This is a genomic window from Bordetella genomosp. 13 (assembly GCF_007679965.1).
In the GTDB taxonomy this organism is placed as follows: Bacteria; Pseudomonadota; Gammaproteobacteria; order Burkholderiales; family Burkholderiaceae_B; genus Bordetella.
Window position 1 is genome coordinate 227,438 of the sequence record NZ_VEHL01000007.1, and the last position, 112,754, is coordinate 340,191.

At 68.4% G+C, this 112,754-nt stretch carries 100 protein-coding genes, 2 tRNA genes and 1 other RNA gene (2 of these 103 running past the window's edge); 30 read left to right on the forward strand and 73 right to left on the reverse strand.

Annotation, left to right across the window (positions count from 1 at the left end; all coding sequences use genetic code 11):
- Both bioF and bioA read right to left on the reverse strand, forming a co-directional pair.
- Positions 1-215, reverse strand: the beginning of a protein-coding gene (gene bioF / locus FS845_RS17920; RefSeq protein WP_144638055.1) for an 8-amino-7-oxononanoate synthase. 1,066 nt of this gene lie to the left of the window's left edge; the window shows 215 of its 1,281 coding nt (coding positions 1-215); its start codon is at positions 213-215; its stop codon lies beyond the left edge, outside the window.
- On the reverse strand, positions 215-1,564 hold the full coding sequence (bioA, locus tag FS845_RS17925) for an adenosylmethionine--8-amino-7-oxononanoate transaminase (RefSeq protein ID WP_260986332.1): 1,350 nt from the start codon (positions 1,562-1,564) through the stop codon (positions 215-217). Before bioA ends, bioF begins: the two co-directional genes overlap by 1 nt.
- A 168-nt stretch (positions 1,565-1,732) precedes the next feature.
- Between bioA and FS845_RS17930 the strand changes: the two genes are divergently transcribed.
- Positions 1,733-2,644, forward strand: coding sequence for a DUF808 domain-containing protein (locus FS845_RS17930; RefSeq protein WP_144637792.1), 912 nt, complete (start codon positions 1,733-1,735; stop codon positions 2,642-2,644).
- A 33-nt stretch (positions 2,645-2,677) separates the two neighbouring features.
- Here the strand turns inward: FS845_RS17930 and FS845_RS17935 are convergent, their stop codons facing one another.
- The 9 genes from FS845_RS17935 to FS845_RS17975 all read right to left on the reverse strand — a co-directional run bounded on the left by FS845_RS17935 (position 2,678) and on the right by FS845_RS17975 (position 11,030).
- Positions 2,678-3,457 carry an SDR family oxidoreductase gene (locus FS845_RS17935; protein ID WP_144637794.1) on the reverse strand — a complete coding sequence of 260 codons (780 nt, stop codon included), beginning with the start codon at positions 3,455-3,457 and terminating at the stop codon, positions 2,678-2,680.
- Positions 3,458-3,561: 104 nt separating this feature from the next.
- On the reverse strand, positions 3,562-4,449 hold the full coding sequence (locus FS845_RS17940; RefSeq protein ID WP_144637796.1) for a polysaccharide deacetylase family protein: 888 nt from the start codon (positions 4,447-4,449) through the stop codon (positions 3,562-3,564).
- A 27-nt stretch (positions 4,450-4,476) separates the two neighbouring features.
- Positions 4,477-5,226, reverse strand: coding sequence for an ABC transporter ATP-binding protein (locus FS845_RS17945; RefSeq protein WP_144637798.1), 750 nt, complete (start codon positions 5,224-5,226; stop codon positions 4,477-4,479).
- Between the two features lie 7 nt (positions 5,227-5,233).
- The gene (locus FS845_RS17950) at positions 5,234-6,112 is read right to left on the reverse strand and encodes an ABC transporter permease (RefSeq protein ID WP_144637800.1); all 879 of its coding nucleotides are present in this window, start codon (positions 6,110-6,112) and stop codon (positions 5,234-5,236) included.
- Between the two features lie 61 nt (positions 6,113-6,173).
- Positions 6,174-7,151 (reverse strand): ABC transporter substrate-binding protein, encoded by a 978-nt coding sequence (locus tag FS845_RS17955; RefSeq protein WP_144637802.1) that lies wholly within the window; start codon positions 7,149-7,151, stop codon positions 6,174-6,176.
- An 88-nt stretch (positions 7,152-7,239) separates the two neighbouring features.
- Positions 7,240-8,046, reverse strand: a complete 807-nt coding sequence (locus FS845_RS17960; RefSeq protein ID WP_144637804.1) for an enoyl-CoA hydratase — start codon at positions 8,044-8,046, stop codon at positions 7,240-7,242.
- 23 nt (positions 8,047-8,069) lie between these two features.
- Positions 8,070-9,266 carry a CaiB/BaiF CoA transferase family protein gene (locus FS845_RS17965; protein ID WP_144637806.1) on the reverse strand — a complete coding sequence of 399 codons (1,197 nt, stop codon included), beginning with the start codon at positions 9,264-9,266 and terminating at the stop codon, positions 8,070-8,072.
- Positions 9,259-10,734, reverse strand: coding sequence for an amidase family protein (locus tag FS845_RS17970; protein WP_144637808.1), 1,476 nt, complete (start codon positions 10,732-10,734; stop codon positions 9,259-9,261). Before FS845_RS17970 ends, FS845_RS17965 begins: the two co-directional genes overlap by 8 nt.
- Entirely contained in the window at positions 10,731-11,030 is a 300-nt protein-coding gene (locus FS845_RS17975; protein WP_144637810.1) for a hypothetical protein, read from the reverse strand. Before FS845_RS17975 ends, FS845_RS17970 begins: the two co-directional genes overlap by 4 nt.
- A gap of 91 nt (positions 11,031-11,121) precedes the next feature.
- Between FS845_RS17975 and FS845_RS17980 the strand changes: the two genes are divergently transcribed.
- Together FS845_RS17980 and FS845_RS17985 are read left to right on the forward strand one after the other, a co-directional pair.
- On the forward strand, positions 11,122-11,784 hold the full coding sequence (locus tag FS845_RS17980) for a GntR family transcriptional regulator (protein WP_144637812.1): 663 nt from the start codon (positions 11,122-11,124) through the stop codon (positions 11,782-11,784).
- A 95-nt stretch (positions 11,785-11,879) separates the two neighbouring features.
- Complete coding sequence (locus FS845_RS17985) at positions 11,880-12,827, forward strand: alpha/beta fold hydrolase (protein ID WP_144637814.1); 948 nt, start codon at positions 11,880-11,882, stop codon at positions 12,825-12,827.
- Positions 12,828-12,936: 109 nt separating this feature from the next.
- On the opposite strand, the gene FS845_RS17990 is transcribed toward FS845_RS17985, so the two are convergent.
- The 3 genes from FS845_RS17990 to FS845_RS18000 form a co-directional block, all read right to left on the reverse strand.
- Positions 12,937-13,332 carry a hypothetical protein gene (locus FS845_RS17990; RefSeq protein WP_144637816.1) on the reverse strand — a complete coding sequence of 132 codons (396 nt, stop codon included), beginning with the start codon at positions 13,330-13,332 and terminating at the stop codon, positions 12,937-12,939.
- A complete protein-coding gene (locus FS845_RS17995) occupies positions 13,323-14,084 on the reverse strand; it encodes a hypothetical protein (protein WP_144637818.1) in 762 nt (253 codons plus the stop codon). The genes FS845_RS17990 and FS845_RS17995 overlap by 10 nt, the downstream gene beginning before the upstream one ends.
- A 402-nt stretch (positions 14,085-14,486) precedes the next feature.
- A tRNA-Pro gene (locus FS845_RS18000) sits at positions 14,487-14,563 on the reverse strand.
- Positions 14,564-14,743: 180 nt separating this feature from the next.
- Here FS845_RS18000 and FS845_RS18005 point away from each other — a divergent pair.
- Both FS845_RS18005 and FS845_RS18010 read left to right on the forward strand, forming a co-directional pair.
- A complete protein-coding gene (locus FS845_RS18005) occupies positions 14,744-15,349 on the forward strand; it encodes a flavodoxin family protein (RefSeq protein ID WP_144637820.1) in 606 nt (201 codons plus the stop codon).
- A gap of 111 nt (positions 15,350-15,460) precedes the next feature.
- Positions 15,461-16,519, forward strand: a complete 1,059-nt coding sequence (locus FS845_RS18010) for a ProQ/FinO family protein (RefSeq protein WP_260986334.1) — start codon at positions 15,461-15,463, stop codon at positions 16,517-16,519.
- A gap of 261 nt (positions 16,520-16,780) precedes the next feature.
- On the opposite strand, the gene FS845_RS18015 is transcribed toward FS845_RS18010, so the two are convergent.
- The 11 genes from FS845_RS18015 to FS845_RS18065 all read right to left on the reverse strand — a co-directional run bounded on the left by FS845_RS18015 (position 16,781) and on the right by FS845_RS18065 (position 27,361).
- On the reverse strand, positions 16,781-17,224 hold the full coding sequence (locus tag FS845_RS18015; protein ID WP_144637822.1) for an intracellular growth attenuator family protein: 444 nt from the start codon (positions 17,222-17,224) through the stop codon (positions 16,781-16,783).
- Between the two features lie 295 nt (positions 17,225-17,519).
- Positions 17,520-18,005: an RES family NAD+ phosphorylase gene (locus tag FS845_RS18020; protein ID WP_144637824.1), complete on the reverse strand. Its 486-nt coding sequence runs from the start codon at positions 18,003-18,005 to the stop codon at positions 17,520-17,522.
- Positions 18,002-18,397, reverse strand: a complete 396-nt coding sequence (locus tag FS845_RS18025; RefSeq protein ID WP_260986335.1) for an MbcA/ParS/Xre antitoxin family protein — start codon at positions 18,395-18,397, stop codon at positions 18,002-18,004. Before FS845_RS18025 ends, FS845_RS18020 begins: the two co-directional genes overlap by 4 nt.
- A gap of 34 nt (positions 18,398-18,431) precedes the next feature.
- Positions 18,432-19,430, reverse strand: a complete 999-nt coding sequence (locus FS845_RS18030; protein ID WP_144637828.1) for a peptidylprolyl isomerase — start codon at positions 19,428-19,430, stop codon at positions 18,432-18,434.
- A gap of 60 nt (positions 19,431-19,490) precedes the next feature.
- A complete protein-coding gene (locus FS845_RS18035; RefSeq protein WP_144637830.1) occupies positions 19,491-19,994 on the reverse strand; it encodes a YbjN domain-containing protein in 504 nt (167 codons plus the stop codon).
- 84 nt (positions 19,995-20,078) lie between these two features.
- A complete protein-coding gene (locus FS845_RS18040) occupies positions 20,079-20,816 on the reverse strand; it encodes a DNA repair protein (RefSeq protein WP_260986336.1) in 738 nt (245 codons plus the stop codon).
- A gap of 5 nt (positions 20,817-20,821) precedes the next feature.
- Positions 20,822-22,543, reverse strand: a complete 1,722-nt coding sequence (locus FS845_RS18045) for a putative porin (protein WP_144637832.1) — start codon at positions 22,541-22,543, stop codon at positions 20,822-20,824.
- Between the two features lie 42 nt (positions 22,544-22,585).
- Positions 22,586-23,359 (reverse strand): energy transducer TonB, encoded by a 774-nt coding sequence (locus tag FS845_RS18050; protein ID WP_144637834.1) that lies wholly within the window; start codon positions 23,357-23,359, stop codon positions 22,586-22,588.
- A 20-nt stretch (positions 23,360-23,379) separates the two neighbouring features.
- Positions 23,380-23,796: an ExbD/TolR family protein gene (locus FS845_RS18055; protein WP_144637836.1), complete on the reverse strand. Its 417-nt coding sequence runs from the start codon at positions 23,794-23,796 to the stop codon at positions 23,380-23,382.
- Between the two features lie 10 nt (positions 23,797-23,806).
- On the reverse strand, positions 23,807-25,678 hold the full coding sequence (locus FS845_RS18060) for a DUF2341 domain-containing protein (RefSeq protein ID WP_144637838.1): 1,872 nt from the start codon (positions 25,676-25,678) through the stop codon (positions 23,807-23,809).
- 36 nt (positions 25,679-25,714) lie between these two features.
- Positions 25,715-27,361 (reverse strand): ShlB/FhaC/HecB family hemolysin secretion/activation protein, encoded by a 1,647-nt coding sequence (locus FS845_RS18065; protein WP_144637840.1) that lies wholly within the window; start codon positions 27,359-27,361, stop codon positions 25,715-25,717.
- Positions 27,362-27,764: 403 nt separating this feature from the next.
- Here FS845_RS18065 and FS845_RS18070 point away from each other — a divergent pair, with 403 nt between their 5' ends.
- Complete coding sequence (locus FS845_RS18070; RefSeq protein WP_144637843.1) at positions 27,765-28,127, forward strand: hypothetical protein; 363 nt, start codon at positions 27,765-27,767, stop codon at positions 28,125-28,127.
- A gap of 79 nt (positions 28,128-28,206) precedes the next feature.
- Here FS845_RS18070 and FS845_RS18075 read toward each other — a convergent pair whose 3' ends face one another.
- Both FS845_RS18075 and FS845_RS18080 read right to left on the reverse strand, forming a co-directional pair.
- Positions 28,207-28,668: a TonB C-terminal domain-containing protein gene (locus tag FS845_RS18075; protein ID WP_144637845.1), complete on the reverse strand. Its 462-nt coding sequence runs from the start codon at positions 28,666-28,668 to the stop codon at positions 28,207-28,209.
- Positions 28,669-28,711: 43 nt separating this feature from the next.
- Positions 28,712-29,500, reverse strand: a complete 789-nt coding sequence (locus tag FS845_RS18080; protein WP_144637847.1) for a serine protease — start codon at positions 29,498-29,500, stop codon at positions 28,712-28,714.
- Positions 29,501-29,769: 269 nt separating this feature from the next.
- On the opposite strand from FS845_RS18080, the gene trhA reads away from it, so the two are divergent.
- The 3 genes from trhA to FS845_RS18095 all read left to right on the forward strand — a co-directional run bounded on the left by trhA (position 29,770) and on the right by FS845_RS18095 (position 32,555).
- Positions 29,770-30,390 carry a PAQR family membrane homeostasis protein TrhA gene (gene trhA, locus FS845_RS18085; protein WP_144637849.1) on the forward strand — a complete coding sequence of 207 codons (621 nt, stop codon included), beginning with the start codon at positions 29,770-29,772 and terminating at the stop codon, positions 30,388-30,390.
- A gap of 148 nt (positions 30,391-30,538) precedes the next feature.
- Positions 30,539-31,558, forward strand: a complete 1,020-nt coding sequence (locus FS845_RS18090) for an ABC transporter substrate-binding protein (RefSeq protein ID WP_144637851.1) — start codon at positions 30,539-30,541, stop codon at positions 31,556-31,558.
- A 91-nt stretch (positions 31,559-31,649) separates the two neighbouring features.
- Positions 31,650-32,555: a MurR/RpiR family transcriptional regulator gene (locus tag FS845_RS18095; RefSeq protein ID WP_144637853.1), complete on the forward strand. Its 906-nt coding sequence runs from the start codon at positions 31,650-31,652 to the stop codon at positions 32,553-32,555.
- On the opposite strand, the gene FS845_RS18100 is transcribed toward FS845_RS18095, so the two are convergent.
- The gene (locus FS845_RS18100) at positions 32,542-33,414 is read right to left on the reverse strand and encodes an HAD-IIA family hydrolase (protein WP_144637854.1); all 873 of its coding nucleotides are present in this window, start codon (positions 33,412-33,414) and stop codon (positions 32,542-32,544) included. The two genes, FS845_RS18095 and FS845_RS18100, sit on opposite strands and share 14 nt — an antisense overlap.
- A 175-nt stretch (positions 33,415-33,589) precedes the next feature.
- Here FS845_RS18100 and FS845_RS18105 point away from each other — a divergent pair, with 175 nt between their 5' ends.
- The 6 genes from FS845_RS18105 to FS845_RS18125 all read left to right on the forward strand — a co-directional run bounded on the left by FS845_RS18105 (position 33,590) and on the right by FS845_RS18125 (position 40,606).
- Positions 33,590-34,525, forward strand: coding sequence for a phosphate/phosphite/phosphonate ABC transporter substrate-binding protein (locus tag FS845_RS18105; protein ID WP_144637857.1), 936 nt, complete (start codon positions 33,590-33,592; stop codon positions 34,523-34,525).
- Positions 34,526-34,545: 20 nt separating this feature from the next.
- Positions 34,546-35,343 carry a phosphonate ABC transporter ATP-binding protein gene (locus FS845_RS18110; protein ID WP_144637859.1) on the forward strand — a complete coding sequence of 266 codons (798 nt, stop codon included), beginning with the start codon at positions 34,546-34,548 and terminating at the stop codon, positions 35,341-35,343.
- Positions 35,340-36,347: a phosphonate ABC transporter, permease protein PhnE gene (gene phnE / locus FS845_RS18115; RefSeq protein WP_260986337.1), complete on the forward strand. Its 1,008-nt coding sequence runs from the start codon at positions 35,340-35,342 to the stop codon at positions 36,345-36,347. Before FS845_RS18110 ends, phnE begins: the two co-directional genes overlap by 4 nt.
- 93 nt (positions 36,348-36,440) lie before the next feature.
- Entirely contained in the window at positions 36,441-36,617 is a 177-nt protein-coding gene (locus FS845_RS26560) for a hypothetical protein (RefSeq protein WP_186332326.1), read from the forward strand.
- Positions 36,618-36,645: 28 nt separating this feature from the next.
- On the forward strand, positions 36,646-38,904 hold the full coding sequence (locus tag FS845_RS18120; protein WP_144637861.1) for a phosphocholine-specific phospholipase C: 2,259 nt from the start codon (positions 36,646-36,648) through the stop codon (positions 38,902-38,904).
- Positions 38,905-38,962: 58 nt separating this feature from the next.
- Positions 38,963-40,606 (forward strand): YadA family autotransporter adhesin, encoded by a 1,644-nt coding sequence (locus FS845_RS18125; RefSeq protein WP_144637863.1) that lies wholly within the window; start codon positions 38,963-38,965, stop codon positions 40,604-40,606.
- Between the two features lie 28 nt (positions 40,607-40,634).
- Here FS845_RS18125 and FS845_RS18130 read toward each other — a convergent pair whose 3' ends face one another.
- The 6 genes from FS845_RS18130 to ppk1 all read right to left on the reverse strand — a co-directional run bounded on the left by FS845_RS18130 (position 40,635) and on the right by ppk1 (position 48,497).
- Complete coding sequence (locus FS845_RS18130) at positions 40,635-41,996, reverse strand: trypsin-like peptidase domain-containing protein (RefSeq protein WP_260986338.1); 1,362 nt, start codon at positions 41,994-41,996, stop codon at positions 40,635-40,637.
- A 116-nt stretch (positions 41,997-42,112) separates the two neighbouring features.
- Positions 42,113-42,889 (reverse strand): phosphate ABC transporter ATP-binding protein PstB, encoded by a 777-nt coding sequence (gene pstB / locus FS845_RS18135; protein ID WP_066406371.1) that lies wholly within the window; start codon positions 42,887-42,889, stop codon positions 42,113-42,115.
- A 41-nt stretch (positions 42,890-42,930) separates the two neighbouring features.
- Positions 42,931-43,785: a phosphate ABC transporter permease PstA gene (gene pstA, locus FS845_RS18140; protein WP_144637865.1), complete on the reverse strand. Its 855-nt coding sequence runs from the start codon at positions 43,783-43,785 to the stop codon at positions 42,931-42,933.
- A 26-nt stretch (positions 43,786-43,811) separates the two neighbouring features.
- Positions 43,812-44,837 carry a phosphate ABC transporter permease subunit PstC gene (gene pstC / locus FS845_RS18145; protein ID WP_144637867.1) on the reverse strand — a complete coding sequence of 342 codons (1,026 nt, stop codon included), beginning with the start codon at positions 44,835-44,837 and terminating at the stop codon, positions 43,812-43,814.
- A 157-nt stretch (positions 44,838-44,994) separates the two neighbouring features.
- Positions 44,995-46,038 (reverse strand): phosphate ABC transporter substrate-binding protein PstS, encoded by a 1,044-nt coding sequence (gene pstS, locus FS845_RS18150; protein ID WP_144637869.1) that lies wholly within the window; start codon positions 46,036-46,038, stop codon positions 44,995-44,997.
- Between the two features lie 329 nt (positions 46,039-46,367).
- Positions 46,368-48,497, reverse strand: a complete 2,130-nt coding sequence (gene ppk1, locus FS845_RS18155; RefSeq protein WP_144637871.1) for a polyphosphate kinase 1 — start codon at positions 48,495-48,497, stop codon at positions 46,368-46,370.
- 188 nt (positions 48,498-48,685) lie between these two features.
- Here ppk1 and ppx point away from each other — a divergent pair, with 188 nt between their 5' ends.
- Complete coding sequence (ppx, locus tag FS845_RS18160) at positions 48,686-50,176, forward strand: exopolyphosphatase (RefSeq protein WP_144637873.1); 1,491 nt, start codon at positions 48,686-48,688, stop codon at positions 50,174-50,176.
- 201 nt (positions 50,177-50,377) lie between these two features.
- Here the strand turns inward: ppx and FS845_RS18165 are convergent, their stop codons facing one another.
- The 5 genes from FS845_RS18165 to FS845_RS18185 all read right to left on the reverse strand — a co-directional run bounded on the left by FS845_RS18165 (position 50,378) and on the right by FS845_RS18185 (position 56,364).
- Positions 50,378-51,172, reverse strand: coding sequence for a GNAT family N-acetyltransferase (locus FS845_RS18165; protein ID WP_144637875.1), 795 nt, complete (start codon positions 51,170-51,172; stop codon positions 50,378-50,380).
- Positions 51,173-51,393: 221 nt separating this feature from the next.
- Positions 51,394-52,740 carry a phosphoglucosamine mutase gene (glmM, locus tag FS845_RS18170; protein WP_144637877.1) on the reverse strand — a complete coding sequence of 449 codons (1,347 nt, stop codon included), beginning with the start codon at positions 52,738-52,740 and terminating at the stop codon, positions 51,394-51,396.
- Positions 52,737-53,579 (reverse strand): dihydropteroate synthase, encoded by an 843-nt coding sequence (gene folP / locus FS845_RS18175; protein ID WP_144637879.1) that lies wholly within the window; start codon positions 53,577-53,579, stop codon positions 52,737-52,739. The genes glmM and folP overlap by 4 nt, the downstream gene beginning before the upstream one ends.
- 32 nt (positions 53,580-53,611) lie before the next feature.
- Complete coding sequence (gene ftsH / locus FS845_RS18180) at positions 53,612-55,501, reverse strand: ATP-dependent zinc metalloprotease FtsH (RefSeq protein ID WP_144637881.1); 1,890 nt, start codon at positions 55,499-55,501, stop codon at positions 53,612-53,614.
- 221 nt (positions 55,502-55,722) lie between these two features.
- Positions 55,723-56,364: an RlmE family RNA methyltransferase gene (locus tag FS845_RS18185; protein ID WP_144637883.1), complete on the reverse strand. Its 642-nt coding sequence runs from the start codon at positions 56,362-56,364 to the stop codon at positions 55,723-55,725.
- Between the two features lie 18 nt (positions 56,365-56,382).
- Here FS845_RS18185 and FS845_RS18190 point away from each other — a divergent pair, with 18 nt between their 5' ends.
- Complete coding sequence (locus FS845_RS18190) at positions 56,383-56,985, forward strand: YhbY family RNA-binding protein (protein ID WP_144637885.1); 603 nt, start codon at positions 56,383-56,385, stop codon at positions 56,983-56,985.
- Positions 56,986-57,100: 115 nt separating this feature from the next.
- Here the strand turns inward: FS845_RS18190 and greA are convergent, their stop codons facing one another.
- The 3 genes from greA to FS845_RS18205 all read right to left on the reverse strand — a co-directional run bounded on the left by greA (position 57,101) and on the right by FS845_RS18205 (position 61,254).
- Positions 57,101-57,577 (reverse strand): transcription elongation factor GreA, encoded by a 477-nt coding sequence (gene greA / locus FS845_RS18195; protein ID WP_144637887.1) that lies wholly within the window; start codon positions 57,575-57,577, stop codon positions 57,101-57,103.
- Positions 57,578-57,978: 401 nt separating this feature from the next.
- Positions 57,979-59,835: a hypothetical protein gene (locus FS845_RS18200; protein WP_144637890.1), complete on the reverse strand. Its 1,857-nt coding sequence runs from the start codon at positions 59,833-59,835 to the stop codon at positions 57,979-57,981.
- 105 nt (positions 59,836-59,940) lie between these two features.
- Positions 59,941-61,254 (reverse strand): solute carrier family 23 protein, encoded by a 1,314-nt coding sequence (locus FS845_RS18205; protein ID WP_144637892.1) that lies wholly within the window; start codon positions 61,252-61,254, stop codon positions 59,941-59,943.
- A 164-nt stretch (positions 61,255-61,418) separates the two neighbouring features.
- Between FS845_RS18205 and FS845_RS18210 the strand changes: the two genes are divergently transcribed.
- The 6 genes from FS845_RS18210 to FS845_RS18235 all read left to right on the forward strand — a co-directional run bounded on the left by FS845_RS18210 (position 61,419) and on the right by FS845_RS18235 (position 68,289).
- On the forward strand, positions 61,419-61,715 hold the full coding sequence (locus FS845_RS18210) for a hypothetical protein (protein ID WP_144637894.1): 297 nt from the start codon (positions 61,419-61,421) through the stop codon (positions 61,713-61,715).
- 114 nt (positions 61,716-61,829) lie between these two features.
- Complete coding sequence (locus tag FS845_RS18215; RefSeq protein WP_144637896.1) at positions 61,830-62,471, forward strand: histidine phosphatase family protein; 642 nt, start codon at positions 61,830-61,832, stop codon at positions 62,469-62,471.
- Between the two features lie 222 nt (positions 62,472-62,693).
- Positions 62,694-65,123, forward strand: coding sequence for an alkaline phosphatase family protein (locus FS845_RS18220; protein WP_186332327.1), 2,430 nt, complete (start codon positions 62,694-62,696; stop codon positions 65,121-65,123).
- Between the two features lie 101 nt (positions 65,124-65,224).
- Entirely contained in the window at positions 65,225-66,682 is a 1,458-nt protein-coding gene (locus tag FS845_RS18225; protein ID WP_144637900.1) for a cytochrome-c peroxidase, read from the forward strand.
- 30 nt (positions 66,683-66,712) lie between these two features.
- A complete protein-coding gene (locus FS845_RS18230) occupies positions 66,713-67,411 on the forward strand; it encodes a hypothetical protein (RefSeq protein ID WP_409929308.1) in 699 nt (232 codons plus the stop codon).
- On the forward strand, positions 67,408-68,289 hold the full coding sequence (locus FS845_RS18235; protein WP_144637902.1) for a 2OG-Fe(II) oxygenase: 882 nt from the start codon (positions 67,408-67,410) through the stop codon (positions 68,287-68,289). Before FS845_RS18230 ends, FS845_RS18235 begins: the two co-directional genes overlap by 4 nt.
- Before the next feature lie 139 nt (positions 68,290-68,428).
- On the opposite strand, the gene FS845_RS18240 is transcribed toward FS845_RS18235, so the two are convergent.
- The 4 genes from FS845_RS18240 to carA form a co-directional block, all read right to left on the reverse strand.
- Positions 68,429-69,202 (reverse strand): SDR family oxidoreductase, encoded by a 774-nt coding sequence (locus tag FS845_RS18240; RefSeq protein WP_144637904.1) that lies wholly within the window; start codon positions 69,200-69,202, stop codon positions 68,429-68,431.
- A 111-nt stretch (positions 69,203-69,313) separates the two neighbouring features.
- A complete protein-coding gene (lpxO, locus tag FS845_RS18245) occupies positions 69,314-70,210 on the reverse strand; it encodes a lipid A hydroxylase LpxO (RefSeq protein ID WP_144637906.1) in 897 nt (298 codons plus the stop codon).
- 158 nt (positions 70,211-70,368) lie between these two features.
- Positions 70,369-73,614, reverse strand: a complete 3,246-nt coding sequence (gene carB, locus FS845_RS18250; RefSeq protein ID WP_144637908.1) for a carbamoyl-phosphate synthase large subunit — start codon at positions 73,612-73,614, stop codon at positions 70,369-70,371.
- 13 nt (positions 73,615-73,627) lie between these two features.
- Positions 73,628-74,809, reverse strand: coding sequence for a glutamine-hydrolyzing carbamoyl-phosphate synthase small subunit (gene carA, locus FS845_RS18255; protein ID WP_186332328.1), 1,182 nt, complete (start codon positions 74,807-74,809; stop codon positions 73,628-73,630).
- Between the two features lie 265 nt (positions 74,810-75,074).
- Here carA and tal point away from each other — a divergent pair, with 265 nt between their 5' ends.
- A complete protein-coding gene (gene tal / locus FS845_RS18260) occupies positions 75,075-76,028 on the forward strand; it encodes a transaldolase (RefSeq protein ID WP_144637910.1) in 954 nt (317 codons plus the stop codon).
- Positions 76,029-76,151: 123 nt separating this feature from the next.
- Here the strand turns inward: tal and FS845_RS18265 are convergent, their stop codons facing one another.
- The 11 genes from FS845_RS18265 to FS845_RS18310 all read right to left on the reverse strand — a co-directional run bounded on the left by FS845_RS18265 (position 76,152) and on the right by FS845_RS18310 (position 90,680).
- Positions 76,152-76,946 (reverse strand): ABC transporter permease, encoded by a 795-nt coding sequence (locus tag FS845_RS18265; RefSeq protein WP_144637912.1) that lies wholly within the window; start codon positions 76,944-76,946, stop codon positions 76,152-76,154.
- A 4-nt stretch (positions 76,947-76,950) separates the two neighbouring features.
- A complete protein-coding gene (locus FS845_RS18270; RefSeq protein ID WP_144637914.1) occupies positions 76,951-77,760 on the reverse strand; it encodes an ABC transporter ATP-binding protein in 810 nt (269 codons plus the stop codon).
- Entirely contained in the window at positions 77,753-78,784 is a 1,032-nt protein-coding gene (locus FS845_RS18275) for an ABC transporter substrate-binding protein (protein WP_144637916.1), read from the reverse strand. The genes FS845_RS18270 and FS845_RS18275 overlap by 8 nt, the downstream gene beginning before the upstream one ends.
- 222 nt (positions 78,785-79,006) lie before the next feature.
- Positions 79,007-79,615: a recombination mediator RecR gene (gene recR / locus FS845_RS18280; protein WP_144637918.1), complete on the reverse strand. Its 609-nt coding sequence runs from the start codon at positions 79,613-79,615 to the stop codon at positions 79,007-79,009.
- Between the two features lie 46 nt (positions 79,616-79,661).
- Positions 79,662-79,988, reverse strand: coding sequence for a YbaB/EbfC family nucleoid-associated protein (locus FS845_RS18285; RefSeq protein WP_144637920.1), 327 nt, complete (start codon positions 79,986-79,988; stop codon positions 79,662-79,664).
- A gap of 48 nt (positions 79,989-80,036) precedes the next feature.
- Complete coding sequence (gene dnaX / locus FS845_RS18290; protein WP_144637922.1) at positions 80,037-82,508, reverse strand: DNA polymerase III subunit gamma/tau; 2,472 nt, start codon at positions 82,506-82,508, stop codon at positions 80,037-80,039.
- Between the two features lie 127 nt (positions 82,509-82,635).
- Positions 82,636-82,733: signal recognition particle sRNA small type (gene ffs, locus FS845_RS18295), an RNA gene on the reverse strand.
- A gap of 230 nt (positions 82,734-82,963) precedes the next feature.
- A complete protein-coding gene (locus FS845_RS18300) occupies positions 82,964-86,416 on the reverse strand; it encodes a UvrD-helicase domain-containing protein (RefSeq protein WP_144637924.1) in 3,453 nt (1,150 codons plus the stop codon).
- 112 nt (positions 86,417-86,528) lie between these two features.
- Positions 86,529-89,210: a PD-(D/E)XK nuclease family protein gene (locus FS845_RS18305; RefSeq protein WP_144637926.1), complete on the reverse strand. Its 2,682-nt coding sequence runs from the start codon at positions 89,208-89,210 to the stop codon at positions 86,529-86,531.
- 129 nt (positions 89,211-89,339) lie between these two features.
- Positions 89,340-89,471 carry a hypothetical protein gene (locus tag FS845_RS26865; RefSeq protein WP_260986339.1) on the reverse strand — a complete coding sequence of 44 codons (132 nt, stop codon included), beginning with the start codon at positions 89,469-89,471 and terminating at the stop codon, positions 89,340-89,342.
- Between the two features lie 3 nt (positions 89,472-89,474).
- On the reverse strand, positions 89,475-90,680 hold the full coding sequence (locus FS845_RS18310; RefSeq protein ID WP_144637928.1) for an MFS transporter: 1,206 nt from the start codon (positions 90,678-90,680) through the stop codon (positions 89,475-89,477).
- A 200-nt stretch (positions 90,681-90,880) separates the two neighbouring features.
- Here FS845_RS18310 and FS845_RS18315 point away from each other — a divergent pair.
- Together FS845_RS18315 and pbpG are read left to right on the forward strand one after the other, a co-directional pair.
- Positions 90,881-90,955: transfer RNA gene (locus FS845_RS18315), tRNA-Arg, on the forward strand.
- Between the two features lie 255 nt (positions 90,956-91,210).
- Positions 91,211-92,578, forward strand: a complete 1,368-nt coding sequence (gene pbpG, locus FS845_RS26870) for a D-alanyl-D-alanine endopeptidase (RefSeq protein WP_409929309.1) — start codon at positions 91,211-91,213, stop codon at positions 92,576-92,578.
- Positions 92,579-92,725: 147 nt separating this feature from the next.
- On the opposite strand, the gene FS845_RS18325 is transcribed toward pbpG, so the two are convergent.
- The 5 genes from FS845_RS18325 to FS845_RS18345 form a co-directional block, all read right to left on the reverse strand.
- The gene (locus tag FS845_RS18325) at positions 92,726-93,106 is read right to left on the reverse strand and encodes a ribbon-helix-helix domain-containing protein (protein ID WP_144637930.1); all 381 of its coding nucleotides are present in this window, start codon (positions 93,104-93,106) and stop codon (positions 92,726-92,728) included.
- Between the two features lie 144 nt (positions 93,107-93,250).
- A complete protein-coding gene (locus FS845_RS18330; RefSeq protein WP_144637932.1) occupies positions 93,251-93,829 on the reverse strand; it encodes a DJ-1/PfpI family protein in 579 nt (192 codons plus the stop codon).
- 294 nt (positions 93,830-94,123) lie between these two features.
- On the reverse strand, positions 94,124-94,612 hold the full coding sequence (gene ybaK, locus FS845_RS18335) for a Cys-tRNA(Pro) deacylase (protein ID WP_144637934.1): 489 nt from the start codon (positions 94,610-94,612) through the stop codon (positions 94,124-94,126).
- 143 nt (positions 94,613-94,755) lie between these two features.
- Positions 94,756-95,688 carry a site-specific tyrosine recombinase XerD gene (gene xerD / locus FS845_RS18340; RefSeq protein WP_144637937.1) on the reverse strand — a complete coding sequence of 311 codons (933 nt, stop codon included), beginning with the start codon at positions 95,686-95,688 and terminating at the stop codon, positions 94,756-94,758.
- A 10-nt stretch (positions 95,689-95,698) separates the two neighbouring features.
- A complete protein-coding gene (locus tag FS845_RS18345; RefSeq protein WP_144637938.1) occupies positions 95,699-96,589 on the reverse strand; it encodes a LysR substrate-binding domain-containing protein in 891 nt (296 codons plus the stop codon).
- A 135-nt stretch (positions 96,590-96,724) separates the two neighbouring features.
- Between FS845_RS18345 and FS845_RS18350 the strand changes: the two genes are divergently transcribed.
- Positions 96,725-98,425 carry a thiamine pyrophosphate-binding protein gene (locus FS845_RS18350; protein WP_144637940.1) on the forward strand — a complete coding sequence of 567 codons (1,701 nt, stop codon included), beginning with the start codon at positions 96,725-96,727 and terminating at the stop codon, positions 98,423-98,425.
- 81 nt (positions 98,426-98,506) lie between these two features.
- Positions 98,507-99,700, forward strand: a complete 1,194-nt coding sequence (locus FS845_RS18355) for an acyl-CoA dehydrogenase (protein ID WP_144637942.1) — start codon at positions 98,507-98,509, stop codon at positions 99,698-99,700.
- A 188-nt stretch (positions 99,701-99,888) separates the two neighbouring features.
- Here FS845_RS18355 and FS845_RS18360 read toward each other — a convergent pair whose 3' ends face one another.
- The 9 genes from FS845_RS18360 to FS845_RS18395 all read right to left on the reverse strand — a co-directional run bounded on the left by FS845_RS18360 (position 99,889) and on the right by FS845_RS18395 (position 108,207).
- On the reverse strand, positions 99,889-100,332 hold the full coding sequence (locus FS845_RS18360; RefSeq protein ID WP_144637943.1) for a MaoC family dehydratase: 444 nt from the start codon (positions 100,330-100,332) through the stop codon (positions 99,889-99,891).
- Positions 100,333-100,543: 211 nt separating this feature from the next.
- On the reverse strand, positions 100,544-102,106 hold the full coding sequence (locus FS845_RS18365) for an acetolactate synthase large subunit (RefSeq protein ID WP_144637945.1): 1,563 nt from the start codon (positions 102,104-102,106) through the stop codon (positions 100,544-100,546).
- Between the two features lie 179 nt (positions 102,107-102,285).
- Complete coding sequence (locus tag FS845_RS18370; protein ID WP_144637948.1) at positions 102,286-103,308, reverse strand: amino acid ABC transporter substrate-binding protein; 1,023 nt, start codon at positions 103,306-103,308, stop codon at positions 102,286-102,288.
- A gap of 182 nt (positions 103,309-103,490) precedes the next feature.
- Entirely contained in the window at positions 103,491-104,534 is a 1,044-nt protein-coding gene (locus FS845_RS18375) for an L-threonylcarbamoyladenylate synthase (RefSeq protein ID WP_144637950.1), read from the reverse strand.
- Between the two features lie 16 nt (positions 104,535-104,550).
- Positions 104,551-105,753, reverse strand: coding sequence for a 5-(carboxyamino)imidazole ribonucleotide synthase (locus FS845_RS18380; RefSeq protein WP_144637952.1), 1,203 nt, complete (start codon positions 105,751-105,753; stop codon positions 104,551-104,553).
- Entirely contained in the window at positions 105,750-106,265 is a 516-nt protein-coding gene (purE, locus tag FS845_RS18385) for a 5-(carboxyamino)imidazole ribonucleotide mutase (protein WP_409929310.1), read from the reverse strand. Before purE ends, FS845_RS18380 begins: the two co-directional genes overlap by 4 nt.
- A gap of 154 nt (positions 106,266-106,419) precedes the next feature.
- On the reverse strand, positions 106,420-106,968 hold the full coding sequence (locus FS845_RS18390) for a disulfide bond formation protein B (RefSeq protein WP_144637956.1): 549 nt from the start codon (positions 106,966-106,968) through the stop codon (positions 106,420-106,422).
- 9 nt (positions 106,969-106,977) lie between these two features.
- The gene (locus FS845_RS26565; RefSeq protein WP_186332330.1) at positions 106,978-107,136 is read right to left on the reverse strand and encodes a hypothetical protein; all 159 of its coding nucleotides are present in this window, start codon (positions 107,134-107,136) and stop codon (positions 106,978-106,980) included.
- Positions 107,137-107,325: 189 nt separating this feature from the next.
- The gene (locus tag FS845_RS18395; protein WP_144637958.1) at positions 107,326-108,207 is read right to left on the reverse strand and encodes a phosphoribosylaminoimidazolesuccinocarboxamide synthase; all 882 of its coding nucleotides are present in this window, start codon (positions 108,205-108,207) and stop codon (positions 107,326-107,328) included.
- Positions 108,208-108,417: 210 nt separating this feature from the next.
- Here FS845_RS18395 and FS845_RS18400 point away from each other — a divergent pair, with 210 nt between their 5' ends.
- Complete coding sequence (locus tag FS845_RS18400; protein WP_144637960.1) at positions 108,418-108,852, forward strand: GFA family protein; 435 nt, start codon at positions 108,418-108,420, stop codon at positions 108,850-108,852.
- A gap of 138 nt (positions 108,853-108,990) precedes the next feature.
- Here the strand turns inward: FS845_RS18400 and fba are convergent, their stop codons facing one another.
- Both fba and FS845_RS18410 read right to left on the reverse strand, forming a co-directional pair.
- Positions 108,991-110,055: a class II fructose-bisphosphate aldolase gene (fba, locus tag FS845_RS18405; RefSeq protein WP_144637962.1), complete on the reverse strand. Its 1,065-nt coding sequence runs from the start codon at positions 110,053-110,055 to the stop codon at positions 108,991-108,993.
- A 130-nt stretch (positions 110,056-110,185) separates the two neighbouring features.
- Positions 110,186-112,246 carry a putative bifunctional diguanylate cyclase/phosphodiesterase gene (locus tag FS845_RS18410; RefSeq protein ID WP_144637964.1) on the reverse strand — a complete coding sequence of 687 codons (2,061 nt, stop codon included), beginning with the start codon at positions 112,244-112,246 and terminating at the stop codon, positions 110,186-110,188.
- 257 nt (positions 112,247-112,503) lie between these two features.
- Here FS845_RS18410 and FS845_RS18415 point away from each other — a divergent pair, with 257 nt between their 5' ends.
- Positions 112,504-112,754, forward strand: partial view of a GFA family protein gene (locus FS845_RS18415; protein ID WP_144637966.1) — the 5' portion only. It continues 157 nt past the right edge of the window; 251 of the gene's 408 nt are visible here — the first part of the coding sequence; its start codon is at positions 112,504-112,506; its stop codon lies off the right edge, out of view.

Sequence of the window (112,754 nt, forward strand, 5' to 3'; positions counted from 1 at the left end):
CCCGCGCCATGGCGGCGCGCGCCCTCCGCCATGGCCTCGACCAGCAGCGGATGCGCGGCCAGGCCCAGGTAGTCGTTGCTGGCGAAGCCGATGATCTCGCGGCCGTCGACAGTCATGTGCGCCGCGCAGGCCGTCTGCGCCTCGCGCCGGCGGCGCCGCAGGCCGGCCGCGTCCAGGTCTCGCAGCCCTTGTTCCAGGTCGTCCAGCAGGTGCATCACGACGCCTCCGCCAACGTGGCCAGCAAGGTGTCGCGCGTGCGCCCGGCCAGCCAGTCCAGCTCGCCGTCGTCCAGCACGTACGGCGGCATCAGGTACACCGTCGTGCCGATCGGCCGCAGCAGCAGCTCGCGCGCCAGTGCGTTGCGGAAATAGCGGCGCGCGAAGCTCGCGGCCTGGGCGGGATCGGCCATCTCCACGTCGAACGCGAAAATAGTGCCGCACCGCCGCAGATCCCGCACCTGCGCGTGCCCGGCCAGCGGCTGCAGGGCGTCGCGCAGGCGCGCCGACTTGCGGGCATTGGCGGCCAGCACGCCTTCGGCGTCGAAGATGTCCAGCGTGGCCAGGGCCGCGCGGCAGGCCAGCGGGTTGCCGGTGTAGGAATGCGAATGCAGGAATGCGCGCGCGGTGTCGTCCGCGTAGAAGGCCTGGTAGATCTCGTCGCGGCACAGCACGATGGACAGCGGCAGGTAGCCGCCGCTGATGCCCTTGGACAGGCACAGGAAATCCGGCCACACGCCGGCCTGCTCGCAGGCGAAGAACGTGCCGGTGCGGCCGCAACCCACGGCGATCTCGTCGGCGATCAGGTGCACCTCGTACTGGTCGCACAAGGCGCGCAGGCCCGCGACGTAGGCAGGATCGTGCATGGCCATGCCCGCGGCGCATTGCACCAGCGGCTCGACGATCAGCGCGGCGATCCGGTCGGCGCGCGCCTCGAACAGGGCCCGCACGTTGTCCAGCGCGCGGGCGGCTGCCTCGGCCGCGCTTTCCCCTGGCCCTGCCTGCCGCGCATCCGGCGAGGCCGCCACGTGCGCCGCGCGGATCAGCGGGTCGTAGGCGTCCTTGAACAACGCCACGTCGGTCACGCCCAGCGCGCCGATGGTCTCGCCGTGATAGCCGTTGGCCACGCAGACGAACTCGCGCTTGCCGTCGCGGCCGCGGTTGCGCCAGCTGTGGAAACTCATCTTCAGGGCGATCTCCACCGCCGACGCGCCGTCCGAGGCGAAGAAGGCATGGCCCAGCGTGTGCCCCGTCAGCGCACCCAGGCGTTCGGCCAGCTCGACCGCCGGCTCGTGCGTGCAGCCGGCCAGCATGGCGTGCTCCAGCGTATCGAGCTGCGCCTTCAGCGCCGCGTTGATGCGCGGATTGGCATGGCCGAACAGATTGACCCACCACGAACTGATGGCGTCCAGATAGCGCCGGCCGTCGCGGTCATACAGCCACGGCCCCGCGCCGCGCGAAACCGGCACCAGCGGAAAGGTCTCGTGGTGCTTCATCTGGGTGCACGGGTGCCAGACGGCGCGCAGGCTGCGGGCCACCCAATCGTCGGTTGCTGCGGGGGAATTCAAGGGGACTCCAATGAACGGCCAACACCTGTCCAGGCGCCGTTCCTGAAAAAACAGAGGCCCGATATTAGCCCTGCGCGCGCCCGGTTGTCCGGCGATACGCACGCTTACAGGCCCTGTCATGCCGACCCGATACACTGCGACATCCTCCAGCTTTCAAAAGGCTTAAACATGGCGGGAAGCAGTTTTTTCGCGCTGTTCGACGACATCGCATTGCTGCTGGATGACGTCGCGGCGATGAGCAAGATCGCGCTCAAGAAATCGGCGGGCGTGCTGGGCGACGACCTGGCGCTCAACGCGCAGCAGGTCACCGGCGTACCCGTCAATCGCGAACTGCCCGTGGTGTGGGCGGTCGCCAAGGGCTCGCTGATCAACAAGGTCATCCTGGTCCCGGCCGCGCTGCTGATCAGCGCGTTCGCGCCCTGGCTGGTCACGCCCCTGCTGATGCTGGGCGGCGCGTTCCTGTGCTACGAAGGCTTCGAGAAGATCCTGCACAAATTCCTGCATGCCAAGGACGACGGGCATGCCGCGCGGGTGCAGGCCCTGCAGGACCCCAACGTCGACATCGTGGCCTTCGAGAAAAGCAAGGTGAAGGGCGCCGTGCGCACCGACTTCATCCTGTCGGCGGAGATCATCGCGATCGCGCTGGGCGCCGTGGCGGGGGCGACGCTCGCGACCCAGGCCCTGGTGCTGTCCGGCGTCGCGCTGCTGGTCACGGTCGGTGTCTATGGGCTAGTGGCCGGGATCGTGCGGCTGGACGACTGGGGCCTTGCCCTCAGCCGGCGCACGTCGGCCGTCGGAAAGGCCATTGGCCGCGGCATCGTCGCCGCCGCGCCCTATCTGATGAAGACCCTGTCCATCGTCGGCACCGCCGCGATGTTCATGGTGGGCGGATCGATACTGGTGCACGGCCTGCCCATGCTCGCCCACGCGGTAGAGGGCGCCGTGGCGGCCAGCGGACCGAGCGGGCTGGTGCAGGGCCTGGTGAACACCTTGCTGGGCGCCGTCGTCGGCATCGTGGCGGGCGGGGTCATCGTGGGCGTGGTGACCGCCATCCGGAAAATGCTCGGCAAAGGCGCCTGAACCTAGCGGGCGGCCTGCGCGCGCGACGCGACGCTACGCCCTGCCCGCGTACTGCTCGCCGCCATCCAGGTCGATCACCGTCGCGCTGAGATACCCCGCGCGCGGCGAGCAGCCGAACACCACCAGGTCGGCCACCTCGGCAGGCTCCATCAGGCGGTTGAACGGCAGGCCGGCCAGCGTTTCCTGCCAGCGTTCGGGATCGCCCCAGCGCGCCTGCGCCCGCTGCCGTGCCAAGGCCAGCACGCGGTCGGTGCGCGTGCGCGACGGATTGACGCCAAACACGCGCACGCCATGGCGCGGCCCCTCGGCGCCCAATGCGCGCGTGAAGCCGGCCAGCGCCGCGTTGGCCGCCGCGCCGCAGATGTAGTCGGGCCGCGGCGCCGAGCCCGCCATGCCGATGATGTTGGCGATGACGCCGCCGCCCGCCTGGCGCATGTCGGGGTAGTACAGGCGCGCCAGGTTGATGTAGCCGTAGACCTTCAGCTCCCATCCGGCGCGCCAGCGCGCGTCGTCCACCTGGGCCAGCGTGCCGCCGGGCACGGCCCCGGCATTGTTGACCAGGATGTCGACCGCCCCCACGCGCTGGGCCAGGCGCGCCGCGGCATCGGGCTCCGATAGATCGCAGGCCTGCACCTCGGCCTGCACGCCCGTCTGTTGCGCCACCAGCGCGGCGGCCTCGGCCAGCGCCTGCGCGTCGCGCGCCACCAGCACCGGCCGCGCTCCCTCGCGCGCGAACGACAGCGCGCAGGCCAGACCGATGCCCTTGGACGCGCCGGTGACCAGCACGCGCTTGCCGTTCAATTGCAGATCCATCCGTGCCGTCCTTGCCTCTTCCATAGGCCATGCGTTGAAGGCTACGACCCGGACCAGGAGGCCCGGACCGTTCATGGCCATGGCGCGGGCCGAAGCCCTATGCCCTAGGCCGCTTGCGCCATCGGCGCCGGATGCTGCGACTTGAACCAGTCCGCGATCTGCCCGCCCCGCATGAAGCACACCTTGGGATGCGCCATCAGCAGGTCGAGCATCTGCTCCAGGTAGCCGAAGCGGTGCGGCACGCCCATCAGGTGCGGATGCAGGCCCAGCGCCAGCACGCGCGGCGACTGCTCGGCCTCGCGGTCGAACAGCTCCAGTGTGCGCTCCAGGCGCAGCAGGAACTCGGGCGAGGACTGGCGCTCGACGGCGTAGATCACCGAATCGTTCAGCTCCAGGTTGTACGGCATCTGGATCAGCGCGCCCTGCTTCACGCGCATCCAGTTGGGCAGGTCGTCGATCACCCAGTCGCAGACGTACTCGACGCCCGCCGCGGCCAGGATGTCGGGCGTGTCGTCGGTTTCGCGCAGCCCCGGGCTGAGCCAGCCGCGCGGGCGCTGGCCGGTGAAGCCGCGCAGCTTCTCCAGGCAGCTTTCGATCAGTTCCTGCTCGCCGCCGCCATGGTTCAGCGACTGCTGATGCATGCCGTGGCCGATGAACTCCCAGCCCGCCTTCAGCATGGCGTCGGCGGCGCGCGGGTAAGCGTCGATCACGCTGGCGTTGCAACTGGTCGAGGCCGGCAGGCCGCGCCCCGAGATGGCCTGCAGCATGCGCGACAGGCCCGCGCGCATGCCGTAGTCGGCCCAGCTGAAGTTGGGCACGTCGGGCACGGTGTCCTTGCCGTGCGGCGGCGTGATGATGGTGCGCGGCATGGACTGGTCGAAGCGCCAGTTCTCGACGTTGACGACCAGGTGCACCATGATCGACCCTTGCGCCGGCGGCACGCAGGGCGGACGGTCTTCGGGAAACGCGTGGGGAATGCGGGGATTTGCCATGTCGTTGCCTGGAGGGAGTCGGGCGGCTCAGTGCCGCATCTGTTTGAGGATTTCGCGCTTGAGGTCGTTGAACACGTCGCCCGTGATCAGTTCGAGCGAACGCGGCCGCTCGATCGGCACGGGGATGCGGGTGGCGATGCGCCCCGGCCGCGCCGACATCACGTAGATGGTGTCGGCCAGCAGGATGGCCTCGTCGATGTCGTGCGTGACGAACACCACCGTCTTGCGCAGCGTCTGCCACACCGACAGCAGCAGCTCCTGCATGGTCAGGCGCGTCTGCGCGTCCAGCGCGCCGAACGGCTCGTCCATCAGCAGCACCTGCGAGCCCAGCGTCAGCACGCGCGCGATGCCCACGCGCTGCCGCATGCCGCCCGACAGCTGCACCGGCAGGTGCCGCGTGAAGGCCGACAGGCCCGTGATCTCCAGCATCTCCTGCGCGCGGGGCGTGTATTCGCTCTTGGGCTGGCCGGCCAGCTTGGGGCCGAACACCACGTTTTCCCAGACGTTCAGCCAGGGAAACAGCGCGGCCTCCTGGAACACCACGCCGCGCTCGGGCCCGGGCCGCGTCACCGCCGCGCCGCCGACCCGCAGCTCGCCCTGCGTCGGCGATTCGAAGCCGGCGATCAGGTTCAGCAGGGTCGACTTGCCGCAGCCCGACGGGCCCAGCAGCGCGATGAACTCGCCCTCGTGCACCCGCAGGTCGATCTGGTCCAGCGCATGCACCGGCGTGACGCCGGGATAGGTCTTGCTCAGTTGGGTAACCGAAATATCCGCCATGACGTCCTCAATGATTCTGCAGCATGCGCCACGCCAGCACGCGGTGCTCGATCGCCACGATCAGGCGGTCGCTGATGTAGCCCATCAGGCCGATGGACACCATGTCGGCCAGCACGATGTCCATGCGGCCCACGTAATACGCGTCCCACAGCACGTAGCCCAGCCCCGACTTCACCGCCACCATCTCGGACACGATCACCGCCGTCCACGAGATGCCCAGGCCGATGCGCAGGCCCGTGAAGATCGACGGCATGGCCGCCGGCAGCACCACCCGGCGCAGCATCTGGCCGGGCCGCGCGCCCATCATGCTGGCCGCGCGCACCAGGTTGCGATCCACGTCCCGCGCGCCCTGCGTGGTGTTGACCACGATGGCGTAGAAGCCGCCCAGGAAGATCAGGAAGATCGATCCCATGTCGCGGATGCCGAACAGCGCGATGGAGAACGGCAGCCAGGCCGTGATGGGAATCGGCCGCAGGCCCTGGATCAACGGATCCATCATCTGCGACACCAGCTTGCTCCAGCCGATGGCCAGCCCCAGCGGGATGCCCAGCAGCATGGCCAGCGCGAAGCCCTGCAGCACGCGCAGCGAGGAATATTGCACGTTGCCCAGCCACGTGCCCTGGTAGGGATTGAGGCCCATGCCGGGATTGCCGAAGATCCAGGCATACCAGGCGCGCGCCACCTGTGCCGGGGTCGGCACCACGCCGGCCATGGCGTCGCTCTGCCCCACCCACTGCCACACCACCAGGATCAGCGCGGGCACCACCAGCCCCAGCAGCGCCCGTCCCAGCTTGCGCGAGGCAGGCGCGCGCGTGCCCGGCGCACCTGCCGCGGCGGCCGCATTCGGGGCGGCCGGCCATTTCCGTTTCAATGTCGAAGAACTCACCTGCATCTCCTTGTGCGCCGGGCGGCCTTCCCGTGAAGACGCGCCCGCCTGCGCGGCTGGCCTACATCACTTCCTTCGCCAGCGACGGATCCCAGACCTTGTCGATCTGCCCGCTGACGTCCTTCGGGATCACCCCCAGTTCGTTGAAGGTCTTGGCCTGGCGGCGCAGTTGGTCCAGGTCGAGCACGCCGCCCAGCTTGATCAGCTTGGCCGACTCGCGCGTCACCTCGATCGGCAGGCCGGTGTACTTGGCATAGGCCTGCGCGAACGCTTCCGGATCCTTCGCCAGCTTCTCCTCGGCGCTCTTGTAGGCCCACAGGAAGCAGCGCACCGCGTCGCGCTTGTTCTGCAGCGCGTCGCGCGTGGCGGCCAGCAGGCCCAGCTCGGCGCCGACCGCCTTGGACTGGCTGTATTCCAGGCTCTTCGCGAAGTACGCCGTGCCCTCGGTCACCAGCTGCGACTCGAAGGGCTCCCACAGCGCCACCGCGTCCACGTCGCCGCGCTGCAGCGCCTGCACGAAGGCCGTGCCGCCACCCTGGATGTTGACCGCGGTGAAGCTGTTGTAGGGCACGCCCTTCTCGGCCATGGTGGCCGCCCACTGGAACCACACCGCCGAGCCCGGCGCGATGCCGATGCGCTTGCCGGCCACGTCCTTCCAGTCGTCGATCTTCACGCCCTTGCGCGTGACCAGGTACTTGGGCGAGGACGCCACGCCCGTCAGGCCCACCAGGCGCTCGCTGCCCTGCGCCAGCGCGATCGCCAGGTCCGCCGGACCGATGCCGGACACGTCGACCGAGCCCGACAGCAGCGCGGTGCGCGCGTCGGCATAGCGCACGAACTCCACCGGCTTGACCTCGACGTTGCAGGCCTTCAGCGGCTCGGCCACCGCCAGCATGGGCGACAGGTGGCCCACCTTGACGAAGCCGATGGTGAGGGTCTGCGTCTGTGCGGCCGGCTTGGGCGCCGGTCCCACGGCGGCGCACAGCGCCGCATAGCTGAAAAGCGCGGCCGCCACGGCCGTGCGGTAAAGCGTCTTCATGTATTTTCCCCTGATGGATAGACTGCTTGACCCGGCCGGTTGCCACTGCGCGGCCGTCGAACTCGCGGAAACGGTACGCGCCGCGCGCTTACTGTCCCGTGAAAACCGGTGGCCGCTTCTCGCGGAAGGCCGCCTGGCCCTCCTGGTAGTCGCGGCTGCGAAAACATGCCTGCACGGCGTCGTCGACCTGCTGCGCGGCGGGCGCTTCGTTGCCGCCCAGCACGTGGCGCATGGCCAGGCGCGCCGCGCGCAGCGTCAGCGGCGCGTTGCCCGCCACGGCCTGCACGCGCGCCAGCGCCTGCGCCGCGAAGTCGGTGTCGGCGAACACTTCGTGCGCCAGCCCGATGCGGGCCGCCTCCGCCCCATCGAACGTGCGCGCCGTCAGGAACAGATCGGCCGCGCGCGCCGCGCCCAGCACGTCGCACATGCGCTTGACGCCCTCGCGCCCGTAGCCCAGGCCCAGCCGCGCGGCCGGCATGCGAAAGCGCGCGCTGGCGTTGCAATAGCGCAGGTCGCAGGCCAGCGCCAGGCCCATGCCGCCGCCCATGCAGACGCCCTGGATCAGCGCCAGCGTGGGCACCGGGCTGCGCGTCAGTGCGCCCTGCGCGCCGGCCACCGCGCGGTCGTAGCGCGCCGTCTGCTCGGGATCGTTGCGGCGTTCGCCGAATTCGGAGATGTCGGCGCCGGACACGAAGGCGCGCTCGCCCTCGCCCTGCAGCACGATGGCGCGCAGTGCCGGACGTTGCGCCGCCTGCTCGAGCAGGCGGCCCAGCGTGTCCCACATCGACAGCGACATGGCGTTGAAGCGCGCGGGATTGACGAAACGGATGCGCAGCACGCCGCCGTCCAGTTCGTCGGCGGCCACGTGGCCAGGGGGAAGCGTGACATTGGTCATGGCGGACAGGCTCCTGATTGGGTTCAGACCACGCCGTCCTGGCGCAGCCCGGCGATGGCGTCGTCGTCGTAGCCCGCCTCGCGCAGCACTTCGTCGGTATGCTCGCCCCAGCCGGGCGCGGTGCGCGCGATGTCGGCGGGAGTACGTTCCAGCGTCACCGGCTGGGTGATCAGCGTACGCGAACCGCCCTGCCAGGCGGCACATTCCTTGGCCACCCCCAGATGGCGGATCTGCGCGTCCTCGAACATCTGCGGCACGTCGTAGACCGGCCCGGCCGGCACGCCGGCCGCGTTCAGCGCGTCGACCCAATGCGCCACGTCCCGATGCAGGAAGACCTCCTGGATCTCGCGGTTCAGCCGCTGGCGGTTGCGCACGCGCAGCTTCTCGGTCTCGAACTCCGGATCGGCCAGCCAGTCCGGCCGCTGCAGCACCTGGCAGAAGCGCTTCCAGTTGCCCTCGCCCGACGCGCCCAGGTTGAACGTGCCGTCGCTGGCGCGGAACAGCCCCATCGGGCTGCTGGTGGGATGGTCGTTGCCTTCCTGGCGCGGCACGTCGCCCTCGTTCAGGTAGCGGGCCGCCTGGAAGTCCATCATGGCGATCTGCGCATGCAGCAGCGAGGCGTGCACCCACTGGCCCTCGCCCGAGGTCTCGCGTTCCAGCAGCGCCGTCAGGATGCCCAGCGCCGCATACAGGCCGGTGCTGGAATCGGCCACCGCCAGCCCGGCGCGCACCGGCCCCTGGCCCGGCAGTCCGGTGACCGACATCAGGCCGCCCATGCCCTGCACGATCTGGTCGAAGCCCGGCCGCGCGGCATAGGGTCCCGTCTGCCCGAAGCCCGAGATGCTGGCCAGGATGATGCGCGGATTGATCGCGCGCAGCGACGCATAGTCCACGCCCAGCCGCGCCTTGACGTCGGGCCGCCAGTTCTCCACCACCACGTCCGCGCTGGCCACCAGCCGCCGCAGCACCTGCAGGCCCTGCGGCTTCTTCAGATTCAGCGTCAGCGAACGCTTGTTGCGGTTCAGGTTCTGGAAGTCGCCGCTCCAGCGGTCCGCCGCGAACATGGCCTCGTTGGGATCGATGCCGGGCGGAGGCTCGACGCGGATCACGTCGGCGCCGAAATCGGCCAGCATGCGCACGCAGGTCGGGCCGGCGCGCACGCGCGACAGATCCAGGACACGGAAACGCTGCAAGGCCTTGGAAGCATGCAATTCAGGCATGGTGTGGCTCAGTCTCGGTATCGGTATCGGTTGAAAGGAAGGGCTCTGGGCGGCAGAACCCGCGGCCGTCGAAGCGCCGCGATTCAGCCTGCTGCGCGAACGCCAGCAACAGCGCTTCGCCGCCCGGCCTGGCGATGGCCTGCACGCAGACGGGCCGGCCGTCCGCGCCGTAGGCCACCGGAAACACCACGGCCGGCAGGCCCAGGTAGTTGACGAAGGACATCCAGCTGAACAGTTCCAGCAGGCGCCGCGGGCGAAAGGTGGAAGATGTGGTCGTGACCTCGGCCGCGTCGGGCACGCCGGCCGGCAGCGCGGGGGTCAGCAGCAGGTCGGCGTCGGCCAGGATCTCGGCGATGAAGCGCCGCGTGTGCGCGGCGCGCGCCTGCAGGGCGTCGAGGTACCACGGCGCCGGCAGCACCGCGCCGGGCAGCGCGATGCCGCGCACCAATGCGCCCAGCGCCGGGCCCTGCCCGCGCAAGGCGGCGGCGTGGGTGGCCGCGGCTTCGGCGTGCAGCAGGATCTGCGCGGCGCGCATCCAGTGCGGGAGGGCGTCAAGCGCGACGTCGCGCCGCGATCCGCGTACGGAGCACTCTTCGGCGAACAGGTCCAGCACGGTCTGCGTGGAGGCGTCGGTGGCGGAAGCGGCGGGGTCGGCGTGCGTCCAGCAAGTGGCCAGGCGCCAGGCGCCTTGGGCCGGGGTGGCGCTGTGGATATTGTGGAAGTCGTTGTGGATGCCGTGGGGATCGTCGTGGGTGCCATGCGAGTCGCGATTGTCTGCCGCGCCGCTGCCCGGACCGGCGGCCCGCAACGCCGCCCAGATCCGCATCGCGTCGTCCGCGCCGCGCGCCAGGACGCCCACGCAGTCCAGCGACGGCGCCAACGGCGCCCCGCCGTCGACCGGCACGGCGCCGTGCGTGGGCTTGAGCCCCAGCACCCCGCAGGTCGCGGCAGGAATGCGCACCGACCCCGCCGTATCCGTGCCCAGCGAGCCGTAGCACAGCCCCGCCGCCACCGCGACGCCCGACCCGCTGGACGAACCGCCCACGACGGCGCGCGGATCGAGCGGATTGATCGGGGTGGGATGGCGCGGATTCTCGGCCGTGGCGCCGCAGGCATGCTCGGCCATGGCCAGCGCGGCCAATGCCCGTCCGCCAGCGTCGGTCAGCCGGCTGACGGCCGACGACGGGGCCTCTGGCGCCCGCGCCCAAGGCTGCGCGGCGCCGCATTCAGGAATGCGCCCGGGTAACCGGAAGATGTCCTTGTGGGCCAGGCCAACGCCGGCCAACGGCAATGCGAGGTCGGGCGCGATCTCGTCGGGCAGGCGCTGCGTCACGCAATGCCAGCGGTCGGCAGCCAGCGCACGCGCCTGCATCGCCAGGGCCTTCGCCACCGTCAGGTCGCCACCATTCAGCAGGGCACGCAGCGCCGCGATGCTGGACGGCAGACCGGCCGGCGTGGTCGCAGTCATGGCGCCTTTCCTGCGCCGCGGCCCACGGGCCCGGCCGCAACATCAGACGAGACAGAGACATCGGCAGCCCCCACGGATCCGAACACCGACACGCCAGCCGGCCCGGTCGACGGATCCCCCGTGGCTGACCGGGTTTGCGAACGCGGCGCGACGCCCGCAGGCGCCAGGCGCACCAGCGCCCGCGCGGCGGCGGCAGCTTCGACCGGCGTGGCGGCGATGCCCGCCAAGGCCAGCAGCTGCTGCACGGCCTCGGCGCGGGCCGCCGACTCGCCGCCATAGGCGGACTGAGTTTGCATACCGACATACCCCTTGATGTATTATTTTGACTGCTATAAATATATTTATAGATCGAGAGATAATTTCGCGCAACTCCTTTTTTATCCAGCCATGAAAGTCAGCGAACGCATCCGCCAGTCCATCGAGAGCGACATCCGCAACGGCGCCCTGCTGCCGGGCGATCCGATCGACGAACAGAAGCTCGCCACCGACTACCAGGTGTCGCGCACCCCCGTGCGCGAGGCGCTGCTGCAGCTCAAGGTGCAGGGCATTCTGGACAGCCAGCCGCGCAGCGGCATGGTGGTGGCGCGCATGGACGTGCAGCAGTTGCTGGCCATCTGGGAACTGATGGCCGAAATGGAAGGCGTCTGCGCCCGCATGGCCTGCGAACGCATGACCCAGGCCGAGCGCCAGGAACTGGCCCGCATCCACCGCGACGCCGCGCCCGTGGCCGACACCGACGACGGCCAGGCCTGGCGCGACGCCAACCATTCCTTCCACGAGTTGCTGTACCAGGGCTGCCGCAACCCGTACCTGCGGCAGGAGCTGTTGCGGCTGCGCGCACGCACGGGCGCCTATCTGCAGCACGCGTTCAGCGCGGTGGGACGCGTGCGCTCGTCGTACGAGCAGCATGGCGAACTGGTGCAGGCCATCCTGGACAACGATCCCGAACGGGCGCACCAGATGATGATGCGGCACATCAGCCTGGCGCAGGGCGCCAAGGGCTTGGCGGATTTCCTGATCAATCTGCCGAAGTCGATGGTGAAGGTGTAGCGCGCCCTGTCGCCGCCAAACACACCAGCAACGTACATGAGCGGCACGATTCCAGCTCGAACCCGGCTTTCGAGCGCAATGACCGAGGAGCACAGATGAGCGCAGGTGAACGGCTACCCGGCACGCCGCAGCCCATGCACTACTGGGAGGGCGCGGATGGCGTGCGCCTGGCGGGCGATTCCTGGGGCAATCCCGATGGACCGCTGGTGCTGCTGCAGCACGGCGGCGGGCAGACCCGCCATGCCTGGAAGCGCACTGGCCAGACCCTGGGCGCGGCCGGCTACCATGCCGTGGCATTCGATGCGCGCGGCCATGGCGACTCCGACTGGGCGCCCGACGGCGCCTATAGCCAGGACCTGATGGTGCGCGACCTGCAATGCGTGGTCGCCGCGCTGGGCAATCGCCGTCCTGTCCTGATCGGCGCGTCCATGGGCGGCGGCACCAGCCTGGTGGCGGCCGGCGAACGCCAGGTCGACGCCACCGCCCTGGTGCTGGTCGACATCGCCCCGCGCATCGAGCCCGAGGGCATCGACAAAATCCAGGCATTCATGTCGTTGAAGCCGGAGGGTTTCGATACGCTGGAAGAGGTGGCCGACGCCATCGCCAGCTACCAGCCGCACCGCCAGCGCCCCGGCAATCTGCAAGGCCTGGCGAAGAACGTGCGCCTGGCCGCCAACGGCAAATACCGATGGCACTGGGATCCGCGCATCCGCGACCCGAAGCGCGACCTGGCGCGCCGCCAGGCCCGGCTGGAGGCCTGCGCGCGCGCATTGGCGGTGCCCGTCCTGCTGGTGCGCGGAAGCCTGTCCGACGTGCTGACCGAGGACGGCGTGCGCGAATTCCAGCAGCTCGTGCCCACCAGCGAATACGTCAGCGTGGGCTCGGCCGGCCACATGGTGGCGGGCGACCGCAATGATACCTTCGGCAAGGCGGCGGTGGAATTCCTGATGCGCGTCGTTCCCGCCGGGGATCGGCTGCCGGATGCGCAGCGGCAGGAGATGCTGACGAAAATGGAAAGCGACGATCTCAACGACGTGCCTTGAGTCGTCGCCATGCTAGACAGGCCGTATCAACCCCTTCAAAGCACGCGCAAATGAAGAGTGGCCATCCCAACGTCACTACCGCAATCAAGCAAGCGGCCCCCGCTGCTCGTCAGCGCCGATAAACCACCATACGGAACTCATCGGATGCAACGCCTTGCAGGGCCCAGTCCTTGTAAGCCTTTGCGCCCTCAAGGTAATCCGGCAACCGTGCCGTGAGGCCCTCCCAAGCTGACGCGCTCTCCGTCACTGTCAAAGCGGCACCGCCTTTCAGTGCGATGACCAGCATGAGGGTACTGCCGACCATCTGCTCAGCTCGCGTCGCAACGATTTCGGTAATGTCTTGCCAAGCGACGCGCCGCTCCCCTTCCTCATCCCTGACTAGCAAGCCGGAATCGTCGACAACGATATCGACCGACGCTCTTCGCGATGGCAGGCGACTGATAAGCCACGCATTTATCCGGTTCAAGACCATCTGATCAGCTGCTCCATTGGTTGTTAATTCCATTGGATGGAAGCCAACCGCCACACTTCGGCGGCCGCCACTTTGCTTGCATCGTGGCTGATCCAACCCGCGAACAATCCGCCAATAATGCCTCCAAGCACAATGGCTCCGCCTTCCGTGATTTCTCCAATCACAGGGATCACCAGGGTCGGGGCAGCCCAAGTACCAGCCCATGCGGCGCCGGCAGCTGCACCAGCCCACATGCCGCCTGTTCCGCCCGCCAAGCCGCCCACTGCGCCACTGATTTCTTCGGTCGCCACGCGTGCCCTCTCATTTGGCGGCGCCTTTTCAATGACCACGCCAACAGCGATGATCTCCAATAGCACCCCCGCCGGCCCTGCCGTTCGGCCAATGAAGGCAATCCGGTTCGTCACAGCTCGCGTCTTGCCGACACTTAACAAGACTGCTTCGATCGTTCCCTTCTTTTGAAGCAGGCCCTCCATGGAGGGTAGCGCGGATGCGGGCTTCAGCGCCTCGGAGTAAAGCTTGCCAAATGGACTTAAAGGTTTGCGCATCTCCAAGACCAGCGCATTGCGCTGCACCTCGACCAATTGGCGAGCTTCCTCGTAGGTAACATTCCCGCGCCTAAGGAGATCGTTCGCCTGCCGCTGAATGACGGCGTTTGCCTTGTCATATAGGTATCTGCAGTATCCATCCCAGCTCATATTAGCCGCTACAGGGAACGGGATATTTACAGTTTCAGAAACCTGGGACGCGTAGCTGTATCGGGAAGGCGTTTTTTCGTTATCTGACATGTTCCACTCGGATTAGCGCGGGATAGGAGATGCCGGCAACACCTTCGCTGGCCGCCCCAATTACATGGATAGGTTAAAAATCTTAAACGCACTACCCTTAAAACTAGCCTAGAGGCTCTGGGATCAGGTTTCAAAAAGAGACGACGATTTAATTCGCTACGAACCGGCTTTTTGAAATGTCTAAATAACAGAAGCTGAAATAGCCGGCCCTGCTGGAACAGGCATTTTCAAGACCGTTACCCACTTGGAGAAATCAATTCCTTGCTGGGTATTTGATTGGTAATCAGAGCAGCGAATCTTTCGCAATGGTCTGCTGCAGCACGCCGGCAACACGCTTTGCTTGCCTGTAGGCCAAAAAGCAAAAGGGTCAGCTGAAGAAATCAGCTAACCCTTTGATGGATATGGTCGGGGCGGCGGGATTCGAACTCGCGACCCTCTGCTCCCAAAGCAGATGCGCTACCAGGCTGCGCTACGCCCCGACGGATTGTCAGTGGGCAACCCCACCGGCAACGGGCATCGATTGTACTCCACCCCGCACACCTGTCCCGTCCACGTGCGTCATCGACCTCACGCATACCGTGCCGATGGTGATCGGGCACATCACTTGCAGCCCAGGCATGCAGCGCCGTCCTGCCCATCCGCCACCCGGAGGCCGTACCATGTCACTCACCGCTTTCGCCCTGAACTGCACCCTCAAGCCCTCGCCCGCCCCGTCCTCCTGCGACCTGCTCCTCTGCCAGGTCGCCGCAGCCTTCGACAAACACGCCATCCCCACCGAAATCCTGCGCGCCGTGGACCACGACATCAAACCCGGCGTCCTGTCGGACCAAGGCGAAGGCGACGAGTGGCCCGAGATCCGCCGCAAGATCCTGGCCGCCGACATCTTCATCCTGGGCACGCCCATCTGGCTGGGCCACCCCAGCAGCATCTGCCAGCGCGTGCTGGAGCGCCTGGATGCCTTCCTCGGCGAAACCGACGACGCCGGCCGCATGATTTCGTACGACCGCTTGGCCGCCGTCGTGGTGGTGGGCAACGAGGACGGCGCGCATCACGTCAGTTCGCAGCTGTTCCAGGGCCTGAACGACGTGGGCTTCACCCTGCCCGCCAGCGCTGTCACCTACTGGGTCGGCGAAGCCATGCAGGGGACGAATTACAACGATCTGGGCAAGACCCCGGAGAAGATCGCCAAGGCCACGGAAACGCTGGCGGCCAACTGCGCGCACCTGGCGACGCTGCTGCAGACCGGACCGTATCCCGCGCCTTGAGCGCACATGGAAACTTACAGTTCGATGCCCCGGTACGACACTGACTCCAGCGCCGCGCAATGTTGAATACAATGGCGGGCTAAACCGACCAAGCAGGCTATACGCAATAACATGGGATTCGAACAACTCGCCGCGCTACGCGACATGCTGGCCAAGCAAGCGGCCGACGAACGGCAGCAGCAGGGCAAGCAGCAACCGCGCCCCAACAAGGGCGGCGGCAAGCCGGGCGACAGGCAAGGTGCCAAGGCGCAGGACGCGCAGCCGGGCGCCAAGCCCGCCGGCAAGGGCGGCGGCGATCGCCCCCACCGAGGCAACCCCAATCGCCAGGGCGAAGGCCGTTCCGGCAAGCCGGGCGAGGGCCGCGGTCCGCGTCCCCAGGCTGACGGCCGTGGTCCGCGTCCGCAAGGCGAAGGCCGCGGCGGCAATCGTCCGCAGCAGCAACGTCGCGAACGTCCCGAAGAGCCGCCGCGCGATCCGCTGCTGGTGGCTATCGGCCGCCTGCAGAAGCACTTCCCCAAGGCCTTCCCGAAGCGCCCCGATCCGCGCGTGCCGCTGAAGCTGGGCATCATCGAGGATCTGTACGCGCACTCGGCCAAGCTCAATCTCAGCGAAGACGAGATCAAGCAGGCCGTGGCCACGTGGTGTTCGGCGCAGCGTTACTGGGCCTGCCTGGTGAAGGAAGCGGCCCGCCTGGACCTGAACGGCGAGCCCAGCGGCACGGTGACCCCGGCCGAGGCCGCGCACGCCAGCTTCCTGGCGCGCAAGCAGCGCAAGCAGAAGGCGCAAGAGGAAAAGGCGGCCGCGGCTCAGAAGGCTGCCGCGACGGCGGAATCAGGTGTGGCCGATGCGGCGACGCAAGCGGCGGATGCGGGAAATGAAGGCGACGCCGTAACGCAAGCTGCGGATACCGGCAATGAAGCCGACGCCGCGACGCAGGATGCTGCTGTCGTGTCGGAAGCGACCGACGGCGATACGTCCAGGCAAGACGCGCCCGCACAGGAGGGTGCAGTTGCGGACACCGCCGACGTCTCGGCAAATGACACCGAAGCCAGCCCGTCCACCGACGCCACGCAGACCGACGGCAGCGACGCGCGGCCGGCTTCGGACGCAGCAAGCGAGACCTCCGCCGAACAGCCCGCCGACGATACCGAGCAACGTAAACAGTCCTGATCAGCGAGGCGCGACAGGCTGGCCAGCCCATCGCGTCGACGCTCTCGAGAAGCCCTTCGGCCCCCGATCGCGATACCGCGACCGGGGGCCGAGTGTTTTCGAGGAGCACGATCTGGCCAGGCAGACAGCGCGTATCAGCGGCTTGGCAGGCAGCCGCCCCTGGCCCTACGGCCGGTATCGCTGTAGATGACAGGCAGGAAGGCCGGATCGCGGCATTCGACCGCGCCCCGCCGGGAACCCGCCTGGCAGGTCAGTCCAGCCTCAATGCGCCAACCGATACGGCCGACGGCGCGCGCCGCTGAACACCGGCTGCAGTTGAAGCTGCTGCGCGGCGCGGCGGGCACGGGCGCCCGACAGCGACTGCACGATATGCGGCTGCCGCGATGCATGCCGAGCGGCATGCCGCGAGGTGCGGGTATGCTCGACGACGCCGGCCGGCCGGGGGAGGTCGCTCATGTCCGCATCGATGCGGGCCATGTGGAACAGCAACCCCACACAGGACAGCAGCCCCGCCGCGATCAGCAGCCAACCCGCGAATCCCAGCGCCGGTACCAGCACCAGTGGACCAACCAGGCCGGTCAATGGGGCCAACAGGGCGAAGGTCACGAGGGACCGTCTGCGGGCATTATGCAGCGCGTACCAGGCGGTACGGCCCGCTTCGTCAGACACCATGCTGGAACGATCGAACATCGTAGCAATCATCATTCAGCTCCTCCTGCCGATTGATGGGCACGCACTGACAGCTTGCGCTTGGAACCTGCTGCCAGGACGCCGGACGGCGCCGTGGCTTGTCTCTATGTTTTCGATTTAATTATCTAGTTGTCATAACAAATACTCCTTTCCCGGCGGCAGTGCAAGTTTGCACGGACCGGGATTTATCCCTATGGCGTGCGAAAACCACGGACGGGAGAGGAGATTTGCGGCGATCGAAACGCCCGAGATCAGGCCATGATCGGGCCGGGGTCATGCCAAATCACATCAGATCGAAGCCTACCCGCGTTCACGGCTTGGCCAGCCAGTCGCGCTCGCTGGACCAGGCAGCCACGCCGTCGAACAAGGCTGGCTGATCCTCGAACGGCTGGGTGGCGACGGAACGCACGTGGCACTGGAGCATGGCGGGATGGCTGCAATTGAGCAGGTATTGTTCGCCGCCCGCCAGGGTCGGAACCTTGAACATCAGGTCGTTGCCGGTCTCGAGCCAGGCATGGCCCAACGCGCGGGTGGCGGGCAGATCGGTGCGCCAGTTGCGCGGCGGGGCGCACACGTGCATGCCGGCGTCGCCGGGCACCTGCACTTCCAGCAGCCGGTACTGTCGCGGCAGCTTGCGGGGATGCTCCGCCTCGACCAGGGCCAGGCGGGCGCAGATGGCCGCCAGCGGGGTGGGATCCAGCAGCACGACAGGCGCGCCGGCGGGCAGCCAGCGCCCGCCCGGATAGAAGCCGCCGCTCAACATGCCGCTATTGCTCAGGCGCCACAGCTGCATCACGGACCGTTCCCTTCTTCGATGTTCAACAGCCAGCGCTCGATGTGGCCGGCATGGCGGGCTGAGCCGACCAGGCCCACCGGCACCGCGCCGTACAGCTGCGCCTTGGGCGAGGACAGCCAGTCGTGCGCCAGCGCCTGGTCGCCGAACACCAGTTCGGCCAGCCAGACCAGCCGCAGCAGGCGATACAGCGCAATGGCCTCGTTGGGCCGCAGCGCCTGCGCGTCGCGGGCCTCGTCCAGCACGCCGATGGAAGGCACCAGCGCGCGCCATTCCCGTTGCTGCGGAATCGCTTCGCGCAGCACCGGAAAGAGCTTCACGCCCAGCGTGGCGCTGCGCGTGGCGCGGCTATGGCCGACCAGTTTGCGCAGGCGCGCGTTGAGCACGTCGCGCACGTTGCGATACGACGATTGGACGGCGACGCCGGCTTTACTTGGCGCCGTCGACAGCGCTCTGGAGCGCCTTGCCGTCGATACTGACCGTTCCTGCATTCAGCAGTCCCTCCAGATAGGCACGCGCGGCGTCCTGCTGGCGCTGCGCGCGCATGGTGTCGCGCAGTTGCACCTGCACCTCGGTCAGCGGCACCTGGCGCGTCTCGCGCAGGTCGACCAGCTTGACGATGTGCAAACCCGCGGGCAGCTGCACCATTTCGCTGACCTCGCCCTTCTTCAGCCGCTGGACCGTATTGCGCAACTCCGGCACCACCTGCTGCAGCGGGATGAAGCCCGTGTCTCCGCCGCGTGCGGCGCTTTCCTTGTCCTGCGAACTTTCCTGGGCCAGCTGGGCGAAGTCGGCCTGCGGCGCACGCGCGCGTTTGATGAGATCGGCGGCCTTCTTGCGCGCCGCGGCCACGGCGTCGGCGTCGTTGGCCGGCGCGGCCAGGAAGATCTGGCTCAGGCGATAGGCCGCGGGCTGGACGAAGCGCGCCTTGTTCTGCTCGTAGGCCTGCTGCAGCTCGGCTTCGGACGGATAGCTGTCCGGCGGCTGGCTGACCGAATCCAGGTACGAACGGAACACGATCTGCTCTTGCGCGGCCTGGATGGCGCGCTGGATCTCGGGCTTGTCGGCCCAGTTCTGCGCGCGCGCCTGGCTCAGCAGGGCCTTCTCGGCCAGGCTGCTGCGCACGACCTGCTCCAGCGCGGCGCGATTGGCGGTCAGTTGCTGGCGTTGCGCCGGAGGCAGCGAGCGCAGCAGCTGCTCGATGTGCTCTTGAGAGACCGACACTGCGCCCAGGGTGGCCACGGCGGGCGAGCTGCTGGCGGGCGCGGCCGCCGCGGCCGGCTTGGCCGCCTGGGCGGCAGAGGCCGTCTCGGCGGGCTTCTGGGCCTGCTCGGCATTGCCCTTGTCGCCACAACCGCACAGCACCAGCGCCAGGCCGAATGCGCTCATCCAGCGCATGCGCAGCGCCACGTGATCCGAGTTCTTCATCTCATTCATCCCATTCAACGAAGCCATGCGGCGGAACATCCGGCCGCATGGCGGCACATCTTAGTCCTTGCCACCGGCCGTGTCGGCATCGGCCGTCGCGGGCTCGGCGGGCGCCTGCTCGGCGGCCGGCTCGCCCTGCGCCGCCTGGGTGGCGTACTGGCGCAGGAACAGCAGGAAATCCTGCAGCAGGCGGTCCCACAGCTCGGTGGTGGCGCGCAGGTGGTTCTCGGACACGCCGCCGGCGGCGATGACGTCCATTTCCAGCACCAGGAAGATGCCCTGCTGGGCCAGGCGCGCGAAGCGCTTGCCGACGTTCCATGCCTGGACCAGTCCTTGCGGCAGGTCGCCCTGCACGCGCAGGGCGCAGCTCAGCGTGTAGTCGACGAATTCGCCTTCGGTGGCCGAAGGATTGCCGAAGCGCACGGCGAAGCCGATGCCCTGCGTGGCGCTCAGCAGTTGCACCATGCCGTTCTGCTCGGTGCGGGTGACCCGATACCCCATGCTTTGCAGGATGTCTTGCAGCCTGGCTGCGCTCAGGGATTGGATCGAGGTGATATCCGTCATGTGAGAGTCTCGTAGCGACGTGTGGAAAAACATCCCGGCGGCGTCATGCCGCCGGGGTAAAGCCTGGACCGCGCAGGCCAGGAGTCACTTCGCCGGAGGCTCCCCGGCAGGCTTGGCCGGCGCCATGCGCGGATCGTATTTGCCGTCGTACAGCTTGTCGCCGTACTCCTGCGCCTTCTCGTCGAACTGCACGCGGGCTTCGCGCGCCAACGGCTGCCGGATGCTCAGCAGATCGCCCGTGCTGAACGATTCGTACGCCGACAGGATCTCCTTGCCCGCGGCGTACATCTGGTCGTTCTTCTGCTGGCACAGCTTGAACTGCGAATCGCGCTCGGTCAGCGCGGCCTGCAGCTTCTTGCCTTCGGCGTCCTTGGCGCGGGCGATGCCCAGCAGTTCGTCGTAGGCAGCCTTGAACTTGCCGATCTGCTCGTTGCTGGCGGCCGCCTGGGCGCGCGCGGCGTCGCGCACGGCGTCCTGCTGCTGCGACAACTGCTCGGCCTGGCCCTGGGCCTTGCCGAGCTGGGCGCGCAGCTGCTCGACCTCTTTCTGCGCGGCATCGCGCTGGGTCTCGGCGGCGGTCTTGGCGGCGGTCAGCTGCGCCTGCTGGCTTTGCAGCTGCTGCAGTTGCTGGGTGGCGCTGCGCAGCTGCGTGCGCAGGCGCTCTTCCATGCTTTGCGCGTGGGCGGGAAAGACCGTCAGCATGGTGGCCATCGCCGCGGCGGTGGCCTTCAGCGCCCAGGCGGCCTGCCGCAGCGCCGGCGACGCCGGCGTCTGGGCAGCGTCACGCCGGACGCGCGCGGGTTGGGAAGTTTCGTTGCGCATGATGATCAGAACCGTGCGTTGACTTCGAGCTGCAGGACGTCGATGGCCAACGGGGGGCCATAGATCTCCTTCGCGCTGCTCCAGCGCAGCACGCCATAGACGTTCTTGTCGAACGCGTAGCCGCCGCCCAGGAAGTAGCCGCGCGCATTGGTGCCGCCCAGGTGGAACGTGGAATCGTTGTAGCCGTCGGGCAGCGCGTCAGGCTGGATGTACTTGTAGCCGGCGAAGGCCATCCAGTCGCCCTTGCGGGCCAGCTCGATGCCGTTGCCGACGGTGGCCTGGAACATCCAGGCGTTGCCTCCGCTCTCGACGCTGTCCAGGTCTTCGCGCGCGTTGACGATGTTGGCGGCCCCCCCAGCGCGGCGCACCATCTTGTCCTTGTCGTAGGCCAGATTGCGCACGTAGTCGCCGTCCAGGCGCATGGCCAGGTTGTCGAACAGGCGGGTATCCCAGCGCATGTTCAGGTTCAGCAGGTTGAACTTGGAGGCCAGGCCCACGTACTGGTACTCGTTCCAATCGGCCTGGTCGGCCGAGCTCTGAACGACGTCGCGCAGCAGGAACAGCGTGTTGCCCTTCTGCATGAAGCCCGGACGCGACCAGTCGGTACTGCAGACCGTCATCAGCGAATCGCAAGGCTCCGAACGCCGGCCTTCGATGTTCTGGAACTGGTAGTAGGCGACCGCGCCGCGCAGCTTGTTGTCGGTGTTGAGCTTCCACTCGGCGCCGGCCTGCGCGCCGAGGAGCCACTTGTTCTCGCTCTTGCCTTCGGAGAACGTGTCGCTGCTGAACGGATTGTTCGAGTATTCGAGCGAGTAGGCGCCCAGGGAGCCGAACAGCGTGACCGGGCTGCCGGACAGCGGATGCTTGAAGATGGCGGACACGCCGTCGAAGTTCAGGTCACCGGAGTACAGCATGTCGGTCGACACGAACGGATTGGATGCGCGGCCGGCCGTGACGGTGGCCCACTGGTAAGGGCTGTAGCTCAGGTAGGCCTGGTCGAGCCAGATGTCCTTCTTGCCCATGTTGTTGCCCAGGGTGTCGGTGGTGGACACGGGGCTGTTGTCGCCGCCGGAAGCCAGGCGGATGCCGGCCAGCCATTGCTCCGACAGCTGCGCCTTCACGCCCAGGCGGGCGCGGATGCGCAACAGGTTGCGGCGATCCTCGCGCGTGTTCATGTAGGGAATGTCCAGGCCGTACGGCTGGCCACCGATGAACGTCGGGATCGGGCCGTTGCGGTTCCACTTGGCGAAGTCGATCAGCTCGTTGCTGTTGCCGCTGTCGAAGAAGCGCGACTCGTCGCGGAAGCGCACGTCGCCCTCGACCGTGATGCGCGAAGCCCAGTCGGGAAACGTGTTGGGCTGGGCCCAGTTCTCGGCCTTGGCCTGCGCCATGACTTCGGTCTTGACCTCGTCGCGGATCTGGTCGCGCACGGTGGCGGGGATGTACGGCACGCGCACGTCTCCCGGCTGGGCGATCGCGGCGCCGGCGCCGCCGGCGGCCACGGCGGGCGCGGCGGCGGCCTTGCGGGCCTGCGCGGCCTCGGCTTCGGCCTGCTGGATCAGGGCGTTGGCCTGTTCCTGCTTGAGCACGCCCTGCTGCACCAGCAGGCGGATCAGGTTGACGGTGGCGTTCTGGGACGGCGCGGCGTTCTGTGCCGCGGCCTGTCCCGCCGACAACGCCAGGGCGACGGCCAGGGCGCCGGCCAGTCGGTTGGGTTGCAGTTTCATGTTGATCAAACTCCGGTAGGGAAATCGAAGGTGGCGCCGTGCCTACGAGGGCCGCCGGCTGCTGATGGTCGTGCGGATGGGCATCGGCAAGGACGCGGGCGGGCGCTCGTCCACGCGCCCCAGGGCGCGCAGTGTCGCAACCACTTTCTCGTCGACCTCGGCATCGCCGCTGGACTTGGTCATGTCGACGCGCGTGATCTGTCCGGAGGTGTCCAGCCAGACGTTCACGGAAAGGCGGTACACCAGGCTGCGAGTGCGTTCGTCCTCGCGCAGCAGCTTCTGCAGCATGTAGGCCATGTACTGCCCATAGGTGCCGTTGCCCGCGCCCCCGCCGCCGCCGGTGCCGGACATGCCGCTGCCCGAGCCCGCGCCGATGTTGAAGGCGTCCGATCCCGACTGGGCATCGGTGTTCATCTCCATCGGGTTGGCCATGTCGTTGGCCGGCTTGGGCGGCGCATCGTCGGGCTTGGGCTGGTCGATGGGCTTGGGCTCCTCGACCGGCTTGGGCTCGGGCACTTCCTCGGGCGGAGGCGGCTCTTCCGGCGGCTTCTCGGGAGGCGGAGGGGGCGGCGGCGGAGGCGGCAGCGGAATGATCGCGGCGACCTTCGGCGCCTCGCGCTGGACACCCGCCATGTCATTGGCCCAGCGCCAGATGAAATAGCCCAGCCCGACCGCCACCACCAGGCCCACGACGGGCCAGACGATGCGACCGGCCGAGCGCGAGCGCCTGGCCTGCCGGCCATCGTCCAGCAGCGCCGACAGGCGCGAGGACGCATCCTCGCGGCGATCGGGGGATTCAGGTTTGTTCGACGACATCGCGGGATCGCCCTTCTACTTCAAGTCGGCTTGCCGGTCACGAGACCGACCTGCGGCAGTTCCAGGCGGCGCAGCAGGTCCAGTACCTCCATGACCTTCTGGTACTGCACGACGGCATCGCCGCGCACAATGACCGGGAAGTCGGGGTTGAGGGCCTTTTCGGTGCGCAGTCTGTCTTCGAGCTCGGGCAACGTGACCGGATAGGCGTCCAGGAACACCTGGCCGGCCTCGTTGATCGAGATGGCTTTGGTCTTGGGTTGCGACAGGGACACGGTCGAGCTTGCCTTGGGCAGGTTCACCTGGATGCCGGCGATCTGCGCCGTGGCGGTCAGGATGAACATGACCAGCACCACCATCAGCACGTCCACCAGGGGCGTGATGTTGATGCCGTCGACGGGCGCGCCGTCATCGTCGTCTTGCGCGGATACGGAAGCCATCTGTGTCTCCTCAGATGGCGGCAGGCGCCAGGCCCGTGCGGGCGTGGGCCGCGGCGGCGGCGTGCATGGCTTCGGCGCGCGAGCCCTCGCCATGGACTTCGGCCAGGCGCGTGATGAACTCGTCGACGAACACGCGCATGTCGGCGTTGATTTCCTTGTTGCGCGTGGTCAGGCGGTTGTAGCCGAACAGCGCGGGGATGGCGACGAACAGGCCCATGGCGGTGGCCAGCAGCGCGGCGGCCATACCCGGGGCGATGGCGTTGATGTTCACGTCGCCGGCCATGGCCGTGCCCAGGAACACCACCATGATGCCCAGCACCGTGCCCAGCAGGCCGATGTACGGGCCGCCGGCGATGGCGTTGGACAGCGTGGACAGGCGCTTGCCCAGGGCCTGCGACTCCTTGGTGCGGATGGCGTCCATCGAGGCGCGGATGGCTTCGATCGTGGCGGCCGACACGGTGTTGGTATCGGCGCCCTGCGCGCGGCGCGTGCGGATCTCGTTGATGGCGACCGAGTACAGGCGCCACAGCGGCGCGTTCTTCAGTTGCTCGTTCAGGCGCGTTTCGTCGGCCAGCATTTCCAGGCGGTTACCCACCTTGGAGAACACGGTGCGGAAGTCCGCGTTGGCGACTTCGACACGGCGGGCCATGCGGCTCTTGCTGATCATGATGACCCAGGACTGCAGCATCATCAGGACCAGCACAGCAATGACCACCCAGGCGTCGACCGGCACGGCGTTGAGCAGGAAGCCCAGCTCGCCGAAGCCCATGCCCGATTGCTCTTCGTCGGCGCCATAGACCACCATGCGCGACTCGCTGCCCTGGGCGGTGGCGTCGGCGAACAGCAGCGCGGCGGGACGGGCGATCTTGGACAGGCGGATTTCGTCGATGGCGCCGACGAACGGCGCGTACGAGGCGGCCGGAGCCGCAGCGGCGGCAGGATCGGCCGGGGCAGCGGGTGCGGCACCCGGAGCGACGGCCACGTCGCCGCCGATGGCGGCGGCGGTGTTCAGCGCGGGCAGGCTGGCGGCCAGCGTGCCGCTGGCGCGCCCATTGACGTACAGCGTGATCTGGCCGCCGTTGGCCGTGACGGCCACGTGCTGCCAGGCGGCCGGCGTAAGGGGTTGGCCGGGCTGCGTGCGCTGGCCGTTGACCTCGACGAACGGCACGCCGCTGGAGATGCCGATCAGCAGCGAATTGCCGGCATCACGGCGCGCGTAGATCAGCTGGTCGCCCGACGGCTGGTCGGCGCGGACCCAGGCACTGAACGTGAAGGCGCTGCCGGCGGGCAGGGCCAGCGAGGGGCTGGCGGGCAGCATCAGCGGCGCGGCGCCGGTGAACTGCGCGGCGCGGCCGACCACGCCGTCGACCATGCCGGCGACTGGCGTCTGCGCATTGTTGTTGTAGCCGGTGGCGTCACGCGGAGGCGCTTCGGGCGCGCCGTTGAAGTGATAGACCAGCGTGTAGTTGGGATCGAACGTGACCTGGCCGTTGGAAGCGACGGGCGCCTTCTCGTTGCCGTAGTACATCCAGATGTCCTGGCGCTGCGCGCCGGACACTTCGGACATGTCCACCCACACCACCGCCATGCCCAGCAGCGGGTCGAAGCTTTCGATCTGGTAGTTCAGGACGGTCTGGTCGTCTGCCGCGACGAAGCGCAGGTCGGAGCCATTGGCGTTGACGCCGTCGAACGTGAAGTTGCCGGTGTGCAGGCGCACCAGCAGCGGCACGCGGCCGGCGGGCTCGTTGATGGCCGCGCCCTGCTGCGTCGTATCGATGGACACTTGCTTGCGGTACTTCCAATCGGGCTGCCACCAGGCGTTGGCGACTGCCGGAAGCGTGCTGACCACGAGAGCCAGCAGATACATCATTAGGCGTTGCATGATTGTCTTACTCCGAAAACCGTCATCCGAATTGGGTTAGAAACTGGCGCGCAGATTGAAATTGACGCGGGGGTCGTGCTTGCTGGTGTTGGCGCCGTCCAGCAGGGGGTAGCCCCAATCCAGGCTGCCCGACAGCCAGTCGAGCACCTGCATGCGGGTACCGAGGCCGACGCTGGCCAGGCGGAAGGAATGCTCCTGCTCGGGCAGCGGATCGCGCAGGCGCAGCCACGCCCATTCCGCGAAGGTGTAGAACCGCCATTCGTTCACGTTGGAGCCTAGGTGGCGCGCCAGCGAGGGCGTGCGAAGCTCGACGGCGCCCAACAGGCCATCGTCGGCCGTGCGCTCGGCGGCCAGGTAGCCGCGGATGCTGGTGGCGCCGCCCGCGGCGAACTGCTCGTTGGAGACCAGCGCCCCGGACGCGAACTGGAAGCCGCCGCGCGCGTAGGCCTGCCAATCCTGCGAGAAGTTCTGCGTGTGGCTGAGGTCGCCCTTGAGCAGCGCGAAGCTGGGGCTGGCCCGGTAGCGCTTGTAGTCGAACTCTTCGGACGAGCTGCCCAGGTCGAAGAAGGAGCGCGTGGCGCCGACCAGGCTGAGGCTGACCGAGCTTTGCGAGTCCTCGGTGTAGCGGTAGCCGTTGTAGCCGAGCGTGAACGGCACGTACTTCAGCGGTACGGTGTCGTTGTCCCCGCCGAAAGCCAGCGACTCGTCGAAGTTCTTGTAGTCGATGCCGACCGACAGCGAGTTGTACCAGCTGCCCGCGGGGTCGAAGGAATAGGTGGCCGTGGCGCCGAACGAATAACCCTTGCCCAGCACGTTGGTGCCGCCGATGGTGGCCACGTTGCTGTCCGAGTGGTAGCCCGAGAATTGCAGGCTCCAGCGGTCGGCCAGCGGCAGCGTGTACGAGGCCGACCACACCTTGGCGTTGTCGGTTTCCTCGGGAGCCGTGAAGAACGTCAGCGAGAACGCATGGCCGCGCTGCCACAGGTTGTCGTAGCCGATGGAGGCCGTGGACCGCAGGCGCTTGGTGTCGGCGCTGTAGTCGTTGTTCAGCCCGATGCTGGCCGTCCAGGGATTCTTGTCCTCGACCTTCAGGTCGACGTCCATGGTGCCCGGGATCTTGCCTTCGCGAACCACGGGCAGCACCTGGCGGCTGGCCGTGCGGTTCAACCCGGTCAGTTGCGCCTGGGCCTGGTTGAAGTCGGGCACTTCGCCTTCTTTCAGCGCGGGCACCTGGTCGCGGATGGCCAGCGGCGAGTAGTTCTTGGCGCCGACCACGCGCAGGCGCCCGACCTTGGTCTCCGCCACCTGCAGGATGACCACGCCGTCGGTGACCTGCTGCTCGGGCAGGTCGACGTAGACCGATTGGTAGCCCTTTTCGTTGTAGGCCGCCTGCAGCGCGTCGCGGGCCGACTGGATGTCGGCGAGCGAGCGATCGGGCCCCAGGAAGGGATAGACCGCCTTCTCGATCGCCTTGGCGTCCAGCACGGTATTGCCGCGGACGATGTACTCGTTCACGTTGACCTTGCGCGTATCCGCCGCAGCGGCGGCCGGTTCGGCCTGCGCGGCTTGCGCCTGCTCGGCTGGCGCGTCCTGCGCGAAGGCGCCGGCCTGCAGTCCCAGCGCCAGGCATGCGGCTAGCGTCCTGGCACAGGCCAATGCACCTGCTTTATCGAAATCCTGCATGGGATGCACTCAGTCCTCAAATTAATCTGATGTCCTGCCCTACCCGCCAGACCATCGTCCGGCCGCCGTTCGCCGTCCGCCAGGGCGCTTGCGCCGGGCCCTGACGGATGGCATGGCCACGGGCGCCGGCATCGACAGCGTCTGCTTGTTACTAGACGTTCCGTGGACGCCCCCAGAGCGCGATGTAATAAAAATTTCACGAAAAAATTTAGACGTAACAAAAGGGGACGTGCTTGCCGGTGTGCAGGCGTCCGCCTCCGGTGCCCCTACTCACGGGGCACCGAGAAGGCAGATTGCGGCGCGAAAGTGACCCTGACTTGTCACCCATGACGGAAGGGCGACTCGTAAACTGGTGGACTTGGGGCGCGCCCGGCAGCGGCAGCCCGTCATCCAGGAAACCGCCATGTCCCTTTCCGATTTGCGCGCATGTGTGTTGGTGGTCGGCATGGCGCTGCCGGCGGCGGTGCTGGCGCAGGCGCCCGCCGCGCCCACGGGTGCGCGTACCCAGCCGTCCGCCTGTGTGGACGTCGAGGCCAACGGCCAGCGGTCGCCCTCCTACGACTGCCTCAGCCAGCAGATGGCGCCCCGTCCCCCCGCGCCGCACGAGAATCCCGCGCTGGCGTCCGAAGGCGTGGTGCGCATGGCGCCCAATCAGGTGGGCTTGGCGAACCGTGCCGCCACCTCGAACCGCATGGGCAGCAACTTCGGCCACTCGGCGTTTCCGCAGCGGCCCACGCCCATCTACACCAGTCCGGTCGGACGCTGACTCCCAACGCCGCGGGCATGGCGACGGCCCGTCCGTTCCGAATGGCGTGACAGGCAGCGGCGCGCATGGCCGCCCGGCCTCAAGCCGCGAAATCGAGCTTCAGGCGCAGCACCATGGGCTGGCGCATGTCCGGCGGCGGCGGCTCCGACAGCGGCTGCGCCATCAGCACGGCGCGCAGGTCCTGGTCGGCCTGGGCGTCTCCCAGCGTGTCGAAGGCCACGCGCTCGACCTGGCCCTGGCTCGACACCCACACCCGCACCACCACGGGCGCCGCGGGCGAGCCGTTGCTTTCCAGCACGCGCTGCTGCATGCGCTCGTGCAGGCGCACCACGGCCTCGTTGGCCGGATCGGCCAGCCAGACCTGGAACTGGTTGCCGACCAACTGCGCATAGCTGATCCAGTGCTGCGGCACGGCGGCCTGCGCCTGCACGGACGCCGGCTGCGACAGCGCCAGCCCCAGTCCCAACGCGCCTGCCGCGGCGCCCCACATTCGGCGCCAGAACGGCGTCCAGGCGGTCCTGGCGGGGGTGTCTTCATGCATACCGGTCATTCTCCATGGCGTTATTGAGGATGCGGACGCGGGCTCAACCGCAGATGATGCCCACCGAGAGCGTGGCGGCGCGCGGGGCCTGGGCCTGCATGGGCCCCAACTGGGGTTGGTCGCTTTCGGTGTAGGCGATGCCTGCGTTCCGCAGGAAGGCTTTGACGTGCGTGGCCGACACGGCCTTGACCCGTGTGGCGCCGGTCGCGCCGCTGGCCTGCGCCGCGCTGAGCGCGACACGTTTCGAGGGACGGCCGTCCAGCGCGAAGCGCTCGACCACCACGCCCAGCATCAGGCCCGCCGCGCCCAGCACGGGGCTGCCGCTGGCGCCGGGCCGCACGGACGAGATGAGAGACAGGTTCTCGTGGCCCGGCTCGGCGAAGGCGTTGAACAAGGTGCTGGCGCGATCCGGCATGCCCTGCAGGACGTTGTAGCTTTCGGCGAACACGGCCTGGCGTCCCGCCTTGATCTCGGGGCCGGCCACGAAGGTCGCGGCCAGATAGGGCACGAGCGTGGTGCGCAGCACGGCCAGGTCCAATCGTGCATCGCTCGCGGCCAGCGACGCGCGCACCACCTTGCCGTCCTTTACGACGAAGAGGGCATTGCAGTCGGACACCGCGTGGTTCGCGGTCAGCACGTCGCCGCCGGCATTGACGAAGAATCCGGTGGCGTGCGCTTCCAGTCCGGCGAGCCGCGGCGCGGCATGGACGGCACCCGCCGGCGCCGCCGCGGCGGCCACCATGGCGGCCACGGCCGCGCATGGGCGGGCGCTGCCGCGGGCACTGGCGGCATGGGCGCACAAGCCGATCATCATGCGCATGAACGTCGTCATTCGTGTGGTCCAGGGATGTCCGGAACAAAAACCGGGAAGTCGTCGATGCCGTGGAGGAACCGCGCACCGGAATCACATGGCGATGCCCTGCGATCCTTATGTCCAGACGATTGGCAACGCCCGCAACTACCGTTTGTCATCCAAAATTCACATTCGGCGTCCGGGTGGACAAATCCGTCCAGTTGCCCCGCGGGCAAGGCCGATGCATCATGGCTGGGTAGCGCATCGATTGCTGCGTTGCAGCAATGCGCGGCGGGAGCGACGGAACGATGTATCACGGCGAACGATTCAACAGCTGGAGCCATCTGATCGGGCTGGTGCTGGCCATGGCCAGCGCGGCCGCCCTGCTGCCCTACGCCATCGCCGAATCCGGCAATGCGTGGCACGTCGTCAGCTGCGCCGTGTTCGCCGCCGCCGCGGTCGCCACCTACGCCGCGTCCACGATCTATCACTGCTGCCGCGGCGCCCGCAAGAATTTCTGGGAACGCGTGGACCACTGCACCATCTACATCCTCATCGCCGGCACCTATACGCCCCTGGGCCTGATTCCCCTGGAAGACGACTGGGGCTGGCTGCTGGCGGGCGGCGCGTGGCTGCTGGCGGCGATCGGCATCGTGCGCGAGATTGTGGGCCGGCACCGTGCCGCCGCCCCCGCCGTCGGGCTGTACGTGGCCATGGGCTGGCTGGGCGTGCTGATGGCGTTGCCCATCGTGCAGCACGTCCCCACGGCGGGCCTGGCATGGCTGGTGGCCGGCGCCCTGCTCTATAGCGCCGGTCTGGTGTTCTACCGCAACAGCGCCGGGTGGACGCACGCGCATGGCGTATGGCACCTGTTCACCATCGCCGGCACGGCCTGCCACTCCATCATGGTGTGGACGTTCCTCGATTGAGCGCATCGGGCGCCACCCCGCCCACCTTGCCAAACGGCATTTGCACAGAAGCAGAAAATCTTTCGACGCCGCTGGGCGCATTCCTAAAATCCCGGTTCCCTGCGCCCGCCCCTTCGCGGGTCTCACCTTTCCACCGAGATTTCCGCCCATGCGCCTTGCCTCGCGCCCCTTCCGTCCCGCCGTCCTGCTCGCCGCCGCGCTGTCGCTGTGCCTGGGCCATACCGTTGCCCAGGCCGAAGGCCGCATCCGCCTGGCCCAGCAGTTCGGCATCGGCTACCTGATCCTGGACGTCGTGCGCGACCAGAAGCTGATCGAGAAGCACGGCAAGGCCGCGGGCCTGGACGTGGACGTCGAATGGACCCAGATCTCGGGTGCCACCGCCATGAACGAAGCGCTGCTGGCCGGCAACCTCGACATCGTGTCGGCCGGCGTGCCGCCCGCGCTGGTGCTGTGGGACCGCACCGCCGGCCGCCAGAAGGTCAAGCTGGTGGCCGCGCTGGGCTCGCAGCCCAACTACCTGCTGACCAACAACCCGGCGGTGAAGACGCTGGACGACCTGGGCCAGAAAGACCGCATCGCCGTGCCGGCCGCGGGCGTGGGCTTCCAGTCGCGCACCCTGCAGATCGAAGCCGCGCGACGCTATGGCAAGGCTCAGTTCAAGCGCTTCGACGACATCACGGTGACGCTGCCGCACCCCGACGCCACGGCCGCGCTGATCTCCGGCGGCCTGGAGGTCAACGCGCACTTCTCCAGCGCGCCCTTCTACTACCAGGCGCTGCAAGCGAATCCCGACGTGCACAAGCTGATCAGCTCGTACGACATCCTGGGCGGCCCCGCCACGTTCAACGCGCTGTACACCACGCAGAAATTCCACGACGAGAATCCCAGGACCTACCGCGCGCTATATGCGGCGCTGGGCGAGGCCGCACAATGGATCCGCGACCACAAGGCCGAGGCCGCCGACACCTTCATCCGCGTGCAGAAATCCAAGCTGCCGCCCGAGCTGGTGCGCAAGATCGTCGAGGATCCCGAGAACGACTTCACCATCGTGCCGCAGCGCACGGCCGTGTACGCCACCCAGCTGCACGAGCTGGGCGTGCTGAAGAACAAGGCCACGTCGTGGAAGGATTATTTCTTCGACGAGATCCACGACCAGCCGGGCAGCTGACGGCACGCGCGCGGGGCCGCAGCATTGCGGTCGTGATTGGTGGCTACAATCGTTGACCCGGCCGCACGGCCCTCCACGCACGCCGCCCTCGATGACGCATCCCTCCAAACCCGCAAGGCCAGCGGACCGCGACGCGGCCCAACCGGGGGCCGCCCTGCCGGCCACGCGAGGGCGCATCCAGAGCCTGCTGCCCAGCATGGGCCCGGTGGCGCAGCGCATCGGCGAGTTCGTCATCCTCCATCCCGACGAAGTCGTGCACATGTCGGTCAGCGAAGTGGCAGAGCGCACCGAGTCCAGCGAGGGCAGCGTGGTCGGCTTCTGCAAGCTGCTGGGCGCAAAGGGCTTCCAGCAGTTGAAGATCATGCTGGCGCAAGAGATCGTGCAGCCAGTGCAGTACATCCACGAAGACCTGTCGCCGCAGGACAGCGTCGACGCCGTGGTGGGCAAGATCTTCAACAGCAACATCCAGACCCTGCAGGAAACCGCCACGCTGCTGGATCGCGAGGCCCTGGCCAAGGCGGTGCGCCTGCTCAAGCAGGCCTCGCGCATCGAGATCTACGGCATCGGCAGCTCGGCCACCATCGCCGAAGATGCCTACTACCGCATGCTGCGCATCGGCCTGAACGCCGTGGCGGTCACCGATTCGCACATCCAGGCGATCAGCGCGTCGCGCACCGGTCCCGACGTGGCGACGCTGACCATCTCGCATTCGGGCAGCAGCTACGAAACCGTGCTGGCCACGCGCCTGGCCAAGGAAGCGGGCGCGCACACCATCTGCATCAGCAACCTCGGCAAGTCGCCGATCCAGCCGTTCGTCGACGTCATGCTCTACACCATGGCGCGCGAGACGCGCTTTCGCACCGAGGCCATGACCAGCCGGCTGGCCCAGCTGGCCATCATCGACACGCTGATCGCCTGCCTGGCGCTGGCCGACTACGACACCTCGGTCGCCACCCTGAAAAGCACGTTCGACGTGCTGTCGCTCAAGCGCTACTGAGCGGCGTCCGACGCATCGCCGCGGCGGCGGGCCCGCGCGGCAGCTCGGTGCGCGCGGCCACGTCGCGGCGCATCAGCTCGCCCACGGTCGCCGCGTCGGCCTGCGGGCCGCGGCCCACCAGCAGATAGCGCATGCCGGCGCGCACCGCGCCCAGCCCGTCGGTCTCGGGGTTGTCGCCGATCACGATCACCTCGTCCGCCACGCGGCCCAGCCGCCGCAGCCCTTCGTGGAACATGGCCGCCTCGGGCTTGCCGACCACGTGCAGCGGCGCGTCGCCCGCGCAGGCCAGGACCGCCCGCAGCAGCGCGCCGGTCTCGGGCACGATGCGCCCGCGCGGCCCGGGATGCGTGGCGTCCGTGTTGCTGACCACCAGCCGCGCGCCGCGCGCCAGCTCCTGGGTCACCTTCTCCAGTGCGCCATAGCTGAAGCGCTTGTCCAGCGCCAGCATGACGACGTCGGCCTCGTCCTCGACCACCCGGCAGCCTTCATGCGCCGCATAGCGCTTGAGCGCGGCCGACGCGCACATCAGCACTCGGGCATCCGGATGCCGGTCGCGCAGGTAGTGCACCGTCGACTCGCCGGCCAGCACCAGCCGCGCCGGGTCCACCGGCAGGCCGGCCATGCGCAGGCGCCGCGCCAGTTGCGGCGCCGTATGGGTGGAGTTGTTGGAGACCACCACGTAGCGGTCGTGGAAGGCCTTCAACAGGTCGGCCGCCCCCTCGATGGCCTCGTGCTCGCGCATCAGCGTGCCGTCCAGGTCGAGGATCAGGCCGGGACTGCCTTCGGTCCAGGGCGCGGCAGGAGCCTCGCGCCCGAAGGAAGGAACATGAAGCGGGGAACGGGACAGGACAGGACGCATGGGAATCCGAAGGCTGGACGGCTGAAGCCCGGCATTCTAATTGAATAACGCTCAATAAAATTGAATTTTTGGATTGAACAAATTTCATTAGGTTGTCATTTTTGCGGCCCACACTTGCGTCCGAAGTGAATGCCACCCGCGCCACGCGCGCCCTATCCGCAAGGACTACCGAATCATGAAGCTCTTCCGCCTCCGTCCCCTCGCGCTGATCGCGATCTCCATGCTGGCGGCCGCCCAGGCCGGCGCGCAGCAGGTCGCCGACGGTTCGGACGCCCGTCCGCTGCGCGTCATGCTGATCCCCGCCGACGGCGGCACCGAGTCGGGCACCAAGGCCGACTACGAACCCGTGTTCAATGCCATCTCGCGCAGCACCGGCCTGAAGTTCGACCTGAAGGTGGGCCAGTCGTACTCGGCCGTGGTCGAAGGCATGTGCAGCCAGCTGGCCGACATCGCCTTCTTCGGCCCGGTGTCGTACGTGCAGGCCCGCGACCGCAACTGCGCGCAGCTGCTGGCCGTCAGCGTCGAGAAGGGCAAGTCCAGCTACTACGCCGGCATGTTCGCCAAGAAGGACTCGTCCCTGTCCGGCCTGGCCGACCTGAAGGGCAAGCGCGCCGCGTTCGGCGACGTCAATTCGACCTCCAGCTTCACCTTCCAGATCGCCTCGATGCTGGACATGGGCATGAACCCGGCCCGCGACCTGGCCGCCCTGCGCATGACGGGCAGCCACGCCGCCAGCCTGGCCGCGCTGGTGCACGGACAGGTCGACGCCGCCGCGCTGTCCTTCGATTCGTTCGACAAGGCCGTGCGCGAGGGCGCCGTCGATCCGTCCACCGTCAAGGTCATTTTCCGCAGCGAACCCATCCCGAACCCGCCGCTGGCCATGAACACCAAGCTGCCCGATGCGCTGAAGGCCCGGCTGAAGGAAGCCTTCGCCACCGTGCACCAGGCTCCCGGCATCAAGCCCGAAATGATCCGCGGCTACGGCGGCGCGAAAGTCGAACGCTACGACACCGCCTTCTCCGACAAGGAGTTCGCGGGCCCGGCCGGCAAGATGGCGCTGGTGAACGATCAGGTGAAGGACGAGATCCTGAAGAAGTCGGCGCAGCGCTGATCCGACGCACGGAAACGCACATGATCCGCTTCGAATCCATCGGCGTGCGCTACGGCGCCGGCGCGCCTGCCTTGAACGGCGTCAGCTTCGACGTGCCGCGCGGCCAGTTCTGCGTCGTGCTGGGCTCCTCGGGCGCGGGCAAATCGACGCTGCTGCGCACCGTCAACGGCCTGGCCGCGCCCACGCAGGGCCGCGTCCTGGTCGACGGCGTCGCCGTCGAGCCGCGCACGCTGGCCGCGCTGCGGCCGCGCATCGGCATGGTGCACCAGCAGTTCAACCTCGTGCCGCGCGCGTCGGTCGCCACCAACGTGCTGTGCGGCGCCCTGCCCGCGCTGCCGGCGTGGCGCGCCCTGCTGGCGCGCTTCCCGGCGGACATGCGCGAACGGGCCTGCGCGCTGATCGCGGCCGTGGGCCTGCAGCCAGAGCACCTGCATCGCCGCGCCCGCGACCTGTCGGGCGGCCAGCAGCAGCGCGTGGGCATTGCGCGCGCCTTCATGCTGGCGCCCGCGCTGCTGCTGGCCGACGAGCCGGTTGCCAGTCTGGATCCGCGCATCAGCCGCGACATCATGGACCTCCTGCGCGCCCAGGCGCGGCTGCAGGGCGCCACGGTGCTGTGCAGCCTGCACCAGGTCGACCTGGCGCGCGAGTATGCCGACCGCATCGTGGCGCTGCGCCACGGCGCCGTGGCGTTCGACGGCCCGCCGCGGGCGTTCGACGACGCGGCGGCGCGCGCGTTGTACGGCCCGCCCACGGTGGCGGCGCCCGAGCCGGGCATCCCCCCGCGCGACTACGCATCCCTGCAAGTGAGACCCGCATGACATCGACCGCTACCACCACGACCGCCTGGCGGATCGACCCTCCCTACGGCGCGCGCGCCGTGGCCATCGCCATCATGGCGCTGCTGCTGTGCCTGGCGGCGGGCCACCGCGTGGAAATGGGCAGGATGCTGAGCCTGACCGCCGACGGCGCGCTGGCGGCCGTGGGACTGCGCGAGCAGTCCCAGGTCGGCACGGGCCTGGGCAAGCTGGTGCACAGCCTGTTTCCCATCCAGGTCTCGGAACGGACCGAGGTCGCGCGCATCGAGAACTTCGACCGCGAGGACCTGCCCTGGCTGGCCCGCATCGAGACGCAGGAAGTGCGCGAACAGCGCCTGAACCCGCAGACCCTGCAGATGGAAACCGAGGTCAGCCGGAAAGAGTACCTGGTCGAACCGCTGGGCTACCTGGCGCACGTGGCGCTGAAGATGGTCGAGACGCTGGAGATCGCGCTGTGGGCCACCCTGCTGGCGGTGATGGGCAGCCTGCCCCTGGCCTACTTCAGCGCGCGCAACTACACGCCGGGCAAGGCCGCCTACGTTTCGGCGCGCGCGCTGGTCAGCCTGTTCCGCTCGCTGCCCGAACTGATCACCGCGCTGTTCCTGGTGCTGGCCTATGGATTCGGCCCGATCGCCGGCGTGCTGGCCCTGGCCATCCACACGATGGGTTTCCTGGGCAAGTTCTACGCCGAGGACATCGAGACCGCCGATCCCAAGCCGCAGGAAGCCCTGCGCGCCATCGGCGCCGGCAAGCTGCGGGTGCTGGCCTACGCGGTCGGGCCGCAGGTGATGCCGCAGTTCATCGCGCTCACGCTGTACGTGCTCGATCGCAACATGCGCATGGCCACCGTGGTGGGCCTGGTGGGCGCCGGCGGCATCGGCCAGGAGCTGAAGGGCCGCTACGACATGTACCAGTACGGCCACGTGGGAACCATCCTCCTGGCCATCTTCATCGCCGTGTTCGTGCTCGACCAGTGCGCCGCGCGCCTGCGCAGGCGCATCGACTGAATGTCCGCCGGCCGCCCTGGCGGCACGGCGCAGTGTTTTGATCCAGCCGGCTTCCTTCCGGACCGGCCACCCGTTTCCCCTCAGGAGATTTCCATGTCCACCCCCTACGCGCGTGGCCGCGCCGTCGTTGCCGGCCTGCTGCTCAGCCTCTGCCTGGCCGCCTGCGGCGGCGGCGATGACGACGACACGCCGTCGCAGCCCAACCCGCCGGGCGAACCGGGCGATCCCGGCCAACCGCAACCCGCGCCGCAACTGCGTTGCGCGCCCTGATCCCCGCTCCGACCTCACCGAGACCATCATGACGACATCCCATTCCGGCGCGCCAGGCAACGTCAACCGCCGCGACTTCCTGCGCAAGTCCGCCGGCGCCATGGGCGCCCTCACGGCCGCTTCGCTGCTGCCCGCCTCGATCCAGCGTGCGCTGGCCGTGCCCGCCAGCGTCCAGACCGGCACCATCCAGGACATCAAGCACGTGGTGATCCTGATGCAGGAGAACCGCAGCTTCGACCACTACTTCGGCACCCTGCGCGGCGTGCGCGGCTTCGGCGACCGCTTCCCGATCCCGCTGGCCAGCGGCAAGCCGGTGTACTTCCAGCCCAACCCCGCTGGCGGCCAGGACATCCAGCCGTTCCGCCGCGATTCCCGGACCAGCAATGCGCTGATCGGCTCCGGCACGCCGCACAATTTCCCCGACCAGCAGGCCGCGTGGAACCAGGGCAAGATGGATCGCTGGATCCAGTTCAAGAACCAGGCGACGATGGGCTATTTCCTGCGTGAGGACATCCCGTTCCAGTTCGCGCTGGCCGATGCCTTCACGATCTGCGACGGCTACCACTGTTCCATCCTCACCGGCACCGACCCGAACCGCATCGTGTTCTGGTCCGGCTCCAACTTCAATCCGGAATTGCGCAGCCTGGGCATCAACAGCACGGACGCCGATTCCGAACCCGTCAATTCGCGCTGCTGGCCCAACCCGTCCCGATGGGTCGCGGGCCGCGCGCAACAGGCCGACGGCTCGGGCCAGGTCGATCCCGGCACGGGCGCCTACAACTACCGGTACACCAACACGGCGTTCCGGTGGAAGACGCTGCCGGACGTGCTGCAGGAAGCGGGCGTCAGCTGGCACATCTACCAGAACATGAACAACAACTGGACCGGCGCCATGAACGGCTGCCTGGCGTTCCAGAGCTTCCGCACCGCGCAGCCCGGCTCGCCGAACTACGAGCATGGCCTGACGGGTGGCCCCGAGGCAGCCGACGGCCCCGTGAACTTCCTGGCGCAGTTGAAGCAGGACGTGGCCAACGGCACGCTGCCGCAAGTCTCGTGGGTGCTGCCGACGCAGGCGCTGGCCGAGCATCCCGGCAGCAGCGAAGGCGTTGCCGGCGCCGCGGATTTCATCTCCGACGTGCTGGACGCCCTGACGTCCAATCCCGAGGTCTGGAGCAAGACGGCGCTGTTCGTGACCTTCGACGAGAACGATGGCTTCTTCGACCACCTGGCAATGCCGGCCGTGCCGTCGTACGACGCGGACGGCAAGCTGATGGGCAAGTCCACCGTACCGCTGGACGGCGAATACTTCGACGCGTCGGTCGGCAGCTACCTGAGCGCCGCGGACACCACCAGCGGCAAGATCCGTCCGTGGGGACTGAGCTCGCGCGTGCCGATGTACGTAGTGTCGCCGTGGAGCAAGGGCGGCTGGGTCGATTCGCAGGTGTTCGACCACACCTCGGTCGGCATGTTCCTGGAGAAGCGCTTCGGCGTCACCGTGGATGCCATCAGCCCGTGGCATCGCGCGGTCTGCGGCGATCTCACCTCCTGCTTCGACTTCGCCACGCCGAACGATCCGGCCGTGCCCACGCTGCCCGACACCAGCAACTATCCCGCGGTCAATGCCGCGCAACGGCTGCTGCCCACGGCGCCCGTCACCACGGCCCCCGCCACGCCGCAGCCCCTGTTCCAGGAATCCGGCACGCGCCCGTCGCGCGCCCTGCCGTATGAACTACACACCAGCGCGCGCGTGGCCGCGAACGGCAAGGTCACGCTGATCTTCAGCAACACCGGCTCGGTCGGCGCGGTCTTCCACGTGTACGACAGGAAGCACCTGAACCTGATCCCGCGGCGCTACACCGTCGAGGCCGGCAAGAGCCTGGAAGACGTGTGGGATACCACCGCGGACGGCGGCGACTACGACCTGTGGGTCTACAGCACCAATGGGTTCGTGCGCACGTTCGGCGGCAACACGGGCAGCGGCGCCGCGCTCGAGCTGCAGGTCTGCTACGACATCGCGGTCGGCTCGGTATACGCCAAGGTGAGCAACCACGGCACCGGGGACGCGCAAGCCTCGCTGAAGGCCGAGGCCTACCGCGGCGACGGCCCCTGGACGCTCGACGTGCCGGCGGGCGGCGTGGCGGAGCATCACTGGCCCCTGGCAGACAGCGGCAACTGGTACGACTTCACGCTGGCCGCCAACGGCCTGTCGCGCCGCTTCGCGGGGCGCGTCGAGACCGGCAAGCACAGTGTCAGCGACCCGGCGATGGGCGCGGCGATTCCTTCCTGACGACCTCACGACGGGCCGGCGCCGCCGGTCCGTCGACCTTCCTCCTATCGGACTTTCCATGAAGCAGATCCACCCGGCCCCGCACGGGCCGCGCATGGGCGCGGGCGCGCTCGCGCTGCTGATGGCCTCGCTGGGCGCGAACGCGCTGGCGCAGCCCGTTCCCGACCCGTCCAACGTCGCCATCGGCGACGGCGCCGGCGCCAACGTCTCCACCAAATGGAACCTGGCCATCGGCGAGGACGCGGGCACCAACGTATCGGGCAAGAACGCCAACCAGGCCATCGGCTTCAATGCCGGCCAGAATGTTGCCGGCGGCTGGAACCAGTCGTTCGGCCGCAGCGCGGGCCAGAACGTCACCGGCGACTACAACCAGGGCATCGGTTTCTGGGCCGGCACGGGCGTGACCGGCAGCCAGAACAACGCCATCGGCTCAAACGCCGGCCGCAACGTGTCGGGCAGCAACAACCAGGCGCTGGGCAATGGCGCGGGCCAGAACGTCAGCACCAACTGGAACGTGGCCATCGGTGAAGGCGCGGGCTCGAACGTGGGCGGCAAGAACGCCAACCAGGCGATCGGCTATTACGCGGGCACCAACGTCAACGGTGGCTGGAACCAGTCGTTCGGCCGCAGCGCCGGGCAGAACGTCACCGGCGACTACAACCAGGGCGTCGGCTTCTGGGCCGGCACCGATACGGTGGGCAACAACAACACGGCGATGGGGTCGAATGCCGGCCGCAACGTCGCGGGCGACGGCAACCAGGCCGTGGGCCAGGAGGCCGGCCGTGGCGTGACGGGCAACAACAACCTGGCCGACGGCGTGTACGCCGGCCAGGACGTGCGCGGCAGCGGCAACCAGGCCCACGGCAACAACACCGGCCGAGGCGTCACCGGCAACAACAACATGGCGACCGGCTCGTACGCAGGCGCCGGCGTGACCGGCAACAACAACGTCGCCACCGGCATGGGCGCGGGCCGCAACGTCGTGGGCAACGACAACGTGTCCAGCGGCACCGGCGCAGCCATCGACATGCAGGGCAGCCAGAACGTGGCGATCGGCTCGGACGCCGGACGCTCAGTCGCCGCCGACCGCTCGGTCGCGGTCGGCGCGGGCACGCGCGCCGCCAGCGACGGCGTGGCCGTCGGCACCGCGGCCTCAGCGGGCGCCGATGGCGTGGCGATCGGCGCGGGCAGCACGGCCGCCGCGGGCAGCGTGGCGATCGGCGCCGGCTCGCAGGCCACACGGGGCGCCCAGGAGGCCTACCAGGGCTATGCCAGCGACGCGCCGCAGGCCTCGGCCGGCGAAGTGAACGTGGGCGGACGGCAGTTGACCGGCATCGCGGCGGGCAGCCAGGACGGCGACGCCGTCAACGTGGCCCAGCTGCGCTCGGTGAACGAGCAACTGAGCAGCAGCGTCGCGCGCAACGAGCAAGGTCTGGCCCGCCTGCGCGCGGACGTGCAGCAGATGGAACGCGGCCTGCGCGGCGGCGTGGCGGCCGCGATGGCCACCGCCGGCCTGCCGCAGGCCTACCTGCCCGGCCACAGCATGGTGTCGCTGGCCGGCGGCGCCTGGAACGGCGAAACGGGCTATGCGATCGGCATCTCGCACATCGTGCCCAATGGGCGCTGGGTGGTGCGAGCCGCCGCCAACGCCACCTCGCGCGGCGACCTGGGCGGCACGGTGGGCGCGGGCTACCAGTGGTAAGCGCCTGGGGTGCGGCGGGCCGGCCGGCCTACCGCACCTGCAGGTAGAAGATCCCGCGGCCGCGGATCAGCGTGATCAGCAACGGCTGGCCGTCCAGCAGCTCGAGCAGGTTGCGCAGGTCCGACAGCCGGCTGACCGGCCGCTGGTTGATGCCGATGAGGATGTCGCCGCGCCGCAGGTTGGCCGCCGCCTGGCTGCGGCCGGGATAGGTGGCTGTCACCAGCAGGCCGTCGTTGCCCTGGCGACGCTGCGCCAGCGACATCTCGGCAAGCTCGATGCCGTTCAGGCGGGCGTCCAGCGTGCCGGCATGCAGTCGCTCGTCCTTCTCGGGCTCGATGCGCAGCGTCACGTCCATCTGCCGGCCCGCGCGCCGCAGCGTCAGGCGCACCTGCTGTCCCACCGGCAGCAGGCCTTCGGCGTTGTGCAACTGCTGGCTGGTGGCGATCGCCCTGCCGTCCAGCGCGACGATCACGTCGCGCGCCAACACCCCGGCCTGCTGCGCCGGCGTGCCTTCGCTGATGCGCGTGACCACCACGCCCGTGGCCGTAGGCGCCATGCCCAGCTGGCTGGCCAGAGACGGATTCAGGTCCAGCACGTCCAGGCCCAGCGTGCCGCGCAGCACGCGGCCATGCGCCAGCAGCTGGCGCATCACGTCGCCCGCCAGGTTCGACGGAATCGCGAAGCCCAGGCCCACGTTGCCACCCGAGGGCGTGTAGATCATGGTGTTGATGCCGACCAGTTCGCCGCGCAGGTTGACCAGCGCGCCGCCCGAGTTGCCGGGATTGATCGAGGCGTCGGTCTGGATGAAATTCTGGTAGCCCGCCGCCCGCAGGCTGGAACGGTCCAGCGCGGACACGATGCCCGACGATACCGACTGGCCCAATCCGTACGGGTTGCCGATGGCCACGACGAAGTCGCCGACCCGCACGCCGCTGGAATCCGCCAACGGCAGCGCCTGCAGCCGGTCGGCCTGGATGCGCAGCACGGCGATGTCGGTATCCGGGTCGCTGCCCAGCACCTGCGCTGGCAAGCTGCGGCCATCGACCAGCGACACCCGTATGGACTGCGCCCCGCGCACCACGTGGTGATTGGTCAGCACATAGCCCTGCGCGGCGTCGACGATGACGCCCGAGCCCGAACTCTGCCGCGCCCGGTTCGGCATGCGGCCGAAGCCGGCGGCCTCTTGATTGCTGCCCAGCGCCACGATGCTGACCACCGACGGCGTGACACCCTCGAGCATGGGCGCCAGCGACGGCAGCGGCGCGCCGTCGACGATGGCCGGCAAGGCGCCGCGCGCCGCGGGCGCACACGCCGCCAGGCACAGCGCGGCCAGCATCCGGCGGCGGGAAACGGACGGCGCAGCCGCCTTGAATGCATGCATAGCTGACATGGAAAAGAAAACGGCGGGCCCGGGGCCCGCCATTCTATAGGCTTGCCGCCCGGCACGACATCATGCCGCGGCAGCCGCGCGACAGGGCCCCATGGCCCCTGTCGCGGCAAGACGCATCAGCCGAAACGGCCCGTGATGTAGTCTTCGGTTTCCTTGCGGGCCGGCTTGACGAAGATCTGGTCGGTTTCGCCGAATTCCATCAGCTCGCCCAGGTACATGTAGGCGGTGTAGTCCGAGCAACGGGCCGCCTGCTGCATGTTGTGCGTGACGATGACGACGGTGTAGTCGTTCTTCAGTTCGGCGATCAGTTCCTCGACCTTGGCGGTCGAGATCGGATCCAGCGCCGAGCACGGCTCGTCCAGCAGCAGCACTTCGGGCTTGATGGCCACTCCGCGCGCGATGCACAGACGCTGCTGCTGGCCGCCGGACAGGCCGTTGCCGCTCTGGTGCAGCTTGTCCTTCACTTCGTTCCACAGGGCCGCCTTGGACAGCGCCCATTCGACGCGCTCGTCCATCTCGCCCTTGCTGAGCTTCTCGAACAGACGCACGCCGAAGGCGATGTTGTCGTAGATGCTCATGGGGAACGGGGTGGGCTTCTGGAACACCATGCCGACCTTCGCGCGGATCAGCGAGATGTCGGTCTTGGAGGTCAGCAGGTTTTCGCCGTCGAGGATGATCTCGCCCTCGGCGCGCTGGCCGGGGTACAGCTCGAACATGCGGTTGAACGTGCGCAGCAGGGTCGACTTGCCGCAGCCCGACGGGCCGATGAAGGCGGTGACCTTGTTTTCGCGGATCGACATATTCACGTTGCGGATCGCATGGAATTTGCCGTAATAGAAGTTGAGGTTCTTCACCTCGATCTTGCTTTTCGTAGCGGTAGCGATGTTGTCCATTTGGCTTTCCTAGTGCCGGCGCCCCTGGCGCCGGCTGGCGATCATTTACGGAACAGGTTGCGGGCCAGGATGTTGATGCCGAGCACCAGCAGGGTGATCAGCGTGGCGCCTGCCCAGGCCAGGTCGTTCCAGTCCTTGAAGGGGCTGGCCGCGTACTGGTAGATGACGACCGGCAGGTTGGCCATCGGGCCGTTCATGTTGGTGGACATGAATTGGTTGGACAGCGCGGTGAACAGCAGCGGCGCGGTTTCGCCCGAGATGCGTGCGATGGCCAGCAGCACGCCCGTCATGATGCCGGTCTTGGCGGCGCGATAGCAGATCATCATGATCATGCGCCACTTGGGGCAGCCCAGCGCGGCGGTGGCCTCGCGCAGGCTGTTGGGCACCAGCAGCAGCATGTTGTCGGTGGTGCGCACCACGACCGGGATCACCAGGATGGACAGCGCCAGGGCGCCCGCCCAGCCGGAGTAGTGGCCGACCTGGGCCACGTACACGGCGTAGATGAACAGGCCGATGATGATGGAGGGAGCCGACAGCAGCACGTCGTTGAGGAAGCGCGTGGCCGGCGCCAGCCAGCCCCGCTGGCCATACTCGGCCAGATACGTGCCGGCCAGGATGCCGATCGGCGTGCCGATGATGGTGCCGATGGCGGCCATCAGCACGCTGCCGAAGATCGCGTTCAGCAGGCCGCCCTGCTGCCCCGGCGGGGGCGTGATCTCGGTGAACAGCGTGAACGACAGGGCCGGCGCGCCCTTGGTCAGCAGCGTCAGGATGATCCAGAACAGCCAGAACAGGCCGAAGATCAGGGTGATCATCGACAACGTCAGCATCACCTGATTGGTGAAGTGGCGCCGACGATAGATCGGGTTGTTCATGTTGAGGGCCGATTGAGCCATTTCGTATTCTCCGTTCGGACCCGGGATCAGGACTTCTTGCCTTGCGAGGCGGACAGGCGCAGCAGCATGACCTTGGAAATGGCCAGCACCACGGTGGTGATCATGAACAGGATCAGGCCCAGCTCCAGCAGCGCGGCGCGCTGGATGCCGGCGGCTTCGTTGAACTGGTTGGCCAGCGCCGAGGCGATGGAGTTGCCGGGGGCGAACAGCGATTCCGACAGGCGGAAGGCGTTGCCGATGACGAACGTGACCGCCATGGTTTCACCGAGCGCGCGGCCCAGGCCCAGCATGATGCCGCCGATGACGCCCGAACTGGTGAAGGGCAACACGACGCGCCACATCACTTCCCAGGTGGAGCAGCCCAGGCCGTACGCCGATTCCTTGAGCATGGCCGGCACCAGTTCGAACACGTCGCGCATGACGGCCGTGATGAACGGGATGACCATGATGGACAGGATCAGGCCGGCGGTGAAGATGCCGATGCCGAACGCCGGGCCCTGGAACAGCATGCCCACGCCGGGAATGCCGCCCAGCACCGAAATCAGGGTGGGCTGCACGTACTGCTGGAACACCGGCACGAAGACGAACAGGCCCCACATGCCGTAGATGATGGACGGAATGGCGGCCAGCATCTCGATGGCGGTGCCCAGCGGGCGGCGCAGCCAGGCGGGCGACAGCTCCGTCAGGAAGATGGCGATGCCGAACGACACCGGCACGGCGATGATCAGGGCGATGAACGAGGTGAGCAGCGTGCCGACGATGGGCACCACCGCGCCGAACACCTGGTTGACCGGATCCCATTCGTTCAGCCACAGGAACGACAGGCCGTACTTGGAGATGGATTCATGGCTGCCGTAGATCAGCGACACCATGATCGCCGCCAGCAGCATGAATACGAAGAACGCGAAGAATCGCGTGAGGTTCTTGAACAGCTTATCCATCAGCGCGTTGTTGTTTTGGCTGGCAGGCGGAGGGGTCCCGGCGGTCATGACCGGAGACGACGTCGCTCTGTCGGATGGAATCGAGGCGCTATTATCCATTACCGCGCTCATGGATGGGCTTTCCTTGGGAAATCTCAGAGATGAAAAGGGGCGCCCAATGATTTGTGCGCCCCCCGGGTCTGCTGGCGCCGGCGCCTGGCCGGCCCCTGCTGCGGTTTGCACGCCCAGGTAAAGCGCCTCTACCTGGGCAACCGCGATCGGTTACAGCTTACTGCCAAACGGCCTTGCCGTCGGCCGACTTGACTTCCGACTTCCACTGACCGCGGATTTCGTCGGTCACGTTCTGGGGCAGCGGCACGTAGTCCAGGGCTTCGGCGGCCTTGCCGCCGTTCTTGAAGGCCCAGTCGAAGAAGTCCATGACGGCCTTGCCTTGCACGGGCTTGTCTTGCGACTTGTGGATCAGGATGAACGTGGCGGCGGTGATGGGCCACGAGGCGTCACCCGGTTCGTTCGTCAGGACCACGCCCATGCCGGGGGCGCTCTTCCAGTCGGCGTTGCCGGCGGCAGCGGCGAAGGCCTTCTGCTCGGGCTGGACGAACTTGCCGGCGGCGTTCTGCATTTGCGTCCAGGCCAACTTGTTCTGCTTGGCGTAGGCGTATTCGACGTAGCCGACCGAGTTCTTCAGCTGGCCGACGTAGGCGGCGACGCCTTCGTTACCCTTGCCGCCCTGGCCGGTGGGCCATTTGACGTCCTTGCCTTCGCCAACCGACGACTTCCACTCGGCGTTGACCTTGGACAGGTAGTTCGTGAAGCCGAACGTCGTGCCCGAGCCGTCCGAACGGTGCACCACGACGATGTCGGCCGAGGGCAGCTTGACGTCGGGGTTCAGCGCCTTGATGGCGGCGTCGTCCCACTTCTTGATCTTGCCCAGGTAGATGTCGCCCAGGACCTGGCCCGACAGCTTCAGTTCGCCGGCCTTGACGCCGTCGATGTTCACCACGGCAACCGTGCCGCCGATGACGGCGGGGAATTGCAGCAGGTTGTTCTTTTGCAGGTCGTCGGCCTTCAGGGGATCGTCCGAAGCGCCGAAGTCGACGGTCTTGGCCTTGATCTGTTGCTGGCCACCACCCGAACCGATCGACTGGTAGTTGACGGCGTTGCCCGTGGCAGCCTTGTAGTCCGACGCCCACTTGGCGTAGACCGGGTACGGGAACGAAGCACCGGCGCCGGTGACATCAACGGCGTGGGCGGCGAAAGCGGCCGCGCTCAGGGCGACCGTCAGGGAAACTTGCTTGAAGACACGTTTGAGCATCGTGGTTCCTGTGCTTGTTTGAGGAATTCCGGCGAGGGTCCAGGTACATGGCCTTGACCGACAGGCGCATCTTAGAAGTCGAAAATGACAAGATAGTGACAGTCACAAATGGGCTGTGCGGTGCACAAAAGCAACGTTCCCGCTTTTCAGGGACGGGACAGTTATATGTCCCTGAAAAGGCGGCGAATTGTATGTTGCAGTGCAGTGCCGACGGGCCGAATGCGCCTGTCAAGAAGCGTAAAGCCGGCGAAAAAAGGTGCAAGGCCGCCATGCGGGGCAAGATGCGGCCCAGGTCCGATTCGCAGGCCTGACGGCAATAAAACGACAGCCTACTGCCCCAGCGTGCGCATCAGGTACGTGTGCACGTCGTAGGCTTCGCGGCGATTGCGCACCCGTGCATAGGTGCCGTCGGGCTGCTGCTGCCAGGAGAGCTGGTTGTCGCGCAGCGCGAAGGTGAAGGCCTCGTCGATGACCCGCCGCTTCAGCGTCTTGTCGCGTACCGGGAACGCGACCTCGACGCGGCGGAAGAAATTGCGGTCCATCCAGTCGGCGGACGACAGGTAGACGACTTCCTTCCCATCGGCATGAAAATAGAACACCCGCGAATGCTCCAGGAACCGTCCGACCACCGAACGCACCCGGATGTTCTCGGACAGGCCCTTCACGCCCGCCCGCAGGGTACACACGCCGCGGATCACCAGGTCGATGCGCACGCCGGCCTGGCTGGCCTGGTAGAGCTCGTCGATCACCCGCTCTTCCAGCAGCGAGTTCATCTTGGCCATGATGTGCGCGCGCTTGCCGGCGCGGGCCGCCTCGGCCTCGGCGCGGATCAGGCCCACCATGGTGTCGTGCATGGTGAAAGGCGACTGCAGCAGCGCCTTCAGCGAGCGGCGCGCGCCCAGGCCGGTCAGCTGGCCGAAGACCTTGTCCATGTCCTCGCAGAGATCGGGATCCGCGGTCAACAGGCCGAAGTCGGTGTACAGCCGGGCCGTGCGGGGATGGTAGTTGCCGGTGCCCAGGTGAGCATAACGGCGCAGCCGGCCGTTCTCGCGGCGCAACACCAGCGCCATCTTGGCGTGCGTCTTGTGGGCCACCACGCCGTACACCACGTGCGCGCCGACCTCTTCCAGGCGGGCTGCCCAGTTCATGTTGGTCTGCTCGTCGAAGCGCGCCATCAGCTCCACGACCACGGTGACTTCCTTGCCGGCGCGCGCGGCGGCCAGCAGGATCTTCATCAGCTCGGAGTCCTCGCCGGTGCGGTAGATGGTCTGCTTGATGGCCATCACGTCCGGGTCCAGCGCCGCCGCCGTCAGGAAGTCGATGACGGGCTGGAACGACTGGTACGGGTGATGCAGCAGATGGTCGCGCTCGGCCACGGCGGCGAACAGCTCGGCCGGTTTGTCGCCGACCCGGTCGAACGGCGCGGGGACCACTGCGTGGTACGACGGGAACAGCAGATCGGGGCGCGCATCGTTGCTGCACAGCTGCATCAGGCGCGACAGGTTCACCGGGCCGTTGACGCGGTAGGTGTCCACCGGCGTCAGCGAGAACTCGCGCTGCAGGTAGGCCTCGAGGTCGGGCGGCGTCAGCCGGTCGATCTCCAGGCGCACCGCCGCGCCGAAATTGCGCTGCGACAGCTCGCCCTGCAGGGCCAGGCGCAGATTGGTCACTTCTTCTTCGTCGACGAACAGGTCGCTGTTGCGGGTGACGCGCCACTGATAGCAGCCGCGGATCTCCAGCCCCGGGAACAGCTCGCCCACGAAGGCGCGCAGCAGCGAGGTCAGCAGCACGTAGCCGTCGGGGTGGCCCGAGACCTCGGCCGGCATGCGGATCAGGCGCGGCAGCGCGCGCGGCGCCTGCACCACGGCGATGGACGCGCGGCGCCCGAATGCATCGGCGCCGGACAGCGCCACGATGAAGTTCAGGCTCTTGTTGTAGACGCGCGGAAACGGATGGGACGGATCCAGCCCAATGGGCGTCAGCAGCGGCATGACCTCGCGATTGAAGACGTCGCGCGCCCATTCGAGCTGCTGTTCGTTCCATTCGGACGCGTGCAGCAGCACGATGCCCTCGGCCTGCAGGCCCGGCAGGATCTGGCTGTTGAGCAGCTCGTACTGCCGCTCGACCAGCTTGTGAACCTTGGCCTGCACCCGCTCGAAGGCCTCGCCCGGCGTCAGCCCGTCGCAGCCGATCGACCCTGGCGTCAGCCGCTGCTGCTCTTTCAGGCTGGAAATGCGGATCTCGAAGAACTCGTCCAGGTTGGAACTGACGATGCAGACGTAGCGCAGCCGTTCCAAAATGGGCACGCGGGGGTTCTCGGCCAGTGCCAGCACGCGCTCGTTGAACTTCAGCAAGGAAAGTTCGCGGTTGAGCATGCGCGGTTCCGCGTGACGCGGGGCCGTGGCGGCCACATCGGCGGCCAGAGAGTCCTGGGTGTGCTCGAGTTCCTGGTCTGTCATGGAAGAAATGAAGATGAATGATGCCCGTCACGCTGGCGTATTCAGCGGCCCGTCCGTAAGGGTACGCGAAATCATTGCCGCTGCGCGCCCGCCAAGCCATTGTTCCGCAAGCAGAAATGCAAACCGTGCCCGCCGAGGCGGTCCTCTAACTATAATTCCGGTTGATCTATAGCCTTACAACGAGCCGCATGGACCATCTATTGGCCGCCGTGGACCTGGGGTCCAACAGTTTTCGCCTCTCGATCGGGCGTGTCGTCCAGCACGACGGCGTTGCGCAGATCTACCAGATCGACCGCCTGAAAGAGACCGTGCGCCTGGCCGCCGGCCTGGATGCCGACAAGCGCCTGAGCGCCGACGCGGTCGAACGCGCGGTCGCCGTGCTGCAGCGCTTCGGCGAGCGCCTGCGCAGCTTCCACCCCAACCGGGTGCGCGCGGTGGCCACCAACACGTTCCGGGTGGCCCGCAACACGCAGGAATTCATGCCCCAGGCGGAAGCCGCGCTGGGCTTTCCCATCGAGGTGATCGCCGGCCGCGAAGAGGCCCGCCTGATCTATCTCGGCGTCATGCACAGCCTGCCGCCCTCGGCCGAGAAACGCCTGGTCATCGACATCGGCGGCGGCTCCACCGAGGTCATCATCGGCAAGGGCTTCGAACCCAACCTGATGTCCTCGCTGTACATGGGCTGTGTCAGCTACAGCCGCCAGTTCTTCAGCGACGGGCTGGTCGACGCCCATCAAATGAAGCAGGCCGAACTGGCCGCGCGGCGCGAGATCGAGGTCATCGCCAAGCAATACCGCAAGACCGGCTGGAAGGAGGCCTACGGCTCGTCCGGCACGGCCAAGGCGCTCTTCGCCATCCTGCAGGAGTGCGGCTTCTCGCAGGAAGGCATCACGCGCGCGGGCATGAACAAGCTGAAGGAGCGCATCATCCGTTCCGGCCGCGTCATCCCATCGGAACTGCCGGGCATCAAGCTCGAGCGCGCCGACGTGCTGCCGGGTGGCCTGGCCATCATGAGCGCCCTGTTCGACGAACTGAACATCGACGTCATGCACACCGGCGACGGCGCGCTGCGCCTGGGCGTGCTGTACGACCTGCTGGGACGCGACGACGAACACGACAAGCGCGACGAATCCGTGCGCCAGTTCATGAAGCGCTACCACGTCGACGCCAACCAGGCGCGCCGGGTGCGCGCGGCCGCGCAGGGCTTCTACGACAGCGTGGTCACCGAACCCACCGCCGAGACCGCCCACCTGCGCCATGCGCTGGGCTGGGCCGCGGACCTGCATGAAGTCGGACTGTCGATCGCGCACAACACCTATCACAAGCACACCGCCTACGTGCTCGAGAACGCAGACATGCCGGGGTTCTCACGCGCCGACCAGCAGCTGCTGGCCATGCTGGCCCTGGGCCACCTGGGCAAGCTTGCCAAACTGGAGCCGCTGGCGCCGCAGCGCCATCAGTGGATCGCGATCCTGTGCCTGCGCCTGGCGGTGCTGCTGTTCCGCCGCCGCGAAGACATCTCGCCCATTCCCGTGCGCTTGTCGGTGAAGGGCGATTCGATCGTCGTTCGTGTGGATGGCGCGTGGCTGGCGGGCCACCCGCTGAGCGATTTCACCTTGCGCGCCGAAGAATCGGAATGGCGCAAGGTCGGTTTCTCGTTCGAGTTGCTCGAACTCTGAACGAAAAAAGCCGCGTCACGCGACGCGGCTTTTCGATTTCGAGGCAGGTCACCCGCGCTGGACGACCTGTATCTTTCCCGCCGGCCCGTCAGAACGGGGCCAGGTCGGTTTCCCGTTCGAGCTGATCCAGCTCCAGAAGAAGCTGCCGCGTCACGCGCTGCATAAACCGTAGGTGGGCGCGACGCAGCAATTGACGCATGATCAGCGCTCCGCGCGATCCAGGCCGAAATGGCGGCGATATCGCTCGTCCATGCCTTCCATGGTGAGCAGGACCGGGAAGTCGGCGGCGTTGAAGTCCGGGTCCCAGGCGGGTTCGCCACAGACCTTGGCGCCCAGCTTCAGGTAGCCCTTGATCAGCGGCGGCACGCGCGCCGGCAGCGTGCTGTTCAGGCGCTCGACCGGATAGCGGTGCAGCGGCTTGACGCGCGGCGTGCTGGGATCCTGCAGGTGCTTGGAGACGGTGCGCCACACTTCGGCGGCGGTGACGCCGTCGTCGCGCAAGCTGACACTGGCGCAGCCCAGCAGGTAGCTGTAGCCGCCGCGGCGCAGGAACTCGGCCAGGCCCGACCACAGCAGCATGATGACCGCGCCGCTGCGGTGGTCGGCATGCGTGCACGAACGGCCCACCTCGACCAGTTGCTCGCGCAGGTTGCCCAGGCCGGACAGGTCGAATTCGGATTCGGAATAGTAGCCGCCGGCTTCGCGGGCTTTTTCGGGGGTCAGGATGCGATAGGTGCCTACTACGCGATTGGTGTCGAGTTCGCGTACCATCAGGTGCTCGCACCACGGGTCGAAGCGGTCCTGCTCGATGCCGTCCTGGGCATCCGGGAAGACGGCGCCCATGTCTTCGGTGAATACGGTATAGCGCAGGCGTTGGATCTGCTCGACTTCCTCGCTGGTGCGAGCCAGTCCGACAGCGAGTCCGCGCGGGGCGGGACCCGACCAGTTCTGAGCGCCCTCGGCGGTGCCAGTATCGATGCGTGCTAGTTCAAGCATTGCGCGGAACTCCTAAATATCCTGCCAGTTTGGACGCGCGTCATGTCAGTAATCTGACTGTTATGTTACGTGATTGTGAAGTTTATGCCTGATGAAGCCCGAGCGGGCGGCACGAGTCGGCAAAGTAACCACTTGATACGATGCCGGCGGCGCGGCTGTCCTGCGACAGGAAACCGCGCCGTAACCAGGCGGCCGTTGCAGCCGCCCGGGTCAACAAAATGTCAGGCGGACAGGGCGTCCGCCAGGCGCTGGGCGCAGCTGCCGGCAAGCTTTTCGTCTTCGGCCTCGACCATCAGACGCAGCTTGGGTTCGGTGCCCGAGGCCCGGATCAGCACGCGGCCGCGGCCGGCCAGTTCGTCCTCGACCGACTTGCGCGCGGCGGCCAGGCCCTGGTGGGTCTTCCAATCCAGCCCGGGCGCCAGCGGCACGTTGATCATGGTCTGCGGATACATGCGCAGGTCGCCCACCCAATGCGCCAGCGGCTCGCCGCCGCGACGCAGCGCGGTCAGCACCTGCAGGGCGGCGATGATGCCGTCGCCCGTGGTGTGGCAATCCAGGCACAGCAGGTGGCCCGAGCTCTCGCCGCCATACATCCAGCCGCGTTCCAGCAACTGCTCCAGCACATAGCGGTCGCCCACGTTGGCGCGCTCGAACGGCACCTTCAACTGCTGCAGCTGGCGTTCCAGGCCATAGTTGGTCATCAGCGTGCCGACCACGCCGGCCACCGGGCCGCGTTGCAGGCGCTCGCGCACGATGGCGTACAGCAGTTCGTCGCCGTCGTAGATGCGGCCCTCGCCGTCCACCATCTGCAGCCGGTCGGCGTCGCCGTCCAGCGCAATGCCCAGGTGCGCGTTGCGGGCCTTCACTTCCCTGGCCAAAGCCTCGGGGTGCAGCGCGCCCACGCCTTCGTTGATGTTGAAGCCATCCGGCGAGACGCCGATGGCATGCACTTCGGCGCCCAGTTCGCGGAACACGTGGGGCGCGGTGTGATACGCCGCGCCGTGCGCCGCGTCGATCACCAGGCGCATGCCGTTCAGGTCGAGATCGGACGGGAAGGTGCTCTTGCAGAATTCGATGTAGCGGCCCTGTGCGTCCTGCATGCGGCGGGCACGGCCCAGCTCTTCGGAGCGCACGCAACCCAGGGGCTGCTCGAGTTCAGCCTCGATCTCGGCCTCGATCTCGTCGGGCAGCTTCATGCCCTTGGCCGAGAAGAACTTGATGCCGTTGTCCTGGTACGGGTTGTGCGAGGCGCTGATGACGATGCCGGCCACCAGGCGCAGCGCGCGCGTCAGGTAGGCCACGGCGGGCGTGGGGATGGGACCAGCCAGCAGCACGTCGATGCCCGCCGCCGACAGCCCGGCTTCCAGCGCGGATTCCAGCATGTAGCCCGAGATGCGGGTGTCCTTGCCGATGACCACCTGCGGGCGGCCGCCGCCGCGGATCGCCTGCTTGCGGGCCAGCACCTTGCCGGCGGCATAGCCCAGGTGCAGAGCAAAGCCCGGATTGATCGTCGGGCCGCCGACCTCGCCGCGCACCCCATCGGTACCGAAATACTTGCGTTGACTCATGAACGTATGGCTCCTTGTTCCGCGGAATGCCAGACCTTGAGCGCGTCGACCGTTTCGGCCACATCGTGCACGCGCACGATGGATGCGCCGCGCGCCACGCATGCCAGCGCGGCGGCGATGCTGCCAGCCAGGCGATCCTGCACGGGCTTGCCCGTGACGGCGCCGATCATGGACTTGCGCGAAAGGCCCACCAATAGCGGGTAGCTGGAAACACGCAGGCTGGACAGCCTGCGCAGCAATTGATAATTCTGGTCCATCGTCTTGCCGAAGCCGAAGCCCGGATCGAGCACGATGCGGCGCGGATCGACCCAGGCGGCCCGCAGCCGCTGGGCGCGCGCGCCCAGGAACACGCCGATCTCGCCCAGCAGGTCGGAGTACTCTGGCGCTTCCTGCATGGTGCGCGGCTCGCCTTTCATGTGCATGACGCACACGCCGCAGCGCGACTGCGCCACCGCCTCGATGGCGCCGGGTTGGCGAAAGCCGTAGATGTCGTTGATCATGTCGGCGCCCGCGTCCAGCACCGCACGCATGACCTCGGGCTTGAAGGTGTCGACGGACAACGGCACGCCGCAGTCGCGCAACGCTTCGAGCACGGGCAGCAGGCGCGCAAGCTCGTCCTGGATGGAGACGGGCTCGGCGCCCGGCCGCGTGGACTCGCCGCCCAGGTCGAGGATGTGGGCCCCGTCGGCGATGAGCCGCCGCGCGTGCGCCACGGCGGAATCGGTGTCGTCATGCGCACCGCCGTCGGAAAACGAATCCGGCGTGACGTTGACGATGCCCATGACCAACGGGCGCTCGAGATCGAACTCGAAGCGCCCGCACAGGAAGGTATTTGCCATGAAGCTGGCAGGCTACGGCCGCGAAGCGGCCGTCAGACGGCGGCTGCCGTGCTGCCGCCCGCGGCCAGACCGGATGCCGGAGGCGTATCGGAGGAGTCGGACGGGCCTTGTGGCGTCTTGGGAGGACGCGGGGGACGATTGTTGATGATGTCGTCGATCTGGTCCGAGTCGATGGTTTCCCATTCGAGCAGCGCGGCCGTCATGACCTCGACCTTGTCGCGGTTGTCTTCCAGGATCTTGCGCGCGACGCCATACTGCTCGTCGATGATGCGACGGATCTCGGAATCGACCTTCTGCATGGTCGCTTCGGACACGTGGGTGGTCTTGGTGACGCTGCGGCCCAGGAAGACCTCGCCCTCGTTCTCGGCATAGACCATGGGGCCCAGTTCGTCGGTCATGCCGTAGCGCGTGACGATGTCGCGGGCGATGGCCGTGGCGCGTTCGAAGTCGTTCGAGGCGCCCGTGGTCATCTGGTCCATGAAAATCTCTTCGGCGATACGGCCGCCGAACAGCACCGCGATGGTCGACAGCAGGCGCTGCTTGTCCATGCTGTAGCGGTCGTTCTCGGGCAGCTGCATGGTCACGCCCAGCGCGCGGCCACGCGGGATGATGGTGACCTTGTGCACCGGATCGGTCTTGGGCAGCATGCGCGCGACGATGGCATGGCCGGATTCGTGGTACGCGGTGTTCTTGCGTTCCTCTTCCGGCATGACGATCGAGCGGCGCTCGGCGCCCATGATGATCTTGTCCTTGGCCTTCTCGAAGTCGGACATGTCGACGGTGCGGCCGTTGCGGCGCGCGGCGAACAGCGCGGCCTCGTTGACCAGGTTGGCCAGGTCGGCGCCGGAGAAGCCCGGCGTGCCGCGCGCCAGGATGGTGGCGTCGACGTTGGTGGCCAGGGGCACCTTGCGCATGTGCACCTTGAGGATTTGCTCGCGGCCGCGGATGTCGGGCAGCGGCACCACGACCTGGCGGTCGAAGCGGCCCGGGCGCAGCAGCGCGGGATCGAGCACGTCGGGACGGTTGGTGGCGGCGATGACGATGACGCCCTGACCCGACTCGAAGCCGTCCATCTCGACCAGCATCTGGTTCAGGGTCTGTTCGCGCTCGTCGTTGCCGCCGCCCAGGCCGGCGCCGCGCTGGCGGCCGACCGCGTCGATTTCATCGATGAAGATGATGCAGGGCGCGTGCTTCTTGGCGTTTTCGAACATGTCGCGCACGCGGGCCGCGCCCACGCCGACGAACATTTCGACGAAGTCGGAACCCGAGATGCTGAAGAACGGCACCTTGGCCTCGCCGGCGATGGCCTTGGCCAGCAGCGTCTTGCCGGTACCGGGCGAGCCGACCATCAGCACGCCGCGCGGGATGCGGCCGCCCAGCTTCTGGAACTTGCTGGGGTCGCGCAGGAAGTCGACCAGTTCCTGGACGTCTTCCTTGGCCTCGTCGCACCCGGCGACATCGGCGAAGGTGATCTGGTTGGTGTTCTCGTCGAGCATGCGGGCGCGCGACTTGCCGAAGCTGAAAGCGCCCCCGCGTCCGCCGCCCTGCATCTGCCGCATGAAGAAGATCCACACGCCGATCAGCAGCAGCATGGGGAACCACGACACGAAGATGCTCATCAGCAGCGACGGCTCTTCGCGCGCCTTGCCGGACACCTGCACACCGTACTTGAGCAGATCGGAGACCATCCAGAGGTCGCCGGGCGACGTCAGGGTGTACTGGCGGCCCGCGTCGGGGGTGACGTAGAGCACGTCGCCCTGCACGTCGACCTTGCGGATGCGGCCCGCCTTGGCGTCGTCCATGAACTGGGTATACGTGACGCCGTCCTGGCTCTGTGTACGGCCATCGAACTGCTTGAATACCGTGAACAGCACCAGTGCGATCACCATCCAGACCGCGACTTTAGAAAACGAATTGTTCAAGGTCGATCTCCTGCTCTCGATTCCGACCGGTGGCTGCGATCGATATCTGGATTGCCCCCGCGGAGACACCCCGGAAGCGCAGCCACTTTTTCATGTGAATGACTCATTCTACCCTGTCGGGACAGAACGCGTTTTGGCGACGTTGCGCGCAGTTAACCGGGACGGACCCGGCGTGGAACCTCAGCAGCAGTTACAGATACCGGGCGACCTCGCGCGCCCGGCTACGCGTGTTGTTTCAGGTAGCGGCCGACCAGGAACGTCTCGGACGACTTGTCCCGCGACGCCTTGGGCTTGCGCTCGACCACCCGGCGGAACCGCTGCTTGAAGGACTCCACGATCTGCGAGAACCCGCTGCCATGGAATGCCTTCACGATCAGGGCGCCGTCGGGTTTCAGATGCGCGCAGGAGAACTCCAGCGCGAGATCGCAGACGTGCTGGATCCGGGCCGAGTCCGCCACACCGACTCCGGACAGGTTGGGGGCCATGTCGGAAATTACAAGGTCCACCGCCTGCGACCCGAGCATTTCCTTCAATTGGTCGAGAATGGCGTCCTCGCGGAAGTCGCCCTGGAAGAATTCGACCCCCGCCACGGGCTCCATGGGCAGGATGTCCAGCGCGATGATGCGGCCGTCCACCACCCCGCCCGGCCCCGCCAGGCGTTCGCGGGCCACCTGCGACCAACTACCCGGCGCCGACCCCAGGTCAACGACCACGTCGCCACGGCGCAACAGCTTTTCGGTGTCGACGATCTCGATCAGCTTGAACGCCGCCCGAGCCCGATAGCCTTTCTGTTGCGCCAGTTTGACGTACGGATCGTTGATGTGCTGGTGAATCCAGTCTTTGGAGAATTTATTCTTGGCCATTCCCGTACAATTCCACGCATGCCTATATTAGAACTTACCTCTCGCGAACGCAGTGAATTGCGTTCCGCGGCCCACCCGTTGCGGCCGGTCGTGTTGATCGGTGACAACGGCCTGACCGAAGCCGTTCTCAAGGAGATCGACTCGGCCCTGAACGCGCATGGCCTGATCAAGGTGCGCGCCGGCGGCGAAGACCGCGAATCGCGCGAGGCCATGCTGGCCACGATCTGCGACACGCTGTCCTGCGCCGCGGTGCACCACCTGGGCAAGATGCTGATCCTGTATCGCCGCCAGCCCGGCAACGTGCCGGCCGCGCCCAGCGACGAAGGCAAGCTGCCCAAGCGCAAGGCGTCCGAACCCTACACGCCCAAGAAGCTGGCCGCCGAAGGCAAGCGCATCACCAAGGCCCGCGCCCCGCGGCGCACCGACGAGGACGACGCCGCCCCCGCGCGCCCGGCTCGCGACGCGCTGCAGGCCGGCCGGCCACCGCGTCCCAGCACCCGCAAGGCGCCGGACCACGGCGTACCGCGCCGTGCACCGGGCAGCGCACTGAGCCTGCGCGCCGGCGCCCGCCGCAGCGCCACCGGCCCCGCCCGCAAGACCAGCAGGACCGTCAAGAAATAATGATATCCGGATCGGTGGGGCGGCTGCCCTGCCCCGGAAGACGCCCGGCCTTCGGCCGGGCCTGACAGCCTGGGGGCCGGCCGCGCCAAGCGGCGCCTGTCGGCCCGCGCTGCGCTCAGATGTAGCGCACGTTGATCACTTCGTATTCGCGCACGCCGGACGGCGCCTTCACTTCCACCACGTCGCCTTCGGACTTGCCGATCAGGGCACGCGCCACCGGGCTGGACACCGAAATCAGGTTGGACTTGATGTCGGCCTCGACGTCGCCCACGATCTGATAGGACAGGCGCTCGCCGGACTCCAGGTCCTCGATCTCGACCGTGGCGCCGAACACGGCGCGGCCTTCGCCCTCGACCGCGGTCGGGTCGATCAGGTGGGCGTTGGAGAGCGTGCCTTCCAGTTCGGCGATACGGCCTTCGATGAAACCCTGGCGCTCGCGCGCGGCGTCGTATTCGGCATTTTCCGACAGATCACCCTGCGCACGCGCTTCGGCGATGGCATTGATGACGGAGGGGCGCTCGACGGTCTTGAGCCGGTGCAGCTCTTGGTTCAAGCGCTCGGCCCCGCGCACGGTCAAAGGAATGGCAGCCATGTCGTTTCCCAAACAAAAGTAGAAAACGCCCCCGATGGAGCGTTTCTGGGTGGAAGGCCGGACGGACCGCCAGGCGGGTTTCGCTGTGAAACCGGCCGCTGTACCGGACGAATGAACATCCAAAGGGGGACGGTCGCGGGCGCGCGGCCTGCGAACGCAGTGTTGTGTCCCCTCTTATGGATCGTACCGGCCGCATTGCGGGCTGCTCGTCGCAGCGACATGGGCGGCTGGGCGTCGACCAAAACAAAACCCCGGCTCGGGTCGGAACCGGGGCATATCAGGCGTCATTGTGGTCAAAGTCGCTGGGAATTGCAAGGCCTGCCCGGAGGGCGGCCCTGCCGAGGGCCCCGCGACGCGGCGGAACCGGGCGGGGCCGCCGCGCCGGGCCCGCCGCCCTGCCGCTACGGGCGCAGCACCGTGAGCAGTTCGCGGAACACGCTGTCGGTGATGCCCACCCGCGCCTCGCGGCCGGTGATGGCGCCCAGCCCGGCGGCCGACAGGTCGAAGTCGGCCGATGCCGTGCCGTCGCGTGCGGTGGACACGTCGACGTCTTCGCCTGCGAAGCCGCCTTCCTGGCCGTTCAGGTACAGGGCGATGGCGGTGGCCACGGCGGGGTTGGCGCCGGTGGCCGACACCGTCAGCGGGCCGCCCTGGTAGCTGGCCAGCGGCGCCGACGTGGCGACCTGGGCGAAGCTCGCCTCGCGGATCTCGGCCAGCGTCAGCGGGCGTGCCACCCGGCGGCCGGCCGTGATGTTGAACGAGGTGTTCGTGATCTTGGCCACGTCGCCGTTCGGGGTGTAGCCGGTGATGGTGTAGAAGGCGTTCTGCGGGATCGCTGCGATGGCCGTGTCGCTGGCGCCTGCGGTGGCCACGCCCGAGCACGTGCTGGCCAGGCGGTAATAGCGCTGTCCGTCCAGGCTGCCCTGCCCGGCGATGGTCCAGTAGCCGCCCATGCCGGGACGCTGGTAACGCACGCCGCCGGACGGCAGGCCGGGGCCGGTGACCACCGCGTACGCGGCGGCGCTGCTGTTGCCGACGTTGATGTCCTCGATGAGGAACTCCAGCCCGGTGATGAGGCAACCGTCGCCCGCATTCTTCACGTGCAGCGACACCGCGTCGATGGACAGCGTGCTGCCGTCGCCGCGCAGGCGCCAGACATTGTCCGTGCCCTTCACCACCTGGAAATTCTCCTGGATGCTGAAGACGACACCGTTCTTGTCCTTGTGCGTGAAGTCGACCCAGGCGCGCGGCGCCGTGTTCTCGGTATCGAGCACATAGTTCATGCGGCGGATCGCCACGTCGGCGAAGCTGGCGCCCACCAGCGAGGGATCCTCGGCCAGTTCGCCGGCGAACTGGGCGGCCGTTTCGTCCTGGTGCCGGAAGCCGTAGGTGTCGCGCGGGGAACCGTCCACCAGGTAGGCCCGTATGGCTTCCGAGGAGGGCGCACCGTCGGCGAACTGCGCGGTGAAGCGGGCCAGCATGGCCCGGATGGCATCGATGTCGGCGGCGGCCGTGTCCATGCCCTGCGCCGGCAGGGTGGGCGCGTTGGCTTCCTGGGCGGCCCTGGTCGACAGGGAGTCCTGGATCTGCTGCTGCGTGACCAGGTTGGTGATGGTGGCCACGCCTTCGTCCACGCTGACCCGCAGCACGTCCAGCGCCTTGTCCAGGGCGCTGGCCTGCGGCGTGAACGAGGTGCGCAGCAGGTCGATGCTGTCCTCGACGCCCATGGCCTGCAGCACCGGCAGCAGCTTGGCCTTCAGCGCGGCGACTTCGGCATCCAGTTCCGGGGCGGTCAGCGTGCTGAAATTGCCGCTGTCGAAGTAGTTAGAGGCCAGCTGACCAGCGATGTTGGCCACGATCAGGTCGGTCAGTTGCGTGATGTTGATGGTGCCGTTGGCGTCGGCGGCGGTCGCCGCGGAATGCAGGACGGTCCTGCGGCCGCTGACCGTGCCTTCCGCGCGGAAAAGGAACGGGGCCGTCATGCCCGTGACGTCGACGGTATAGCTGCCGTTCTCCCCGATGCTGACGGTCTTGCTGGCGCCCGCGGCGTCCTTCACCGTGACGGTGCCGATCAGGGGCAGGCCCGATGCCGCCGACCCCTTGATCACATTGCTGCTGGGCTCCGGAATGGTCGTGGTCGGCGGATTGCCGTTGCCGGTGTCCGAGTCATCATCGTCGTCTCCGCCGCCGCCGCCGCAAGCCGACAGCGCGGCCGAGACGGCCAGGACCAGCGCGCACATCCGATAGGGCTTTCTCATGGAATCTCTTTCCCATTTATGTAGTGTGAGAGATTCGCACTCTAGGGAGCGCCCCCGCGGACGACAATACCGCATATAGGGTATGACAAGCGTGTATTTTCAGGCCTATTCCGGGCGTCGCGCGCCACCGCGCAGCAGCGCATACAGGATGATGGCGCCGAAGGTGGCGGTGCCGATGCCGCCCAGCATGAAATCGCCCAGCTTCAGCGTGAAGTCGCCGGCCCCCAGCACCAGCGTGACGGCCGCCACGATCAGGTTGCGGTTGTCGCTGAAGTCGACGCGGTTCACCACCCAGATGCGGGCGCCGGCGATGGCGATCAGGCCGAACACCACGACCGACATGCCGCCCAGCACGGGCCCGGGGATGGTCTGGATCAGGGCGCCGAACTTGGGCGAGAAGCCCAGCGCGATGGCGATCAGCGCCGCGACGACGAACACGATGCTGGAATAGATGCGCGTGACGGCCATCACGCCGATGTTCTCGGCGTAGGTGGTGACGCCCGTGCCGCCCACCGCGCCGGACACCATGGTGGCCACCCCATCGCCGATGAAGGCGCGTCCCAGGTAGCGGTCCATGTCGCGGCCGGTCATGGCGCTGACGGCCTTCAGGTGGCCCAGGTTTTCGGCGACCAGGATGATGGCGACCGGCACGATGAGGCCCATGGCATCGGCGCGGAACACCGGCGCGGCGAAATGCGGCAGGCCCAGCCAGGCGGCCGCGGCCACGCCGGAGAAGTCGATGGGCTTGCCCAGCCCCAGGCCATTGGCGCAGAACGCATAGATGGCACAGGCCAGCAGCAGGCCCACCAGGATCAGCAGGCGCTGCACCATGCCGCGCGTGAACACGGCGATGCCGCCCACGCACAGGATGGTGACCAGGGACATGGTGGCGTCGAACGTACTCTGTCCCATGGCGCCCTTGGCCGCGATGGGCGCCAGGTTCAAGCCGATCACGGCCACCACCGCGCCCGTGACCACGGGCGGCATCAGCGCCTCGATCCAGCCGGCGGCGCGCCGGCCCGCCGCCGACACGCCCACGCCGATCAGCGCATAGACCAGGCCGCAGGCGATGATGGCGCCCAGCGCCACGCCGATGTTGGGGTTCGGGCCGCCGCCCGCGTAGCCGGTCACGGCCACCACGCCGCCGATGAAGGCGAAGCTGGAACCCAGGTAACTGGGCACGCGGCCACCCACGAACAGGAAGAAGATCAGGGTGCCGATGCCCGACATCAGGATGGCGACGTTGGGGTCGAAGCCCATCAGCAGGGGCGCCAACACGGTCGAGCCGAACATGGCGACCACGTGCTGGGCGCCCATGGCGACGTTCTTGGACCAGGACAGGCGTTCGTCCGGCGCGATGACGGCGCCGGGCGCGGGATCGTCGACCACGCGCCAGCGCGGGAAGTAGGAATCGGACATGGAACCCCCGTGAGTTCTGAGCTATTTATAAGGTGATGGCGGCAAGCGCGCGCCAGTGTAAAGGCTAACGGCCGCGGCCCGATAGGCCGTGGCCCGGGCAGCGGTTAAGTCCGCCCGGGAACGGGCCGTAGATACAACACTCCCTCCCTTTCGCCGGAGCCGACATGGCCCTCGATCCGATTTCCAGCGCCCCCGCGTTCGGCCTGCTGGGCGCGAACAAGTCCAAGGCTTCGGATGCCGCCGACAGCAAGGATCCCATCGACCGGGCGTTGAAACAGCTCGAGCGGCGGCTGCAGCAGATCATGCGGCAGATGCAGCAGGTGCGCGACGGGGATATCCGCAAGGAAGACAAGGCCAGCCAGCTGCAGGGGCTCAATTCGCAGGCGGTCATGATCCAGGGCCAGATCCAGAAGCTGATGCAGGCCAAGCTGAAGATGATGCAGGCGGCCGCCAAGGGCTGACCCGGCCATTTGTCGGGCCGGCCGCGGGCGCGCTAAGCTGCCGGCTGCGGCGCGGCTGGCGCGCCGGACGGCGCCGCGGGAGGCCATGAACGTTGCTTCCGCATGGACTTACGCATGACTGAATTCTGGTTCATCCGCCACGGCGAGACCGCCTGGAACCTGGAACGCCGCCTGCAAGGCTGGAAAGACATCCCCTTGAATCCGCTGGGCGTCGACCAGGCGGCCCGGGTGGCGGACAGGCTGTACACCGAAGCCCGCCAGACGCCGTTCGCAGCCCTCTACAGCAGCGACCTGCAGCGCGCCCACCACACCGCCGTGCCCGCCGCCGAGAAGCTGGGCCTGCGGGTGCGCACCGAACCCGGCCTGCGGGAACGCGGCTTCGGCGTGCTGGAAGGCCTGTTCTACGACTCGCTGGACGACCAGGCGCCCGAGGCCGCCGCGGCCTGGAAGAGCCGCGATCCCGTGCGCACGCTGGAAGGCGGCGAGACGCTGGGCCAGTTCCAGGCGCGCATCGTGGCCGCGGTGGACGACATCGCCGTGCGCCATGCCGGCGAACGCGTGCTGGCCTTCACCCACGGCGGCGTGCTGGACATCATCTGGCGCCACGCCAAGGGCCTGCCGCTGAACGGCCCGCGCGACACCGTGATGCTGAACGCCAGCATCAACCGGGTCGGCGTCGAGAACGGCCGCTGGCAGGTGCTGGGCTGGGCCGACGTGGCGCACATGGACGAACGCGTGCGCGACGACGTCGTCTGAGGGCCTGGGCAGGCCTGCCCGCGCCTTGTTCAAAAAAATTCCGCCCCTCGTGGAGCCCTTCCCTATAAGCTCAATTTAACGTCAGCAAACGCTCAATTGACCGTCAGCGAAATCGCAAAAGACTGTCAGACTTTGCGTTCATGATGCGTCCCGATTCGTGGATGGCTGCCGCAGAAATGTCGTGCAGCCGCCTTTATTCACCTTGAGGGACTTATCGTGTCTATGTTGAACAAACCTGGGTTGACCACGTCGCTGACGGCCATTGCCGCGGCGTGTATGCTGGCCGCGTGCGGCGGCGGCGGTGGCGATGACGACAGCCAGTCGAACAGCGGCGGTGACAACGGCGGCAGCACGCCCGTCGCCACCACCTTCAGCGGCAGCGTGGCCTCCAGCGCCTACGTACCGGGCAGCGCCTCGGGCAATCCGACCCTCAAGCCCACCTACTTCGCCAACGCCACCGTGTTCGTCGACGCCAACGGCAACGGTATCGCCGACAGCGACGAAACCTCCACGAAGACCGACGGCAATGGCCACTTCACGCTGACCACCCGCAGCAAGGGCCAACTGGTCGCCGACATCACCCCCAGCGCCAGCAGCAAGGCCACGGGCGAACAGGGCCCGACCCACCTGATCCTGCGCGCATCCGCCGCCCAGATCGCCGACCAGGGCGCCGACAAGATCGTCATCAGCCCCATGTCCAGCGAAGTGCAGCGCCTGGTCGAAGCCAACGGCACCGACTACGCCGCCGAGAAGACCGCCCTGGCCGCCAAGCTGAACGGCCCCGCCTTCAACCTGGGCCAGGCCAAGATCACCGCGGCCAACGTGCTGGCCGACGTCAACCAGGTCGGCGACACCGCCACGCAGTATGCCCTGCTGTACCAGGACAACATGCTGGCCAATCGCTACGCCTACGCCGCCAAGAAGCTCGACCGCGGCGACATGTACCCCGACAACCTGGCGGTGGCCGGCGGCGATCCGCGCCTGGTCGACATGCCCGGCGTGAGCAAGGCCACCTCGGTGCACCCGACGCAGGCGCAGACGAAGATCACCTTCGCGCAGTCGCAGCAGGCCGCGTTCGAGATCGAAGGCATCCCCGCGTACGACAACATCTTCATCATCATGGAAGAGAACAAGTCGACGGACGCGATCCTGAAGAACCCGCGCGCGCCCTTCATCAACTACGTCCTCAGCACCTACAACCAGCTGAGCACCTACTACGCGACCGGCAACCCGTCCGAGCCGAACTACACGGCCCTGGGCGGCGGCGACGACAACGGCATCACCGACGACAGCTGGTGGGGTTGCGGCTCCATCGGCGACTACGCGCTGAAGGACAAGGCGTTCGCAGGGGGCATGGCCTCGGACGGCCAGCCCCTGCCCGCTACCGGCGCGCTGCCGCCCAAGGACAGCGCCCACCTGGCCAGCTACAGCGCGGCCAGCACGACCTGCGGCGACAACCCGACCCCCGGCGCGATCGCGGCCCACAACCTGACGACCGAAAACCTGTTCACGCTGATGTCGAAGGCCGGCATGACCGTGCGCACGTACAACGAGTCGATGAATCCGGGCCAGGACGCGCGCGCCGACAGCATCGCCGACCCCGCCGTCATCGGCACCTACAGCGAGAAGGACCTGATCGGCAAGAACGGCACCATCACAGGCACGCCGAACTTCGCCGTCGTAGGCGGCCTGTACAAGGTCAAGCACGGCCCGTCGATCGCCTATCAATCGGCGCGCAACCTGCCCGAGTTCTACGCCGATAACCGCACCATCTTCGGCACGCAGTACGACGAAGCGGCGTGGAAGGGCTCGTCGGTCTACCCCGAGTACGACAAGTCGAAGTGGATCTATGACCAGTTCGGCAAGGACCTGGACACGGGCGACGTGGGCAACCTGAACTTCATCGTGCCCGACCAGTGCGACGACATGCACGGCGTGGGCAGCGACCTGAGCTGCGCCAACAGCAGCAACGGCCAGACCGCCGGCATCACGCGCGCCGACATCTACCTGCAGAAGGTCGTGGACCGCATCCAGAAGTCGGCCCTGTGGAACAACAAGCACAAGCGTGTCGCGATCGTCGTGATGTTCGACGAAGGCGCAGGCTCGAGCACCGCGTGCTGCGGCTGGAACGCCGCCGGCCGTGGCGCGGGCGCCGCTCCGCTGAAGGTCGGCTCCGACGGCAAGGTCACGATGGGCACGGCGCCGACGAACTATGACCGCGGCAACTTCGGCCACGGCAACTCGATCTTCGGCGTCCTGACCAACCAGCAGGACCTGGGCTCGGCCAAGAAGGGCGTGGTCGACAGCGATGCCTACAGCCACTTCGCGCTGGTCCGCACGCTGCAGGACATGTTCCAGATCGGCGACCCCGCCGACGACTCGACCTACCTGAACCGCGCGAAGTACACGGAAGCGTTCATCGCGCAGAACATCATGAACCTGCCGGAGTTCGCGGGCAGCGCCGACACGCACTTCGACTCGGTGCGTCCGATCAACCACGCCTATGTGATCCCGGCCGGCTACACCCAGAAGCTGAACCCCGTGGACGTCTCGGGCGTGAAGGATGCCAACGGCAACCCGGTGCTGGACGGAGTCGTCATCCCCCAGGTCGGTCCGGACCGCAGCCAGCTGAACATCTGGGCCGTGAAGTAAGCGCCTGATGGCACTGCAAGCCAGTAGCAGGCACTGAACAGGCAGGAAGCGGTCTTTGGCCGCTTCCTGCCTGCTGCATTGAAAACGGTAAAGGAAACGCAATGCGCAAGGTCCATTCGGCCATGTTGTACTCGGTCCTGTTGTCGGCCGCCCTGCTGGGCCTGTCGGCCTGCGGAGGCAGCGACGACTCGGGCTCGTCCACTTCGTCGGGATCCGGCTCCGGGTCCGGCGCCGGCGGCGGCACGGATACCTCCAGCGCCCCGGCCAGCAAGCTGAGCCTCGTGGCCCAGGTCGGCCAGAAAGTCTTCTTCGACAAGAATCTCTCCGGCGGCAAGAACATGTCGTGTGCCACCTGCCACGACCCCGCCTACGCCTACGGCCCGCCCAACAGCCTGGCCGTGCAGCTGGGCTCCGATCCCGCGGTGGCCGGGCAGCGCGCCGTGCCGTCGCTGCGCTACCGCGACGCGACGCCGCCCTACGACGACAACGCGCCGAACCCGGACAACGTGACGTCCGACTCTCCCGGCGGCGGCTTCATGTGGGATGGCCGCGCCGGCACGCTGGCCGAGCAGGTCGGCTTTCCACTGCTCAATCCCGTCGAGATGAACAATCCCTCGAAGGCCTCGGTGGTGCAGGCCGTGCAGGCCGCCTCGTACGCGGACCTGTTCAAGCAAGCCTTCGGCGCCGAAGCGCTGGGCGACACCGACGCCGCCTTCGCCGGCATCGGTCGCGCCATCGAGGCGTTCCAGCGCGAGGACGCCAGCTTCCATCCGTATTCCAGCAAATACGACCTGTATGCCCACAACAAGGTGGGCGGCACCTTGACCGCGGCCGAAACGCGCGGCCTGATGATCTTCAACAGCGGCAGCATCGGCAACTGCGCGGCCTGCCATTACCCGGGCGCGAATTTCGAAGGCAACAGCGGCCTGATGAGCGACTTCACGTACCAGGCGCTGGGCGTGCCGCGCAACGACAAGTCGATCCCGAACAACCCCTCGCCGATCCCGGCGAACCAGGATGCCGGCTACTACGACATGGGCGTGTGCGGCCCCACGCGCACCGACCACGCGCCAGGCGCTCCGGGCATCCCCACGCCGGACCCGTACTGCGGTCTGTTCAAGGTGCCCGTGCTGCGCAACGTGGCCACGCGCAATGCGTTCTTCCACAACGGCGTCATGCATTCCCTGAACCAGGTCGTGCACTTCTACAACACGCGCGACACCAATCCCGAGTACTGGTATCCCCAGAGCGGCGGCACGGGCGCGCCGGTGGACAACCCGTCGTACGCGCTGTTCCCGCAGTCCGTGCCGGGCGCCACCGTGAAGAAGTTCAACGACCTGCCGGTCGCCTTCCAGGGCAACATCGACGAAGAGATTCCCCTGGGCACGGGCGACGGCGGCGACAACACCCTGGGCGGCGGCACGATGCCCCGCCAGCCGGGCAGCGCGCCCGTGATGTCCGAGCACGACATCCAGGACCTGCTGTGCTTCATGGACACCCTGACCGACGGCTACAAGCCGCCCGCGAGCCCGCCCACCAGCGGCCCTTGCGTGAACTGACTTCTTTTCGCCCCGCACTGATCGCCAACAATGAAACGATTTTCGAATACCGTCCGCAACGCGGGCACCGCCTTCTCCCTGTCCCTGCTGATGCTGGCCACCGGCCACGCCGCGCCGGGAGAAACCGCGCCGGCCGTCGCCACGGCGGCCGCCGCCAACATGGAGAATTTCACCGGCACCATCACGCGCTACCTGGCCCAGCGCGGCCACGTGTGCCTGGCGAAGTACCAATGGCCCATCTACGTGACCCAGCAGGACCAGGCCGCCAGGACCCGGGACGCGACGCAGATGCCTGTGCTCGAGAAGCTGGGCCTGGTCAAGGGCCTGGACACGCCGGTCGAGGGCACGGACAACGACGGCAAGAAGATCTGGGCGCAGGCGCGCCAGTATTCGCTGACGGAAGAGGGCAACAAGTACTACCTGCACCAGCCCGTGGTGATCGCCACGGGCGGCCAGCAGACCACGCACCCCGCCGACTTCTGCGTCGCCACGCTGACGCTGGACAAGGTGATCGGCTGGGAACCGCCCGTCAAGCAGGGCGACGACACGCGGACCTCGGTGCTGTACACCTACAAGATCGATCCCGCCCCCTGGACCAGGGACGCCGACTTCCAGCGCGTGTTCCCCATGGTGGCGCGCCTGGTCGAAAGCGCCGGCACGCTGCAGCTGCGTGAAGGCGTACGGCTGACCAAGGACGGCTGGGTGGCGGAAGAACTGTTCCAGCGATGATCGTCAACTTCGCCAACGAAGCGCGCGACTGGATCGCGCAGAACCTGATGCGCGGCTGCCAGCCCGATACCGTGGTCCGCGAACTGGTGGGCAACAAGGTCGAAGGCGAGCTGGCGGTCGCGATGGTGCAGTCGGTGCTGAATGCCCTGCTCTATGGCGAAGCCATGCCCGAAGGCAGGCTCGACCTGGACGCGCCACCGGCCCAGTACGTGCCCGATCCCAGCCGCCTGGGCCGCGCCTCGGTGCTGAAGACCGGCAAGCGCGACGTGCCCGTGCTGGCGCGGCTGCAGCGCCCCAGCGCCGCGCTGCTGGGCAACGTGCTGGACGCGGAGGAATGCCGCCAGCTGATCGCGCAGGCCAGGCCGCGGCTGGCGGCGTCCACGGTGGTGGATCCGATCACCGGCCTGGACCGGGTGGCGGACCATCGCAGCAGCGCGGGCATGTTCTTCAAGCTGGCGGAAACGCCGCTGGTGGCACGCATCGAGAAGCGCATCGCCGAGCTGACGGGCCTGCCCGTGGAACACGGCGAAGGGCTGCAGATACTGCACTACCCGACCGGCGCCGAAAGCACGCCGCACTACGATTTCCTGATGCCGGCCAACGAGGCCAACAAGGCGTCGATCGCGCGCAGCGGCCAACGCATCGCCACCTTCATCATGTATCTGAACGACGTGGACGCGGGCGGAGAGACCGGGTTTCCCCACGTGGGCTGGTCGGTGCTGCCGCGTCGGGGACAGGCGCTGTTCTTCGAATACGGCAACGCCGCCCGCAAGACCGACCCCATGTCTCTGCATACCGGCGCGGCGGTGCTGGCCGGCGAGAAATGGATCGCGACCAAGTGGGTGCGCGAGCGGGAATTCATTCCCGCGTCGGCGTGATTCGTCGGCGGCTCGGCCGGCGTGATTCAGTCAGCGTGATTCCATCGGCGTGATTCGGCCCGCGCGACTTGATCGCCGCGACCCGGCCAGGTCGCGGACGCCAGCCAGGCCGTGAACGGTCCGCCCGAACGGGCAGCGCTTACGCCGCCCCGCCCTTGCGCGGCTTGCGGGGCGCGTTGCGTGCCAACCGGTCGTACAGCGCGTTGGGCAGCAGCCGCATCAGCCTGGCCACCACGCCCATCTGCCACGGGATGACCTTGTACGAGGCGCCGCGCGCGATCGCGTCGTGCGCGCGCAGCGCGAAGGCGTCGGCGTCCATCAGGAAGGGCATGCGGTAGGGGTTGTGCGCCGTCATCGCGGTCTTGATGTAGCCCGGCGCGATGGTGACGACCCGCACGCCGCTGCCCGCGAGCTCCAGCCGCAGGCTTTCGCAATACGTGACCACCGCCGACTTGGACGCGCTGTAGGCGCCCGCGCCCGGCAGCCCGCGCACGCCGGCCACGCTGGCGATGCCGACCAGCCGGCCGCCGCGTGCCGCGCGCATGGGCTCGATGAAAGGCTCGAAGGTGGACACGGTGGCCAGCACGTTGGTGGCGAAGATGGACTCGAAGACTTCGTAGTCTTCGAGCTGCCCGGTGACGGTGCCCGCGCTGATGCCGGCGCTGGCCACCACCACGTCGACCTTGCCGGCGCACTGCATGAGGAAATCCGCCGCCGCCCGGTGCAGGGCGGCGCGGTCGCGCACATCCAGGGCATAGCAGTGATGCGTGCCGGGCAGCGAGTCGGCCAGGGCTTGCAAGGCATCCGCGCGCCGGCCCACCAGGCCCAGCGTGGCGCCGCCGGCGGCATAGCGCCTCGCCAGGGCCAGGCCCAGGCCGCTGCTGGCGCCGGTGATGAAGATGTTCTGCGACATGGGGTCTCCTGTGACCGCGCCGCTGCCTGCAAGGCAAGACGCAGCCCATCGATCGGCCGTGCGGGCAAGGATGCGTGCTGCAACGGCGCGCACCGCCCGCCAGCAGCGAATTTACAGGAAGATCAGGGCCAGGATGCCCAGCACCAGCGCCCACTTCAGCACGTAGTACAGCGTCTTGTTGTACTTCTTGATGCGCTTGCCGAAGCGGCGCACCGCGTACACACTGCCGAAGATGCGGTTGATGCCGCCGGTGCGGTCGCCTTCCTGGTTGGGCGAGGTGGCCGCGCGCAGCAGCAGGACGGCGAAGAAGTGGTTGATCGCCTGTGCCCAGCGGTACTTCATCGGACGCTCGATGTCGGCGAACAGGATGATGCGGTTCTGGTCGGTGCGGTTCTCGGCGAAATGGATGAAGGTCTCGTCGAACACCACGGCCTCGCCGTCGCGCCAGTGATAGCTTTGCCCGTCGACGTTGATGTAGCAGTCGGGGCTGTTGGGCGTGATCAGGCCCATGTGGAAACGCAGCGAGCCCGCGTACGGGTCGCGATGGCGCGGCAGCTTGCTGCCGGGCGGCAGCGCCGCGAACATGGCGCCCTTGATACCGGGGATGTCGGCCAGCAGCTTGGTGGTGACCGGGCACAGCGCGCGCGCCGAGGGATGGTCGGTGTCGTACCACTTCAGGTAAAACCGCTTCCAGCCGCTCTTGAAGAACGAATTGAAACCCGCGTCGTTATAGGTACTGGAGGCCTTGATGTGGCCCTGGCCGAACAGTTGCTCGGCCTCGGCCCGGATGTCCTGCCAGCGCGCCATCAGCGGCGCCATGTCCGGGAATTCTTCCAGGTCGATGTACGGCTTGTTCGGCACGCGCGAGAAGGCGTACATGAAGACGTTGATCGGCGCGGTAAAGGTGGAGTGGTCCAGCGCCTGGCGCGCAAACCGGTGCCGCACACGCCCCCGAAAGTGGACCACGGTGGCGGACACCACGAACAGGGCAAGAATGAACCATTTCATGAATGACTCCCGCAAGGCGCATGGCGGGTGGCCATGCCGCGGCTATACGACTACGGGCTGTACTACTACGGACCGACTGCGGACTGTACTACTACGGACTAGGAGGGGCTGCATCAAGAAACCGGGGTTCCCTCAAGAACCCCGGATGACTGCTCGACTTACGACTGCTTGGGCAACGCCGCGTGCAGTTCCTGCAGCGGGTAGACCTGCAGGCCGCCGCCCTGGCGCATGTACTGCATGCCTTCGACGGCCGCGCGGGCGCCCGCGATGGTCGTGAAGAAGGTAACACGGTTGGCCAGCGATTGCGTACGGATGGTACGCGAATCGGCGATGGCGTTGCGGCGTTCCTCGACGGTGTTGATGACCAGCGACACTTCGCCGTTCTTGACCATGTCGACGATGTGCGGACGGCCCTCGGTGACCTTGTTGACCACCTGCACCGGGATGCCGGCGGCCTCGATCTGCGCCGCGGTGCCGCGCGTGGCCGTCAGCTTGAAGCCCAGGTTGTGCAGGCCGCGCGCCACTTCGACGGCGCGGGGCTTGTCCTGGTTCTTCACGCTGATGAACGCGGTGCCCGAGTCGGGCAGGCGCACCCCGGCGGCCAGCTGCGACTTGACGAAGGCCTCGCCGAAGCTGGTGCCCACGCCCATGACCTCGCCGGTCGACTTCATCTCCGGCCCGAGGATCGTGTCCACGCCGGGGAACTTCACGAAGGGGAACACCGCTTCCTTCACGGAGAAGTACGGCGGCACGACCTCGCGGGTGATGCCCTGCTGGGCCAGCGTGCGGCCGGCCATGGCGCGCGCGGCGATCTTGGCCAGCTGCAGGCCGGTGGCCTTGGACACGTAGGGCACCGTGCGCGAGGCGCGCGGGTTCACTTCCAGCACGTACACGTCGCCGTTCTGGATGGCGAACTGCACGTTCATCAGGCCGCTGACGTTCAGCGCCTTCGCCATGACGGCGGTCTGGCGCTTGATCTCGGCGACGGCTTCGGCCGACAGCGAGTAAGGCGGCAGGCTGCACGCCGAGTCGCCCGAATGCACGCCAGCCTGTTCGATGTGCTCCATGATGCCGCCGATGAAGACGGTCTCGCCGTCGGCCAGGCAATCGACGTCGACTTCGATGGCGTCGTTCAGGAAGCGGTCCAGCAGCACCGGCGAATCGTTGCTGACCTTGACGGCCTCGCGCATGTAGCGCTCGAGGTCCTGCTGCTCGTGCACGATTTCCATGGCGCGGCCGCCCAGCACGTAGCTGGGACGCACGACCAGCGGATAGCCGATCTCGGCGGCGTGCGCCAGGGCTTCGTTCTCGGTGCGCGCGGTGCGGTTGGGGGGCTGGCGCAGGCCGAGCTTGTTCAGCAGCTTCTGGAAGCGCTCACGGTCTTCCGCCACGTCGATGGACTCGGGGCTGGTGCCGATGATGGGCACGCCATTGGCTTCCAGCGCGCGCGCCAGCTTCAACGGGGTCTGGCCGCCGTACTGCACGATCATGCCGACCGGGTTTTCCTTGTGGACGATCTCCAGCACGTCCTCGAGCGTGAGCGGCTCGAAGTACAGGCGGTCGGAGGTGTCGTAGTCGGTGGACACGGTCTCGGGGTTGCAGTTGACCATGATGGTCTCGAACCCGTCTTCGCGCAGCGCCAGCGCGGCGTGCACGCAGCAGTAGTCGAACTCGATGCCCTGGCCGATGCGGTTCGGACCGCCGCCCAGCACCACGATCTTCTTGCGGTCGGTGGGCTGCGACTCGCACTCTTCCTCGTAGGTCGAGTACATGTAGGCGGTGCGGGTGGCGAATTCGGCGGCGCAGGTGTCCACGCGCTTGTAGACCGGACGCACGTTGAGCTGGTGGCGCAGCTTGCGGACTTCGGACTCGGCCGAATCCAGCAGGTAGGCCAGGCGGCGGTCGGAGAACCCGCGGCGCTTCAGCTCCCACAGCGTGGCGTAGTCCAGGTCGGCCAGCGTCTTCTGCTCGAGCGCCAGCTCGATGTCGACGATTTCCTTGATCTGGGCCAGGAACCAGGGATCGATGCTGGTGAGGTTGTGCACCTCGTCCAGCGAGAAGCCCTGGGCGAAGGCGTCGCCCACGTACCAGATGCGCTCGGGGCCGGGCTCGCCCAGCTCGACCTGCAGCTTCTCGCGGTCGGTGGTCTTCTGGTTCAGGCCGTCCACGCCGACTTCCAGGCCGCGCAGGGCCTTCTGGAAGGACTCCTGGAAGGTGCGGCCGATGGCCATGACTTCACCCACGGACTTCATCTGGGTGGTCAGGCGGGCGTCGGCGGTCGGGAATTTCTCGAACGCGAAGCGCGGCACCTTGGTGACGACGTAGTCGATGGTGGGCTCGAACGAGGCCGGGGTCGCGCCGCCGGTGATCTCGTTGCGCAGCTCGTCCAGCGTGTAGCCCACGGCCAGGCGCGCGGCGACCTTGGCGATGGGGAAGCCGGTGGCCTTGGAGGCCAGCGCCGACGAACGCGACACGCGCGGGTTCATCTCGATGACGATCATGCGGCCGTTCTGCGGGTTGACCGCGAACTGCACGTTCGAGCCGCCGGTGTCCACGCCGATCTCGCGCAGCACCGCGATCGACGCGTTGCGCATGATCTGGTATTCCTTGTCCGTCAGCGTCTGGGCCGGCGCCACGGTGATGGAGTCGCCGGTGTGCACGCCCATGGGATCGAGGTTCTCGATCGAGCAGACGATGATGCAGTTGTCCGCCTTGTCGCGGACCACTTCCATCTCGAATTCCTTCCAGCCCAGCAGCGACTCTTCGATCAGCAGTTCGCTGGTCGGCGAGGCTTCCAGGCCGCGGCGGCAGATGGTCTCGAATTCTTCGGCGTTGTAGGCGATGCCGCCGCCCGAGCCGCCCATGGTGAAGCTGGGGCGGATGACGGCGGGGAAGCCGGAGGTGCCGATCTCGGCGGCGATGCGGCGCTGGACTTCCCAGGCCTCGTCCATGCTGTGGGCGACGCCCGACTTGGCCGATTCCAGGCCGATGTCGGTCATGGCCAGCTTGAACTTCTGGCGGTCCTCGGCCTTCTCGATGGCGTGCTCGTTGGCGCCGATGAGTTCGACGTCGTGCTTGGCCAGCACGCCGTTGTGGGCCAGGTCCAGCGCGCAGTTCAGCGCGGTCTGGCCGCCCATGGTGGGCAGCAGCGCGTCGGGCTTCTCGCGCTCGATGATCTTCTCGACCGCCTGCCAGGTGATGGGCTCGATATAGGTGACGTCGGCCGTTTCCGGGTCCGTCATGATCGTGGCGGGATTGCTGTTGACCAGGATGGTGCGATAACCCTCGGCCTTGAGGGCCTTGCACGCTTGCGCGCCGGAGTAGTCGAACTCGCAGGCCTGCCCGATGATGATGGGGCCGGCGCCGATGATCAGGATGCTCTTTATGTCTGTACGCTTGGGCATGTCTTGGAATCTTTTATTGCTTCGGGCCGGCCATCAGGCTGATGAACTTGTCGAACAGCTCGAGGATGTCGTGGGGACCGGGGCTGGCCTCGGGGTGGCCCTGGAAGCAGAACGCGGGGCGGTCGGTCAGTTCGAAGCCTTGCAGCGTGCCGTCGAACAGGGACACGTGCGTGGCACGCGTGTTGGCCGGCAGGCTGGCGGCGTCGACCGCGAAACCGTGGTTCTGGCTGGTGATGAAGACGCGGCCCGATTGCACGTCCTGCACCGGGTGGTTGGCGCCGTGGTGGCCGGTCTTCATCTTGACGGTCTTGCCGCCGACGGCCAGGCCCATGATCTGGTGGCCCAGGCAGATGCCGAAGACCGGCATCCTGCGGTCCAGGAACGAGCGGGTGGCCTCGATGGCGTAGTCGCAGGGCTCGGGGTCGCCGGGGCCGTTGGCCAGGAACAGGCCGTCGGGATCGAGCTTGAGCACGTCCTCGGCGGGCGTCTGGGCGGGCACCAGCGTGATGCGGCAGCCGCGGTCGGCCATCAGGCGCAGGATGTTGTGCTTGACGCCGAAGTCGTAGGCCACGACGTGGAAGCGGTCCTGCTCGGGCGCGGCAAAGCCTTCGCCCAGTTGCCACGTGCCGCCCTTCCAGGGCTGGCTTTCCTTCAGCGAGACGACCTTGGCCAGGTCCTGCCCGGCCATGCCGGGAAAGCCGCGCGCCAGTTCGACGGCGCGCTCGGCATCGTCGCCGGCCAGGATGCAGCCGCCCTGGGCACCCTTGTCGCGCAGGATGCGGGTGAGCTTGCGCGTGTCGATGCCGGCGATGGCGACGATGCCCTGGGCAGCCAGGTACTCGGGCAGCGACTGGGTGGCGCGGAAATTGGACACGCGCGCGGGACAGTCGCGGACGACCAGTCCGGCGGCGTAGACACGGTTGGCCTCGACGTCTTCGGTGTTGACGCCGGTATTGCCGATGTGGGGATAGGTCAGCGTGACGATCTGGCCGTTGTAGCTGGGATCGGTCAGGATTTCCTGATAGCCGGTCATCGCGGTGTTGAACACCACCTCGGCCACCGTGTGGCCGGGCGCGCCTATCGATACGCCCCGGAAAATGGTACCGTCCGCCAGAGCCAGAATTGCGGGAGGGTAGCGGCGATTGGCACCATTATCGGCGCCATCGGAGCCCTCGGGAAAAAGTTGCGGCAGCACAGTAAACCCCGGTTTCAAAATCGATAATTAAACCTTTGGATTATACCCCGAGCGGGGCTTTTCCCTGGAAAACCGCGCCAGATAAGGCCAGATAGGCCATTTCACCTACGGTAAAAGAGGCCGCCGACGACCCGTCCCGCCCGCAACGGGGTCGCGCGCCTGAGGTACCCTATCCCTGCCAGACGGGCACCCGCCCTACCCGGCCCGCGCGCGCCCCAGCGGCGCGTTCCGATAGGCTTCCGAACCGATCCCATCTCCCGCTTCCATGACCAGCCTGCTCGATTCCCTGCGCCAGTACACCACCGTGGTCGCCGATACCGGCGACTTCGAAGTCATGCGCACGCTGCGCCCCACCGACGCCACGACCAACCCGTCGCTGATCCTCAAGGCCGTGCAGCAGGACGCCTACCGGCCGCTGCTGGCCCGGACGGTGCAGGACCACCGCGACGCGCCCACGGCGGAACTGGCCGACCGGCTGCTGGTGGCCTTCGGCACCCGGATCCTGGACATCGTGCCCGGCCGGGTGTCCACCGAGGTGGACGCGCGCCTGTCCTTCGATACCCGCGCCACCATCGAGCGCGCCCGCGGCCTGATCGCCCTGTACGAGGCGGCCGGCGTGGCGCGCGAACGCGTGCTGATCAAGATCGCCTCCACCTGGGAAGGCATCCAGGCCGCCCGCGTGCTGCAGTCCGAAGGCGTGCGCTGCAATCTGACGCTGCTGTTCTCGCTGCCGCAGGCGGTGGCCTGCGCCGAGGCCGGCGTGCAGCTGATATCGCCCTTCGTGGGCCGCATCTACGACTGGCACAAGAAATCGGCCGGCGCCTCGTGGGACGAGGCCGCGCGCGCCGGCGCCAACGACCCGGGCGTGCAGTCGGTAGCGCGCATCTACCGCTATTTCAAGCACTACGGCATCAAGACCGAGGTGATGGGCGCCAGCTTCCGCAACGCGGGCCAGATCCTGGCGCTGGCCGGCTGCGACCTGCTGACGATCAGCCCCGAGCTGCTGAACGAACTGTCGAACACCGAGGGCGACGTGGCGCCGGCCCTGCAGGCCGGCACGGGCGGCGACGAGGTCGTGCGCATCGAGGCCGACGAGATCGGCTTCCGCACGCAATTGAACGAAGATGCGATGGCGGGCGAGAAGCTGGCCGAAGGCATCCGGGCCTTCGTGGCCGACGGCAAGAAGCTGGATGCGCTGATCGAGGCGCAGCGGGGCTGAGCCGCCGCAAGACGACGCCACGGCGCCCCATGGCCCGCCATGGGCAAGAAAATGCCCCCTTGGCAAGGGGGCATCGGATCACACGGCGCGGGCCGCCCATCGGGTGGCCGCGCGTGGACTGGATCAAAGCTTCTCGGTCTCGCCCGACCTGGGCTGCCATTTCATCAGGCGCTTCTCGCCCACGCTGACGATGTAGTCCAGCACCAGCGCGAAGGCCGTCAGCACGATGATGCCCGCGAATACGGTATTCACGTCCAGCGTGCCTTCGGCTTGCAGGATCAGGTAGCCCACCCCGCTGGCCGAGCCCAGGTACTCGCCCACGACCGCGCCCACGAAGGCCAGGCCGACCGAGGTGTGCAGGCTGGAGAACACCCAGCTGGTCGCCGACGGCAGATACACGTGGCGCAGCAACTGCTGGCGGCGCGCGCCCAGCATGCGCGCGTTGTCCAGCAGCGTGGGGCTGACTTCGCGCACGCCCTGGTAGACGTTGAAGAACACGATGAAGAACACCAGCGTGACCGCCAGCGCCACCTTGGACCAGATGCCCAGGCCGAACCACATGCCGAAGATGGGCGCCAAAATGACGCGCGGCATGGAGTTGGCCGCGGTGATGTAGGGGTCGAGCACGGCGCTGACCTTGCGCGACAGCCCCAGCCACAGGCCGGCGCCCAGGCCGGCGACGGTGCCGATGATGAAGGCCAGCACGGTTTCGGTCAGGGTGATCCACAGGTGGCGGTAGATGTCGGCATCCACCACGAACCAGTTCCAGATGCGGCCGGCGACCTCGAGCGGCTGGCCGAAGAAGAACGCGACGCGCGGGCTGGCGGATGCGAAATGCCAGACGCCCAGGATGAGGACCAGCAGGCCCAGCTGCCACGCACGCAACGTGGCGGAACCCGATTTGAACGACTTGGACATGGCTTCAGGCTCGCTTCTGCTGGGCATAGCCCTTGAGGACTTCTTCACGCAGCACGTCCCAGATGGCGGCGTGCAGTTCGACGAAGCGCGGATGCGTCCGCACCTCGGCCACGTCGCGCGGACGGGGCAGGTCGATGGCGAATTCGCCGATGGGATGCGTGCCCGGCCCAGCCGACAGCACCACCACGCGGTCGCTCATGGCGATGGCCTCGTCCAGGTCGTGCGTGATGAACAGCACGGCCTTGCGCTTGGCCATCCACAGGTCCAGGACCTCGTTCTCCATCAGCTGGCGCGTCTGGATGTCCAGCGCCGAGAACGGCTCGTCCATCAGGATGATGTCGGGGTCACGGATCAGCGTCTGCGCCAGCATGGTGCGCTTGCGCATGCCGCCGGACATCTGGTGCGGATAGCGGTCCTCGAACCCGCCCAGGCCCACGCGCCGCATCCATTCGCGGCCGCGCTCTTGGGCCTCGGCGCGCGCCACGCCGGCGAACTCCAGGCCGGCCGTGACGTTGTCCAGCGCGCTGCGCCACGGCAGCAGCGCCTCGCCCTGGAACATGTAGCCGGCGCGCTCGTTGATGCCGGTCAGCGGCTTGCCGAAGACCTTGACCTGCCCGGTCGACGGCGCCAGCAGGCCCGCGCCGACGTTCAGCAGGGTGGACTTGCCGCAGCCGGTGGGGCCGACCACGGAGACGAACTCGCCCGGGGCGATGGAGATCGTGGCGTCCTGCACGGCCGTGTAGCGCTTGCCGCCGCCCTCTCGGGCAGCGAACGTGCAGGTGATGCCCTCGAGCGACAGTGCTGCATCAGCCATTGGCGTACTTCTCGTTGGCTCGCTTGACGAACTCGTTGGTGAAAGTCTTGGACAGGTCGATCTTGGACTCGTCCATCTGCACGTAGCTCAGCAGCGCCTTCAGCGCGGTCTTGGCGCCGTCGTCGGGGAACGAGCCGTCGGGCGAGATGCCTTCCTTGCTCTTGGTCAGCGAGGCCTTGTAGACCTCGGGCTCGCCCAGCAGGTAGCTGGCGGGCACCGCCTTGGCGATCTCTTCGGGCGAGGCCTTGGCGATCCACTTGTCGGCGCGCACGATGGCGTTGGTCAGCGCCTGCGCCGTATTGGGATTGGCGCTGATGAAGTCCTGCGAGGCATACAGGCAGCCGGCCGGCATGTTGCCGCCGAAGGTGTCGATGGTGTCCTTCAGCTTGCGGGTGTCGACCACCACCTGGATCTCGCCGGCGGTTTCCAGCGCGGACATCACCGGGTCGAGGTTGGCGATGGCGTCGATCTGGCCGGTGCGCAGCGCGGTGACCGCGCCGGCGCCCGCGCCCACGCCGATGAAGGACACGTCGGACGGCTTCATGCCGTGCTTGGCCAGGAAGAAGTTGACCAGCATGCTGGTGGACGAACCCGGCGCGGTGACGCCGACCTTCTTGCCCTTCAGGTCGGCCGGGGTCTTGTAGCCCATCTTGGAGGACACGCCCAGCACGATCATGGGCGCGCGGCCCTGCAGCGCGAAGGCGCGGTAGAACTGGCCTTTCGATTGCAGGTTGATGGTGTGCTCGTAGGCGCCCGAGCAGACGTCGGCGCTGCCGCCGACCACGGCCTGCAGGGCCTTGGAGCCGCCCGCGAAGTCGGCGATGCTGACGCTCAGGCCTTCGTCCTTGAAGTAGCCGCGCGCTTCGGCGATGGACAGCGGCAGGTAGTAGACCAGGGCCTTGCCGCCGACGGCGAGCTGGACGCTGGACTTCTCGAGTTTCTGGGCACGCACGATGGCGGGGGCCAGGCTGAGCGAGCCGGCGGCGCCCGCCAGCTTCAGCAGATCACGACGAGTGACTGACATGGATGTTGTCTCCTGTTGGGCCGCGCGGGGCGGCATGGCAACGCACCTGGACGACGCACGATGCGGTTGCGTACCGGTTTGCCGATCTGCGCCGGCTTCGATTGCCGCAGCATCATACCCCAGCGCCCCGGGCGCGATCTTCGGGATGATCCCCTAGAAAAAGGGGTTGGCAGCACGTCGCGCGGAATCCGGGCCCATCCGCGCACGGCGCGGTCCGGACGGCTAGGACTCGCGGCGCTCCATCAGCGCCCAGGCGATGGTGCCCGCGTCCACGTACTCGAGCTCGCTGCCGGCCGGCACGCCGCGCGCCAGGCGGGTGACCTTCAGGCCCAGGCCGGACAGCGCCTCGCTGACGAAGTGCGCGGTGGTCTCGCCCTCGGCCGTGAAGTTGGTGGCCAGGATGACCTCCTGCACCACGCCGTCGGCGGCGCGGTCGATCAGGCGCTGGAAGTCGAGCTCGCGCGGGCCGACGCCCTCCAATGGCGCGACCCGGCCCATCAGCACGTAGTACAGGCCGCGATAGCCGTGGCTGGACTCGATCATGTTCTGGTCGGCCGGGGTCTCGACCACGCACAGCACCGAGGCATCCCGCTTGGGATTGGCGCAGACGGCGCACAGCTCGTCTTCGGTGAAGCTGTTGCAGCGCGCGCAATGGCGCAGGTTCTGCACCGCGCCGGACAGGGCACGCCCCAGCATGTCCGCCCCCTGCAGGTCGTGCTGCAGCAGGTGATAGGCCATGCGGCGGGCCGAACGCACGCCCACGCCGGGCAGCCGGCGCAGCGCCTCGATCAGCGCGACCAGGGGTTGTGGCTCGGGAAGCTGGGAATCCATGATGCCTGGAGTCCGCCGGCGCGTCGCCGCGCGGACGGAGTCAGATTCAGAACGGAAGCTTCATGCCGGGGGGCATGGGCATGCCGGCGGTGACGCCGGCCATCTTTTCCTGCGAGGTGGCCTCGGCCTTGCGCAGCGCGTCGTTGAAGGCGGCCGCGACCAGGTCCTCGATCATGTCCTTGTCGTCGCCGAACAGGCTGGGGTCGATGACCACGCGCTTGACGTCGTTGCGGCAGGTCATGGTCACCTTGACCAGGCCGCCGCCCGAGGCGCCCTCGACGATGATCTCGGCCAGGGCGTCCTGGGCCTTCTTCATGTTTTCCTGCATCTGCTGGGCTTGGCGCATCAGGCCGGCCAGTTGTCCTTTCATCATGATCTGTCTTCCTTGAAGGGAGGGAACGATACGGTAGGCCGCGGCGCGTCAGTGCACCGGCGGCGTGTCGGAGGGGCGCACCGAATTGGGCACCACGTGCGCGCCGAAGCGCGAGATGAGCGCCTGCACGAAGGGGTCGGCCTGGACCGCCTCTTCGGCGGCCTGCTGGCGCGCGGCGCGCTCGATGCGGGCCACCGCATGGGCCGTGCCGTCGCCGGTGGCGCCGACCTGGATCTCCAGGCGCAGGCCCTGCCCGAAATGTTCGCACAGCACCGTCTGCAGGCGCACGCGGCTCTCGCTTTCGGCCAGCGTGCGCACGGCCACGCGCAGCACGACGGCATCGCCCTGCACGCCCGCCCACTCGCTCTGCTTGGCCAGTTCGGCGGCCAGGCCCGTGACGGGCAGCCTGGCGGCCAGCTCGGGCCAGCCGTCGGCCGACATGTCGGCCAGGCGTGGGGTGCGCGAACTGCCGGCACGCGGCGCGGCGCGGCGGCGCACGGGAGCCGGGCGGGCCTCGCGCGGCTCGGCGGGCGCGGCGCCCGGCGAGGCCAGGGTTTCGAACTCGTCGTCGGGGTCCGGGGTGAAGGCCTCGGCATCGTACGGGATGTCTTCCGCCACCCAGTCCGGCGGGCCGTCGTCGTACGGCGGCGGGCCGTCATCCCGGGAAGAGGCGTAGGCCTCGTCGGGGATGTCGAGGGGTGGGGGTTCGGAGGAGGCGGAGGCCGGGGCGGTGGGCTTCGCGGCGGCCGGGGCGGTCGAGGCGCTTGCGGCGTCTTCCGATGGCGCGCGGCTCGACGGCGCGGCGGGGGGCGAGGATGGGTTCGACGGCGCGGCGCTGCCGGATGTGATGCCTGCTGGCGCGGGCTCGGAGGATCGCGACGGCGCGGCGGGGGCCTGCGAGGCCGCGACGGCCGTCGCCGACGGCGTGGGCAGGTCTTCCCATGGGGGAACGTCCTGCCCGCCGGCAATCGAGGCAGCGGGCGCGTTTGCGGGTCCCTGGGCTACGCCACCAGCGGGCGTGGCAGAGGCGCTTGCGGGCGTGGACGCGCCTGCCGTGGCCGCGGGCGACTGCGGCGCCGGGGCGGTGTTGCCGACCGTCTGTGTCGATGCGGTCGCCGCGTGGGTGGCCGCATCGGCGTTGCCTGTGGCCGTGCGCGGCGTATCGCCTGTCGGCGCGGACGGCGCGGCGGTCGGCTGTACGGGCTGCGGTGCCGGTGCCTGCTGCGCAGCAACTTGCGGCGCGGCGGCGGGCGATGCCGCCTGCGCCCCTTGGGCAACGGACCCCCGTGCCGCGGCGGAGGTCTGCGCGGCAGTGGGGGCCTGTGCAGCGATGGGCGTTTGTGCCGCGGCAACCGCAGCGCCGGACGCCGCCGCGCCGGGCGCCGCTGCGCTCTGCGGCGTGGCCGGGGGCGATTGCAGCGCCGTGGCGGGACCGGCGTCGCCATTGAGCGCCAGCATGCGCAGACAGGCCATCACGAAGCCGGCGTATTCGTCAGGCGACAGCGTGAGCTCGCCACGGCTGTGGACGGCCACGGAATAGAACAGTTGCACCGCATCGGGATGCAGCACGCTGCCCAGCCGCACGATGTCCTGCGTCAGCGGGTCTTCGGCGGGCAAGGCGCCCGGCACGCGCTGGGCGATGGCCACCTTGGACAGCAGCACCGACAGGTCGGCCAGCGCGCCCGCGTACGACAGGCCGCGGGTGGACAGTTCATCGGCCACCGACAGCACGCCGGTGGCGTCGCCGCCGGCCAGGGCCTCGAGCAGGCGCACCAGATGGCGCTGGTCGATGGTGCCCAGCATGCCGCGCACGGCTTCTTCCGTCAGGTTGCCGGCGCTGTAGGCGATGGCCTGGTCGGTCAGCGACAGCGCGTCGCGCATCGAGCCGGCGGCCGCCTGGGCCACCAGGCGCAGCGCGGGCACTTCGAAGGGGATGGTCTCCTGCCCCAGCACTTCCTGCAGATGGCCCACGATGGACTCGGGCGGCATCTGCTTCAGGTTGAACTGCAGGCAGCGCGACAGCACGGTCACCGGGATCTTCTGCGGATCGGTGGTCGCCAGGATGAACTTGACGTGCGGCGGCGGCTCTTCCAGCGTCTTGAGCATGGCGTTGAACGCATGCCCGGTCAGCATGTGCACTTCGTCGATCATGTAGACCTTGAAGCGCCCCGCGCCCGGCGCGTAGACCGCCTGCTCCAGCAGTTGGGTCATTTCCTCGACGCCGCGGTTGGAAGCGGCATCGAGCTCCAGGTAGTCGACGAAGCGGCCCGCATCGATCTCGGTGCAGGCGCGGCAGTGGCCGCACGGCGTGGGCGTGATGCCGGTCTCGCAGTTCAGGGACTTGGCCAGGATGCGCGACAGCGTGGTCTTGCCGACCCCGCGCGTGCCGGTGAACAGCCAGGCGTGATGCAGCCGCTGGGTCTGCAGCGCGTGCGTGAGGGCGCGCACCACGTGGTCCTGTCCCACCAGGGTCTCGAACGATCGCGGGCGCCACTTGCGGGCCAGTACCAGATAAGTCATGGGCGGATTGTAGAACCAGTTGCGCGCATCGACATGGCGAAGGCAAAAAGGGCGCCGCGGCCGGCATGCGAGCGGATTCATCGAATCTCGCTACACGCCTTTCGCGGCGCCCCTTTTGGAGAAACCGGATGACGAGCCTGACTTCGGCACTGATCCTAAACGACTATGGCTGCTTCGTTCCCGACCTGACCAGGTTCACCGCCGAACCATGCGAAGGGGCCCGTCGACATCAATTCTAGCAGAACGGGCTGGACGCCCGTTTCTGCGACGAATTGATGTCGGCGGGCCCCGGGGGGCCACTCTGTTGGACCCCCGCCCCGACTCTCCCCCGAGGGGGAGGGAGCCGGTGAAGGCCCCTCCCCAGCCCTCCCCCCTGGGGAGGGGATTGGCGCTTGGCGCCCTTTTTCCATGCTTCTTTCTTTTGGAGCTTGGTCGGCTGTTCTTGGATGCTCTTTTTATAAATCCAGCCATAGGCTGGCCCTGGGGAAGTACAGGGCGGCCCTGGCCTTGCGGCCGTCCAGGGCGGTGACCTGGCGGCAGTAGCGGTCCAGTTGGTCGCCGTGGCGTTGACGCATGCGTTCGGCGAAGACGGGTTCGGGTTCGCCGGGGTGCGGGCGGCCGGTCTTGTAGTCGACGATCAGCCAGCCCTCTTCCGTGCTCAGGGCCAGGTCGATCACCGAGACCTTGCCGGTCGAGTCGATCAGGGGCCACTCGCGGCGAGCGCCGGATTGGGACAGCAGCCACAGGCCGCGCTCGTGCGACAGCGTGGCCACCAGGGTGTCCAGCACGGCCTGGGCGGCGTCGCCGGCCAGCGGGGCCGGAACGCCGGCGCGGGTCAGCTGCTTGTGCAGCAAGGGCAGGCGCGCGCGCAGCGCGTCGGCGGGCCAGGCGGACAGGCCGTCCTGGCCGATGCGCGCCAGCCAGGCGTGCGCCAGCGTGCCGATGGCCGCGTCGTAGGCGGCCTCGAGTTGCCAGGCGGGATGGTCCGCGCCCTGGTTCCATTGCCTCGCGCCGACCGACGGCATCGCGAAGCCGGGATTGGCCGCGGTGCGCGGGCGGCCGGCGAGCTGCGCCACGGACTCGTCCGCCAGGCGGCGCAGCGGGCGGCCGCGCAGCGCGGCATGGCCCTCATCCAGGCCTTCGTCCAGCGGCTGCCACTGGGGCGGCGGATGCTTGCTGGCCTCGGGCAGCCTGCCCCAAAGGCGCCCCAGCAGGCTGCTGGACGCGGGCGGCTTGGCCTGCCCCGAGGCCGGATCCACCGCCACGTTGGCGACCAGGTGCAGGCGATGGCGCGCGCGGGTGGCGGCCACGTACAGCAGGCGGTCGGTCTCGTAGGCGGCACGGCGCTGCTCGCGCTGCATCAGGTAGCGCGAGATCGGATCGGGCTCCCGCTCGGCGCGCGGTTTGGCCGGGCCGAACAGCACGCGCTGGCCGCTCTGCTCGAAGCTCACCAGGGGCGCACGGTCGCCGCGCGGCGCCTTGTGCAGGCCAAACAGGATCACCGTGTCGAACTGCAGGCCCTTGGACTTGTGCATGGTCATGATCTCGACCACGCCCCCCCGCGATTCGTCCACCGGCGCGGGAGCCGCGTACAGGCGCGCCAGGGCGGCGTCCAGGCGGACCGGGTCCAGCCCGCCATGCGGCGCCAGGCGCTCCAGCAGCAGGAACAGGCTTTCGGCGTCCTCGGCGGCGCTGGCGTCCGCGTACAGGGCGGGGCCGCCCAGGCGCCGCCACAGGGCCTCGAGCCACGCGGCCAGCGGCAGCGCGCCGGCCCGGTTTGCATCGTCCAGCAGGATGCCCGCCGCATGCCGCAGGCGCCGCAACTCGGCGTCGGACAACAGCTGCGCCGCGCGGCAGGGCTGCGACGGCGGGGCGTCGAACAGGCCCATCTGCGGCGCGTGCCCGGCGGCCGCCTGCACGGCGGGCTCGCGCAACGCGTCGGCCAGCAGCGTGGGCACGGGCGTGGCCAGGTCGTGGCCGAACAGTCCGTGCAACGACTCCAGCGTCAGTCCGCACCACGGCGCACGCAGCACGGACAGCCACGCCAGGCGATCCGCGGGATGCGCCTGCGCGCGTACCAGCTGCACCAGGTCGGACACCACCTCGCGCTGCGCCAGCGGCACCAGCTCCACGGCGCGGCACGCGATGCCCTCCTGCGTCAGGCGCCGCACCAGCTGGCCCAGGTGGCCGCGCGCGCGCACCAGGATGGCCACGGGATGCCTGCTGCGCGGGTCGGCCTCGGCCAGCGCCTGGCGCACCAGCTGCACGGCCAGCCGTTCGGCCTCGAGGTCGGACTGGCCGGTGCCGGGCATGCCGAACGCGCCATGGAACTGCACGGCCGTGCCGGGCAGGGGCTCGTTGAAGGCGCGCGAGTCCGTGTACGAGATGGCGCCGGCCGCCGCGTTGTCCTTCGCGGGCAGCAAGGTGCGGAAGGTCTCGTTGACCCATTCGACCACGCCCGCCTGCGAACGGAAGTTGTCGGTCAGGTTCAGGAAGTCGGGCCGGATTTCGCCCACACCGGTTTGCGCGGCCTGCAGGAACAGGCCCACCTCGGCCTTGCGGAAGCGGTAGATGGACTGCATGGGATCGCCCACCAGGAACAGCGTGCGGCCATCGCCCTGCTGCCATCCCGCGGTCAGCGTGGACAACAGATCGCTCTGCGTCATGCTGGTGTCCTGGAACTCGTCGATCAGCAGATGGCGGATGGAGGCATCCAGCTTCAGCAGCAGTTCGCCAGGGTCGTCGGAGGTGCCCAGCGCCATCGCGGCGCGCTGCGCGATCTCGATGAAATCGACCTCGCCGGTCTCGGCGAAGCGCAGGTGCAGCTGCGCCACGGCCAGCTTCAGCGTCATCAGCTGCGCGCCCAGCACGCGCCATTGCTCGTCGGTGAATTTAGCGGGCGGCACGGTGCGCAACGCATCCAGCGCACCGATCCAGTCCGCCGCGGGATCGGCCGACTCCAGCCAGTCGGTGAACGGCGCCTTGTGCTCGCACTTGGCCGGAAAGCCCAGGGTCTTGTTCACGCCGCGCGGGCTGCGCAGCTTGCCGTCGCCCGTCAGCAGCAGGTGCGCCACCGCCTGCCAGCCTTCGAGCATGTCGGCCTGCGCGTACAGTTCGTCGTGCCAGTCGCGCAGCGCGGCCAGGCGATGCTCGGGTCCCCCTTCGTCCAGCACGGCCGCAGCCATGCGCGCCGGGCCGCGCAGCGCGTCCTGCCAGCCGTACGGCATGGCGCCCAGGGCGGCGTCCAGGTCTTCGGCGATGGCCTCCGCCAGGGCATCCTGCAGCGCCTCGCGGTCGCTGCCGTGCCGCAGCAGCGGCAGCCACTGGTCGCGCTGGCCGAGCATGCCGGCCAGCGCCTCGCGCGCGGCCAGCGTGTCCACGTCCAGGTGCGACAGCAGGATGCGCACGGCCTCGAAATCCTCGGCCAGATCCAGCGTGGCGCGCGCCGCGGCATCGTAGTGCGCGGCCGCGTCGTCGGCGATCTGCGGCATGCCGCCCAGCTCCGACAGCCACGGCATGCCGCGCACCAGCCCCGCGCAGAACGAATCGATGGTGCGGATCGCCAGCCGCGCCGGATGGCGCAGCAGCTTCCAGCCCTTCTCGTCGTCGCGCGCGAGCGCCGCCCGGGCCAGCTCCCAGCTGCGGCGTCCATGCTCGCTGTCGGGCGGCGGCGCCATCGCGTCGCGCAGCTTGCCCAGCACGCGCGCGTGCATCTCGGAGGCCGCCTTGCGCGTGAAGGTGATGGCGACGATCTCCTCGGGCCGCTCGACCGTGGCCAGCAGCGCCAGGATGCGGTCGGTCAGCAGCTCGGTCTTGCCCGAGCCGGCCGGCGCCTGCACCAGGAACGATTGGGTGGGATCCAGCGCGCGGGCGCGCGCCAGATGATCGGAGGGCTGGCGGGCGGTCATGGGCGCGGCTTCCGGCAATGGATCGTGCCGCCAGGCGGATGGATATCCGCGCAATGCGCGGCGACGTGCGCGAGCAGGCGCGGCGCCATTCGCGGCTTTTTCGGATAACGTGTCATGCCTCGTCCTCCGCTTCCAGGTTCAACCGCAGGAATGGCATGGCATCGCAGTATTTCAGGTCGTCCGGACGCGCCGCGAAGTTGGCGGCGTAGCCGCCCGCATACTCATCGGCCAGGCCCTCGATGGCCGTTCGCCAGCGCGCCAGGATATCGGTCCAGGCCTGCCCCTCGAACGCCTTGCTGGCCTCCGCTTGCGTGACGCCTTGCAGGCCCAGGTCGGCATCGGCCAGGCCCTGCGCGGCCACCTGCCGCGCGTGGATCTGCGCCAGCACCAGCGCGGCCACGCCGGCCTCGGGCTGCTCGCCAGCCAGCACGGAAGCATAGAACGGCAGCTGCAGATTCACCGGCCGCGCGCGCGACCAGTCGGACTCGGGGTTGCCGGGCGACATGCCGGTCTTGTAGTCGACGATGACGCCGCGGCCATCGGGCAGGCGGTCCATGCGGTCCAGCCGCACCTTCAGCGTCAGCGCGCCGCGCGACCACGTGTGGTCGGCCTCGACCTGGTCGATGCCGAACGGCGTGCGCTGCGCCTCGACGTCCAGCCAGTTCGCCAGCACGGTGGCGGCCCGCGCGCATTCCAGCGCGCGCAGCGCCTCGGGATAGTCCGTCAATGTCTTGTCCGCGGCCTCGGCGATGGCCTGCTCGACCAGCGCGGCCACGCGCTTCTCGGCCATCAGTTCGTGCAGGCGTTCCTGGTCGGGCACCATGCGCCAGAACTGTTCCAGCGCGCCGTGCAGGAACTGGCCGCGCACGCTCATGGCGGAGGCTTCCGCATAGTCGGCCATCGCGCGGCCGCCCAGGCGATGCCGCACGAAGGCCCACAGCGGATTGCGCGCCTGCGTGTCCAGCACGTCCAGACCACCGCGCGCGCCCGCCGCGGGATCATTGCCCGTGGGCGCGGGCAGCGGCGGACCGCGCTCGTCGTCCAGCGATTGCTGCGTCAGCACGGCATTTTCCCGCAGCAGGCGGGGCTGCCAATCGGTCTGGGCCAGGTCGGCGATCAGCGGCGAGGCACGCAACTCGCGCTCGCCCTCGGTGTGCGCGTGGCTGACGATGATCTCGGGCGCGCAGGTGCACAGCGCGGCATACATGGTCTCGGCCCATTGGCGCTCGCGCTCGGGCGTGGCGCGCGGCGCGCCCGCCGCGCGCAGCACGGCCAGCGGCAGCAGCGGATTGGGCTTGGGCGACGCGGGCAGCACGTCGTCGGTCAGCCCCAGGATCCACATGCCGTCCCACGAGCCGCCCTCGGCTTCCAGCAGGCCCAGCACGTCCAGGCGCGCCAGCGGATCGCGCTGCGGCTGGAAGGTGGTGGCGTCCGCGGCGCGCGCCAGCAGCCGCACCGCGGCCAGGCCGCCTAGGCGGCCGGCGGCCGGCGCCAGGGCGCCGAAGCGGCCCAGCAGTTCGCCGAACGCGCCCACCACCTGATAGCCCACGCTGTCCAGCGCCCGCTCGCCGGGATAGCCGAGCGCGCCCAGCGCCGCGCGCATCACGGGCATCCACGCATCGGTGGTGGCCTGCCCCTTGCGGCCCTGCACGGCGCGCCACGCCTGCATGGCGCGCGGCCAGGCCTCGGCCAGCGCGCTGCCCGCCATGCTGCGCAGCCAGTGCGACTGGGACAGCATCGGCACGCCATTGCGGCGCCAGCGCGCGTCGGCGGCCGCATGCCACGCGGCCTCGCGCACGTCGCCCGCGCAATGGCCGGCCAGCAGCGCCGCGCCCATCACGGCGGGCTCGGCGCCGTCGGCGGCTTCCATGCGGGCCAGCGCTTCCAGCCAGGCCAGCGCGGCGCGCACGGCGGGCCACTCCGACAGGGGCCGGCCCACGGCCACGTTGAACGCGAAGCCGCCCGCCGCCAGCGCGCGGCCCAGCACGCGGCGCGCGAAGGGCGACTCGTCCTCCAGTTGCGCGGACACGATCGCATAGCGGCCTTCGGGATGATCGGCCAGCCGCTGCGCGGCCCACGCGGCGGCGCAGCGCCATTCGTCGCCGTGATCGTGCGCGCCGTAGCGGCACGGCGTGGCGGCGTCGCGTTGCGCATCGCTCAGCCAGCGCAGCTGCGAACCGCCCGCCTGCAGCGCCGACAGCAGCGCCGCGAAACGCGGCGACACGTCGGTGAAGCCCGCCAGCACGACGTGCGGCGAGGCGGGCAAGCTGCCGTCCTGCAAGGCGGCCAGCACGCGCTCGTAGATGCGGCTGGCGTCCTCGGCGTCGATCTCGTCCAGGCGCTGCCGATAGCGGGCGCGCCAACGCGAGAAGCCGCGGTATTCGTCGGTGTCGGTGCCCTGCGGCACGCGCAGGCGCCATTCGTCCATCAGCGCGTCGGCGTCGGCAGCCAGGCGCGCCGCCTGCACCGTGTCCAGCAGCACGCGGTCGGCCTCTTCGTGGTCGATGGCATCGACCCACAGCATCTGCGCGGCGAAAGGGTCCAGGCGGTACGCGGGCAGCGCCGCACCGGCCTCGAAGGCCAGTTCGTCGGCGGCCTCGCCCAGCCAGGCCGACAGCGGCATCACGCGGGGCAGCTCGCTGACCTGGCGCTCGCGCCGCAGCAGGCCGGCCAGGTCCAGCACCAGCCGGCGCGCCAGGCGGTTGTTGACGGTGAGGACCAGCGTGCCGGCGGCGGGCAGCGCGGCCGCCTCGTCCAGGCCGATGGCGGCACGCGTATCAGGGTCGTGGATCATGGCGGGTAGACGGTTCCGAGAATACGCCCGCACGCGCCGGTCGGGCGGCGTCGTGGCCACGCCGTGCGATGCCGCGGCATCGCGGCGCGCAGGTCCGGGCGAAATCGCAAAGCCGACAGGATACCGCCGTCAGAACCCGCAAAGGGCCGCCAGCGTCTCCCAATTGACGCGCAGGCCGGGCGTCAGATGGCCCACGAACGCCAGCGCCAGCACGGCGGCCAACGCCGCCGCGCCCACCCAGCGCCACAGGCGTGCGCGCATGGATCAGGCCCCTTGCGCGGCCGGCTGGCCGACGGGCTGTTCCCTCACCGGCAGGCACAGCAGCGCGGCGGCGACCGCCAGCGCGATCGACACCCACCACACCACGTCGTAGTTGCCGTTGCGCGCGTAGACGTAGCCGCCCAGCCACACGCCGATGAAGCTGCCGATCTGGTGGCCCAGGAACACGATGCCCGACAGCGTGGCGGCATAGCGCAGGCCGTAGATGTGGCCGATGAGGCCCTGCGTGAGCGGCACGGTGCCCAGCCAGAACAGGCCCATCCAGGCCGCGAACACGTACAGCACGGCCGGGGTCAGCGGCATGGCCAGCACCAGCAGGATGCCGAACGCCCGCATCGCGTAGATGACCGACAGCAGGCGCTTCTTGCTGTAGCGCCCGCCCAGCTTGCCTGCATAGAAGGAACCGAAGATGTTGAACAGGCCGATCAGCGCGATGGCGGTGGCGCCGTGGCCGGCGTTCAGGCCCGCGTCCTGCACGAAGGCCGGCAGGTGCAGCGTGACGAACGCGGTGTGGAAGCCGCAGACGAAGTAGCTCCAGAACAGGAAATGGAACGACTTGTGCGCCATGGCCTGGCGCACCGCGGCGCCCAGCGACTGCTGCGGCCCGCCGGCCGCATGCGTGGCGCGGCCGCGCAGGAACCAGGCCATCGGCACCGCCGCCGCGACGAACAGCGACAGCACCCACAGCGCCGGCTGCCAGCCCAGTCCGTCGATGAGGAACTGGCCCGAAGGCACGACCACGAACTGCCCCATCGAGCCGCCCGCGCTGGCGATGCCCATGGCGGTGCTGCGCGACGCGGCCGGTACCGAGCGCGCCACGATGGGCAGGATCACGGGAAAGGTGGTGCCGGCCTGGCCCAGTCCGACCAGCAGCCCGGCGCTGAGATACAGCGAGAATTCGTCGCCGGCATGGCGCGTGCCGATCATGCCCAGCGCGTACAGCAGCGCGCCCAGCGCGATGGTGCGGCCCGAGCCGTAGCGGTCGGCCATGATGCCCATGAAGATGCAGGCGATGCCCCACACCAGGTTCTGCAGCGCGAAGGCCATGGAGAAGACCTCGCGCCCCCATTGGTGCGCCAGTCCCATCGGCGGCATGAACAGCCCGAAGGTGGCGCGCACCCCCATGGCCAGCAGGACGACCAGCGTGCCCAGCGCGACGACGCGCAGCGAGGCGGATTCGGATTGCGGCATGACACCAGCCTTGTGATGTTGTGATTCGGCGACGCTCCCTCCTCGGAGCGGCCCCGGCGGCGAACGGGACGATAGCCATCATAGCCGCGATGCCGCCGCGCGCGCGGGATGTCCCCTGGACGAAAGTGGGCCACGGCGGGCGCGACCCGGGGGACTGCTGGTAGACTTACGGTCTTTCCGCGCGAGCCGTCGCGCGGCGTCTCGCCGTAGTTAAATGGATATAACCGGCCCCTCCTAAGGGTCAATTGGTGGTTCGATTCCACCCGGCGAGGCCACCCCTCTTTCCCGCACGGCCCCTCCTTCCTGCCTCCAGAGTTTCCCTGAGCTTGCCCCGCCGGGGCGCGACGCTTTTGCGCATCTGCAATACGGACCCGATTAAAAGTGTGCAATGATGTGCGGCATGCTTGCGGACCAGCTCAAAAGTCTGTTTAAATTCCGCACGTAACCCACTAATTTGCCTGGAAATTTTCACCTCTCCCCAGGCATCGGTGGCGCAACATTTCAATACAGGTTCTGGGTCTGCTTACATTATGGCTTCTCATTGGATCCGCGCACTCGCGACGACGGCAGCCACCCTGTCGATAGCGGCGGGCGCCTTGTTCTCGGCGCACGCGCAGGCCGCCACCTCGGATCCGTGCAAGGCCAGGCCGTCTTCCACGGCGTGCAAGAAGCAGAAGCAGGACAAGCCGGCGGCCAAGTCGTCCTCCGCCAAGTCCGCCGCCCCGAAGCCGGCTTCCGGCAAGTCGTCGGCCAAGGCTGACGGCAAGACCGCCAAGCAGGCCTCCGCCAAGACAGACGTCAAGGCCTCGTCCAAGAGCGCCGCCGCCAAGAGCAGCACCAAGTCTTCCGCCAAGAGCAGCGCGTCATCCAGGGCCAAGACCGCGTCCGCCAAGAGCACGTCCGGCAAGTCCTCTTCCAAGGCCAGCGCCGGCAAGAAGCCGGTGATGAGCGCCACCATGAGCCGCGACGACTTCGCGCCCGCCAAGGCCTCGGCCAAGGGCAAGCGCGGCGTCAAGACCGCCGCCGCCGAACGCGAATCGGCCAGGTCCGCCAAGACGGCGTCGAAGTCCTCGCCGCGCATGAAGGCCATCGCGCACAAGGCGGTGGCCGACCCGACCGAAGTGGCCGCCGCCGCGAACCCGCGCGCCGACATCGCCGCGCTGCGTTCCAGCACGGCCTACGTGCAGGACCTCGAAACGTCCGACGTGCTGTTCGCCAAGAACGAGAATGTGGTGCGGCCAATCGCCTCCATCTCGAAACTGATGACCGCGCTGGTGGTGGTCGACGCCAACCTGCCCATGGACGAGATGCTGGAGATCTCCGACGAAGACGTCGACATGCTCAAGCACAGCAGCTCGCGCCTGGTGGTGGGCACGCAGCTGAACCGCGGCGACATGCTGCACCTGGCGCTGATGTCTTCCGAGAACCGCGCGGCGCACGCCCTGGCGCGCAACTATCCGGGCGGCCTGCCGGCCTTCGTGAAGGCCATGAACCAGAAGGCGCAGGCGCTGGGCATGTCCAGCACGCACTTCGTCGAACCCACCGGCCTGTCCAGCAGCAACGTGTCGTCGCCGCGCGACCTGGCCCGCCTGGTGCGCGCCGCCTCGCAGCGTCCGCTGATCCACCGCTACTCCACCGACACCGAGTACGACGTCGAGGTCAAGACGCGCACGCAGACCTTCCGCAACACCAACCTGCTGGTGCGCAAGCCCGACTGGGACATCAAGGTGTCCAAGACCGGCTACATCAGCGAAGCCGGCGAATGCCTGGTGATGATGGCCCGCATCGACGGCCGCGACGTGGCCATCGTGCTGCTGGATTCCCAGGGCAAGCTGTCGCGCATCGGCGACGCGGTACGCATACGCCGCATCGTGCAGAACCAGGTGGCGATGCTGTAGGCCGCCGCGCATCGACCGGCGCCGCCGGGCAGCGCCTCAGCCGCGCAGCGGCATGCAGAAAGCCAGTCGGTCGACTGGCTTTCTGCTTTCATGCGGCGCGGTACGATTGCCGCCTCGGGCGCGGACCCGCTGGCGGGCGTCGGCCGTTCACGCCGCGCGCGCGTGCAACGTTCCCTGCTCGCCTTCCTCTTCGGGCAGCCCGCGCAGCACCTCGCGCGGGTCCAGCGACCGTATCGCCACGCCCGTATCCACCGGGATGCGGCCCTGCGCCATCAACAGCTGATAGCGCAGGCAGCACACCCGCAGGAACGACGTGAAATTGGCGGCCTGGCCGCGATGGGCGACCAGTTCGTCGTACAGCCGCTCGATCAGTTGGGCGACGCGCATGCCGTCGCGTTCGGCGATCTCTTCCAGCACGCGCCAGAACAGCCGTTCCAGCCGCACGCTGGTGGCCGCGCCGTGCAGGCGCAGCGAGCGCGATTCGGGCGCATACGAATCCGGATTGGCGCTGATGAAGATTTCGCACATGGGTGGCTCCTGGCGCGGGGCTGTGCGGCCACTGTACGATTTCAACGGGTTGGGCGGCAAGGGCCGCCGCCACGCCAGGGGCATGAATGCCTCGACCCGCCATCCGGATCGCCGACTGGGCAGCCCGCCTCGCGCCGTTGCGGATCAATGCGAGATGCGCGTCCCCAATACTTCCAGGAACTGCGCCAGCCACGCCGGATGCGCCGGCCAGGCGGGCGCGGTGACGAGGTTGCCGTCGGTGTGCGCCTGGTCGATGCCAATCTCGGCGTACGTGCCGCCGGCCAGCCGCACGTCGGGCGCGCAAGCCGGATAGGCCGAGCACGTTCGTCCCTTCAGCACCTCGGCCGCGGCCAGCAGCTGGGCGCCGTGGCAGATGGCGGCGATGGGCTTCCTGGCCTGGTCGAAGTGGCGCACGATGTCCAGCACCCGCTCGTCCAGGCGCAGGTACTCGGGCGCGCGGCCGCCGGGGATGACCAGGCCGTCGTACGCCTGCAGGTCGATCCCGTCGAAATCGTGGTTCAGCTGGAAGCGGTGGCCGGGCTTCTCGCTGTAGGTCTGCGCGCCTTCGAAATCATGGATGGCGGTGGCGATGGTGTCGCCGGCCTTCTTGTCGGGGCACACGGCATGCACCGCATGTCCGACGGCCAGCAGCGTCTGGAAGGGGACCATGGTTTCGTAGTCCTCGGCGTAGTCGCCGACCAGCATCAGCAGTGTCTTGCTCATGTCGTCTCCGGGCAGGGAAGTGGCGCAGCAGCGCCGGAAATCGAGCGGCTGTTGGAATCGTTATCGCTCGGAGCCATTGTCCGCCGTCGCGTGGCCGCGCAGGTGGTATGGGGCTACCACGCCCCCTCTCCATCACCACGTCGAATGGGACGCCCCGCATTGCGGTGCCGCAGCCGCTGGCTTCCCGGAGAAGTCGCGCCCGCAGCGCGAAAGCGCGAGGACGAGACTTCGCAGGGACGCCAGCGGCGGCCAGAAGAACACAACAAACCGGCCGCTACATCGACGCCCTCCCGCCTACTCCAGCGCCACGCTCACCGGCTTCGCATCCAGCAACGCCACCAGCGCCTGCGGATCGATACTGACCAGGTACCCCCGCCTGCCGCCGTTGATGTAGATGCGCGGGCATTCCAGCACCGTGGCCTCGACCCACACCGGCATGCGCTTGCGCGTGCCGAACGGCGAGGTGCCGCCCACTTGATAGCCGGAGTGCCGCTGCGCCACCTCGGGCTTGCATGGCGCGACCTTCTTCAGTCCTGCCTGGCGGGCCAGGTTCTTGGTGGAGACCTCGCGGTCGCCGTGCATCAGCACGACCAGCGGGCGCGCGTCCTCGTCTTCCATGATGAGCGTCTTGACCACGGCGTGCGGATCGACCTGCAGTTGCCGCGCCGACTCGGCCGCGCCGCCGTGGTCGACGTAGTCGTAAGGATGCTCGGTGTAGGCCACCTTGTGCTGCTTCAGGAACTGGGTGGCGGGGGTCTCGGAGACGTGGCGGGCTTTGCTCATGGGGGAAATCGGGTCGTTCGTCGGCGGCACGATGCGCCGCGTGCTGCGGCAGAGTGTAGGCAGGCGGCGCGGACGGCGCAAATGGTGTGTCGGCATCGTCCGGACTTCGGAGGTCGCCTGCACGGCCTCGGGTTGCTTGCGGGCTATCCCCGCGGATGATGCACCGCGTGCAGCGCCTTCAGCCGCTCGCGCGCCACGTGCGTGTAGATCTGCGTGGTGGAGATGTCGGCATGGCCCAGCAGCATCTGCACCACGCGCAGGTCCGCGCCGTGGTTCAGCAGGTGCGTGGCAAAGGCGTGCCGCAGCACGTGCGGCGACAGCGGCGCGTGGATGTCGGCCTGCTTCGCATACTTCTTCACCAACTGCCAGAAGGCCTGGCGCGTCATGGCCTGCGCGCGTGCCGTCACGAACAGGGCGTCGCTGATGCGCGCGCCCGCCAGTGCCGGGCGCGCCTCGCGCAGGTAGCGCTCGATCCAGTGCGCGGCCTCGGCGCCCAGCGGCACCAGCCGGTCCTTGCCGCCTTTGCCCTGCACCACGCGCACCACGCCTTCGTTCAGGCTGACGTTCAGCGCGTGCAGGTCCACCAATTCGGACACGCGCAGGCCCGTGGCGTACAGCGTTTCCAGCATGGCGCGGTCCCGCAGGCCGCGCGGCGTGTCCAGGTCGGGCGCCTTCAGCAGGGCCTCGACCTGCGCCTCGGACAGGGTCTTGGGCAGGCGCGGCGGCTGCTTGGCGGCCACCAGGGTCAGGCAGGGATCGCGCGGGCTGCGATGCTCGCGCAGCGCCCAGGCGTAGAAGCGCCGCAGCGCGGCCAGGCGGCGGTTGGCGGTGGTGGGACGGCTTTCCTCGTGGCGCGCGGCGAACCAGGCCTCGATGTGCGCGGTCTCGGCCTGGGCCAGCGCGACGGGCGCGGGCCAGCCGCTGGCGGCCGGGTTCTCGATCCAGGCGGCGAACGCGGCGAGGTCGCGGCGATAGGCCGCCAGGGTGTTGGCGGCCAGGCCGTCCTCCAGCCAGACGGCGTCGATGAAGGCATCGATATCGGCCTGCGAGGCCAGGGGTGCGGCGGTGGCGGACATGCCCGGCATTCTACGGCGTGGCCGCCTCGGCCTTCAGCCAGGCCTCGAACACGCGCAGGGCCTCCGACCGTTCGTCCGACTGGGGATAACAGAAAAAGTAGCCCTGCGGGACGGCCAGCGAGTACGGCACCGGCGTCGCCAGCGTGCCGGCGTCCAGCGCCGGACGCGCCAGGAAACGCGGGACCAGCCCCACCCCCAGGCCGGCCTGCACCGCCGCCATCACCATGGAGAACAGCTCGTAGCGGGGGCCGCCCGCCGCGTGCGGTCCATAGGGCAGCTCATTGGCCTCGTGCCAGAGCCGCCATGCGTCGGGCCGGGACGCCAGGTGCAGGTGCGGCAGGGCCAGCGTGCCGCCGCGCGCGCGGGCGCCCTCGGCCAGCGCGGGCGCGCACACAGGCACCAGCTCGCCTTCGGGAAACAGCAGCGCGCCCTGCGTGCCCGGCCACAACCCATCGCCGTGATACAGCGCCGCGTCGAAGGGATGGTCCTTGAACTGGAACTGCAGCGTGCGCACCGACAGGCTGACGGTGATGTCCGGATGCTGGCGCTGGAACCCGGCCAGCCGCGGAATCAGCCAGGTGGTGGCCAGCGTGGGCACCACGGCGATGTGGATGCTGCGGCCCATGCCGGTGCGGCTGACCAGACCGAAGGTGTCCTTCTCGATCTGGTCCAGGTGGTGGCGGATGCGTCCGGCGTACTCGGCGCCGTGGTCGGTCAGCACAATGCGACGGCGCACGCGCGTGAACAGCTGCACGCCCAGGCGGGCCTCCAGGCTGGCCACCTGCCGGTAGACCGCGCTGTGGGTAAGCGCGAGCTCTTCGGCGGCGCGTGAAAAGCTGCCCAGGCGGGCGGACGCTTCGAACGCCTGCAGGGCGCTCAGGTTGGGGATGCCGTTTCTCATGCGGGCAGGGCGGCGCCGGGTGGTGCGATGCAGCACCATCCGGACGTTCGCGTAGATCAAAACATTGTGCAATTTTATCAATTGCGTTGTGCATGGCAGGCACACTATGCTCAAACGTCTCCATACCGTTCAGCCATGACACAACAAGCCAACTCCGCGCAAGCCGCCCGCCTGGGCGGACACATCCTGGTCGACCAGCTGGCCGCCCACGGCGTCAAACACGTCTTCTGTGTCCCCGGCGAAAGCTATCTCGCCGTGCTGGACGGCCTGCACGACGCCAATATCGAGGTCACCGTGTGCCGCCAGGAAGGCGGCGCGGCCATGATGGCCGACGCGTACGGCAAGCTTACCGGCGAGCCTGGCATCTGCATGGTCACCCGCGGCCCCGGCGCGTCCAACGCGCTGGCCGGCGTGCACATCGCCCAGCAGGACTCGGCCCCCATGATCCTGTTCGTGGGCCAGATCGAGCGCGGCATGCGCGAGCGCGAAGCCTTCCAGGAAATGGACTACCGCGCCGTGTTCGGCACGCAGTGCAAGTGGGCCACCGAGATCGACCAGGTCGAGCGCATTCCCGAACTGATCTCGCGCGCCTTCCACATCGCCACGTCCGGCCGTCCCGGCCCGGTGGTGATCGCGCTGCCGGAAGACATGCTGACCGAAATGGCCAGCGTGCCCGACGCGCCGCGCTACGAAGTGATCGAAACCTCGCCCTCGGCGCGCCAGATCGAAGACCTGGGCCGCCTGCTGGCCGACGCGAAGAACCCCGTCGCGATCCTGGGCGGCACGCGCTGGGATGCCCGCGCGGTGCAGCAGTTCGCCGACTTCGCGCGGCGCCATGCGCTGCCCGTGGGCGTGTCGTTCCGCCGCCAGATGCTGTTCCCGGCCGACCACCCCTGCTACATCGGCGACGTGGGCCTGGGCATCAACCCCGCATTGCTCAAGCGCGTGGAAGACGCCGACCTGGTGCTGCTGGTCGGCGGCCGCATGTCGGAAAGCCCCAGCCAGGCGTACACGCTGCTGGACATCCCCGTGCCGCGCCAGAAGCTGGTGCACGTGCATCCCGACGCGGCCGAACTGGGCCGCGTGTATCGCGCCAACCTGGCCATCAACGCCTCGCCCACGGCCTTCGCCGACGCGCTGGCCGCCCTGCCCGCCCCCGCCGGCACGCCCGCGTGGGCCGAAGGCACCCAGGACATGCGCCAGTCCTACCTGAAGTGGAGCGATCCCACCGCCATCCAGACACCGGGCAAGCTGCAGCTGGGCGCCGTCATGGCGCACCTGGAAGACGTGCTGCCGGCCGATGCCATCATGACCAACGGCGCGGGCAACTACGCCACCTGGCTGCACCGCTTCCACCGCTTCACCCGCTACGGCACGCAGCTGGCCCCCACCTCGGGCTCGATGGGCTATGGCCTGCCCGCCGCCGTGGGCGCCAAGCGCGTGCAGCCCGAGAAGACCGTGGTCTGCTTCGCGGGCGACGGCTGCTTCATGATGCACGGCCAGGAATTCGCCACGGCGGTGCAGTACGACCTGCCCATCATCGTGCTGCTGATCGACAACGGCATGTACGGCACCATCCGCATGCACCAGGAAAAGCACTACCCGGGCCGCGTCTCGGCCACCGTGCTGAAGAACCCCGATTTCGCGGCCTATGCGCAGGCTTTCGGCGGCTACGGCGAACGCGTCGAGACCACCGAGCAGTTCGCGCCGGCCTTCGAGCGCGCGCTGGCCAGCGGCAAGCCCGCCATCCTGCATTGCCTCATCGACCCCGAGACCATCAGCCCCAGCACCACGCTGGAGAAGATCCGCGCGGCCGCCCTGAAAGCGCGGGGCTGAGCCCGGCGGCGGCCCGCGCCCGATGCGCGGGCCGCCCACCACCAGATTCATCATTCACCGGATTCCCACGGAGCCTTACGTATGTCCTCTTCGCCCTCTTTCCACTGGCAAGACCCCCTGTTGCTGGACCAGCAGCTGACCGACGAAGAACGCATGGTGCGCGACGCCGCCGCCGCGTATTCGCAGGACAAGCTGGGCCCGCGCGTGCTGAACGCCTTCCGCAACGAACAGACCGATCCGGCGATCTTCGCCGAGATGGGCGAGCTGGGCCTGCTGGGCGCCACGATCCCCGTCGAATACGGCGGCGCCGGCCTGAACTACGTCAGCTACGGCCTGATCGCCCGTGAAGTCGAGCGCATCGACTCCGGCTACCGCTCGATGATGAGCGTGCAGTCTTCGCTGGTGATGGTGCCGATCAACGAATTCGGCAGCGAAGAACAGAAGCAGAAGTACCTGCCCAAGCTGGCCTCGGGCCAGTGGATCGGCTGCTTCGGCCTGACCGAGCCCAACCACGGCTCCGACCCCAACGGCATGGAGACGCGCGCCACCAAGACGGCCGACGGCTACCGCATCAGCGGCAACAAGATGTGGATCACCAACTCGCCCATCGCCGACGTGTTCGTCGTGTGGGCCAAGTGCGTCGGCGGCGACTTCGACGGCAAGATCCGCGGCTTCATCCTGGAAAAGGGCATGAAGGGCCTGACCGCCCCCGCCATCCACGGCAAGGTCGGCCTGCGCGCCTCGATCACCGGCGAGATCGTGATGGACGAGGTCGAGGTGTCGGCAGACCAGATGATGCCCGGCGTGTCGGGCCTGCGCGGTCCCTTCACCTGCCTGAACTCGGCCCGCTACGGCATCGCCTGGGGCGCCCTGGGCGCCGCGGAAGCCTGCTGGCACACCGCCCGCCAGTACACGCTGGACCGCAAGCAGTTCGGCCGCCCGCTGGCCGCCAACCAGCTGATCCAGAAGAAGCTGGCCGACATGCAGACCGAGATCACGCTGGGCCTGCAGGGCTGCCTGCGCTTGGGCCGCATGAAGGACGAAGGCACGGCCGCGGTGGAGATCACCTCGATCATGAAGCGCAACTCGTGCGGCAAGGCGCTGGACATCGCCCGCCTGGCGCGCGACATGCTGGGCGGCAACGGCATCTCCGACGAGTTCGGCGTGGCCCGCCACCTGGTCAACCTGGAAGTGGTGAACACCTACGAAGGCACGCACGACGTGCACGCCCTGATCCTGGGCCGCGCCCAGACGGGCATCCAGGCATTCAGCTGATCCCGCGCCGGTCCCGGGGCATCGCCCCGCGGGCCAGGCACGCAGGACGCGCCGCCGGCCCCAGGGCCGCGCGGCGCGTTTTCATTGGCGCGCCGGTTCGTGCCGCGCTGGCGGGATCACGGCGGCAGGAAGCGCCGGCCGTGCCGGGCCCTGTCGGAGCGGCTGGCCGCGTATCCGGCCGGAAGGGCCTAGTTTCCGCCGCCCAGGTCGAACAGGCTGGTGGCGTCCAGCTCCAGCACGGCTTCGTTGTGCTGGTTGTAGATGACCCAGCCCCAGTTGATGATGCCCAGGTCGGCGCGCGACGACGAGGTGCGCGCGGCATGCACGCGGGCCTCCAGGCGCAGTTCGTCGCCCGGCCGCACGGGCACGCGCCAGCGCACCTCGCCCAGGCCGGGCGAGCCGAACGATTCCGAGTCGTGCAGGATGCTGTCCACGGCCATGCGCATGGCCAGCGCGCAGGTGTGCCACCCGCTGGCGATCAGTCCGCCCCAGCGTCCTTCCTTGGCCCGCTCGACGTCGGTGTGGAACCACTGCGGATCGAACTTGCGGGCGAACTCCAGGACGTCGGCCTCGGTGACCTTCAACGGGCCGCCCTTGATTACCATGCCTTCGCGCAATTCGGCGAATTTCATTACTGTCCTTCCTCGTTGGTCATGCGGCCCGCGCTCGTATGAAAGAATGGCGCGGGACCGGGCTACGTTGCAGCGCAGCAAAATCAAGCATAGACCAATATGCGGATGGCCGCATGGGCGGTGTTGCGGCCAGCGGACGCGGGTATCCCACGCTTGGAATGCTGAGCCGCCTCGAGGCGCGGGTGCGGCACCGCCATCGTCGCGCGGACGTTCAGATCAGCGCCTCGATCAGGTACGGTCCCTTGCGGCTGAACGCGTCCTGCAGCGCGCGCGCATAGCCTTCGACGGTATCCACGCGCACCGCCTCGACCCCCATGCCGCGCGCCAGGTGCACCCAGTCCAGATCGGGCTTGTCCAGGTCCAGCATGCGGCGCGCGTTTTCGCCCATCTGCTGCACGCCCACGTTCTTCATCTCGCCATGCAGGGTGGCGTAGGTGCGATTGGCGTAGACCACCGTGACGCAGTCCAGCTGCTCGCGGGCCTGCGTCCACAGCGCCTGCACCGTGTACATGCCGCTGCCGTCGGCCTGCAGCGTGACGACCTTGCGGTCAGGGCAGGCGATGGCCGCGCCCACGGCCATCGGCAGGCCGATGCCGATGGCGCCGCCGGTCAGTTGCAGCCAGTCGTGCGGACGCGCCGACAGCGCGAAGTTGCCGAACTCCCGGCCCTGCGTGATGGACTCGTCGCACACGATGGCGTGCTCGGGCAGCAGGTGCGCGGTGATGCGGTTCAGCGCGGCGCCGGTCAGCTTGCCGGTGCGCGGCACATCGCTGGTGTCGATGGCAGGGCCCTGGGCCTGCGGCGCATCGGGCGCGATGCCCAGTTCGTCGGCCAGCCATTCCAGGGCGTGGTGCAGGTCCTGGCCGGCATCGGCCAGGGTGAGGATGTCGCAATCCTCCGGCGCCGTCAGGCTGGGCTTGCCGGGATAGGCGAAGAACGCCACGGGCCGGCTGGCGCCCGCCAGCACCAGGTTCTGCACGCCGCTCAGGAACGCGACCGCCATGTCCACCGGATAGGGCAGGCGCGCCAGCGGCGTGCGGGTGATGCCGCGCTCGGCGCGGCGATTGGTGGTCTCGCAGGCCACGCGCACGCCGGTGGCCTGCGCGATGCGGCCCGCCGCGGCCAGCGCGCGGCCGCGCAGCGCGTCGCCGCCCAACAGCAGCATGGACGTACGGCCGCTTCGGATGGCGTCGGCGGCGGCGCGGATGGCCTGCGCGTCGGGCGCTTGCGGCGTGTCGCGCGGTACGGCGACGGGCGCCGGCGTATCGTCGGGCAGCTCGGTCCAGGCCGCGTCGGCCGGCAGGATCAGGGTGGCGATGTTGCCTGGCGCGCGGCGTGCCACGCGGATCGCCTCGCCCGCCCGGGCCGACAGGGACGCCGCGTCGGCGATGCGGCCGACCCAGTGCGACATCGGCCGCGCGACGGCCTCGACGTCGCTGGTCAGCGGCGCGTCGTACTGTACATGATAGGTCGCGTGATCGCCCACCACGTTCACCATGGGCGTGCGCGCCCGCTTGGCGTTGTGCAGGTTGGCCAGGCCGTTGCCCAGGCCCGGGCCCAGGTGCAGCAGCGTGGCCGCGGGCTTGTCGGCCATCCGCGCGTAGCCGTCGGCCGCGCCCGTGACCACGCCCTCGAACAGGCCCAGCACGCAGCGCATGCGCGGCTTGCGGTCGAGCGCGGCGACGAAGTGCATTTCCGACGTGCCGGGATTGGCGAAGCAGACGTCGATGTCGTTGGCAAGCAGGGTGTCGCAGAGGCTGTCGGCGCCGTTCATGGGGATGCGTGGAGAAGGGAAAGGGACACCGCGGCCACGGACCGCGGAGGGCGTGCGACGATGATAGGGATAGACGGCTCCGCGCGATGGAACCATTGAAGGCGCGGGAGATGGAACCATTCCCGGGCGCACGCGCGCCGGCCGGGGCGGCGCGCGCCCCGTCCGGGTAAACACTCAGATCAACGGACCGGCCACGGGTACATCGCGCCGCCCTTGTTCCACAGCGCGTTCACGCCGCGCGACAGGGCCAGCTTGCTGTCCTTGCCGACGTTGCGTTCGAAGATCTCGCCGTAGTTGCCCACCGCCTTGATGGCGTTGTACGCCCACTTCTCGTCCAGCCCCATGTTCTTGCCGGCGCCCGGCGTCACGCCCAGGATGCGCAGCACGTTGGGATTGTTGCTCTTCAACATCTCGTCGACGTTCTTCTGCGTGATGCCGTATTCCTCGGCTTCCATCAGCGCGAACAGGGTCCAGCGCACGATGCCCAGCCAGTTCTCGTCGCCCTGGCGCACCATGGGGCCCAGGGGTTCCTTCGAGAAGCGCTCGGGCAGGATCTCGTAGTCGTCGGGCTTGGACACCTGCGTGGCGCGCACGGCGGCCAGTTGCGAGGCGTCGTCGGTGAAGGCGTCGCAGCGGCCCGATTCGAATGCGCGCACGACTTCCGAGACCTTGTCGATCACGACCGGCGTGAACTTGATGTTGTTGGCGCGGAACCAGTCGGACAGGTTCAGCTCGGTGGTGGTGCCCGGCTGCACGCAGACCGTGGCGCCGTCCAGTTCCTTGGCGCTCTTGACGCCCAGGGACTTGCGCACCAGGATGCCCTGGCCGTCGTAGAAGCTGACCGCCACGGCCGACAGGCCCAGCGAAGTGTCGCGCGTCTGGGTCAGGGTGACGGTGCGCAGCAGCACGTCGACCTCGCCCGACTGCAGCGCGGTGAAGCGTTGCTGGGTGGACAGCGCCAGGCCCTTGAATTTCTGCGCATCGCCGAACACGGCGGCCGACACGGCGCGGCAGATGTCCACGTCCATGCCCGACCACACGCCCTTGCTGTCGACCGAACTGAAACCGGACACGCCGTCTGTCAGGCCGCACTGCACGAAACCCTTCTTCTTGACCGCATCGAGCGTCGGCCCCGCATGCGCCGCCTGGGCGCCGCAAGCCAGCGCGATAGCCCCCACCACCATGGCAATTTGCCGCTTCATAGCACTGATCTCCTGAATATGGATACGCCGCGGCCGCCCGGATGGGGCGGCGGCAACGTCTGGTACATCCGAGGTGTCGGACGACCGGCGAGATTACGCCGGTTGAATCAGCGCCGCAATGCGCGGCTACCCGCATCGGGAAGCGCGGGCGGCGTCTCGGCCCGCGTGCTTCGGCGCGCTTCCTACAGCCCGGTCGTTTCCAGGCTGAACGCGGCGGCCGCGCGGCCGATGCGATCGTTGACGGCGTCCCATTCGGGGGAGCGCGGCGGCGCCTGCAGCAGGATGCGCGCATAGCCCTGGCCGTCCAGGTCGCGCAGGCTGGCGTACAGCGCCTGGGCGTAGCGGGCCGGATCGTTCGGCACCGCATGCCACTGCACGTTGGCCGCGGTGGCGCGCGGCGCGTCGGCGTAGGCCACCAACGCCACGCGGCCCGCGGGCAGACCCGTGCCGGCCAGCGCCTGGGCCAGGCGGGCGTCGTCGATCAGTTCGAGCGGCGTGTGCGGCGCGTAATGCGCCTTGAGCGTGCCCGAGGCGCGCGGCGCGGCCGCGTCGGGACGCGACACCGGGCGGCCCAGCACGGCGGCGATCTGCGCCGCGCTGACGTGGCCGGGACGCAGCAGCACGGGCCCCACGCCCTGGTCCAGGCGCGACAGGTCGACGATGGTGGATTCGATGCCGACCTCGGCGGCGCCGCCGTCCAGCACCGGCATGCCTTCCGCCACTTCGTCGGGAAATTCGGCGCGCACGTGCTCGGCGCGGGTCGGCGAGACCTGCCCGAACTTGTTGGCCGAGGGGCCCGCCAGACCGCCCTGCCCGTTCGGCTTGCCGCGCGCGAAGGCGGCCAGCAGCGCTTGCGCCACGGGATGCGACGGGCAGCGCAGGCCGACGCTGTCCTGCCCGCCGGTGACCCAGGCGCCGACGTGCGCGGCGCGCTTGAGAATCAGGGTGAGCGGACCCGGCCAGAACGCCTGCATCAGCAGCCGGGCCTCCGGCGGCACCTCGGCCGCCCAGTAGCCCACGTCGCCGTCGGGCGCGATGTGCACGATGACGGGATGGTTGGACGGCCGGCCCTTGGCCGCATAGATGCCGGCCACCGCCGCCGCGTTTTCGGCGTCGGCGCCCAGCCCGTAGACGGTCTCGGTGGGAAACGCCGCCAGGCCGCCGTCGAGCAGGCGCCGCGCCGCCGCCTCGATGGCGTCGGCGGGCGGGAAGTCTTGCCGGGTCATGGGCGCAAGAGCGGCGTCATTCCGGCGCCGCCATGCCCAGCACAGCGGCCACGCGGGCGGCGGCGGCGCGCGCCTCGTCCAGCGTCTCGCCCACCAGGTTGATGTGGCCCATCTTGCGGCCACGGCGTGCCTCGCGCTTTCCGTACAGGTGCAGCTTGGCGTTGGGCGCGGCGGCCAGCGCGGCGGCCCAGTCGGGTTCGCGCGGCGCGGCTGCGCCCTCTTCGAACCAGACGTCGCCCAGGATGTTCAGCATGACGGCGGGCGCCAGCAGGCGCGTGCTGCCCAGCGGCAGGCCGGCCATGGCGCGCGCCTGCTGCTCGAACTGGCTGGTGACGCACGCATTCATCGTGTAGTGGCCGCTGTTGTGCGGGCGCGGCGCGATCTCGTTGACCACCAGGTTGCCGTCGGTCAGCACGAAGAACTCGACGCACAGCACGCCATAGTAGCCGAGGCCGCGCGCGATGGTGCGCGCCGCGTGCGTGGCGGCGTCGTAGTACTGCGCATGCGACGAGGTGTCGGCCACGGTGGACACCGCCAGGATGCCGTCGCGGTGCACGTTGCGTGCCACGGGAAAGACCACGTCGGCGTCGTCGAAGCCGCGCGCCAGCACCACCGAGATCTCGTAGTCGAGCGGCATCAGGGCTTCGAGCACGCAGGGCACGCCGCCGAAGCCGGCGAAGGCCTCGAGCGCCTCGTCCAGCGTGGCCACGCGCGCCTGGCCCTTGCCGTCGTAGCCCAGGCGGGCCACCTTCAGGATGCCGGGGAACAGGGTGGCCGGCGCGGCGCGCAGTTCGGCCGCGCTGCGGATGGCCGCATGCGGCGCCACGGCGATGCCCTGCGCGGCGATGAAGGCCTTCTCGGCGATGCGGTCCTGCACGATGGCCACGGCCTGCGCGGCCGGGCTGACGCGGCAGCGCGCCGACAGCGCGTGCATGCTGTCCGAGGGCACGTTCTCGAATTCGGTGGTGACGGCGCGGCACAGCCCGGCCAGTTCGGCCAGGCCATCGGGATCGTCGTAGGCGGCCAGGATGTGGCGATCGGCCACCATGGCGGCCGGGCCGTCGGCGGCCGGGTCCAGCACGGCGACCCTGTAGCCCATGCTTTGCGCGGCATGACAGAACATGCGGCCCAGCTGGCCGCCGCCCAGCAGGCCCAGCCAGCTGCCGGGCGGGATGGGCGTCACGGCGTGCGCGGATTCGCTGCGGCTCGTCTCGCTCATGCCTTGCCTCCGGCGGGCAGCGCCATCGCGCGCGCGGCGTCGGTCTGGCGGGCGCGGAAGGCCACCAGCTTGCTGCGCAGCGCGTCGTCGGTCGTGGCCAAATTGGCGATGGCATGCAGCGCGGCGTTGGCCGCGCCGGCCTCGCCGATGGCGAAGGTGGCCACCGGCACGCCCTTGGGCATCTGCACGATGGACAACAGCGAGTCCTCGCCGCGCAGGTACTTGGACGGCACCGGCACGCCGAACACCGGCACTTCGGTCAGGGCCGCCATCATGCCCGGCAGGTGCGCGGCGCCGCCGGCGCCCGCGATGATGGCGCGCAGGCCGCGCGAGCGCGCGCTGGCGCCATAGTCGGCCATGTCCTGGGGCATGCGATGCGCGGAGATGACGCGCGCCTCGTATGCGACGCCGAAGTCCTCGAGCATGGCCACCGCGTTCTGCATGACGTCCCAGTCGCTGGAGGAACCCATGATCACGCCGACCAGCGGCTTATCCGGAGACGAGTTTGGCATTGAGGCAGTCATAACCGTTGTGTGAATTCGCGGGGAAACTGGCAAGCCAGGCCCGATTTGCTGGGGAAACCCTGGATTTTACCGCCAAGCGAGCCAGTGTCCGCTCACGTGCGTCCACGTCGCGCCGGCGGCGCGCGCCTGGTCTCGCGGCGCGCTAGGTGCCCGCCACGCGCGGCACCGGGCAGGCGCCCACGCCGCATTGCAGGACCGCGCCCGCCAGGCCTGCAACCACCGCGGCCAGGAACAGCCCCATGACGATCATGCCGGGCAGGCCGACGGGACGCTTGAGCGCGTTGTCGCCCCACTTGCGGTCGACGATCAGCATCAGCAGCGAGAACAGCACCAGCGCCAGGAAGGCCGCCGCCGACCACGTGGGCCAACGCAGGCCCAGCAAGGTGTCGGTGGACACGGCAGCGCCGGGCATGACCTGCTGCAGGATCTGCCAGGCCGCCAGCCCGAAGCCGGCCAGCGACGACAGGATGACCATGGAATAGTGCATCGGCGAAGGACCCAGCCGCACGTTCAGCAGCAGCCCCATGCCCGCCAGCACCAGCGCGCCGCGCTGCAGCAGGCACGGGGGACACGACGGGGCCGGATGCAGCACCTGCCAGGCCAGGGCCAGCACGAGGGAGCCGGACACCAGCAGCAGCGCCAGCGAGCTGCCCATGCGCGACCGGCCGCCCGCGTTGTGCACGAAGAGCATGTCCGTCCCCTACAGCACGAAGGGCAGCGGCGCCGCCACGTAGGGATAGGCCGCGACCCCGAACAGGATCAGCGCGGCCAGCCACAGCAGGAAACAGGCGGGCCGTCTGCCCAGCATGCCGTACCACACGGCCGCCGCGCCAACGATGAACGGCAACATCAAACCCATTTCTCGCTCCGTGAAGATGACGGGACGAAAGTATAGGTAACAACTGGAAATGAACGCAACGCGCAGGCTATGAATTTCGTGTGAATGCGATCATCCCCGGTCGCGGCGGGCCATGGCAGGCAATCAATCGATCGCGGGCCGGAAAAACAAAGGGCGCCGAAACCGGCGCCCTGCTGTCCGTCAGGCCATTCAGGCCGTCAGGCGATCGAGCGCTTCGCGGTACTTGGCGGCGGTCTTTTCCAGCACGTCGGCCGGCAGGCGCGGGGCGGGCGGGGTCTTGTCCCACGTCTGGGTCTCGAGCCAGTCGCGCACGAACTGCTTGTCGAACGACGGCGGGCTGATGCCCACGCGGTAGCCGTCGGCGGGCCAGAAGCGCGACGAATCGGGGGTCAGCACCTCGTCCATCAGGTACAGCGTGCCGTCCTCGTCCAGGCCGAACTCGAACTTGGTGTCGGCGATGATGATGCCCTTGGTGGCCGCGAAGGCGGCGGCCTCGGCGTACAGGCGCAGCGTGACGTCGCGGATACGCTCGGCCATCTCCTGGCCCACCTCGGCCACGACGTGGGCGAAATCGACGTTCTCGTCGTGCATGCCGAACTCGGCCTTGGCCGCCGGCGTGAAGATGGGCTCGGGCAGCTTGTCGGCCTGTTGCAGGCCGGCGGGCAGCGCGATGCCGCACACCGAACCGGTGGCCTGGTAGTCCTTCCAGCCCGATCCGATGAGGTAGCCGCGCGCCACGGCCTCGACCAGCACGGGCTTCAGGCGCTTGACCACCACGGCGCGGCCACGCACCTGGTCGAGTTCGTCGGGCGCCACCACGTCCTCGGGCGCGACGCCCGTGGAGTGGTTGGGCAGCACGTGCGCGAGCTTCTTCAGCCAGAACTCGGTCAGCTCGGTCAGCACCTGGCCCTTGCCGGGGATGGGATCGTCGAGGATCACGTCGAACGCCGAGATGCGGTCGGACGCGACGATCAGCAGCTTGTCGTCGCCCACGGCGTACATGTCGCGCACCTTGCCGCGACCCAGCAGCGGCAAGGACTTGATGGAAGATTGATGCAGAGCGGAGGTCACGGTGGGGCCTGGCAGAAAAGACGATTCCCGCTCGGGCGGCCCGAAGCGGGAGTCAGGAAGAATCAGGGATCGCGGGCCGGCGGCGGGCCCGCGCGCGCAAGACGCATAGGTTACTGCAAAACCCCGGCAGCCCGCGCGGCCGGTTGGCTACACTGCGGCCAACGGCGCCGCCACACGGCGCGCCGCATGTGGAAAACACCGGAGACATCCATGCAAGAAACCACGAGCGGCGCCGACGCCCCGCTGACGGGCGGCTGCCAATGCGGCGCCGTGCGCTATGCCCTGTCGGCCGGCCCCATCACGGCCGCCACCTGCCATTGCCGGGATTGCCAGTATTCCAGCGGCGGCGCGCCCGCCCACGCCCTGATCGTGCCCGCGGACGCCATTCGCGTCTCGCAGGGCCAGCCGCGGCAATACCGCTACGCGGGCGGATCGGGACGCGAGGTGATGCGCAGCTTCTGCCCGGACTGCGGCACGCCGCTGTTCGGCAGCTCGGACGGCGTGCCCTACGCCGTCGTGCGCGCCGGCTCTCTGGACGATCCGGAGGCCTTCCGGCCGCGCGTCAGCCTGTGGACGGCCTCGGCGCCGTCCTGGCATCACGTGGCCGACGACGCGCCGGCGTTTCCCGGCAACGCGCCCGTCTAGCGCCTCGTGCGCCGCGTTGCCCGCCGGGGCGCGGCTTCCCGCGACCCGCGCGTGCAAGCGGCCGCGTCCGGCACACGCAAAGAAAAGGCCCCTTGCGGGGCCTCGTCCGGACAAGGGGCCGCGACGCGGCCGGCTGCCTTATTGCACGACCTGTTCCAGCTTGCCGGCGGCGTAGCGCTGGGCCATTTCGTCCAGCGGCACCGCCTTGATCTTGCTGGCATTGCCGGCCGTGCCGAATTCCTGGTAGCGCTGCACGCAGATCGCCTTGGCCGCCGTGCGGGCGGGCTTCAGGTATTCGCGCGGGTCGAACTTCGAGGGGTTCTCGCCCATGAAACGGCGGATCGCGCCGGTCATGGCCAGGCGGATGTCGGTGTCGATGTTGATCTTGCGCACGCCGAACTTGATGGCTTCCTGGATTTCCTCGACGGGCACGCCGTAGGTTTCCTTCATGTCGCCGCCGAATTCGCGGATCTCGGCCAGCAGGTCCTGCGGCACGCTGGAGCTGCCGTGCATCACCAGGTGGGTGTTGGGCAGGCGGGCGTGGATTTCCTTGATGCGCGAGATCGACAGGATGTCGCCGGTGGGCTTGCGCGTGAACTTGTAGGCGCCGTGGCTGGTGCCGATGGCGATGGCCAGGGCGTCGAGCTGCGTGCGGCGCACGAAGTCGGCGGCCTGCTCGGGGTCGGTCAGCAGCTGGTCCATGGTGAGCTTGCCGTCGGCGCCGTGGCCGTCTTCCTTGTCGCCCTGCATGGTTTCCAGCGAGCCCAGGCAGCCCAGTTCTCCCTCGACCGTGACGCCCAGCTTGTGCGCCATGTCGACCACCTTGCGGGTGACGTCGACGTTGTAGTCGTAGTCGGCGATGGTCTTGCCGTCTTCCTTCAGCGAGCCGTCCATCATGACGCTGGAGAAGCCCAGGTCGATGGCGCCCTGACAGATCTTCGGCGACTGGCCGTGGTCCTGGTGCATGACGACGGGGATGTGCGGATAGGATTCGACCGCGGCCTGGATCAGGTACTTCAGGAAGCCCTCGCCCGCGTATTTGCGCGCGCCGGCCGAGGCTTGCATGATCACCGGGCTGTCGGTTTCGGCAGCGGCTTCCATGATGGCCTGGACCTGTTCCAGGTTGTTGACGTTGAAGGCGGGGATGCCGTAGCCGTTCTCGGCCGCGTGGTCGAGCAGCTGGCGCATGGAAACGAGGGCCATGGAAGACTCCTGGAGACGTGTGTTATGGGATTGAATTGGTGCTGAATAGCGCGATTCTACGGGAATGCGGAACGGCTCTTGTGAGTATCCGTTGCAGGACCCGGCGGCGCGCGCCGGCCCGCGGGCAGGCTCAGACCCGCCCCACGCTGGTTTCGAACTGCTCGGGCGGCATCGGCTTGCCCAGCAGGAAGCCCTGCAGCGAATCGCAGCCCAGGCCGGCCAGGAAGGACTGCTGCTCGGCGGTCTCGACGCCCTCGGCCGCCACCTTGAGCTTGAGCTTCTGGCCAAGCGCGACGATGGCGGACACCACCGCTGCGTCCTCGGTGTCGCCCTGCAGCTGGCGGACGAAGCCGCGGCCGATCTTCAGTTCGGTGGCCGGCAGGCGCTTCAGGTACAGCAGGCTGGAATAGCCGCTGCCGAAGTCGTCGATGGAGATACGCACGCCCAGATCGACCAGCCGGCGCAGCAGCGCCAGCGTGGTCTCGGCGTCGCGCATGGCGGTGGACTCGGTGATCTCCAGGATCAGGCTGCGCGGCGGCAGCGCGTGGCGTTCCAGCGCCTGGCGCACCAGCTCGTACAGGCCCTCGTGCACGAACTGCGCGGTGGACAGGTTGACCGACATGGTCCAGCCGTGGTGACCGGCCTCGTGCCATTCGTGCAATTGGCGGCAGGCCTCGTCCAGCACCCACTCGCCGATGGACACGATCAGCCGCGAGCGCTCCGCCAAAGGGATGAAGCGGTCGGGCGGGATCAGGCCCTTCTCGGGATGCAGCCAGCGGATCAGCGCCTCGGCGCCCATGATCTCGCCGTCGGGCCGGAACTTGGGCTGGTAGTGCAGCACCAGTTGCTTGCGCGCCCGCGCCTGGCGCAGGTCCTGCAGCATGCGCAGCTGTTCCTGCGCGTTGCTGTTCATGGAGGGCTCGAAATAGCTGAAGCGCGCCCGGCCCATGCGCTTGGCGTGGTACATGGCCGCGTCCGCGTTGCGCATCAGCGTGCGCGGGCTGTCGCCGTTGGCGGGATACAGCGCGATGCCGGCGCTGGCCGAGACCGCGACACGATGCCCCACCACGGTGACGGGCCGCGACAGCACCTTGATCAGGCGCGCGGCCACGGAGGCGGCATCGTTGGGCTCGGTCACTTCGCTGAGCACCACGAACTCGTCGCCGCCCAGCCTGGCCGCGGTGTCCGCGCCGCGCAACTGGCGCCGGATGCGCCCGGCCAGCTCGACCAGCAGGGCGTCGCCGGTGTGGTGCCCGTAGGCATCGTTGACCGCCTTGAAACCGTCCAGGTCGAGGAACAGCAGCGCGAAGGTACCGTTGCCGCGGCGCGCGGTCTCGATGGCCTGCTTCACCTGCTGCTCGAGCAGGATGCGGTTGGGCAGCTTGGTCAGGTTGTCGTGCAGGGCCAGCCGCAGCAGTTCCTCGTTGGCGCCGGCCAGCGAGCGGGCCAGCACCGCGGTGCGCGACTCGAGCCGCGCGTCCAGCACCGCCACCACCAGCGCCATCGCCACGATGCAGGTCGTGACCACCGCCACGGCCGCCGCCAGCCACTGCGCCGACAGGCCGTTCTCGGCCGCCAGGCAGACGCTGCCGGCCGGGAACATGGCCGCGCTCATGCCCATGTAGTGCATGCCGCACACCGCGGCCGCCATGACGGACGCGGCCGCCAGCCGGTAGCGCAGCTTCTGCCGCGCCTGGCGGCGCACCCAGTGCGCCATCCACAGCGCCAGCGCGGAACAGCCGACCGAGATGGCGGCCGCCGCCGCCAGGCGGGATGGCAGGTAGGCGATGCCGGGAGACATGCGCATGGCGGCCATGCCCATGAAGTGCATGCCCAGCACCGCGCCGCCCATCAACAGCGCGCCCAGCGCCAGCATGCCGCCGGACAACTTCGCGCGACAGGCGATGCGCAGGGCCAGCGCGGCGCCGGCCACGGCGATCAGCAGCGAGACCGCGGTGTGGGTGACGTCGTAACCGATGGGGATGGGCAGGCTGAACGCCAGCATCCCGATGAAATGCATGGACCAGATGCCCAGGCCGAGCACGAACCCGCTGCCCGCGAGCCAATAGCGGCCGGCGGCGCCCTGCGCGCTGTCGATACGGCTTGCGAGCTCAAAGGAAGTCAAGGCGGCAAAGACCGCGACCAGAATGGACACGGCCACCGTTGCCAAGTCGTAGCTGCCGTTCAACATCGTTCCGACATCCCGCCTGTACCCGGCTCGCTGAACCGGTTCTGGGTCGTCAATCTGCAGACAGCATGCGTTGAGGCGATGGCATCCGTGTGCAGTCGGTCCCCGGGCGGATTGGGTCCCGGGCGCTTTTGCCTTGGCTCCGTCGTGGTAGCCATATGTAAAAAAAACGGAACAATTGTAGCCGGGGTTGCGCCCAATGGGGAACCGTTACCATCGGCAGGTATATATTCTGGGAATCCTGCCACTTCCGGACTGCCATGCTTCAAGGTTCCTGCCTCTGCGGCCGCGTCGCGTACACGGTGAACGGCCCCCTCACCGATGCCCTGAACTGCCACTGCGGCATGTGCCGCAAGACCCATGGGGCAGCCTTCCGGTCCCGCGCCACGGTGCAGGCCCAGGATTTCGCCTGGACCCGCGGCGAGAACCAGATCACCTGGTACGCCTCGTCGCCGGGCAACTACCGCGGGTTCTGCAGCGCGTGCGGCACGCCCCTGCTCAGCCGCTTCGA

Excerpts from the sequence above, each read along its gene's own strand:
- FS845_RS17930 (WP_144637792.1), top strand. The coding sequence starts at position 1,733 with ATGGCGGGAAGCAGTTTTTTCGCGCTGTTCGACGACATCGCATTGCTG.
- FS845_RS17935 (WP_144637794.1), bottom strand. The coding sequence starts at position 3,457 with ATGGATCTGCAATTGAACGGCAAGCGCGTGCTGGTCACCGGCGCGTCC.
- FS845_RS17940 (WP_144637796.1), bottom strand. The coding sequence starts at position 4,449 with ATGGCAAATCCCCGCATTCCCCACGCGTTTCCCGAAGACCGTCCGCCC.
- FS845_RS17945 (WP_144637798.1), bottom strand. The coding sequence starts at position 5,226 with ATGGCGGATATTTCGGTTACCCAACTGAGCAAGACCTATCCCGGCGTC.
- FS845_RS17955 (WP_144637802.1), bottom strand. The coding sequence starts at position 7,151 with ATGAAGACGCTTTACCGCACGGCCGTGGCGGCCGCGCTTTTCAGCTAT.
- FS845_RS17960 (WP_144637804.1), bottom strand. The coding sequence starts at position 8,046 with ATGACCAATGTCACGCTTCCCCCTGGCCACGTGGCCGCCGACGAACTG.
- FS845_RS17965 (WP_144637806.1), bottom strand. The coding sequence starts at position 9,266 with ATGCCTGAATTGCATGCTTCCAAGGCCTTGCAGCGTTTCCGTGTCCTG.
- FS845_RS17970 (WP_144637808.1), bottom strand. The coding sequence starts at position 10,734 with ATGACTGCGACCACGCCGGCCGGTCTGCCGTCCAGCATCGCGGCGCTG.
- FS845_RS17975 (WP_144637810.1), bottom strand. The coding sequence starts at position 11,030 with ATGCAAACTCAGTCCGCCTATGGCGGCGAGTCGGCGGCCCGCGCCGAG.
- FS845_RS17980 (WP_144637812.1), top strand. The coding sequence starts at position 11,122 with ATGAAAGTCAGCGAACGCATCCGCCAGTCCATCGAGAGCGACATCCGC.
- FS845_RS17985 (WP_144637814.1), top strand. The coding sequence starts at position 11,880 with ATGAGCGCAGGTGAACGGCTACCCGGCACGCCGCAGCCCATGCACTAC.
- FS845_RS17990 (WP_144637816.1), bottom strand. The coding sequence starts at position 13,332 with ATGGAATTAACAACCAATGGAGCAGCTGATCAGATGGTCTTGAACCGG.
- FS845_RS17995 (WP_144637818.1), bottom strand. The coding sequence starts at position 14,084 with ATGTCAGATAACGAAAAAACGCCTTCCCGATACAGCTACGCGTCCCAG.
- FS845_RS18005 (WP_144637820.1), top strand. The coding sequence starts at position 14,744 with ATGTCACTCACCGCTTTCGCCCTGAACTGCACCCTCAAGCCCTCGCCC.
- FS845_RS18010 (WP_260986334.1), top strand. The coding sequence starts at position 15,461 with ATGGGATTCGAACAACTCGCCGCGCTACGCGACATGCTGGCCAAGCAA.
- FS845_RS18015 (WP_144637822.1), bottom strand. The coding sequence starts at position 17,224 with ATGATGATTGCTACGATGTTCGATCGTTCCAGCATGGTGTCTGACGAA.
- FS845_RS18030 (WP_144637828.1), bottom strand. The coding sequence starts at position 19,430 with ATGAAGAACTCGGATCACGTGGCGCTGCGCATGCGCTGGATGAGCGCA.
- FS845_RS18035 (WP_144637830.1), bottom strand. The coding sequence starts at position 19,994 with ATGACGGATATCACCTCGATCCAATCCCTGAGCGCAGCCAGGCTGCAA.
- FS845_RS18040 (WP_260986336.1), bottom strand. The coding sequence starts at position 20,816 with ATGCGCAACGAAACTTCCCAACCCGCGCGCGTCCGGCGTGACGCTGCC.
- FS845_RS18045 (WP_144637832.1), bottom strand. The coding sequence starts at position 22,543 with ATGAAACTGCAACCCAACCGACTGGCCGGCGCCCTGGCCGTCGCCCTG.
- FS845_RS18050 (WP_144637834.1), bottom strand. The coding sequence starts at position 23,359 with ATGTCGTCGAACAAACCTGAATCCCCCGATCGCCGCGAGGATGCGTCC.
- FS845_RS18055 (WP_144637836.1), bottom strand. The coding sequence starts at position 23,796 with ATGGCTTCCGTATCCGCGCAAGACGACGATGACGGCGCGCCCGTCGAC.
- FS845_RS18060 (WP_144637838.1), bottom strand. The coding sequence starts at position 25,678 with ATGCAACGCCTAATGATGTATCTGCTGGCTCTCGTGGTCAGCACGCTT.
- FS845_RS18065 (WP_144637840.1), bottom strand. The coding sequence starts at position 27,361 with ATGCAGGATTTCGATAAAGCAGGTGCATTGGCCTGTGCCAGGACGCTA.
- FS845_RS18070 (WP_144637843.1), top strand. The coding sequence starts at position 27,765 with ATGTCCCTTTCCGATTTGCGCGCATGTGTGTTGGTGGTCGGCATGGCG.
- FS845_RS18075 (WP_144637845.1), bottom strand. The coding sequence starts at position 28,668 with ATGCATGAAGACACCCCCGCCAGGACCGCCTGGACGCCGTTCTGGCGC.
- FS845_RS18080 (WP_144637847.1), bottom strand. The coding sequence starts at position 29,500 with ATGACGACGTTCATGCGCATGATGATCGGCTTGTGCGCCCATGCCGCC.
- trhA (WP_144637849.1), top strand. The coding sequence starts at position 29,770 with ATGTATCACGGCGAACGATTCAACAGCTGGAGCCATCTGATCGGGCTG.
- FS845_RS18090 (WP_144637851.1), top strand. The coding sequence starts at position 30,539 with ATGCGCCTTGCCTCGCGCCCCTTCCGTCCCGCCGTCCTGCTCGCCGCC.
- FS845_RS18095 (WP_144637853.1), top strand. The coding sequence starts at position 31,650 with ATGACGCATCCCTCCAAACCCGCAAGGCCAGCGGACCGCGACGCGGCC.
- FS845_RS18100 (WP_144637854.1), bottom strand. The coding sequence starts at position 33,414 with ATGCGTCCTGTCCTGTCCCGTTCCCCGCTTCATGTTCCTTCCTTCGGG.
- FS845_RS18105 (WP_144637857.1), top strand. The coding sequence starts at position 33,590 with ATGAAGCTCTTCCGCCTCCGTCCCCTCGCGCTGATCGCGATCTCCATG.
- FS845_RS18110 (WP_144637859.1), top strand. The coding sequence starts at position 34,546 with ATGATCCGCTTCGAATCCATCGGCGTGCGCTACGGCGCCGGCGCGCCT.
- phnE (WP_260986337.1), top strand. The coding sequence starts at position 35,340 with ATGACATCGACCGCTACCACCACGACCGCCTGGCGGATCGACCCTCCC.
- FS845_RS26560 (WP_186332326.1), top strand. The coding sequence starts at position 36,441 with ATGTCCACCCCCTACGCGCGTGGCCGCGCCGTCGTTGCCGGCCTGCTG.
- FS845_RS18120 (WP_144637861.1), top strand. The coding sequence starts at position 36,646 with ATGACGACATCCCATTCCGGCGCGCCAGGCAACGTCAACCGCCGCGAC.
- FS845_RS18125 (WP_144637863.1), top strand. The coding sequence starts at position 38,963 with ATGAAGCAGATCCACCCGGCCCCGCACGGGCCGCGCATGGGCGCGGGC.
- FS845_RS18130 (WP_260986338.1), bottom strand. The coding sequence starts at position 41,996 with ATGTCAGCTATGCATGCATTCAAGGCGGCTGCGCCGTCCGTTTCCCGC.
- pstB (WP_066406371.1), bottom strand. The coding sequence starts at position 42,889 with ATGGACAACATCGCTACCGCTACGAAAAGCAAGATCGAGGTGAAGAAC.
- pstA (WP_144637865.1), bottom strand. The coding sequence starts at position 43,785 with ATGGCTCAATCGGCCCTCAACATGAACAACCCGATCTATCGTCGGCGC.
- pstC (WP_144637867.1), bottom strand. The coding sequence starts at position 44,837 with ATGAGCGCGGTAATGGATAATAGCGCCTCGATTCCATCCGACAGAGCG.
- pstS (WP_144637869.1), bottom strand. The coding sequence starts at position 46,038 with ATGCTCAAACGTGTCTTCAAGCAAGTTTCCCTGACGGTCGCCCTGAGC.
- ppk1 (WP_144637871.1), bottom strand. The coding sequence starts at position 48,497 with ATGACAGACCAGGAACTCGAGCACACCCAGGACTCTCTGGCCGCCGAT.
- ppx (WP_144637873.1), top strand. The coding sequence starts at position 48,686 with ATGGACCATCTATTGGCCGCCGTGGACCTGGGGTCCAACAGTTTTCGC.
- FS845_RS18165 (WP_144637875.1), bottom strand. The coding sequence starts at position 51,172 with ATGCTTGAACTAGCACGCATCGATACTGGCACCGCCGAGGGCGCTCAG.
- glmM (WP_144637877.1), bottom strand. The coding sequence starts at position 52,740 with ATGAGTCAACGCAAGTATTTCGGTACCGATGGGGTGCGCGGCGAGGTC.
- folP (WP_144637879.1), bottom strand. The coding sequence starts at position 53,579 with ATGGCAAATACCTTCCTGTGCGGGCGCTTCGAGTTCGATCTCGAGCGC.
- FS845_RS18185 (WP_144637883.1), bottom strand. The coding sequence starts at position 56,364 with ATGGCCAAGAATAAATTCTCCAAAGACTGGATTCACCAGCACATCAAC.
- FS845_RS18190 (WP_144637885.1), top strand. The coding sequence starts at position 56,383 with ATGCCTATATTAGAACTTACCTCTCGCGAACGCAGTGAATTGCGTTCC.
- greA (WP_144637887.1), bottom strand. The coding sequence starts at position 57,577 with ATGGCTGCCATTCCTTTGACCGTGCGCGGGGCCGAGCGCTTGAACCAA.
- FS845_RS18200 (WP_144637890.1), bottom strand. The coding sequence starts at position 59,835 with ATGAGAAAGCCCTATCGGATGTGCGCGCTGGTCCTGGCCGTCTCGGCC.
- FS845_RS18205 (WP_144637892.1), bottom strand. The coding sequence starts at position 61,254 with ATGTCCGATTCCTACTTCCCGCGCTGGCGCGTGGTCGACGATCCCGCG.
- FS845_RS18210 (WP_144637894.1), top strand. The coding sequence starts at position 61,419 with ATGGCCCTCGATCCGATTTCCAGCGCCCCCGCGTTCGGCCTGCTGGGC.
- FS845_RS18215 (WP_144637896.1), top strand. The coding sequence starts at position 61,830 with ATGACTGAATTCTGGTTCATCCGCCACGGCGAGACCGCCTGGAACCTG.
- FS845_RS18220 (WP_186332327.1), top strand. The coding sequence starts at position 62,694 with ATGTTGAACAAACCTGGGTTGACCACGTCGCTGACGGCCATTGCCGCG.
- FS845_RS18225 (WP_144637900.1), top strand. The coding sequence starts at position 65,225 with ATGCGCAAGGTCCATTCGGCCATGTTGTACTCGGTCCTGTTGTCGGCC.
- FS845_RS18230 (WP_409929308.1), top strand. The coding sequence starts at position 66,713 with ATGAAACGATTTTCGAATACCGTCCGCAACGCGGGCACCGCCTTCTCC.
- FS845_RS18235 (WP_144637902.1), top strand. The coding sequence starts at position 67,408 with ATGATCGTCAACTTCGCCAACGAAGCGCGCGACTGGATCGCGCAGAAC.
- FS845_RS18240 (WP_144637904.1), bottom strand. The coding sequence starts at position 69,202 with ATGTCGCAGAACATCTTCATCACCGGCGCCAGCAGCGGCCTGGGCCTG.
- lpxO (WP_144637906.1), bottom strand. The coding sequence starts at position 70,210 with ATGAAATGGTTCATTCTTGCCCTGTTCGTGGTGTCCGCCACCGTGGTC.
- carB (WP_144637908.1), bottom strand. The coding sequence starts at position 73,614 with ATGCCCAAGCGTACAGACATAAAGAGCATCCTGATCATCGGCGCCGGC.
- tal (WP_144637910.1), top strand. The coding sequence starts at position 75,075 with ATGACCAGCCTGCTCGATTCCCTGCGCCAGTACACCACCGTGGTCGCC.
- FS845_RS18265 (WP_144637912.1), bottom strand. The coding sequence starts at position 76,946 with ATGTCCAAGTCGTTCAAATCGGGTTCCGCCACGTTGCGTGCGTGGCAG.
- FS845_RS18270 (WP_144637914.1), bottom strand. The coding sequence starts at position 77,760 with ATGGCTGATGCAGCACTGTCGCTCGAGGGCATCACCTGCACGTTCGCT.
- FS845_RS18275 (WP_144637916.1), bottom strand. The coding sequence starts at position 78,784 with ATGTCAGTCACTCGTCGTGATCTGCTGAAGCTGGCGGGCGCCGCCGGC.
- recR (WP_144637918.1), bottom strand. The coding sequence starts at position 79,615 with ATGGATTCCCAGCTTCCCGAGCCACAACCCCTGGTCGCGCTGATCGAG.
- FS845_RS18285 (WP_144637920.1), bottom strand. The coding sequence starts at position 79,988 with ATGATGAAAGGACAACTGGCCGGCCTGATGCGCCAAGCCCAGCAGATG.
- dnaX (WP_144637922.1), bottom strand. The coding sequence starts at position 82,508 with ATGACTTATCTGGTACTGGCCCGCAAGTGGCGCCCGCGATCGTTCGAG.
- FS845_RS18300 (WP_144637924.1), bottom strand. The coding sequence starts at position 86,416 with ATGACCGCCCGCCAGCCCTCCGATCATCTGGCGCGCGCCCGCGCGCTG.
- FS845_RS18305 (WP_144637926.1), bottom strand. The coding sequence starts at position 89,210 with ATGATCCACGACCCTGATACGCGTGCCGCCATCGGCCTGGACGAGGCG.
- FS845_RS26865 (WP_260986339.1), bottom strand. The coding sequence starts at position 89,471 with ATGCGCGCACGCCTGTGGCGCTGGGTGGGCGCGGCGGCGTTGGCCGCC.
- FS845_RS18310 (WP_144637928.1), bottom strand. The coding sequence starts at position 90,680 with ATGCCGCAATCCGAATCCGCCTCGCTGCGCGTCGTCGCGCTGGGCACG.
- pbpG (WP_409929309.1), top strand. The coding sequence starts at position 91,211 with ATGGCTTCTCATTGGATCCGCGCACTCGCGACGACGGCAGCCACCCTG.
- FS845_RS18325 (WP_144637930.1), bottom strand. The coding sequence starts at position 93,106 with ATGTGCGAAATCTTCATCAGCGCCAATCCGGATTCGTATGCGCCCGAA.
- FS845_RS18330 (WP_144637932.1), bottom strand. The coding sequence starts at position 93,829 with ATGAGCAAGACACTGCTGATGCTGGTCGGCGACTACGCCGAGGACTAC.
- ybaK (WP_144637934.1), bottom strand. The coding sequence starts at position 94,612 with ATGAGCAAAGCCCGCCACGTCTCCGAGACCCCCGCCACCCAGTTCCTG.
- xerD (WP_144637937.1), bottom strand. The coding sequence starts at position 95,688 with ATGTCCGCCACCGCCGCACCCCTGGCCTCGCAGGCCGATATCGATGCC.
- FS845_RS18345 (WP_144637938.1), bottom strand. The coding sequence starts at position 96,589 with ATGAGAAACGGCATCCCCAACCTGAGCGCCCTGCAGGCGTTCGAAGCG.
- FS845_RS18350 (WP_144637940.1), top strand. The coding sequence starts at position 96,725 with ATGACACAACAAGCCAACTCCGCGCAAGCCGCCCGCCTGGGCGGACAC.
- FS845_RS18355 (WP_144637942.1), top strand. The coding sequence starts at position 98,507 with ATGTCCTCTTCGCCCTCTTTCCACTGGCAAGACCCCCTGTTGCTGGAC.
- FS845_RS18360 (WP_144637943.1), bottom strand. The coding sequence starts at position 100,332 with ATGAAATTCGCCGAATTGCGCGAAGGCATGGTAATCAAGGGCGGCCCG.
- FS845_RS18365 (WP_144637945.1), bottom strand. The coding sequence starts at position 102,106 with ATGAACGGCGCCGACAGCCTCTGCGACACCCTGCTTGCCAACGACATC.
- FS845_RS18370 (WP_144637948.1), bottom strand. The coding sequence starts at position 103,308 with ATGAAGCGGCAAATTGCCATGGTGGTGGGGGCTATCGCGCTGGCTTGC.
- FS845_RS18375 (WP_144637950.1), bottom strand. The coding sequence starts at position 104,534 with ATGACCCGGCAAGACTTCCCGCCCGCCGACGCCATCGAGGCGGCGGCG.
- FS845_RS18380 (WP_144637952.1), bottom strand. The coding sequence starts at position 105,753 with ATGAGCGAGACGAGCCGCAGCGAATCCGCGCACGCCGTGACGCCCATC.
- purE (WP_409929310.1), bottom strand. The coding sequence starts at position 106,265 with ATGCCAAACTCGTCTCCGGATAAGCCGCTGGTCGGCGTGATCATGGGT.
- FS845_RS18390 (WP_144637956.1), bottom strand. The coding sequence starts at position 106,968 with ATGCTCTTCGTGCACAACGCGGGCGGCCGGTCGCGCATGGGCAGCTCG.
- FS845_RS26565 (WP_186332330.1), bottom strand. The coding sequence starts at position 107,136 with ATGGGTTTGATGTTGCCGTTCATCGTTGGCGCGGCGGCCGTGTGGTAC.
- FS845_RS18400 (WP_144637960.1), top strand. The coding sequence starts at position 108,418 with ATGCAAGAAACCACGAGCGGCGCCGACGCCCCGCTGACGGGCGGCTGC.
- fba (WP_144637962.1), bottom strand. The coding sequence starts at position 110,055 with ATGGCCCTCGTTTCCATGCGCCAGCTGCTCGACCACGCGGCCGAGAAC.
- FS845_RS18410 (WP_144637964.1), bottom strand. The coding sequence starts at position 112,246 with ATGTTGAACGGCAGCTACGACTTGGCAACGGTGGCCGTGTCCATTCTG.